The sequence below is a fragment of the Wenyingzhuangia sp. IMCC45574 genome (assembly GCF_054182685.1).
Window position 1 is genome coordinate 1381456 of the sequence record NZ_CM135169.1, and the last position, 115343, is coordinate 1496798.

General features: G+C 33.1%; 80 protein-coding genes, 5 tRNA genes, 3 rRNA genes and 1 pseudogene (1 of these 89 running past the window's edge). 43 read left to right on the top strand and 46 right to left on the bottom strand.

Features of this window, described 5'->3' with window-relative positions:
• The first annotated feature begins 80 nt into the window (after positions 1-80).
• Both ACXHHC_RS05825 and ACXHHC_RS05830 read left to right on the top strand, forming a co-directional pair.
• Complete coding sequence (locus tag ACXHHC_RS05825) at positions 81-551, top strand: hypothetical protein (RefSeq protein WP_458228706.1); 471 nt, start codon at positions 81-83, stop codon at positions 549-551.
• 22 nt (positions 552-573) lie between these two features.
• A complete protein-coding gene (locus ACXHHC_RS05830; RefSeq protein WP_458228707.1) occupies positions 574-1029 on the top strand; it encodes a DUF5412 family protein in 456 nt (151 codons plus the stop codon).
• 18 nt (positions 1030-1047) lie between these two features.
• Here ACXHHC_RS05830 and ACXHHC_RS05835 read toward each other — a convergent pair whose 3' ends face one another.
• A complete protein-coding gene (locus ACXHHC_RS05835; protein ID WP_458228708.1) occupies positions 1048-2019 on the bottom strand; it encodes an IS110 family RNA-guided transposase in 972 nt (323 codons plus the stop codon).
• 1051 nt (positions 2020-3070) lie between these two features.
• On the opposite strand from ACXHHC_RS05835, the gene ACXHHC_RS05840 reads away from it, so the two are divergent.
• The 5 genes from ACXHHC_RS05840 (at position 3071) to ACXHHC_RS05860 (ending at position 7862) form a co-directional block, all read left to right on the top strand.
• Entirely contained in the window at positions 3071-3808 is a 738-nt protein-coding gene (locus tag ACXHHC_RS05840; protein ID WP_458228709.1) for a hypothetical protein, read from the top strand.
• Positions 3809-4209: 401 nt separating this feature from the next.
• Positions 4210-4647, top strand: a complete 438-nt coding sequence (locus tag ACXHHC_RS05845) for a hypothetical protein (protein WP_458228710.1) — start codon at positions 4210-4212, stop codon at positions 4645-4647.
• Positions 4648-4782: 135 nt separating this feature from the next.
• The gene (locus tag ACXHHC_RS05850; RefSeq protein ID WP_458228711.1) at positions 4783-5823 is read left to right on the top strand and encodes a restriction endonuclease; all 1041 of its coding nucleotides are present in this window, start codon (positions 4783-4785) and stop codon (positions 5821-5823) included.
• 160 nt (positions 5824-5983) lie between these two features.
• Positions 5984-6937: a GxxExxY protein gene (locus ACXHHC_RS05855; protein WP_458228712.1), complete on the top strand. Its 954-nt coding sequence runs from the start codon at positions 5984-5986 to the stop codon at positions 6935-6937.
• Between the two features lie 151 nt (positions 6938-7088).
• Complete coding sequence (locus ACXHHC_RS05860; RefSeq protein WP_458228713.1) at positions 7089-7862, top strand: substrate-binding periplasmic protein; 774 nt, start codon at positions 7089-7091, stop codon at positions 7860-7862.
• A gap of 13 nt (positions 7863-7875) precedes the next feature.
• On the opposite strand, the gene ACXHHC_RS05865 is transcribed toward ACXHHC_RS05860, so the two are convergent.
• Positions 7876-8100 carry a helix-turn-helix domain-containing protein gene (locus ACXHHC_RS05865; protein ID WP_458228714.1) on the bottom strand — a complete coding sequence of 75 codons (225 nt, stop codon included), beginning with the start codon at positions 8098-8100 and terminating at the stop codon, positions 7876-7878.
• Between the two features lie 448 nt (positions 8101-8548).
• Here ACXHHC_RS05865 and ACXHHC_RS05870 point away from each other — a divergent pair, with 448 nt between their 5' ends.
• The 16 genes and pseudogenes from ACXHHC_RS05870 (at position 8549) to ACXHHC_RS05945 (ending at position 22288) form a co-directional block, all read left to right on the top strand.
• Complete coding sequence (locus tag ACXHHC_RS05870; RefSeq protein ID WP_458228715.1) at positions 8549-9283, top strand: DUF559 domain-containing protein; 735 nt, start codon at positions 8549-8551, stop codon at positions 9281-9283.
• Positions 9284-10356: 1073 nt separating this feature from the next.
• A complete protein-coding gene (locus tag ACXHHC_RS05875; protein ID WP_458228716.1) occupies positions 10357-11076 on the top strand; it encodes a YARHG domain-containing protein in 720 nt (239 codons plus the stop codon).
• Between the two features lie 755 nt (positions 11077-11831).
• Positions 11832-12542 carry an Abi-alpha family protein gene (locus tag ACXHHC_RS05880; RefSeq protein ID WP_458228717.1) on the top strand — a complete coding sequence of 237 codons (711 nt, stop codon included), beginning with the start codon at positions 11832-11834 and terminating at the stop codon, positions 12540-12542.
• Between the two features lie 221 nt (positions 12543-12763).
• The gene (locus tag ACXHHC_RS05885; protein WP_458228718.1) at positions 12764-13585 is read left to right on the top strand and encodes a hypothetical protein; all 822 of its coding nucleotides are present in this window, start codon (positions 12764-12766) and stop codon (positions 13583-13585) included.
• 158 nt (positions 13586-13743) lie between these two features.
• Complete coding sequence (locus tag ACXHHC_RS05890; protein WP_458228709.1) at positions 13744-14481, top strand: hypothetical protein; 738 nt, start codon at positions 13744-13746, stop codon at positions 14479-14481.
• An 87-nt stretch (positions 14482-14568) separates the two neighbouring features.
• Entirely contained in the window at positions 14569-15075 is a 507-nt protein-coding gene (locus ACXHHC_RS05895) for a DUF4468 domain-containing protein (RefSeq protein WP_458228719.1), read from the top strand.
• Positions 15076-15431: 356 nt separating this feature from the next.
• Positions 15432-15971, top strand: a complete 540-nt coding sequence (locus ACXHHC_RS05900) for a hypothetical protein (protein WP_458228720.1) — start codon at positions 15432-15434, stop codon at positions 15969-15971.
• A gap of 5 nt (positions 15972-15976) precedes the next feature.
• Positions 15977-16387: a hypothetical protein gene (locus ACXHHC_RS05905; protein ID WP_458228721.1), complete on the top strand. Its 411-nt coding sequence runs from the start codon at positions 15977-15979 to the stop codon at positions 16385-16387.
• Between the two features lie 223 nt (positions 16388-16610).
• Positions 16611-17003: a transposase gene (locus tag ACXHHC_RS05910; RefSeq protein ID WP_458227421.1), complete on the top strand. Its 393-nt coding sequence runs from the start codon at positions 16611-16613 to the stop codon at positions 17001-17003.
• Between the two features lie 14 nt (positions 17004-17017).
• On the top strand, positions 17018-17866 hold the full coding sequence (locus ACXHHC_RS05915; protein WP_458229231.1) for an IS3 family transposase: 849 nt from the start codon (positions 17018-17020) through the stop codon (positions 17864-17866).
• 677 nt (positions 17867-18543) lie between these two features.
• A pseudogene (locus ACXHHC_RS05920) lies at positions 18544-18801 on the top strand (transposase); the annotation flags it as partial.
• A gap of 7 nt (positions 18802-18808) precedes the next feature.
• Positions 18809-19429, top strand: coding sequence for a transposase (locus tag ACXHHC_RS05925; RefSeq protein WP_458228722.1), 621 nt, complete (start codon positions 18809-18811; stop codon positions 19427-19429).
• Between the two features lie 104 nt (positions 19430-19533).
• The gene (locus ACXHHC_RS05930; protein WP_458228723.1) at positions 19534-19953 is read left to right on the top strand and encodes a hypothetical protein; all 420 of its coding nucleotides are present in this window, start codon (positions 19534-19536) and stop codon (positions 19951-19953) included.
• Positions 19954-20150: 197 nt separating this feature from the next.
• The gene (locus ACXHHC_RS05935) at positions 20151-20819 is read left to right on the top strand and encodes a hypothetical protein (protein ID WP_458228724.1); all 669 of its coding nucleotides are present in this window, start codon (positions 20151-20153) and stop codon (positions 20817-20819) included.
• Positions 20820-20942: 123 nt separating this feature from the next.
• Entirely contained in the window at positions 20943-21824 is an 882-nt protein-coding gene (locus ACXHHC_RS05940) for a sugar phosphate isomerase/epimerase family protein (protein ID WP_458228725.1), read from the top strand.
• A gap of 50 nt (positions 21825-21874) precedes the next feature.
• Positions 21875-22288 (top strand): ACT domain-containing protein, encoded by a 414-nt coding sequence (locus tag ACXHHC_RS05945; RefSeq protein WP_458228726.1) that lies wholly within the window; start codon positions 21875-21877, stop codon positions 22286-22288.
• 59 nt (positions 22289-22347) lie between these two features.
• Here ACXHHC_RS05945 and ACXHHC_RS05950 read toward each other — a convergent pair whose 3' ends face one another.
• Positions 22348-23247 (bottom strand): 3-keto-disaccharide hydrolase, encoded by a 900-nt coding sequence (locus tag ACXHHC_RS05950; protein WP_458228727.1) that lies wholly within the window; start codon positions 23245-23247, stop codon positions 22348-22350.
• A gap of 150 nt (positions 23248-23397) precedes the next feature.
• Between ACXHHC_RS05950 and ACXHHC_RS05955 the strand changes: the two genes are divergently transcribed.
• The 3 genes from ACXHHC_RS05955 (at position 23398) to ACXHHC_RS05965 (ending at position 28642) form a co-directional block, all read left to right on the top strand.
• A complete protein-coding gene (locus ACXHHC_RS05955; RefSeq protein WP_458228728.1) occupies positions 23398-23925 on the top strand; it encodes a VOC family protein in 528 nt (175 codons plus the stop codon).
• Positions 23926-24518: 593 nt separating this feature from the next.
• Entirely contained in the window at positions 24519-28004 is a 3486-nt protein-coding gene (locus ACXHHC_RS05960) for an Ig-like domain-containing protein (protein WP_458228729.1), read from the top strand.
• Positions 28005-28180: 176 nt separating this feature from the next.
• Positions 28181-28642 (top strand): RidA family protein, encoded by a 462-nt coding sequence (locus tag ACXHHC_RS05965; protein WP_458228730.1) that lies wholly within the window; start codon positions 28181-28183, stop codon positions 28640-28642.
• Positions 28643-28753: 111 nt separating this feature from the next.
• Here the strand turns inward: ACXHHC_RS05965 and ACXHHC_RS05970 are convergent, their stop codons facing one another.
• From ACXHHC_RS05970 to ACXHHC_RS06005, 8 genes are all read right to left on the bottom strand, one after another.
• A complete protein-coding gene (locus tag ACXHHC_RS05970; RefSeq protein ID WP_458228731.1) occupies positions 28754-30742 on the bottom strand; it encodes a LamG domain-containing protein in 1989 nt (662 codons plus the stop codon).
• A 227-nt stretch (positions 30743-30969) separates the two neighbouring features.
• Positions 30970-32214 (bottom strand): glycoside hydrolase family 117 protein, encoded by a 1245-nt coding sequence (locus ACXHHC_RS05975; protein ID WP_458228732.1) that lies wholly within the window; start codon positions 32212-32214, stop codon positions 30970-30972.
• Between the two features lie 923 nt (positions 32215-33137).
• Positions 33138-33246: ribosomal RNA gene (gene rrf / locus ACXHHC_RS05980) — 5S ribosomal RNA — on the bottom strand.
• 207 nt (positions 33247-33453) lie between these two features.
• Positions 33454-36231 (bottom strand): 23S ribosomal RNA (locus tag ACXHHC_RS05985).
• A 244-nt stretch (positions 36232-36475) separates the two neighbouring features.
• Positions 36476-36549: transfer RNA gene (locus ACXHHC_RS05990), tRNA-Ala, on the bottom strand.
• 156 nt (positions 36550-36705) lie between these two features.
• A tRNA-Ile gene (locus ACXHHC_RS05995) sits at positions 36706-36779 on the bottom strand.
• An 84-nt stretch (positions 36780-36863) separates the two neighbouring features.
• Positions 36864-38383, bottom strand: a 16S ribosomal RNA gene (locus ACXHHC_RS06000).
• The 16S, 23S and 5S rRNA genes sit together here with 2 tRNA genes alongside, the layout of an rRNA operon.
• 963 nt (positions 38384-39346) lie before the next feature.
• A tRNA-Ser gene (locus ACXHHC_RS06005) sits at positions 39347-39431 on the bottom strand.
• A gap of 171 nt (positions 39432-39602) precedes the next feature.
• Here ACXHHC_RS06005 and ACXHHC_RS06010 point away from each other — a divergent pair.
• Positions 39603-40358 (top strand): sulfite exporter TauE/SafE family protein, encoded by a 756-nt coding sequence (locus ACXHHC_RS06010; RefSeq protein WP_458228733.1) that lies wholly within the window; start codon positions 39603-39605, stop codon positions 40356-40358.
• 72 nt (positions 40359-40430) lie between these two features.
• Positions 40431-41492, top strand: a complete 1062-nt coding sequence (aroC, locus tag ACXHHC_RS06015; RefSeq protein ID WP_458228734.1) for a chorismate synthase — start codon at positions 40431-40433, stop codon at positions 41490-41492.
• A gap of 60 nt (positions 41493-41552) precedes the next feature.
• Here aroC and ACXHHC_RS06020 read toward each other — a convergent pair whose 3' ends face one another.
• From ACXHHC_RS06020 to ACXHHC_RS06035, 4 genes are all read right to left on the bottom strand, one after another.
• Positions 41553-42329: a patatin-like phospholipase family protein gene (locus tag ACXHHC_RS06020; RefSeq protein WP_458228735.1), complete on the bottom strand. Its 777-nt coding sequence runs from the start codon at positions 42327-42329 to the stop codon at positions 41553-41555.
• 203 nt (positions 42330-42532) lie between these two features.
• Complete coding sequence (gene murA / locus ACXHHC_RS06025) at positions 42533-43840, bottom strand: UDP-N-acetylglucosamine 1-carboxyvinyltransferase (protein ID WP_458228736.1); 1308 nt, start codon at positions 43838-43840, stop codon at positions 42533-42535.
• Between the two features lie 41 nt (positions 43841-43881).
• Positions 43882-44562 carry a DUF4290 domain-containing protein gene (locus tag ACXHHC_RS06030; RefSeq protein WP_458228737.1) on the bottom strand — a complete coding sequence of 227 codons (681 nt, stop codon included), beginning with the start codon at positions 44560-44562 and terminating at the stop codon, positions 43882-43884.
• A gap of 127 nt (positions 44563-44689) precedes the next feature.
• Positions 44690-47032 (bottom strand): ATP-dependent helicase, encoded by a 2343-nt coding sequence (locus ACXHHC_RS06035; RefSeq protein WP_458228738.1) that lies wholly within the window; start codon positions 47030-47032, stop codon positions 44690-44692.
• 292 nt (positions 47033-47324) lie between these two features.
• On the opposite strand from ACXHHC_RS06035, the gene ACXHHC_RS06040 reads away from it, so the two are divergent.
• Positions 47325-49370: a M13 family metallopeptidase gene (locus tag ACXHHC_RS06040; RefSeq protein WP_458228739.1), complete on the top strand. Its 2046-nt coding sequence runs from the start codon at positions 47325-47327 to the stop codon at positions 49368-49370.
• A 41-nt stretch (positions 49371-49411) separates the two neighbouring features.
• Here ACXHHC_RS06040 and folP read toward each other — a convergent pair whose 3' ends face one another.
• Positions 49412-50191 (bottom strand): dihydropteroate synthase, encoded by a 780-nt coding sequence (gene folP, locus ACXHHC_RS06045; RefSeq protein WP_458229232.1) that lies wholly within the window; start codon positions 50189-50191, stop codon positions 49412-49414.
• A gap of 225 nt (positions 50192-50416) precedes the next feature.
• On the opposite strand from folP, the gene ACXHHC_RS06050 reads away from it, so the two are divergent.
• The 4 genes from ACXHHC_RS06050 to ACXHHC_RS06065 all read left to right on the top strand — a co-directional run bounded on the left by ACXHHC_RS06050 (position 50417) and on the right by ACXHHC_RS06065 (position 56116).
• Positions 50417-50956 (top strand): DUF1599 domain-containing protein, encoded by a 540-nt coding sequence (locus tag ACXHHC_RS06050; protein WP_458228740.1) that lies wholly within the window; start codon positions 50417-50419, stop codon positions 50954-50956.
• A gap of 7 nt (positions 50957-50963) precedes the next feature.
• The gene (locus ACXHHC_RS06055) at positions 50964-51926 is read left to right on the top strand and encodes a BT_3928 family protein (RefSeq protein ID WP_458228741.1); all 963 of its coding nucleotides are present in this window, start codon (positions 50964-50966) and stop codon (positions 51924-51926) included.
• Positions 51927-52139: 213 nt separating this feature from the next.
• On the top strand, positions 52140-53324 hold the full coding sequence (locus ACXHHC_RS06060) for a BamA/TamA family outer membrane protein (RefSeq protein ID WP_458228742.1): 1185 nt from the start codon (positions 52140-52142) through the stop codon (positions 53322-53324).
• Positions 53325-53437: 113 nt separating this feature from the next.
• Entirely contained in the window at positions 53438-56116 is a 2679-nt protein-coding gene (locus tag ACXHHC_RS06065) for a carboxypeptidase-like regulatory domain-containing protein (protein ID WP_458228743.1), read from the top strand.
• 417 nt (positions 56117-56533) lie between these two features.
• Here ACXHHC_RS06065 and ACXHHC_RS06070 read toward each other — a convergent pair.
• Positions 56534-56606: transfer RNA gene (locus tag ACXHHC_RS06070), tRNA-Met, on the bottom strand.
• A gap of 129 nt (positions 56607-56735) precedes the next feature.
• On the opposite strand from ACXHHC_RS06070, the gene ACXHHC_RS06075 reads away from it, so the two are divergent.
• Positions 56736-57182 (top strand): RrF2 family transcriptional regulator, encoded by a 447-nt coding sequence (locus ACXHHC_RS06075; RefSeq protein WP_458228744.1) that lies wholly within the window; start codon positions 56736-56738, stop codon positions 57180-57182.
• 59 nt (positions 57183-57241) lie between these two features.
• Here ACXHHC_RS06075 and nrdD read toward each other — a convergent pair whose 3' ends face one another.
• A complete protein-coding gene (nrdD, locus tag ACXHHC_RS06080; protein WP_458228745.1) occupies positions 57242-59032 on the bottom strand; it encodes an anaerobic ribonucleoside-triphosphate reductase in 1791 nt (596 codons plus the stop codon).
• Between the two features lie 5 nt (positions 59033-59037).
• Positions 59038-59487 (bottom strand): anaerobic ribonucleoside-triphosphate reductase activating protein, encoded by a 450-nt coding sequence (nrdG, locus tag ACXHHC_RS06085; RefSeq protein ID WP_458228746.1) that lies wholly within the window; start codon positions 59485-59487, stop codon positions 59038-59040.
• Positions 59488-59684: 197 nt separating this feature from the next.
• Between nrdG and ACXHHC_RS06090 the strand changes: the two genes are divergently transcribed.
• Complete coding sequence (locus ACXHHC_RS06090) at positions 59685-63908, top strand: hybrid sensor histidine kinase/response regulator transcription factor (RefSeq protein WP_458228747.1); 4224 nt, start codon at positions 59685-59687, stop codon at positions 63906-63908.
• Positions 63909-64183: 275 nt separating this feature from the next.
• On the opposite strand, the gene ACXHHC_RS06095 is transcribed toward ACXHHC_RS06090, so the two are convergent.
• The 10 genes from ACXHHC_RS06095 to ACXHHC_RS06140 all read right to left on the bottom strand — a co-directional run bounded on the left by ACXHHC_RS06095 (position 64184) and on the right by ACXHHC_RS06140 (position 86544).
• The gene (locus tag ACXHHC_RS06095) at positions 64184-65902 is read right to left on the bottom strand and encodes a hypothetical protein (RefSeq protein WP_458228748.1); all 1719 of its coding nucleotides are present in this window, start codon (positions 65900-65902) and stop codon (positions 64184-64186) included.
• A gap of 2 nt (positions 65903-65904) precedes the next feature.
• A complete protein-coding gene (locus ACXHHC_RS06100) occupies positions 65905-67893 on the bottom strand; it encodes a RagB/SusD family nutrient uptake outer membrane protein (protein WP_458228749.1) in 1989 nt (662 codons plus the stop codon).
• Positions 67894-67913: 20 nt separating this feature from the next.
• The gene (locus ACXHHC_RS06105; RefSeq protein WP_458228750.1) at positions 67914-71090 is read right to left on the bottom strand and encodes a SusC/RagA family TonB-linked outer membrane protein; all 3177 of its coding nucleotides are present in this window, start codon (positions 71088-71090) and stop codon (positions 67914-67916) included.
• Between the two features lie 601 nt (positions 71091-71691).
• Complete coding sequence (locus ACXHHC_RS06110) at positions 71692-73473, bottom strand: hypothetical protein (RefSeq protein ID WP_458228751.1); 1782 nt, start codon at positions 73471-73473, stop codon at positions 71692-71694.
• Between the two features lie 4 nt (positions 73474-73477).
• A complete protein-coding gene (locus tag ACXHHC_RS06115) occupies positions 73478-75511 on the bottom strand; it encodes a RagB/SusD family nutrient uptake outer membrane protein (RefSeq protein WP_458228752.1) in 2034 nt (677 codons plus the stop codon).
• Positions 75512-75532: 21 nt separating this feature from the next.
• Positions 75533-78511 (bottom strand): SusC/RagA family TonB-linked outer membrane protein, encoded by a 2979-nt coding sequence (locus ACXHHC_RS06120; protein WP_458228753.1) that lies wholly within the window; start codon positions 78509-78511, stop codon positions 75533-75535.
• A 556-nt stretch (positions 78512-79067) separates the two neighbouring features.
• Positions 79068-80708 (bottom strand): hypothetical protein, encoded by a 1641-nt coding sequence (locus tag ACXHHC_RS06125; RefSeq protein WP_458228754.1) that lies wholly within the window; start codon positions 80706-80708, stop codon positions 79068-79070.
• 32 nt (positions 80709-80740) lie between these two features.
• Positions 80741-82621, bottom strand: a complete 1881-nt coding sequence (locus tag ACXHHC_RS06130) for a RagB/SusD family nutrient uptake outer membrane protein (RefSeq protein WP_458228755.1) — start codon at positions 82619-82621, stop codon at positions 80741-80743.
• 19 nt (positions 82622-82640) lie between these two features.
• On the bottom strand, positions 82641-85739 hold the full coding sequence (locus ACXHHC_RS06135) for a SusC/RagA family TonB-linked outer membrane protein (protein WP_458228756.1): 3099 nt from the start codon (positions 85737-85739) through the stop codon (positions 82641-82643).
• A gap of 732 nt (positions 85740-86471) precedes the next feature.
• Positions 86472-86544 (bottom strand) — tRNA-Met (locus tag ACXHHC_RS06140).
• A gap of 265 nt (positions 86545-86809) precedes the next feature.
• Here ACXHHC_RS06140 and ACXHHC_RS06145 point away from each other — a divergent pair.
• Together ACXHHC_RS06145 and ACXHHC_RS06150 are read left to right on the top strand one after the other, a co-directional pair.
• Entirely contained in the window at positions 86810-88180 is a 1371-nt protein-coding gene (locus tag ACXHHC_RS06145; protein ID WP_458228757.1) for a DUF1800 domain-containing protein, read from the top strand.
• Between the two features lie 12 nt (positions 88181-88192).
• A complete protein-coding gene (locus ACXHHC_RS06150) occupies positions 88193-89386 on the top strand; it encodes a DUF1501 domain-containing protein (RefSeq protein ID WP_458228758.1) in 1194 nt (397 codons plus the stop codon).
• A gap of 56 nt (positions 89387-89442) precedes the next feature.
• Here ACXHHC_RS06150 and ACXHHC_RS06155 read toward each other — a convergent pair whose 3' ends face one another.
• The 3 genes from ACXHHC_RS06155 to murB all read right to left on the bottom strand — a co-directional run bounded on the left by ACXHHC_RS06155 (position 89443) and on the right by murB (position 92302).
• Complete coding sequence (locus ACXHHC_RS06155) at positions 89443-89604, bottom strand: hypothetical protein (RefSeq protein ID WP_458228759.1); 162 nt, start codon at positions 89602-89604, stop codon at positions 89443-89445.
• Between the two features lie 589 nt (positions 89605-90193).
• Positions 90194-91207: a family 16 glycosylhydrolase gene (locus tag ACXHHC_RS06160; protein WP_458228760.1), complete on the bottom strand. Its 1014-nt coding sequence runs from the start codon at positions 91205-91207 to the stop codon at positions 90194-90196.
• A 93-nt stretch (positions 91208-91300) separates the two neighbouring features.
• Complete coding sequence (murB, locus tag ACXHHC_RS06165) at positions 91301-92302, bottom strand: UDP-N-acetylmuramate dehydrogenase (protein ID WP_458228761.1); 1002 nt, start codon at positions 92300-92302, stop codon at positions 91301-91303.
• Between the two features lie 141 nt (positions 92303-92443).
• Between murB and ACXHHC_RS06170 the strand changes: the two genes are divergently transcribed.
• On the top strand, positions 92444-92650 hold the full coding sequence (locus tag ACXHHC_RS06170; RefSeq protein WP_458228762.1) for a T9SS type A sorting domain-containing protein: 207 nt from the start codon (positions 92444-92446) through the stop codon (positions 92648-92650).
• On the opposite strand, the gene ACXHHC_RS06175 is transcribed toward ACXHHC_RS06170, so the two are convergent.
• From ACXHHC_RS06175 to ACXHHC_RS06230, 12 genes are all read right to left on the bottom strand, one after another.
• Positions 92647-93411, bottom strand: coding sequence for a carbohydrate-binding family 9-like protein (locus ACXHHC_RS06175; protein WP_458228763.1), 765 nt, complete (start codon positions 93409-93411; stop codon positions 92647-92649). The two genes, ACXHHC_RS06170 and ACXHHC_RS06175, sit on opposite strands and share 4 nt — an antisense overlap.
• Positions 93412-93420: 9 nt before the next feature.
• On the bottom strand, positions 93421-93705 hold the full coding sequence (locus tag ACXHHC_RS06180; RefSeq protein WP_458228764.1) for a DUF3817 domain-containing protein: 285 nt from the start codon (positions 93703-93705) through the stop codon (positions 93421-93423).
• Between the two features lie 75 nt (positions 93706-93780).
• Entirely contained in the window at positions 93781-94230 is a 450-nt protein-coding gene (locus ACXHHC_RS06185) for a hypothetical protein (RefSeq protein WP_458228765.1), read from the bottom strand.
• A 63-nt stretch (positions 94231-94293) separates the two neighbouring features.
• Positions 94294-94662 (bottom strand): hypothetical protein, encoded by a 369-nt coding sequence (locus tag ACXHHC_RS06190; protein ID WP_458228766.1) that lies wholly within the window; start codon positions 94660-94662, stop codon positions 94294-94296.
• Positions 94663-94666: 4 nt separating this feature from the next.
• Positions 94667-95044 (bottom strand): DUF423 domain-containing protein, encoded by a 378-nt coding sequence (locus tag ACXHHC_RS06195; protein WP_458228767.1) that lies wholly within the window; start codon positions 95042-95044, stop codon positions 94667-94669.
• A 1-nt stretch (position 95045) separates the two neighbouring features.
• The gene (locus ACXHHC_RS06200) at positions 95046-95660 is read right to left on the bottom strand and encodes a DUF4494 domain-containing protein (protein ID WP_458228768.1); all 615 of its coding nucleotides are present in this window, start codon (positions 95658-95660) and stop codon (positions 95046-95048) included.
• A gap of 92 nt (positions 95661-95752) precedes the next feature.
• Positions 95753-96199 carry a GNAT family N-acetyltransferase gene (locus ACXHHC_RS06205; RefSeq protein WP_458228769.1) on the bottom strand — a complete coding sequence of 149 codons (447 nt, stop codon included), beginning with the start codon at positions 96197-96199 and terminating at the stop codon, positions 95753-95755.
• A 41-nt stretch (positions 96200-96240) separates the two neighbouring features.
• Positions 96241-96603, bottom strand: coding sequence for a n-acetylglutamate synthase (locus ACXHHC_RS06210; protein WP_458228770.1), 363 nt, complete (start codon positions 96601-96603; stop codon positions 96241-96243).
• A gap of 13 nt (positions 96604-96616) precedes the next feature.
• A complete protein-coding gene (locus ACXHHC_RS06215) occupies positions 96617-97153 on the bottom strand; it encodes a DUF5946 family protein (protein WP_458228771.1) in 537 nt (178 codons plus the stop codon).
• A gap of 110 nt (positions 97154-97263) precedes the next feature.
• Positions 97264-98187: a transglutaminase family protein gene (locus ACXHHC_RS06220; RefSeq protein WP_458228772.1), complete on the bottom strand. Its 924-nt coding sequence runs from the start codon at positions 98185-98187 to the stop codon at positions 97264-97266.
• On the bottom strand, positions 98187-100733 hold the full coding sequence (locus ACXHHC_RS06225; protein ID WP_458228773.1) for a circularly permuted type 2 ATP-grasp protein: 2547 nt from the start codon (positions 100731-100733) through the stop codon (positions 98187-98189). Before ACXHHC_RS06225 ends, ACXHHC_RS06220 begins: the two co-directional genes overlap by 1 nt.
• A gap of 10 nt (positions 100734-100743) precedes the next feature.
• A complete protein-coding gene (locus tag ACXHHC_RS06230; RefSeq protein ID WP_458228774.1) occupies positions 100744-104088 on the bottom strand; it encodes a transglutaminase family protein in 3345 nt (1114 codons plus the stop codon).
• Positions 104089-104500: 412 nt separating this feature from the next.
• Between ACXHHC_RS06230 and ACXHHC_RS06235 the strand changes: the two genes are divergently transcribed.
• From ACXHHC_RS06235 to ACXHHC_RS06245, 3 genes are all read left to right on the top strand, one after another.
• A complete protein-coding gene (locus ACXHHC_RS06235) occupies positions 104501-105967 on the top strand; it encodes a circularly permuted type 2 ATP-grasp protein (RefSeq protein WP_458228775.1) in 1467 nt (488 codons plus the stop codon).
• A gap of 9 nt (positions 105968-105976) precedes the next feature.
• On the top strand, positions 105977-106918 hold the full coding sequence (locus tag ACXHHC_RS06240; RefSeq protein WP_458228776.1) for an alpha-E domain-containing protein: 942 nt from the start codon (positions 105977-105979) through the stop codon (positions 106916-106918).
• A 313-nt stretch (positions 106919-107231) separates the two neighbouring features.
• Positions 107232-107660: an FKBP-type peptidyl-prolyl cis-trans isomerase gene (locus tag ACXHHC_RS06245; RefSeq protein WP_458229233.1), complete on the top strand. Its 429-nt coding sequence runs from the start codon at positions 107232-107234 to the stop codon at positions 107658-107660.
• Between the two features lie 243 nt (positions 107661-107903).
• Here the strand turns inward: ACXHHC_RS06245 and uvrB are convergent, their stop codons facing one another.
• The gene (uvrB, locus tag ACXHHC_RS06250) at positions 107904-109889 is read right to left on the bottom strand and encodes an excinuclease ABC subunit UvrB (RefSeq protein ID WP_458228777.1); all 1986 of its coding nucleotides are present in this window, start codon (positions 109887-109889) and stop codon (positions 107904-107906) included.
• Between the two features lie 725 nt (positions 109890-110614).
• Here uvrB and ACXHHC_RS06255 point away from each other — a divergent pair.
• Positions 110615-112348: an alpha-L-rhamnosidase-related protein gene (locus ACXHHC_RS06255; RefSeq protein ID WP_458228778.1), complete on the top strand. Its 1734-nt coding sequence runs from the start codon at positions 110615-110617 to the stop codon at positions 112346-112348.
• Positions 112349-112442: 94 nt separating this feature from the next.
• Here ACXHHC_RS06255 and ACXHHC_RS06260 read toward each other — a convergent pair whose 3' ends face one another.
• On the bottom strand, positions 112443-114119 hold the full coding sequence (locus ACXHHC_RS06260; protein WP_458228779.1) for an alkaline phosphatase D family protein: 1677 nt from the start codon (positions 114117-114119) through the stop codon (positions 112443-112445).
• Between the two features lie 369 nt (positions 114120-114488).
• On the opposite strand from ACXHHC_RS06260, the gene ACXHHC_RS06265 reads away from it, so the two are divergent.
• A protein-coding gene (locus ACXHHC_RS06265) for a TonB-dependent receptor (protein WP_458228780.1) crosses the window boundary here: on the top strand, positions 114489-115343 show its start. It continues 1857 nt past the right edge of the window; 855 of the gene's 2712 nt are visible here — the first part of the coding sequence; the start codon lies at positions 114489-114491; the stop codon falls past the right edge of the window.

A 115343-nucleotide genomic window follows, 5' to 3' on the forward strand; every position in this document is an offset into this window, starting at 1 on the left:
ATAAAAAAAATAGGCTATAACCGAGAGGGCTCTGTCCTTTTACCAAAAATCCAGCCTATACAAACTCGTTAGCTAAAATTATGAAAAAGTTGTTGCAAATATTCTTTTTGATTTTTGTGTTCAATTCCTATGCTTGCGAATGCGAAAAAATACTGTGGGCTGAATGGAGTGAAGAAGGAATAAAAGAGAGTATAATCAATAACAAAATCATTATAATTGGAGAATTAATATCCTCAAATGAAAAAAGTTATAAATTAAAAGTAATTGAGAGCTTTAAAGGAGGATTGAAAAAAGGAGAAATACTAGAAGGATCCTATCTTAACACCTGCTCTGGAAGACCACATCCCAAAAGAACTGGTAAGTGGATTTTTTATGGTTTCTATGGTAAAAATGAAAATACAGAAATATTAAATTATAGCTCTTGTGGTCCTACAAGGAGTCTAAATTATACAACTTTTTACTCGAAAGAGGATCATATCAGAAATTGGAAAAAAGAACTAAAAATACTGAATTCAATTTTCAATAAAAAAGTTGAATTTGAAGTCAAATGATTAACTTTTGCAAACAAAAAAAGTGAAAAAGAAAATACTATCGAAAGTCTTACTAGGAGTTTTTATTATTTCCATTATTGGAATGTTTATTTTCTTAATTGTAATTGCATCGTTGTTTAGCTCTGAAAATATGTGTGAGCAATCAATTGTTGAAATTAAAGTTTCCCCGAATAAATTGAAAAAAGCTATTATTCTTGAGAAAAATTGTGGAGCAACTTCTGGTTTGTCTACTCAATTACACGTTTTGAATATAAATGAAAACATTAATGAAAAATATAATCCTTTCTTTTCAGCAGACTCTGATCATGGTAAAGCAGAAATTACTGAAGAAAATATAATAAACATAAATATAGACTGGTCTGATAATGAAACATTAGTTGTTGAATATGATAAAAAAGCAAGAGTTTTCATAAAAGAAAAGGCTCAAAATGAAGTTGTCGTTGAATATAAAACTTTAGCTAACAAAGAACTGAGGTAAAAAACAAGTAAAATACACTTAATTTTTCACCAAAATACTTCTGTATTCATTGTCGTAGGGTCTGCCACTTTTTACTATTGCAAAAGCCTGTTTTAAGAGCTTATTACAAACAGCTATTAAAGCTAGTTTTTTACTCTTACCTTTAGCCACAATTCTATCGTATAATTCCTTACAGGATTTATTATACTTACAAGCATTAAAACTACACATAAACAATAAGTTTCTTAACCTACCATTACCCATTTTACTTATCCTTGGTCTACCCTTGATACTAGAACCAGACTCTCGAATAATTGGTGTTAAACCAGCATATGAACATAGTTCTTTAGAACTCTCAAAACGATTAAAACCATCTGTAAACACCAACATCATTAATGCTGTCTTTTCGCCAATCCCTGGAATACTTTTTAACAAAGTAACTTTATATTCATGTTCCTCCTTTACCATTTCTTCTAAGGCTAACTCTAATTTTAACAGTTCCTTTTGTAAACTTTTCAATTGCTCTTTTAAAGACTTTAAAACCACCTTACTGGGAATTCCTAAAACCTCTTCCCCATGTATTTTATTTTTTAACTGAGTGCTTTGTTTTGTGTAAACACTCATTAAGCTAACTATTTGCAAGCACTCTTGCTGATGTTGAGAAGAACCTTTCCATAAACATGGTGATTGACTTACTCCGTATTCATAAATCAGCTTAGCATCACTTTTATCTGTTTTTATTTTACTCAAACCCATTTGAATAAAACGCTTTATCTTTAATGGATTCTCTACTGAAACAGAGATTTCTTTCTCTAGTAAATAGTAAGCTAACCTAGAATGGTAATAGCCTGTAGCCTCCATAACACAATGACTATCAGAAGACAATAGTTTAATGAATTTTCTAAAACCAGATGCCTTGTTTTCAAATTGGTGATATACTCCTTTAGAGTCATACACATCAAAGACATCTTTACTAATGTCAATACCAAAATATTGTTTATTTTTAGTCATAAGAACTGATTTTTTGGAAAGAATAATCTACTGGACTTTCATCGACTTAAAAACGAGATCCTAACTCTCATAGAACTGATCGAAATTAAAGTAGAAAAGCGTAGGGATTATCATTGTTGACTAAGTCTTAAGCTTTTCCCAATAAGTGAACCTTATTCTACGCTTTTATTCTTTCTGATTAATTTCTTTTAAACTACAACTTTATAAACTTAAGATCAATAAGCTAAATTTTGGGCTTTGTTGTAAACTTAAAGTTCTGTACTTTTAAACACGCTTTTTTTTGGCTGACAGACCTCTGTTCTATCAACCCAAAACTTAGCTTATTAAACCCGTTAGCTTTCATGGTTGATTTACCACGTGTAACAATATTTAACTTTACATTTATTAAGTATGAAAAATGTATTTCTAGAACCTGAAACTCCTTTTACTTTATTAAATTATAGTGATATATTAATCTTATTAATTCTCAACATTCTATTATGGGTAACATTAAAAAAAAGACTTCTTAAGGAAAAAAATATAATAAGAATATTATTCTTATTGTTTATAATAATTATACCTATAATTTCTACTGAAATCGAAACAAATAATGTTATTCGAAAATATGAAATCGTAGATTCTTTTAATCTTTTCTATACAATTTTTAAATGGCCTGTTTGGTGGGTTTTAGGTGTTTTAAATATCTTTTTTATGTATATAATAAAACATCGTATTAGTACTGATTCTAACAATTAACAAGTTTTAATGCCTGAAAGTGAGTCTCTATAAACTGGAAACAGTAGCAACGCTGAATAAAAAGTAACTACATGAATTTGAAACAGTGACAACGCTGATTGAAAAGCAACTACGTGAATTGAATACTCGTAAAACTGAAAAATTACGGCCTGAAAATCACGAAAAGCTAACACTGTATAACGTTAATTTGGGGAATTGTCTTTTAATTGAAATCACTATCTTTAAAAAAAATTGTCGTTGGTTCGATGTTTTACCTTTCTAAAACCCCAAACTAACGTTATACTAAACCGTTGTAACCAATGAGCGAAAACAAAAAATGAGTAAAGAAGATTGGTATAGAAATACAAAATGGAACGATCAAATTGAATCTGAATTTGAAGCTCGTTTAAAACGTTCTCGTGGAAATTACCACAAAGCTCAATATTTGAGAATCCAAGCTAGTTATTTATTGGACTCTGACATAAAAATTCTTCAAGAAAAGGGAATAGAATATATGGAAAGAGTTATCAACGATTACCCTGAAGAAAAATTCAGCACAATACACGGAAATGAACAGTTAGGCGATTTTTACTTGAAAAACGAATCATTTGAAAATTCTGAAAAATATTTCAGAATTGTAACCGAATACTATTACTCTGAAACAAGAAGCGGAACAACTGGGTTAGCTGATTTGAAATTATGCCAAACAATTGTTGAATCAGAACAGACTGAGAAGTATAAAGAAGCATATGTCATTGCAACTGAGAAATTTGAAAAAACAGAAGGTCGTTTAATGATGAATAGTGACAAATTCTATTATGCTGATCTGATGGCTAATCTGTGTTATAAAATGGACAGAAAAGACGAAGCCTCTGAATTTGCTGTTTCAGCTTTGGAATTATCAAATATTACTGAACATCAATTTAATCGACACAAAACTGTGGGCTTAGTTAAAGCTAAAACTGAACAATTAAAACGATTGGAAAGAATTAAAGAAAAGAAATCACTGGTTACAACAACAGCTATAAATAATAGCGGTTTAGGTACTAAATTGAAAAATATATTTAAAAAATAAAGGTTTATCTATTCTGAAAAGTTTGTGGTTCCAAATCCGCTACTATTCATAGCTAACCCGTTGTAGGTAATTACAAAAATGAAAGGTCAATTCAACAACTTAACGCAACAAATCTTACTTCTAGTATTTACTTTAATGAATCTAAGATGTTATGCTGAAGGTCAATCTGGAATGTGGATAGGGTTTAGTATTCCTTTCTTATTGAACACTTTCATTATCGGAATAATTTCATTGAGGATTAAAAAATATATTACTGAAAACGAGAACTCAAACAAAGACAGAATTATGTTTTACACTATTGGTGCTATAATAACTCTAATTTTGTTTAAAATCGACATATCTTATATTTTTCCATTTTATCTGTTTACTATTTAAAAAGCTAAGAACAAGAAATTTTACAAATGAATGAACAAAAAAATATTGAAGCAGCTAATATATTTTCAATTTTCCATGATGGAACAATTCACAGTTTAGAAGAAAAAAACGGAAAAACTATAATGATTATTGACTGTATTTATTTAGCTGAAATGATAAATCCTGATTTTAGATTTTTCAACATTGAAATAAAAAAATTAGAACAAATAGCTTTAAAGAAAAATAAAAATATCGAAACAATTAGTATGAAAGAACTAGAGGAGTTAAATCTTGAAATATTAACTGCTAATTATGAAGATTCAAAGGTAATTATAGCATGTGATTATGATTTTCACTCCTTTGTTGAAATACATCTACAGCTTGAAGAAATAACTCTTTATGACGAAAGTAATAAGTTAATTACTCTTGAAAATCTAATAAATATTCAAAAAAAATATAGGAAGAAAACTACCTACAACAAATAATAAGCTAAATTTTGTGCTTTGTTCTAAACTTAAACTTCACTACTTTTAAACAAGCTATGTCTTGGCTGATAGACCTCTGCCCTATCAACCCAAAACTTAGCTTATTAAACCCGTTGTAGGTAACTTCAAAAAATCATGAATACTTTAGAAAACTACATTGATTTCAGTAAAATTTCACCTGATAAATTTGAGGAATTATGTTTTGAATTACTGCTGAAACATGGATATTCTAAATTAATTTGGAGAAAAGGTGGAGCCGATAACGGTAGAGATATTGAAGGAGAACTTGTTATCAATAATAGCTTAATTGGTCAATATTTTGAGTATTATTTTTTTGAGTGTAAAAAATATGAAAACGGAGTTTCACCAGAAAAACTTAATTCAAAAATAGCTTGGGCAGATGCAGAGAAACCTAATCATTTAGTCTTTATAATTTCATCTTACATATCAAACAACTGTCGTGTTTGGCTGAATCAAATAAAAGCATCAAAACCTTATCAAATCCATGTTATTGAAGGAGAAGCTTTAAAAAAACTAATATCTCAACATCAACAATTAGTTAGTAAATACTTTATAAACAATAAGTATTTGAATTTACTTAATGAAACAATCAATAAATGGGTAATTCACAATCTAACTCCTAATTTTTACACTTATTACTATCTTCTTGAGAATTTAAATCTATCTGAATTATTAATAAATCATAAAATATTTCTTTACACACTATATTTTACTTTTTATTCCAAATTAGAAGAACTTGAAAATGAAAATTATCATGGTATTGAAATTTCTAAAGAACTCGAAATACTTGTAAATAGTATTAAAGAACATAAAAATACTGAATCTCCCGTCTTGAAAATGAAATCTAAAATTGATGCTTTAAGTCAAGAAGGATATTTAGATTTTGAAACAGAAAAAGAATATGACTTTATTGCTTCAGAAGTAGTAATTTATGAAGACAATATTAGTAACTGCAAAATGACAAACTATTTATTTAGACGAATCAGTAAGAATGAAGCAATAGAAATTCTTCTTCACCAAAACTCTGATTTGGATTATAAAATTAGGTATATTAACAATTATAATTTTGAGCACTATAAAGAAGTAGTGAATTTAATATCTTACAAACCTAAATTTGCTGAAAAGACTATCCTAATTAGCACTAAAATGAAATAAAAGCTACCTACAACAATCAATAAGCTAAATTTTGGGCTTTGTTCTTGGCTTAAAGTTCTGTACTTTTAAACATGCTTTGTTTTAGTCTGATAGACCTCTGCTCTATCAACCCAAAACTTAGCTTATTAAACCCGTTGTGTGTCATTAAGAAAAAAATTGCATGGATATATTTGAACCTGTTAAGGAATTAACTGAAAAAATAAATTCAATGAATCCATCATTGGATATTGACAAAATTATTATTCATATTGAGAGAGCTTTTGAATTATTTACGCAAGGAATTACTACGGGAGAAGAACAAAATTATACTGATGTAATATATAGGTGTAATCAAGCTTTTGAGGGGTGTTCAAGACAAGCATTTTTAGTTTTAGCCGAAAAAAATGAAGAAGAACTACGTAAAACGCAAGCTTGGAAAATAGAGAAATACCTTATTGATAATAAAATTCTTAATGAGAGACTACTACCCTTATTTCAAAATTATCGAGAAAAATGGAGAAATGAATCATCTCATAATTTCAAACTCTTTTTTAAGGAAGAAGAAGCATACATAGCAATACTGAATATTTGTTCTTATGCTTATGTGTTATTGAATCAAATAGCACTAAAAGTATCATCATCTGATGTAAATAATATCGAGCCACTTAAATCAAAAGAAGAATTTTCATTACTTGAAAATATAGAAAAAGTAACAGAAACATTTTTGAAAGAAGTAGACCTTGATAAATACAGGAAAGGATCGACGATACCTAGAATCTCTGAAAATCAATTTATTGGAATTTATTCATCATATCTTGAAAAAAAACTCCCTATGGTAAATGTCCTAGTAGATGAGAAACTTAATTCTGAAAGTAAATTAAGAACAGATATTATGTTGGAATTCAATGATGAAAAAATTATTATTGAAATAAAGTCTTTAAGGGTAAAAAACAGTCAAGTTAGAGAAATGGCTAAAGAACAGTTATTAAAGTATTTGAGTACAATGAAAAACTCAAAAGGAATACTATTCATATTTGACAGCTTTCAGAAAATGAACGAACTAAAAACAAATAACTTTAACATTCAAAAAGATAATGTCGATTTTGAGTTAAAAGTTTTTGAAGGTGTAAAATAAACGAACACACAACTGTGCATAGGCTCGATTTTGGGCTTTGTCGTTTAATTTGAGTTTACTATTTTCGAATAGGCTTGGTCTCGGCTGATAGGCTCCTTGTCCGTTTTGCCCAAAACCCAGCCTATGCAAACCCGTTAGCTAAAATTGAATTATGAAAAAAACATTAACTATTATTCTAACTTTAACTTTAGTAATTGGAATTTCTTATTCCTTTAAAAGCAAAACAGATAGTAAAAAAGTTAGAATTTTTGTTTCGTGGCCAGGTACTGAATCATTACCTCATTACGAATGGAAAAGTAATCTATGGAAGCCTACCGGAATAGAACCTAAGTTTGTAGAGGAAATAATGAAAACTGCAGGATTAGAGTTTGAATATATCTATGATTATAAGTATAACAACAATGGAGATCCTAGAATTGATATTCTAACGGAAGGAAAAGCAGATATTTCAATTCGAGGAATTACTATTACAAAAGATAGAAAAGAAAAAGTCCTATTTAGTACATCTTATTATACAGACGGACTCGGAATTATGACAACTAAGAATTCTAAAATTGAATCGGTTAACGATTTAGTAAATAAAAAAGTATATGCTCATGATTATACCACTGCTTATACTTGGATTTCTAAAAACCTTCCTAAATCTAGACTTATTACTCATAAAGAAGGACAAAATTATATTGAACCTGAACAATTATTAAGGGAAGGAAAAATTGATGCCTACATCATAGACTATTCCTACCTAAATCACCTAGCAAGAATAAATAAAGATTTTAAAGTTTTAAATGAAAAATTAACTTCTGAAAAGCTTGGAATAGCAGTTTCAAAAAAGAGAAAAGATTTACTAAAAAAAATCAATAAAGCCATTACCATACTAAAGAAAGAAGGGGCACTAGAAAAACTTAGAAATAGGTTTGAAAACTGAACAGAGTAACTTTTTAAATATCTCCTAAAAGCTCACTAACTGACAAATCGAAACCTTCAGCTATTTTCATCAAAGTATGTAAACGAGGATTGGTTTTTCCATTTTCAATCGTATACAACTGAGTTCTTCCAATTTCACAATCAAAAGCGAATGACTTTTGGTCGATACCTTTGTCTTCTCTCAGTCTTTTGATTTTAAGACCTAACTTTTTGAAATATTTTTCTGTCTCGGTGTTCACTATACCGAAATTCATTATTTTTCGCCTATCTTGTGTTCGGTATAACGATAAAAGAATTAAAAATTGCTGATAATGAGTTTGAATAAAAGAACAGTAAGCAAATTAGAAAGTCTTTTAGAATTGACAGATCCTAGTCAATTGAAACATTCTTTGAATGAAGTTTTTATGAATTACTAGTTGAATAATAAAAGTAACTTGCCTGAGAATTTTGAAACTATAGTTGAGGATTTTTACTACCTGAAAAACTTCCTTGAAAGAATAGACCCTAATAATAATTAGAAGCGATAAAAAACTTTAGCTAACTGTGCATATGCTCAATTTTGGGCTTTGTTACTAATTTTTAGTTCACTACTTTTATAAAAAAATAGGCTATAACCGAGAGTGCTCTGTCCTTTTACCAAAAATCCAGCCTATACAAACCCGTTGGCAAACATTAGTAAAAATCGCTGTGAATATTGAAGGTATAATACAAAAACTAAAAGAAAAAATTAAAGAAAATCATTTAAAAAGAAGTGCTGAATTACTACACTCATACAGTGGACACTTTGATGATTTTCTAAAAAATGAATCCAAATCACCTCTAGAAAAAGCTTTTTTTTTATTTCTGAATCAATTTCCAGCTGAAAATAAAGATTACATAGTTTATGCTAGTGAAAATGTTTTAATCCCAAATATATATGACAAAAAAACACCTGCTATAGAGTATGAAATAGATTTTGCTCTTTATGGAGGTTCCATAAACAACCCTGTTAAAGTCGCTATTGAATGTGATGGTATACGCTCACATGGACACAAGAATATAAAAAGAGATAGAAGAAAAGAAGTTAATTTACAAGCAGATGGATGGATTGTTATGAGGTTTACATCTAAAGAAATACACGAAGAGTTATCGAATTTTGACACTATAGAAGATTATAAATGTGACTTTCTTGAAAGCATTGAAAACACAATAAAGAAAAAATTAAAGATAATTGATTATGAATCTTATACTGAGTTCTCTTTTCGAAGTAAATTAACAGGATATAAGTGGGGTTATGTGACTTGTCCAAATTGTGACTTCACTCAACACGATATACTTAACCATAAAAAAATTACTTGTAGGAAATGTGGAGATAAATATACCCGAGAAATAAATACAGATGAGAATATAAAAACAGAAATTAATGGTTTACTATTATTTTAAATATAAAAAATAGAAGAGCTTGTATGAAGGAGTTGACGTAGTTTATGAAGTAATTACGAGCATAGAATTTTGGATTAGCTTCATTCTTAAGCTATTAATTAATGAAATATTTAAACTTAAAACTATGAATACATTAAAAAGCGTAATTGTCGGAGTGGGTACTATTGTGTGGAGCCATTAACAAATTCGACTCGTAGAATTTTATAAATGAATTCAACTTAACAAGATGATAGTAAGGGGGTTCGACTCCCCCTCTCCACTCTCTTAACAAGTAAAATTAGAAATTTATCTTATGAAATGAGTTTAAGATTGAAATTATAAAAAAACGATTTGCCAACAACAAATAAGCTCAAGTTTTGGCTTTGTTCTAAACGTAAAGTTCTGTACTTTTAAAAGAGTTTAGTTTTAGCTGATAGTCCTCTGCTACATCAAACAAAACCTAAGCTTATTAAACTCGTTACCTACAACCGTGACGAAAAATTTTGCTAAGTAAATTTCTCCTACCAAATCACAGAATTAATCGTAGAAATGCGGTTGAAAAGTAGAAACGTGAAATGATCTTAACTATGTGACTAAAAATAGAAACGTAAATTTATCGTAGCTATGTGACTGAAAAGTAGAAACGTGAATTTATCGTAGCTATGTGACTGAAAAGTAGAAACGTAAATTTATCGTAGTTATGTAACTGAAAAGTTGAAACGTGAAATTATTGTAGCTATGTGACTGAAAAGTTGAAACGTGAATTTATTGCAGCTGTGCGACAGAAAATTAGAAACGTGAATTTATTGTAGCTGTGCGACTAAAAAGTAGAAATGTGAATTTACTGTAGCTATACGATTGAAAAGTAGCTCTGAAAATGGCAGTAGGTAACAACGGCTAAAGTTAATGCGGGCTTGAGGTCTTATTCGATGTTTTGTGTATATTTACTAAGTCGCTAAATCCTTTTCGATTTAGCTTTTGACAACAAATTAAAAACTAAACAAAAAGGCTTCAGCTTAGTGCGTGTTCGAAAATCAATGATTTTCTTACCCCACACTAACCTTAAGCCAAAACCGTTGTAATACATTATCGTTATGAAAAAAAAGATTTTTAAATCTCTTCTAATTCTTTTATTCATCTCGAATTTAATTCAAGCTCAATATTGGGGTGCACAAGAAATTAAGGAATCTGATTTATCACCATGGATACCTAAATTTGAAATAGAATACCAAGGTTTATACCATTTTGGTGAAAGTGAAGGAGAATCAAATCTGAACTTATTTTTTACTCAAAAAGGAATTATAGCTCAAATTACTTCTGGATATTGGGAAGAAGGAACTGGTTTTTGGAAAAAAACATATAAAACACTGACAAATGTAAAAATCACTAAAAGTGGAATCTTTTCTTCAGACCAACATAATGGACGTTTTATAAGGTATAGAACAAAATCTGGTGAATATATTAAAGGTTTGAGAATAAATAATCCTTGGAGTAGTTGGATTGAAGATAGTAAATTTGAAATAGGAACTGTTACAAAGGTAGCTCTTGAAAAACTATACTATGGAAAACACCCGAGCACTTCATTTTTAAAACTTGAGAAGAGTAAATTGAAAAAAATGAAAAAGTCAGACTTAAGAATTATGAGGAATGAGATATTCGCTAGATATGGATATGAATTTAAAAAAGGTGGAGAAATGTTTAAGTACTTTAAGGAACAAGAATGGTATCGACCTGAACATAAGAATGTTTCTTCATTTTTGACAGATATAGAACTCGAAAACATAGATATTATAAAACAAGTAGAACAAAATTAAACGTATTACAACAACAAATAAGTTCGATTTTTGGCTTTGTTTCTAACATTCAGTTCACTACTTTTAAACTAGGTTGGTCACGGCTGATAGTTTCGCTGCTAATCAACCAAAAATCCAACTTATTAAACCCGTTACCTACAACCGTGACGAAAAATTTTGCTAAGTAAATTTCTCCTACCAAATCACAGAATTAATCGTAGAAATGCGGTTGAAAAGTAGAAACGTGAAATGATCTTAACTATGTGACTAAAAATAGAAACGTAAATTTATCGTAGCTATGTGACTGAAAAGTAGAAACGTGAATTTATCGTAGCTATGTGACTGAAAAGTAGAAACGTAAATTTATCGTAGTTATGTAACTGAAAAGTTGAAACGTGAAATTATTGTAGCTATGTGACTGAAAAGTTGAAACGTGAATTTATTGCAGCTGTGCGACAGAAAATTAGAAACGTGAATTTATTGTAGCTGTGCGACTAAAAAGTAGAAATGTGAATTTACTGTAGCTATACGATTGAAAAGTAGCTCTGAAAATGGCAGTAGGTAACAACGGCTAAAGTTAATGCGGGCTTGAGGTCTTATTCGATGTTTTGTGTATATTTACTAAGTCGCTAAATCCTTTTCGATTTAGCTTTTGACAACAAATTAAAAACTAAACAAAAAGGCTTCAGCTTAGTGCGTGTTCGAAAATCAATGATTTTCTTACCCCACACTAACCTTAAGCCAAAACCGTTGTACATTATTAATAAAATTGCTTTGTGATAAAGAATAAATTAAATATTACGAAATTAGATTCTTTAGGAATTGGAGAAGTTTCTAAAAATATTCCAAAAGAAGTGTATATTGAAACTACTAAATCTTTAGTATCTCGTTTTAACGAAATTATATCACCTATAACCGAAACAACATCTGGGCTAGGAAGATATATTAAACAAAAATTTGATAATAAAGTAGAACTGGAAAAAGCTGTGGGTGCATTAACAATAGAAAATGCTATAATCAAAGCAAGAAATAAAGGTAAGTTAATATCTCCGAGACATATTAAGAGTTTTGTGACATCTTTAGACGAAGCTTCTAAAGAAATTGATGTCGAATTACACCAAATGTGGGAAAACTTAATTTCAAGTCAAATAACTGAATCTGAATTTCATCCTCACTTTGTAAAAGTACTTTCTTATTTTAGTCCTTCTGAAGCTAATTTATTAAAATCACTACATTCAAGTTCTGAAATAGGAAAAGACGTAAGTTCATATTTTTCTAGCCCATATGAGTTTAAAAATTATGTTTTTCACGATTCTGATTTTTCATTTAAAAAATGGAGCTACTCCTGTAATTTACTAATTGAACTTGGATTTGCACGTGTCGTAGCTCCTACAAAAAACGAGTTTAAAAAGGAAAAAAGTATAACATTACTATATAGAACATCCTCTGGCGATAATTTTCTAAATTTAGTTAGTGATAAAAAATAACAATGTACAACAACGGCTAAACTTAATGTGGGTTTTTATGGCTTTCTCGAAGTTTAGGCTTGTTTGCTTTGTCCGCTTAAACTTATTTGATTAGTTTTAACTGACGAAGATAAAAACTAAAAATAAGTCTAAGCTAAGTGGCTCGTCCGATAAATCCTTGATTTATCAACTCCCACACTAAGCTTAGCCAAATCCGTTGTAACCAATTGTCTAAAATTACTATGAATAAACTTCAAAAATACAATCAAAGACTACTAGCTATACTTGGAACACTTGTTGTCTTGGGTTTAACTATATTGATAATTTCAGGAACATATTTTATAATCTCAGATATATTTACAACCAGAAATAACAGAGAAATCACTGATAACTCTCTAACTATAAATACAATTCAGAGAGACAGTGTCCAATCTAAAAAAATAATCAACCAGAAAATTACTCTTGAAAAGCCTAAATTAATAGATACTCTAAAAACAATATATTTAATACCTGTATCTCAAGTTAATATTGAAAATAAGAAAAACGGTAATTACAACGAACCTAAGTTAATTAGTGGAGGAAGATATAAGACTTATAAAAGTAGAAACTATTACTATCGTTACTCTGGAGAATATAACAACCTGATAGTTTACAATGAGCAAAAGAATACTAAAATCAACGTATTCAATCAAAAAATATTTGTTTCTGAATTCACTAATAGAATGATTAATTCTAGACATTATATTTTTTTAACTGGAACCTCTAAAGACTCAAACAATGACAATAAATTAAATGATATTGATTTAAAAAGTCTATTTGTGTATGATATTGATAAAGAAACTCTAAAAGAGTTTGGATATAATGATTTAAGCTTCGAAAGTTATTACATCCAAAATGAAAGTAGTAAAGTAATTTTAAGATATTCTGTTGATGATAACATGAATGGAGAAATTAACCATTTACAAGAACCCGTAATCATGAAAGAATTAAATCTTGAAACATTTAGGATTGATAGTTTCATTGAAAAAAATCAAATTGAAAAACTTAACAAGCTTATAAACTAAAACTAGTTACAACAACTAATAAGCTAAATTTTGGGCTTTGTTTCTGGCTTAAAGTTCTGTACTTTTAAACAAGCTTTATTTTGGCTGATAGACCTCTGCTCTATCAACCCAAAACTTAGCTTATTAAACCCGTTGTAACCAATGAGCGAAAACAAAAAATGAGTAAAGAAGATTGGTATAGAAATACAAAATGGAACGATCAAATTGAATCTGAATTTGAAGCTCGTTTAAAACGTTCTCGTGGAAATTACCACAAAGCTCAATATTTGAGAATCCAAGCTAGTTATTTATTGGACTCTGACATAAAAATTCTTCAAGAAAAGGGAATAGAATATATGGAAAGAGTTATCAACGATTACCCTGAAGAAAAATTCAGCACAATACACGGAAATGAACAGTTAGGCGATTTTTACTTGAAAAACGAATCATTTGAAAATTCTGAAAAATATTTCAGAATTGTAACCGAATACTATTACTCTGAAACAAGAAGCGGAACAACTGGGTTAGCTGATTTGAAATTATGCCAAACAATTGTTGAATCAGAACAGACTGAGAAGTATAAAGAAGCATATGTCATTGCAACTGAAAAATTTGAAAAAACAGAAGGTCGTTTAATGATGAATAGTGACAAATTCTATTATGCTGATCTGATGGCTAATCTGTGTTATAAAATGGACAGAAAAGACGAAGCCTCTGAATTTGCTGTTTCAGCTTTGGAATTATCAAATATTACTGAACATCAATTTAATCGACACAAAACTGTGGGCTTAGTTAAAGCTAAAACTGAACAATTAAAACGATTGGAAAGAATTAAAGAAAAGAAATCACTGGTTACAACAACAGCTATAAATAATAGCGGTTTAGGTACTAAATTGAAAAATATATTTAAAAAATAAAGGTTTATCTATTCTGAAAAGTTTGTGGTTCCAAATCCGCTACTATTCATAGCTAACCCGTTGGCACAAATTAAAAACCGAAACCAAATGAAAAGAATAATTTATTTATTGATTTTAATAACTTTTTCTATAAAATCATTTAGTCAAGAGAAACTTCTTGATATTTTACCAATTGAAAACGGAAATGTTGTTTATACGGAAGTTATAAAAGTTGAGAATATAAATAAGAAAGAGCTATATAATCGAGCAAAAAAATGGGTAGTTCTGAAATACAAATCAGCCAATGATGTAATTCAATTAGACGATAAAGAAGATGGAATAATAATTGGAAAAGGGAACTTTGGTATTAAATATTATTCTCGAAAACCAACTATTGAGCATACAATTCAAATTGAGACTAAAGACGGTCGATATAAATATACAGTTTCAAGTTTTATTTATTCAGATGTGCAAAACGACACATTTACTATCGAAAAATTTCCTAAAAGTTGGTTTGGAAAGAAAAAATTATATAAAACTTTAGATGAAAAAGTAAATTCGATAATTGCGGATTTGAAAAAATTTATGAAAACAGAATTAAAAGATGATTGGTAAAAATTAAGGAAATGTCGCAAATATGAAAACTGTTAATTATGAATTAAATGTATTTCCTGAAAAATTTAAACATTATAATATGACTAAACTTAAAAAAGTAAAATTAACAGACGAATTTGAATCGAAATTAAAATAACTTGTGCCAACACCGTATAAAATTAATGTGGGTTTTTAGTCATAACCCAAAGTTTTGTACCTATTTACAATGTCACTCATACTTATTTGATTATTTTTAAATCGACAAGATAAAAACATAAAATAAGTATAAGCTTGTGGCTCGGCTGACAATTCTTCGATTGCCTACCTCCCACACTAATCTTATACAAAACCGTTGGATATAACTAAGAAAAAATTAAATGTTGAAATTCAGAATTATATTTGGAGGAATAATAATATTTATAATTTTTCTTTTAATCCAAGATTTACGTTTCGCATACTTTGAGAAAAAATATTTCTACAAAATAGTTGATTATATATCGATACCTTTTATTGTTTTTTTAATGGTGTATGGTATTTACAAGAATAAAACTAAGCTGAAAAAAAAATATATCACAATATTCAAAGAGTTTATTACAGGTCTATTAAGTGTAAGCGTTTTATATGTCTTTATCATTAGAGTTTTCCTAATGAAAGTACTAGTTTTCACTAATTCATTCATTGTTATTGAAAAAAATAAAATCGATGGTACAATTACCAAAAAAATATATAATAAAGGGGGATATAAATATCCAGGAACATATAGAATTCATGTAAAATCGAAAACTAAAGAATATTCTTTAGACTCTAAAGGATACATTATTGAAAAAGTGTTTGTGGGTGAAAATATAAGCATGACAATGAATAAAGGTCTATTAGGTGGTTTATTTGTTAAAGATTCTGAAATAATCGATAATTAAGAACTATGAAAGAAAATGAAATAAGACAATTAATCGATAAACTTGAAAAAAGTGTTGAAAAAGAAGACTCTTATTTTGAATTCGTTCATTATGATGAAGAAATTGAAGGTGAGAGGATTTCGGCAAATAGAGAAGGCTTAAAGTCTTATGCTCTAGAACTCTTGAAAGCATCTTTTGTTAAAGAAAATACGTACTCCTTGAAAAATTTTTGGATTTATGAAGATGTAGAGTTTAATACAACCGAAATAAGAATAGTTGACAAAAAAAGGTCTGAAATTACTCCTCCACCTGAATATCAAGAAACTTTTAAAGACAAAAACTACAATAAAATATTCTTTATCGTAATTATCTCTATATATTATCATTTTCATTGTGGGTCTAGTAAATTCTTGGAATTGGATTATTTATCAATTTGAAAATCAATAAAACTTTGAAAAGCTATAGCCAACAACAAATAAGCTAAATTTTGGGCTTTGTTCTAAACTTAAAGTTCACTACTTTTAAACAAGTTTTGTTTTGGCTGATAGACCTCTGCCCTATCAACCCAAAACTTAGCTTATTCAAACCGTTGTGCATTATTCTAAACTTGTATCGTCCTGAAATAGGTTGACTAAAATTTTAACTAAAAACAGTCAACTTATGGAGAGTTCTAAAAAACAACCCTGTCGAAAAAAAACGTACACAAAAGTAGGTTTTGAACTAAAACTTTTAATCATTGACCAAATTCAAAATGGTCAAATATCTACAAATTTTGCTGCTAAAAAATACAATATCTCTAGATCCTCTATTGATTATTGGATTAAAAAATATAGTACCTTAGAGCAAAAGAAAAGAGCCATGAGCAAACAGGACGAAATCAAAAAATTGAAAGAGAAAATTGAAGAATTGGAGTTCATCAAAGACTTTCAACAAGATGTCATTGCGGATATGGAACTTATTACTGGTGCGGAATTGTCAAAAAAGTCGTTGCCCAAAACATTAGCAGAAGAGATTCAGAAAAAGAAACAAAACCGTTTAAAAGAAAATGGTTAGTACAATGTTTTGGGATTAGTAAACAAGCATTTTACAAACGATTAAAATCTCACAAAAAACAACAAGAAACAGAGGCCATAATTGTCCTAATTGTAAAACAACACAGAAAGAAATTTGGACAATATTTAGGAACTAGAAAGTTATATCTTCAACTTAAAAACAAGTTTGTATTACTTGGAATTAAAGTAGGTAGAGACAAATTCTTTAACATCCTTAAAAGACATAAACTACTGGTTAAAAGAAATAAAAACTACCATACAACAACGAACTCTAGACACTTTTTTTACAAGTATAAAAATCTTATAAAAGATAAAGTGCCTACAAGGCCTGAGCAACTTTGGGTAACAGATATAACCTACATTAAAACTGACAATGGACATGCTTATTTAGCTTTAGTAACCGATGCTTATTCTAAAAAAGTAATGGGATATAACATAGATAACCATATGAAAACTTCTCTTTGCTTAGAAGCCCTTAAAATGGCTCTTAAAAATAGAAAATATCCTGATCAGAAATTGATTCATCATTCAGACAGAGGGTTCCAATATTGCAATCCTACATATACCAGGTATGTTGAAGATAATAATATCATAATGAGTATGACAGAACAATATGATCCTTATGAAAATGCTATTGCTGAGAGAATTAATAGAACTTTAAAATATGAATATGGACTTAAAAATGTAATTAAAAACCTTAAATTAGCTCAAAAGATTACTAACAAAGCTGTAAAGATTTATAATAATCATAGACCGCATTTTAGTCTAAATTTATGTACTCCTGAATACGTTCATAAAAACAAAAATGTAGATTATAAATCTTACAGAAAAAATAAAAAGAAACTGGAATTATTAACCTTTTAAAACAGACAAAAAAGGTCAACCTATTTCAGGACAATACAGCGAAAATTCAAACTAACATTTTAACTCCAATTTTCTTTAGTCGTTTAACTCGTTAATCTGTATCGTAACTCTGCTGAATTGAAACAGTAGAAACGCATATAAAAGGCTCGCTACCCTGAATAATTGAAAGTAACTCCGTGAATGAATGTGTAGCTGTGATTTAAAAGGTTTTAGGCTCAGAAAATTTTGAAACCGTTGAAAACTGTAAAAGTAGCCTTGTTTGAAAAATCGTAGCAACGCTGAATTAAAAGTAACAACGTGAATCTTTTAGTGGCTACGTACTTGAAAAAACAGCGACAATGTTGAAAATTAAACGTAGCTCCGTAAATAATTCAGTAGATACTTAAAAAACAGTAGCAGCGAAAAACCAAAAGACAACACTGCATAGGCTCGATTTTTGGCTTTGTTACTAATTTTTAGTTCACTACTTTTATAAAAAAAATAGGCTATAACCGAGAGGGCTCTGTCCTTTTACCAAAAATCCAGCCTATACAAACCCGTCAGACTGTCTCAAAACTATTAGATATTACTTATCTTTAAGTATGCAGTATCTTCAAAAACAACCTCGTACACAGATTACATTATTTACTACTTGTCTAGACGATATGATTCCTTTGGAAAACTCTGTTCGTATTATAGATAATTTTGTAGATTCTTTAGATATGAGTTCATTAGGTTTTAATCCTTTACAAACACAAGGAAGACCTCCCTATGATCCCGCAGATTTGTTAAAACTATATATCTATGGGTATATGAACAGAATACGTTCTTCTAGACAATTAGAAATTGAATGTAAAAGAAACATAGAACTCTTTTGGCTCATGGGGAATTTAAAACCTGATCATAATACCATCTCTCGTTTTAGAAAAGACAATCCAAAAGCTATTAAAAGGGTCTTCTGATTTGGGAATCAAAACATTGGTTGCCATTCCTAATATTGGTAGAAAATCTCAAGCTCCAAACCCTGAATACAATGCTGAAAACTTTGTTTATAACCACCTTAAAGATTCTTATACTTGTCCGCAAAAAAACGAACTCAACACCAATGGAAATTGGTATGCTTCTAGGAATTATAAATTCAAACAATACAGAACAAGTGCTTGTAAAAATTGTATAGTTCGTAGCCAATGTACAACGGCTAAGAATGGTAAAATTGTACAACGTACTGAGTATACTCAGTACACAGAAATCAATGCCAAAAACGTAGAGAGACACCCTGATATGTACAAGAAAAGACAAGCATTGGTAGAGCATCCGTATGGCACTATAAAAAGGCAATGGGGATATGATCATATTATAACCAAAAAAGGAAGAAAAAGAGCTAGTGCAGACTTTGGACTCATTACAATAGCATATAACCTAAAAAGACTTATAAAACTAGGGTGGAAAGCAATAGATGTACTCTTTTTAACTCTAAAGGGCTTATATAGACTCTTAATTCGAGAAATAAGCGAGATCTATAAAGGTTTTTACTTTTTAATGGGAATAGCTTTTTTTTACAAAAACCAAAGTGTTAAATCGTAGAATTCTGTACTTTTAAAGAAAAAAAAGGTGGTTCTGAGACAGACTGCCGTTGTGTGCAAGTAAAATCAGATATGAGAAATTGGCATCCAGAAAGAATACCGATTATGAGAGAAGAAGATTATCACACTCACTATTTAGGTGAACTGGAAGATGGTCGACTCTTTTTTGGATATGAAACATTTGTCTTCCCAAGTGGATATTCGGGAGAAAATTGGCAGGAAAAACGTTTAGAATACGCAATCGTTTACCTTTTTGATAGTGATGGAAACCATATTGAAACCCTTCATGTATTAGCTGGTAAAACGAGCGAGTTAGAACTGGGACAATCTAGTGTAAGACTGAAAATTTTATTAGAACCTCTTGGAAAACTCAACTATAGAAACATCGAAGTGAAACCCTTCTCAACCATTATTGATGGAATTGAGTTTGGATTGATACCAGATGATGAGACTGAATCAATTGAACTTCAACCAAGCTCGACCATTGCTTTTTTTGAACCTTGGAACGGAGAATATGATACTTAGAAAAAGAAAACCTGCACACAACAACACCTATACGCAATGCCCTTCGGGACAATGCGCATAGCTAAACCGTTAGCCAATATTTGATGTTGCGAAGTATAATCATAACTTTACTTTTATTAAGCTTAAACTTAAGTGCTCAATCAGAATTTAATCAAGTAAGTAAATGCTATTTTGAGAAATCAAAGAATGCCGAAAAATTGAAAACTGAAATCAAAAAAATTGAAAGCTTTCTTATCGAAAAAAACTTCCTTAAAAATAGTTCTGGAAAGTCTTATTACGACCTGTTTAAAAAAGTAGCTTTACTCGAAAAAGACATCAGCTATAGATATGATTTCATTGATTCAATTCAAGGAATGGAAATTCAACCTATTGAAGAATGCGAAAAAATCAATTTGCAATTACTAAAAGACGAAAGCTCGAAAACTAGTCTCTTGAAAAAAGAACTTTCATCATTGAATAATGAAAATAATATTTCGCCAAAGTTAGTAGCTGAAAAACTCTTAACTCTATTGGATGAAAAAGATTTTGAGAATTATCTACAGAAAATGAAAGTTTTATTATTAATTGAAAACTTTAAATCAATAGATATTTCGAGTGTTTTTCCAACCGAAAAATTGAGTTCTAATGAAAATAACAACTCTATCAAAATTGAAATAGACGGAGAAAATAAAATCTGGCTTAATGGTGAAAGCGTTGAATTAAATGAAATGTTTGATAAACGAATTACTAGTTACGTAAAAAATCAAATTAAATCTTTTAAAATTACAACATCATCAAAATCGAAATTTTCAATATTTTCACAATTAACCGAAAGATTGAAAAAAATTAATTCTGAAATTAAATTCAGCTTAGAAATTAGTGAATAAAAACATTGGCTAACAAAGAACTGAGGTAAAAAACAAGAAAAACATCACATCATAAAGCCCTTTTAAGTAACTCTTTGTTCCTGTCTCAAAGTTCAGTACTTTTAAAAACAAGTGCCAAAAACTATGAGAACTCTTTTTCACCTTGCCATTACGTCTTTTTTTTCAGTACTTCTTTTTGCTTGTACAAATAAAAAAAATAATCCGTCCATTAAAATTCGCGAAGTATCTCCTTGGTGCATCATAGGTTTTGATTCTTTGAATAGAACACCAAAACAGCGAATTTCTATGTTAAAACAAATGGGATTCACAAAATATGGCTATAACAAAGGAAAAGGAGACCTGAGTAAAATGAAAGATGAATTTAGACTCGCAAAAGAAAACAATCTCCAAATAACTTCTGTTTTTCTATGGTTAAATGCAAACAGAGATAGTATTGGTAAATTAAGCTCAATGAATCAGGAATTGCTAAACAACTTAACCGAAATTGATACAAAACCTACTATATGGTTAAGTTTTAGTCATAATTTTTTTAAAAATATCAATCAAAATGAGTCTATAGAAGTAGCTACTAAGATGATCAAACAGATCAAATTAAAAGCTGATGAAATAGGTTGTAAATTAGCACTGTACAATCATCATGGTTGGTTTGGGAATCCTTACAATCAATTAGAGGTTTTAGAAAAATTAAATCAAGATGATATTTCTATTGTGTACAATTTTCATCATGCTCATGAATATGTAGATGAATTTCCTAAAATCGTAAAAAAAATAATGCCCTATTTATCCTATGTAAATTTAAATGGTGTAAAAAAGGAGGGACCAAAAATATTACCCATAGGTAAGGGAGATTTTGAGTTAAAAATGATTCAACAATTATTAGAGGAAGGATATAAAGGGCCTTGGGGTATTTTAGGGCACATTAAAAACGAAGACGTCCAAAAGGTTTTAAATAGAAATATTGACGGGTTAAAATTGATAAATTCAAAGCTGAATCAACATCAATAAAATAACAAACACAAAATATCTATTATACAAACTCTATATGTTAACATCAAATGGTTGGAGAAACAAACTTATCTGAATTAATAAAAGGAATGACACCTAAACTAGTAGAGGGCGAGTATGTGTTTTCGACAATAAAAGATATTAATAAAATTGACCGAAAAGATACTATAGGTGAATTTAAAGAAAGTGAGGGAACTACTATTATTATAGAGAAAACAAAAGCAGACCAATTAAATTTGGACTACGAATATATTGCCTCTTGGATTACGCTTACAATTCACTCCTCTCTCAATGCAGTGGGTTTAACGGCTATGTTCTCAACAGCCTTGGCAAATAATGGCATCAGCTGTAATGTAATTGCTGGATATTACCACGATCATATTTTTGTTGCTAAAAAAGACTCGGACAAAGCTCTTAAAGTCTTGGTCGCATTATCTAAAAACAATACTCGCTACAAAGATTAACTATAAAAGTGCTAAAAACCTAGCTATGTTGGCTAGGTTCATTTTTTACAACAAGTTCACTAGTCATTGTAAAACAATGCATCTTTTTCTAGAGGTAATTTATGTATGGGTCTTATTCTAACATCTTTAAAAAAAACCTCTGCAGCTTCACTTTGCAATTGTATTTTACCTTTGGTTAGCGGAATACTTCTTCCTTCTTTTGTTGTATAACTAGAATTCTTTAATATCATGACTACCTTGCCATTCACCATATGAATACTTTTATCTTTATAGCAATATAAATCTAAGGTATTCCACTCGCTACTTGGCTTCTCGTAATTATTACTTCGCATACAATAGTTTCCATTTACACTAGTCATGCTAAAAGGTAAAAACTCCTGTGTTTCATGTGCTACAGGGTTTAAATTCCCCTCTCCTTTATAAGCTCTAATAGAAATTGCTGAATTTGCTTGACTCCAAAAATCTCCTGTATGCCCCTCCATTATTTGAAATTCTTGAGATAACATCCAAGACCTCCAATATTCAACCCCCATAGGTCCTATTGAATGATATAAAATTCCAGAGTCTTTTAATAAGTTTTTTCTATAAGCCCATTTTTGCTTCCCCCATTTATACTTTAATTGAAAATGATAATTCTCGTATTCTTTTTTGGTTATAAGACATCCGTAATACGCACCTGTATTCCTTATTACAGTACTACCATCCATTTTAATTGTAGTAAATACATCATAACCTTTTTTATTTAAACCTATTGGCGGAATCTCTTTTCCATTTTCGTCTTTTGGCTTTAATCCATTGTATCCTACCTTGTGTTGATAACTTAAATAAACATCCCAATTTGTTAAGTCTTGGTCTACTAAAATTTCCCAATGACTTTTTTGTACTCGTAACAAAGAACAAGAAGCAAAAAAGAAAACACCAATTATAACTATTTTAATACTAAAATTTAAACGCATCATAAAAAATTAAATTTTGTTGAAATTAACAACTAACGCTACCAACTTAGAATAATCTACTAGACAAAAACTAACAATCATCTTTTTTAGCTATTTTATCCTTGTTCCACTATAATTCTTCTTATAATTTAACCATTCCTAAATTTAAACTTTATGAACCCTAAATTAATTCCATTGCAAAAAAAAAGACAAAATCGTTTAAACCTTGTAAAGATGCTTTTAATAGTATTTATTCTTTTTAATACACTTCCTTCCTTTTGTCAAGAGATAAATACTCCTACAAATGAAAAAAAAGCAAAAGTAACAGGACTAAGATACATTAATGTACATGTGTTAAAACTAGAAAAAACATTACACCTTTATAGAGAGATTCTTGGTTTTACACTATACGATGCAGAAGTTCTACATGGTAAAGGAATAGAAGGAATGCTTGTTTTAAAATTAAAAGCCAACGACTTAGAAATTTCCCTATCGGTAACAGCTCCCGAATATAAAGACACTATTGGGACTATCGGTAACACCAACCACAATCATTTTATGCTAAAAGTAAACAATATTAAAACCATTGGAGACTTGTTAAAAAAACACGGTTACGAACTAGAAAACGAACACTATACTAGAGATAAATACACTTTCTTTAAAGGACCTAATGGAGAAATAATTGGCCTATCATCATGGTAATTGAACTTGTACACATTATTGGTTATTTAAATAATAGTACTTCTGCTTTAATAATAACATCTTCTTCTACATTATAAAACCTCCCTAACAAAACTCTCACAGTATCGTCATGTCTGCGGGAGTTTTTTTTAGCAACTATTTTAAAAGTACCCCAAATAGCTATCCTAATTTTAAAGAACATAAAGTAACCTACACATCTCCAAATCCTTCAACATAGACAAACCCGTTAATTCAACCAAAATAAATTATCAATTCATAACAAAAAAAAGCATACTAAAGTGTAAAACTATTGTTCAAAAAATCATTATCCTCCCTATTTTAAAGAGCAAAAGAGCTCTTAAATTCAAAAAAAATAAAAAAAGAAGTTCATATTTTCAATTCTTTCACACTACAGACAAACATTTAAATCAAACAGTTAAACACAGATATAACATAGCTTCACAACTATTTTCACAATTAATTTCACGCATTTAAAACAGAGAATAATCTAAAATAATTCAATAAATAATAATTTATTTGTATTTTAACACATGTTAAATCAGCTATGTATTAATGAGTATGCATTACTCAAGTCTTTTTAAACCCCATTACCCATGAAACAAAAAACTACTTTCTTTTTTGTTTGTAAAACACTGAAGTACTTCTTATTGAGTCTTCTTTTTACAACATTATTAACTACTGAGTCATTTGCTCAATCCAACCCAGTTACTTATTTCGAAGATTTTAATTCCCCTGGATATCCCTCTAATATACCCGCTGGTAGTTATTGGACATTTCATAACGAGATTCATCCCTCACAGGATACTTGGGAGAAATTTATTCCCGGTGATGGTTATGCCTATATAAAGGTAGACCCAGATACAAGTAACGACTTAGATTGGATTCACCCATTCCAAACTCTTGAGTTTGGAGGAGCAGGAGAAAATCACCGTTTAGAAGTAAGAATGAAAGGAGCTGTTACAGACGGTGGTCTAGTAGGTTTCCTTTTTACTTACGAACAAGAAGGTTCTATATTTAATGAAGTGGATATAGAAATTGTAGCGGACGATAGCGCTACTCCATCACATGAAACTTTACCAGAAAATGGAGGTTGGACAGATGCAAGGTTTAATACTTGGAGAAATGCCAACGAAAACTCAGGACAACCATTTACAGGAACCATGAAGGCTGTTGTAAACGACCAAAATGAAAAAATTTCTTTAATTGACGATGAATTTCATACCTATACTATAGATTGGAGAGAAGATAGAATTGACTTCTTTATTGATGGTGTGTTACAAGAAACAATTACTACAAATGTAGCGGAAAAAGAATCTGAAATTATCTTTGGATTTAGACAACTACCTTGGGCAGGAAATTTTAACTGGACAGGTGTACACACAATGGTAATTGATTATTTAAAAATAGAGCCTATAGAGCCAGAAACATTTGCTGCTACAGACTTTATTACAACTCCATACAACACTCCAACGGTTTTAGATGTATTGAACAACGATACTGCTAATACAACTATTGTTTCTTTTGATACAACAACAACTCAAGGAAATACAATTACAGGTAATGCAAACGAACTTACATTTACACCGCTAAATCTTTTTATTGGTGAAGACAGCTTTACGTATACAATTGAAGATGACGAAGGTGTTCAAGTAACTGCAACAGTACATATTACTGCTAGTCCTAGACCTTTAGATGCTGTAAATGATGTAATCTCTGTAGCGACAAACAGTGCTGTTACGTCTATTGATGTAATTGCTAATGACGACTTTGGTCCTTATGGTGCACATCCTGGTCATCCTTTAACTTTACCAGGTGGTAAAACAATATCTGCTAGTACTAACCATGGTGCTATAGCTGTTGTTAATGGTAAAATTGACTACACACCTGCAAACGGATTTACAGGTACAGATACCTTTAATTACACACTTACCGACGGATATGGATTTGCTTCATCTGCAACTGTAACTATTACTGTAGGTGGAACTGTTGTAGTAGATGCAAACGCTGTTATAGATAACTATACCATAAATGAAGATACAGCAACCAACTTTGAAGTATTAGCAAATGATGCTGGTGTAGGAATCTCTATCATCGCTTACGATACTACTACTACTGCTGGTCAATCAGTATCTCAATTGGGAACTTTACTTACATACACACCTGCAAATGGATTTACAGGTACAGATACATTTACCTATACTATAGAAGATACCAACGGAGTACAATCAACTGCAACCGTTAACGTAACAGTTCAAGAAGTAGTAATAGACACTGGCGTATTAACTGCTAATGATGATACCGTAAGTGTAGGAACTAACAGTGCTGTAACAGCTATTGATGTAACTGCTAATGATAATTATGGTACAAGAGGAGCACATCCAGGTCACCCATTAACTTTACCAGGTGGTAAAACAATATCTGCTAGTAATAACCATGGAGCTATAGCCGTTGTTAATGGTAAAATTAACTATACGCCTGCCAATGGATTTACAGGTACAGATACCTTTAATTACACTATTACAGATGGTGGAGGATTTGCTTCATCTGCAACTGTAACTATTACTGTTGGTGGAACTGTTGTAATAGATGCAAACGCTGTTACAGATAACTATACCATAAATGAAGATACAGCAACCAACTTTGAAGTATTAGCAAATGATGCTGGTGTAGGAATCTCTATCATCGCTTACGATGCTACTACTACTGCTGGTCAATCAGTATCTCAATCGGGAGCTTTACTTACATACACACCTACAAATGGATTTACAGGTGCAGATACATTTACCTACACTATAGAAGATACCAACGGAGTACAATCAACTGCAACCGTTAACGTAACAGTTCAAGAAGTAGTAATAGACACTGGTGTATTAACGGCCAATGATGATACTGTAAGTGTAGGAACCAACAGTGCTGTAACGGCTATTGATGTAACTGCTAATGATAATTATGGTACAAGAGGAGCACATCCAGGTCACCCATTAACTTTACCAGGTGGTAAAACAATTTCTGCTAGTAATAACCATGGAGCTATAGCGGTTGTTAATGGTAAAATTAACTATACGCCTGCCAATGGATTTACAGGTACAGATACATTTAATTACACTATTACAGATGGTGGTGGATTTGCTTCATCTGCAACTGTAACTATTACTGTTGGTGGAACTGTTGTAATAGATGCAAACGCTGTTACAGATAACTATACCATAAATGAAGATACAGCAACCGACTTTGAGGTATTAGCAAATGATGCCGGTGTAGGAATCTCTATCATCGCTTACGATGCTACTACTACTGCTGGTCAATCAGTATCTCAATCGGGAACTTTACTTACATACACACCTACAAATGGATTTACAAGTGCAGATACATTTACCTATACCATAGAAGACACTAACGGAGTACAATCAACTGCAACCGTTAACGTAACGGTTCAAGAAGTAGTAATAGACACTGGTGTATTAACTGCTAATGATGATACTGTAAACGTAGGTATTGGTAGTGTAGCAACTCCTATTGATGTTACGGCTAATGATAGTTTTGGAGTAAGAGGACCACATTACGGACATCCTTTAACATTAACCAATGGTAAAATATTTACCGCTAGTAATAATCATGGAACTATAGAAGTAGTAAATGGTAAGGTAAATTACACACCTGCTTCAGGGTTTAGCGGAATTGATACTTTTACTTATACCATTACAGATGCTGGTGGTTGGGCAGCTACTGGAACAGTAACTGTAACCGTAAGCAACGCTACAACTACTGCATTTGACAATTCTTTCAATATCAATGTAAATTCAAATAACACGAATATTGCTGAGTTAGAGAATAGAATATTATCTTACTCTAATACCACAAGTGGTTATTTAAATATTCGTCTTTATAGCACAGCCAATACCAAAGCTTCTGTTATGTTAGTTGATATTACTGGTAAAGTGGTTTACACCAACCCTGTAGATATTAAAACAGGAAATAATGATTTGATGTTAAACTTAAGTTTACAGCCAGGAATTTATTTTATGAAAGTTGCTAATGCTGATGTAATTTATGGATCCAACAAAATCATTTTAAAATAATACTCTCTTTCTCTATCTTAGTAAGGTAAAGAGAGTACAAAAAACCGTTTCCTAATTAGGAAACGGTTTTTTTATTACCTAAAAGGTTACGGCAGTAATCATCTATTTTTTGTTTTTATACTTAGCTTAAAGTTTAGTACTTTTAAATATGTTATCCCTTTAAATAAAAAGTAAAAGTGAATCCAAAACAAAATTTAAAAAAACTAGGATTAGAGCTCCCTAAGACATCTACTCCTGGAGGAAGTTACGAATCGGTAAATATTAGAAAAGATATTGCTTACATTGCTATTCAGTTTCCTATTTTAAATGAAGATTTTAAATACCAAGGACGTTTAGGAAATGATATCTCTACAGAAGAAGGATTTAAAGCAATGGAATTGTGTGCTTTAAACGTATTATCACAAGTAGATAAAAAAATAGGATTCCATAAAATTTTAGGACTCAACCATATCGATGCTTATTTTCAATCTGGATCAAATTGGGACGAATCTCCCATAGTTGTTAACGGAGCTTCGGAATTATTTTTGAAAATTCTTGAAGAAAAAGGAAAACATTCAAGAGCCATATTTGGTGTGGAAAAACTTCCAAGAAACTTCTCTGTTGGGTTAACTGCATCATTTACTTTAGATATGGAATAACATGTTTACTCCTACAAACAAATCAACACAATCATTTTGTGTTTTGTTCTTTTACGATACAGAACACTAAATCTAGAAAAGTATATTCCTTAGATCTAAAAAGAAATAACATCAATCTAACAAACAATCCCCAAAAGAGATCAAAAACTTCTCCCCTAACATTTGCTCATAATTACCAGAAAAATGTTGATATACACTCAAGGCTGTTTGTTTCCTATTCAACTTACTTAAAGCCGTTATTCTATATTTAAGAGCATCTTCTGACAAGGTATCTAAAGACAACCATAGCGATGCTGCTTTAGATATAACTTCCCAATTCTTTAGTAACATTTTTTCCTCACAACAAGCTTTTAGCTTTTCAATGTGTAAATCGTTAATTTGAATAATTATTTTATCCATACTATCAATTTTTAACACTTTATTTAGCTGTAAATTTTTAAACGGATACTCCAAAATTTTATCAGTTGTAGAATCCTGTAAAATTAAAACATCAATAAATGCGTGCGCTACCTTTATTTCCCATCTTCTATCCTCATATTCAATAGTAACCCCCTCTATTAGAGATAGTATTTTTCGTAACCTGTGCATATTGGTACTACGATTACTCTTTTGCTGGGCAGTAGTATCATTTTCCCATAAAATATCAGACAATTCTGACGAACTTATATTTCTATTCTTAACAATAGGATACAATAACACTAATGAAAATAAACGAATTAAAGTAGGCGTAAATTCATGTGAGATGTCATTCTCTTTGGCATCAAAAGCTCTAAACCCATCCAAAAGATAAATAGCATTACTTTTTGGAAACAAAACCGTATCTGTTTTGTTTTCCTCTTTTATTATAACATTCTTTTTTACAATAAGAAAATACACCAAAAACAAAACTAACAAAGTCAAAATCCCTCCTATTATCCAACTAAAAGAATTAGATGTTGTTTGTTTGTAGGATAACAAATCACTTTCTAACCTTCCCTTATATACATCTCTAACTTCATTCGCACTTAATACTCTATTCCATATAGCAACTTCGGAAATTTTTCCTATAAACGGATCTCCCCATATACTTTTCCCAATAATCAATTCGGTTTCTTTACCTTCTGATTTAGCTTCTACAGGAACTGAATCCACAAACTCTCCATTTAAATAAAATCTTGCTATGTGATTGTAATTAATCACAGCGACCAAATGCTCCCAATCTTCATTGTATTTTCCTTTGTAATCTGATCGATTGGTAAATGCCATAGGCACACTAAAAAACATGCGCTGCCTTTGATTGGTATATCTAAATGAAAAATCTTTATTTCCTAATAAACCTATAATAGATTTACTTTTTGTTGTTTTAATCCATAGCGATAGTGTCATTTGATTTTTAAACGACAAACCATTCAATTTAACAAAAGAACTATCAGATGTAAAACTAGCTACTTTACCTTTTTCAGCATCTTCTACCAGTTTTACATTTCTTATGCTCACTAATTCTTTAGGAATAACAGATAAATCCTTAAAATCCTTCTTAAATGGCAAATAAACTTCTAGTTTATGACTTAGATTGGGTTCTTTAAGACTTTTATCGTATTCTTCTTTTACCTCTTTGGCAGACAAAACTTTGTTCCAAATACGCAGCTCATCCATTCTACCTGCTGCATCTACATTATACTTGTCTTTACCTATAATAAAATTACCTCTATTGCGTGCCCACCAGTTTGGTGCTATAGAATCTGTTAATATACAGTCTCCATTGTAATATACTTTTAACCTACTATCTTTCTCTATTGTAAAACCAAAGTGCTGCCAAACATCATCTGCAACTACACCTAATGTATTAACATCTCGCCTTAAATAATGGTTGAATTGCAGTTCGTGATTTGATAAATACCTAAAATAAAACAAGCCTTTCTCTCCAAACAACGTACCTGAATGAATATTTAAATCCTTAGGCTTAAACCAAAAAGTAACACTCAGCTGTGCACTCTTCTTAGTGTTTTCAATTTCAAAAGCATTTGCCTTGTCAGATAAAAGTGTTACTACTTCTCCTCTAACAATATCATTATCAATAGCCTTTAAATTCCTATCACTTCCTTTAGAAAGTAGATGCATGTTTTCAGAAAAAAACAAGCCTCTTTCTAAATTTTGAGCATGCGAACTCAGCAACAGAAAAAAAAGAAAGTAAGTAATGAGTTTACAAAACTTCATTATTAATAATTTGAAAAGTATAGTGATTAATTTACCGTGAAAATAACAAAAAATATATGTATAATTTAAACAAAAAAGAAAGCATCCCTTATATAAGGGATGCTTTAAAATAAATTAAAAAAGCTTTGTTATTACTTTCCTGTTTTCTTTACTAATTTTTTAGCATCATGAGATTTTTTTCTGTAAGATTCAAAACGCATAATACTTTGGTAATTCCAACTATTGTATTTGTGAGACAATCCCCAGTCTAAAACTGCCGAAGGGTTTTCTTCAGAAACTTCAATTGTTCTGTTTAAACCAATTGCATGTGCAATATTTTGCCCCTTAATAGCTCCTCTTACTTCAAAATTAACTCCATCTTCTGCCCATTGAATGGTATTTCTTTCTGGTCCGTCTGTAGTAATTAAAGAAGCAATTCCTCCATTTACTGGCCAAACACAAATTTCATGTCCTGAATTAGAAATTGGATTGTACTTAGATTTTACATAAGGTCCTTTAGGATTGTCAGCAATGGCAACACCATGACGAATTTGACGACCTCCAAATAAGATTTCTTCTCCCATTTGTTCTCCTTTATAATACAAATAAAACTTTCCTTTAAAAGGAATAATACAAGGATCATGAACTTTATGAGAATCAAAATCTCCTTTCTTAACCACAGATCTTCTGTCATTAACATCATCTCCTAACCACTCACCATTGTCTGCAGGTGCTAAAATAGGTTCCTTACTTTTTGTCCAAGGTCCGTTAGGCGATTTAGACCAAGCCAAACCAACTGTATTTTTTACTCTCTTCACATAAGGATGCTTTACTACCTGATAACACAAATAATACATATCTTCATGCTTCATAATTTCAACTGTAAAAACAGATCTATCATCATAAGCTCCTTTTTCTCCTCTCTTTACAGCAACACCTTCTTCTTTCCAAGTCCATCCATCTTTAGAAGTAGCGTACCATATATCACATCTATCCCAAGGAAAAACTTTTCCGTTTTCTGCATGTTCAAATCCATCAGTAACACCCGTACTTTTAGAATACCAAACATAGTACTTTCCATCTTCTTTAATTACTGCAGATGGATCTCTACGAACCACTCCCTCTTCATAAGCCAAATCACCTTTTAAAGGCTGCATTGGTTTAAACTCTCGGTACCAATCATTCTCTATATATTTCCATTGTAAGGCTCTTTTAGAAGCAGCACTTAAATATTCCTTATTCGTAATACCAAAACGGTCTAACTTTTCTGGAGATAAGTCTAACTCTTTTTCACAGTCAGTAGTTTCGTTTACAACTTTTACTTCTGATGCTTTTGGATTACACCCCACAAACATTGCTGCTAATACCAAAGTAGCAGATAGTACTTTTAATTTCATTCTGTGTTATTTTAATTTTTAACGATGGATTATTAATATATAAAAATATTTCAACAAGTAAATTTAGGTAAAAACCACTCTCATAAATAGAAGGAATACTCAAAAAGAGGTCATATTTAGTTTTTGTCTATGCATTATTAATAGCATTTATCAGTTATATCCTTAACTGCCAGATATTCAATAGCTCTTAAAATCCTAAAAAAAATGATGTTGAGGTGAATACTAGACAGTAAAAAGTTCTATAAGTTAGTTAAAAGCACACAAACAAAGTAGAAAAAGCTTCTAAAACTGTATTAATAAATTAAGATATACATCATTGTTTTGTACAAAATCAGCAGACACTAATCAATAGTACACACATACTTTCAATCACCAAAAAGAGTAAACCTAAAGCTGTATAGTACCATAAAAGATATTAATACTATTCAATAAAAATTCTTCCAACGCCTAAGCTCAGTCAAAGTTAATTCAAAACCTATATCTCAATTCTAAATTTATAGATTCGGCTTTATTGTTTTTGGGTGTTCCCCTTTTAATCAAGGGTCGGGCTATCCACTATATCTTTTGGTGTAGGTTACTCTCTCTTTAAATGGTTACTCATTGTTTAAAACATTACTTCTAATCTAAACAAGCTAAGCTCTATCACCAAAAGGATGCCGTTGCTATCCCTAACACTTTTTTAGACTTTTAGATATCAGTTATTAGATATTAGAATCCCAAACCAAAAAGCATGATTCTTACTCCTTCACTCCTCAACTTCTCAACTTCTTCACTCCTTCACTCCTTCACTCATATTATATCCAGTAAAAAAGTATCTAAAACAAACAATCCTTCACTACTAATGTAATGAAGGATTGTTATAAAATAAAAAACCCTGAACTAGGTTCAGGGTTTAAAAATCCTGAATTTATTTCAGGATAAAAAAAAGGCGATGACATACTCTCCCACCAGTGGTAGTACCATCTGCGCTAATAGGCTTAACTTCTCTGTTCGGGATGGGAAGAGGTGAGCCCTATTGCAATAATCACCTTAAGGTTGTCAATTACAAATTACGATTTAGTAAATTACGAATTATATAATGCATTCGTAATTCCTAATTAATCATTTCGTAATTAATTATGTTGTACATATTGATAACTAATATCTAAGATTTTATGTCTATTTTTTCTTGAGTTTCTTTGTACTATGTACTTAATACTTTGTACTAAAATTTAAATCATAATTATTAAAGCCCGCAAGGTACATAAGCCTATGGGTTATTAGTAATACTCGGCTATGATGTTACCACCTTTACACCTGTATCCTATCAAGGTCGTGATCTACAACCACCCTTTAAAGAAATCTCATCTTGTGGTGGGTTTCGCGCTTATATGCTTTCAGCGCTTATCCCTTCCCAACGTAGCTACTCAGCAATGCTCCTGGCGGAACAACTGATACACCAGAGGTTAGTTCAACTCGGTCCTCTCGTACTAGAGTCAAATCCACGCAAATTTCTAACGCCCGCTACAGATAGAGACCGAACTGTCTCACGACGTTCTGAACCCAGCTCGCGTGCCACTTTAATGGGCGAACAGCCCAACCCTTGGGACCTTCTCCAGCCCCAGGATGTGACGAGCCGACATCGAGGTGCCAAACCCCCCCGTCGATGTGAGCTCTTGGGGGAGATCAGCCTGTTATCCCCGGAGTACCTTTTATCCTTTGAGCGATGGCCCTTCCATGCGGAACCACCGGATCACTATGCTCTTGTTTCCAACCTGATCGACTTGTAAGTCTCGCAGTCAAGCACCCTTATGCCATTGCACTCTACGTACGGTTACCAAGCGTACTGAGGGTACCTTTAGAAGCCTCCGTTACTCTTTTGGAGGCGACCACCCCAGTCAAACTACCCACCAAGCACTGTCCCCATCGCTGGGTTAGACTCTAGATAAGCAAAGGGTGGTATTTCAACAATGACTCACACACGCCTAGCGACGCATGATCGAAGTCTCCCACCTATCCTACACATTACTTATCCAAAGCCAATACTAAGCTATAGTAAAGGTTCACGGGGTCTTTTCGTCCCGTAGCGGGTAATCGGCATCTTCACCGATACTACAATTTCACCGAGCTCATGGCTGAGACAGTGTCCAGATCGTTGCACCATTCGTGCAGGTCGGAACTTACCCGACAAGGAATTTCGCTACCTTAGGACCGTTATAGTTACGGCCGCCGTTTACTGGGGCTTCATTTCAGATCGTCGCCGAAGCTAAACCCTCCACTTAACCTTCCAGCACCGGGCAGGTGTCAGGCCCTATACATCAACTTTCGTTTTAGCAGAGCCCTGTGTTTTTGATAAACAGTCGCCTGGACCTTTTAACTGCGGCCCATCCGAAGATGGGCGACCCTTCTCCCGAAGTTACGGGTCGATTTTGCCTAGTTCCTTAGCCATGAATCACTCGAGCTCCTTAGAATACTCATCCCAACTACCTGTGTCGGTTTACGGTACAGGCTGCATCCCTCGCTTTTCTTGGAACCTCTTACTTACTTTCGCTTCGACCGAAGTCTAGGCTCAGCGTACATTTCCGTCAGTACGCAAGCATCTGGGAGATCCGTCACTTTTAACGGGTGCAGGTACAGGAATATTAACCTGTTGTCCATCGACTACCCCATTCGGGTTCGCCTTAGGCCCTGACTAACCCTCAGCTGATTAGCATCGCTGAGGAAACCTTAGTTTTTCGGAGGGCGGGTTTCTCACCCGCCTTATCGTTACTTATGCCTACATTTTCTTTTCTAGCCGTTCCAGCATACCTTACGATACACCTTCAACACAACTAGAATGCTCCCCTACCACTTTCGTCCATAGCTTCGGTAATATACTTATGCCCGATTATTATCCATGCTCGACCGCTCGACTAGTGAGCTGTTACGCACTCTTTAAATGAATGGCTGCTTCCAAGCCAACATCCTAGCTGTCTGGGCAGTCAAACCTCGTTTATTCAACTTAGTATATATTTGGGGACCTTAGCTGATGGTCTGGGTTCTTTCCCTCTCGGACATGGACCTTAGCACCCATGCCCTCACTGCTGTGTATATTATATAGCATTCGGAGTTTGTCAGGAATTGGTAGGCGGTGAAGCCCCCGCATCCAATCAGTAGCTCTACCTCTATATAACTAACCACAACGCTGCACCTAAATGCATTTCGGGGAGTACGAGCTATTTCCTGGTTTGATTGGCCTTTCACCCCTACCCACAGGTCATCCCAAGACTTTTCAACGTCAACGGGTTCGGTCCTCCACTCTGTGTTACCAGAGCTTCAACCTGCCCATGGGTAGATCACCAGGTTTCGCGTCTACTCAACCTAACTAAAACGCCCTATTAAGACTCGCTTTCGCTACGGCTCCTGTACTGAATACATTAACCTTGCTAGATAAAGTAACTCGTAGGCTCATTATGCAAAAGGCACGCCGTCACCCCATAGGGCTCCGACCGCTTGTAGGTGTACGGTTTCAGGATCTATTTCACTCCCTTACTTAGGGTTCTTTTCACCTTTCCCTCACGGTACTAGTTCACTATCGGTCTCTCAGGAGTATTTAGCCTTACCGGATGGTCCCGGCAGATTCAGACAGGGTTCCACGTGCCCCGCCCTACTCAGGAATCTGATACAATAACTTCTCTTACCTATACGGGGCTATCACCCTTATCGCTCCACTTTCCAGAGGATTCTAGTTCAATTGTTTCTTGATGACTCAGTCCTACAACCCCTATTTTGCCGTAACAAAATAGGTTTGGGCTAATTCGCGTTCGCTCGCCACTACTAACGAAATCATTATTATTTTCTCTTCCTATGGTTACTTAGATGTTTCAGTTCACCACGTTTGCTCCTCTCGGTAGTATATCTTCAATATACTGGGTTGCCCCATTCGGAAATCTTCGGGTAAAGTTATGTGCACCTAACCGAAGCTTATCGCAGCTTATCACGTCCTTCATCGCCTCTGAGAGCCTAGGCATCCGCCATACACCCTTAATTAGCTTATTGTACCTATTTGCGTCTTTAATTTATTACAGTTAAACTGTAATTATTTTATAATTCTTGTAATTAATACTTTGTACTATGTACTCTATACTAATTACTAAATTTGTATGTCTACTCAAGTAAAATATTTTTCTCTTAAATATTTTTTATCAATATGTCAATGAACTTTAATCGCTGTAAGCTTTATGCTATACGCATTAGGCTTGGCAGCTTATAGCATAAGGCATAGAGCCTATAGCTATTATTGTGGAGAATATCGGAGTCGAACCGATGACCTCTTGCGTGCAAGGCAAGCGCTCTAGCCAGCTGAGCTAATCCCCCTTATACTAGTGTTAGTAATTAGTAGTTAGTCATTAGTAATTACTAATTCGTAATTTGTAATTATCTGCTTCTAGAATTTCCTTTTTTAATACAATCTGACAACTAAGTTGTCTTTTTTTATCTCTACCTGTCTTACTAGACAAGCTTCGCTTGTTGTAGTCTCGGGCAGACTCGAACTGCCGACCTCTACATTATCAGTGTAGCGCTCTAACCAGCTGAGCTACGAGACTCTATGTGATTGTATTATATATCATTAAAAATTAACAGCAATTAAAAAGTAAACCTAACTTCTTTAAACACCTTTTTTTCTCTAGAAAGGAGGTGTTCCAGCCGCACCTTCCGGTACGGCTACCTTGTTACGACTTAGCCCTAGTTACCAGTTTTACCCTAGGCGGCTCCTTGCGGTGACCGACTTCAGGCACTCCCAGCTTCCATGGCTTGACGGGCGGTGTGTACAAGGCCCGGGAACGTATTCACCGCATCATGGCTGATATGCGATTACTAGCGATTCCAGCTTCATGGAGTCGAGTTGCAGACTCCAATCCGAACTGTGACAATGTTTATAGATTCGCTCCTCATCGCTGAGTGGCTGCTCGCTGTCATTGCCATTGTAGCACGTGTGTAGCCCAGGACGTAAGGGCCGTGATGATTTGACGTCATCCCCACCTTCCTCGCGGTTTGCACCGGCAGTCTCGCTAGAGTCCACAGCTTTACCTGTTTGCAACTAACGATAGGGGTTGCGCTCGTTATAGGACTTAACCTGACACCTCACGGCACGAGCTGACGACAACCATGCAGCACCTTGTAAGAAGTCCGAAGAAATATCTATCTCTAAATAATGCATCCTACATTTAAGCCCTGGTAAGGTTCCTCGCGTATCATCGAATTAAACCACATGCTCCACCGCTTGTGCGGGCCCCCGTCAATTCCTTTGAGTTTCAATCTTGCGACCGTACTCCCCAGGTGGGACACTTATCACTTTCGCTTAGTCACTGAAGAATTCCAACAACTAGTGTCCAACGTTTACGGCGTGGACTACCGGGGTATCTAATCCCGTTCGCTCCCCACGCTTTCGTTCATCAGCGTCAGTACATACGTAGTGGACTGCCTTCGCAATCGGTATTCTATGTAATATCTATGCATTTCACCGCTACACTACATATTCTATCCACTTCCATATGACTCAAGACTAACAGTATCAAAGGCAGTGCCATAGTTGAGCTATGGGATTTCACCTCTGACTGATCAGCCCGCCTACGAACCCTTTAAACCCAATGATTCCGGATAACGCTTGCACCCTCCGTATTACCGCGGCTGCTGGCACGGAGTTAGCCGGTGCTTATTCGTAGAGTACCGTCAAACAAATACACGTATCTGCGTTTCTTCCTCTATAAAAGAAGTTTACAACCCATAGGGCAGTCATCCTTCACGCGGCATGGCTGGTTCAGAGTTGCCTCCATTGACCAATATTCCTCACTGCTGCCTCCCGTAGGAGTCTGGTCCGTGTCTCAGTACCAGTGTGGGGGATCTCCCTCTCAGGACCCCTACTTATCGTTGCCATGGTAAGCCGTTACCTTACCATCTAGCTAATAAGACGCATAGCCATCTTAAACCAATAAATCTTTAATTATCAAATTATGCAATTCAATAACACTATGGAGTATTAATCTTCGTTTCCAAAGGGTATTCTCCAGTTTAAGGTAGGTTCTATACGCGTTACGCACCCGTGCGCCGGTCGTCAGCAAATAGCAAGCTATCCCTGTTACCCCTCGACTTGCATGTGTTAAGCCTGCCGCTAGCGTTCATCCTGAGCCAGGATCAAACTCTTCATCGTTATATTTTTATATTTCGATGCTCAAAAAAATCTATGGTGACACTGAAACAAGTTCAGCAATCTTCCATGCGATCTACTCTTTAATTCGCGCTGTCAATTTCAAATTTCTCAATGAACTTAACCACTTAGTGGTTTTTGTTACTCCGCCGAAGCGGGCTGCAAATGTAAGAATCTTTTCTTTCTTAAAACAAACTTTTTTCAAGTTTTTTTTAAGAAAATCTTAAGCTTTAATTAACACCTTAATCAAACAACTAAAACCAGTTATTCTAATGATAATCTGTAACTTAAAAACTCCTACGCTGCTAATGAACTTTGCTAACTCAGCTCGTTTGCCTTACTGCGTTTGCGGGTGCAAAGATACACAACTATTCCCCTTAAACAAGCAAAAAACTGTAAAAAATCAGAAAAAATATTTAACACATTGATTTACAGAAAAATAAATTTACTACATATTTTGAAAAACCCTTAATTGTCTAAAAAACGGATCAACTATATATATAATAGACAGCCATTATAGTAAAACACCTACTAAATATAGAACCTCAGCAATAAAACTAAATACTATTACTATATATAGTACTACAACTCCCTAACGAGATAATACACTATTATATATCAATCATTCTTAAAGTACTTCGTTTCATACTTAAGATAATTTCAACACTCACTTCTCAGTCTAAAAATTCTTTTCTAAAAAGTTAAGAAAATGAGTAAAACTATAAAGTTATCTAATTGCTCCTTTTTCATCATCTACTAATACGCACCTATATAATGTAAACTAAATACGAAACAACGTTATAAACAAAAAAACCTACAACAAATGCTGTAGGTCTCTTTATAATAAAAAGGGAAGTATTTTATCAATACATCATCTTCCTTATTTCACAAACACTTTAATCCTAAAAACAAAAAAACCACTCAAGTAATACTTGGTGGTTTTTAATTAAAGCCTTAAGCTTTTCGCGGAGAAAGAGGGATTCGAACCCCCGGTCCTGTTACAGACAACGGTTTTCAAGACCGCCGCATTCGACCACTCTGCCATTTCTCCTAAAGTCTACATACGATTTCTCGTTTGCGAGTGCAAATATATAACTCTTTTACAATTCTGCTAACTTTTTTCTGCATTTTTTTAACGAAAAAAAGCAAGTTGTTAAAACAGAAGCTTTTAAGATACTACTGAATTTAAATAACGTAATTTTGATTTAGAAAAACTACTTAGATGGAATTTTACTTTGAGCTTTTACAATTGATTTGCGTTGGATTTATAGCAGGAGTTGTAAACACAATGGCTGGAGGTGGCTCTCTTTTAACCTTGCCGATGTTAATCTTTATGGGTTTATCGGAATCTGTTGCAAACGGTACCAATAGAATTGCTCTCTTTTTACAAACAGGAACCGCTGTTGCAGGATTTAAAAGTAAAGGTGTAACCACATTTCCTTTTAGTATTTATCTTGCAATCCCTGCTTCTATAGGTGCGTTTATTGGAGCCAAATATGCCATAGATATAGATGGAGAAACCTTTAAAAAGATTCTTTCTATAGTAATGATTGTTGTTGTACTTCTAATTGTCTTTAAGCAACAAAAAAAAATAGTAGAAAAACAACTAGAACGAACTAAAGGTAAATACTTGTTTTTTTCAATGATAGCGTTCTTTTTTATAGGCCTTTATGGAGGTTTTCTAAACGCAGGAGTTGGATTTATTATGTTATTAATACTTCCTTATCTAAATAAATTTTCGCTGGTAAAATCTAACGCAACAAAAGTAACCGTAGTATTTATTTACATGACAATCTCTCTACTTGTATTTATTATGAATGGTAAAGTAGATTGGACACTTGGTTTGACCATGGCTATTGGAAACTCTCTGGGTGCCTGGTTTGCAAGTAGATACTCTGTTAAAAAAGGAGACAAATTTGTTAGAGTTGCTCTTTTAGTGATTGTTAGCGGAATGGCTATTAAATTATGGTTTCTCTAAACAAGTCAATGTTTAACTTTAAATACTGCCAAGCAAAAAGTTTTCGTTAAATTTGCGCAAACTTTATTTTTTATGGCTAATAAATTTGGAAAGCTATTTAGCATTACCACATTTGGAGAATCTCACGGACCTGCAATTGGAGGAGTAATTGACGGATGTCCTGCAGGAATTGAATTGGATTTTGAAGCAATTCAGAAAGAATTGGATAGAAGAAAACCTGGGCAGTCTAAAATTGTTACACAACGTAAAGAGCCAGATACAGTAGAGTTTATGTCTGGAATTTTTGAAGGTAAAACTACTGGTACTTCTATTGGTTTTAGAATTGTAAATACAAATCAAAAGTCTAAAGATTACTCTCATATTAAGGATCAGTATCGTCCTTCTCATGCAGACTATACCTATAGTAAGAAATACGGGCACAGAGACTACACAGGTGGAGGTAGAACTTCTGCTAGGGAAACTGCTAATTGGGTTGTTGGTGGTGCTGTAGCAAAACAAGCTATTCCAGAAATCAAAATTCATGCATATACTTCTTCTGTAGGGAATATTCACTTAGATAAACCGTATCAAGAATTAGACTTTTCTGCTATAGAAAGTAACATTGCTCGTTGTCCTGATGCTGATAAAGCTCAGGAAATGATTGACTACATTGGAGAGATTAAAAAACAAGGAGATACTGTTGGTGGTACTGTTACTTGTGTTATCCAGAATGTTCCTGTAGGATTGGGAGAGCCAATTTTTGACAAACTACACGCGCAATTAGGAAAAGCCATGCTATCTATTAATGCTGTAAAAGGTTTTGAGTACGGAAGTGGTTTTGAAGGAGCTGCTATGATTGGTAGTGAACATAACGATATTTTTAATTCTGACGGAAGTACAAAAACAAACTACTCTGGAGGAATACAAGGAGGAATTAGTAACGGAATGGACATCTACTTTAAAGTAGCCTTTAAACCTGTTGCTACCGTTATTCAAGAACAAGAAACTATTGACAAAGATGGAAACATTGTAAAAATGATGGGTAAAGGTCGTCATGATCCTTGTGTAGTGCCTAGAGCAATTCCTATTGTTGAAGCATTAGCTGCGATGGTTATTTTAGACAACATCAAATTAGATAAATCTAGCAAATTTTAGATATACATATATATTAGAAAAATTAAAAAAGGGAAATCAAATAAGCTTGATTTCCCTTTTTTAATTCAACTCCAAAGTATCCAAAACACTATTAGCAGATTTATAACCTTCCGCTATTAGCTCTTTTATATTTTTGGTACTAGACAAACTGTACTTAGACAAATCTGGTTCTATAATAATATCTGATTCTTTTATTTGACTCTCCACGATATGTCGGATTCCAAAATGAAGACTATTTATTAATACATCTACAATATTGGTTGGTTGTTTTTCTACATGAATAGGGTTTAAATCCACTGCTATTATAAAATCTGCCCCCATTTCTTTTACTGCTGTAACGGGCACATTTTCTGCAATTACCCCATCTACTAACATCTTACCTCCTATTTCTACAGGAATAAAAACACCAGGAATACAAGAACTTGCCATAATTGCACTACTTATATCTCCTCTATTTAACACTACCCTATCTCCATTGCAAATATCTGTAGCAATCATAGACAAAGGAATTTTTGAATCTTGAATGTTTTTGTGATGAATGTATTTAGAAATTAAATTCTCCATCTTAGAATTGGACAACAATCCGAATTTAGATAAAGATATATTGGTGATGTCAAACCAAGTAAAATTCACCGCAATTTCCTCAATCTTTGCTATAGGAACTCCAAAAGCATACAAGCTTGCAATCAAAGAACCAATACTTGTTCCTGCAATGTATTGTATTTTAATACCACGTTCTTCTAACGCCTTTAACACACCAATATGCGCTGCACCTAAAACCGCTCCACCCCCTAAAGCCAAACCTACCTTTTTGTTTTTAAGCACTGATAATTCCATCTATAATTTTAATATTATATAGCATATTCAATGCCAAAACTAGTATTTATACAATCAAAGAATGACATAGATCCAACTTTACAATCATATAACAAAGCCAATCTTAAAACGTGGATAAAAAAAACGAGATCAAAAAAATAAATTTTAATCTCGTTTTTTATTAGTGAAGTCTAATATCTAACTTCTTATCTCTAAAACTATTCTTAGTCTATTCGCTCTATCTTAGCACCAACTGCTTGTAATCTTTCTACAATGTTTTGATACCCTCTATCTATTTGTTCTACATTATGAATAGTACTTGTTCCTTTAGCAGACAAAGCAGCAATTAGTAAGGAAACTCCAGCACGTATATCTGGAGAAGTCATTGTTGTTGCTTTTAAAGTTGACTGGTGATTCATTCCAACAACTGTAGCTCTGTGAGGATCACATAAAATTACCTTTGCCCCCATATCAATTAACTTATCTACAAAGAACAGACGACTTTCGAACATTTTTTGATGCACTAAGACTGTTCCCTTTGCCTGAGTAGCCATTACCAATACAATACTCAATAAATCTGGTGTAAAACCAGGCCATGGAGCATCTGCTACAGTTAATAAAGAACCGTCAATATAGTTTTCTATCTCGTAAGACTCTTGCTTGGGAATATAAATATCGTCCCCACGTTTCTCTAATTTAATTCCTAATTTTCTAAATACTCTAGGAATCTGACCTAAATCGGGCCAAGAAACATCTTTAATGGTAAGTTCCGACTTTGTCATAGCTGCCATCCCAATCCAAGATCCAATCTCAATCATGTCTGGCAATACTCTGTGCTCTGTTCCTACTAAAGAATCTACACCTTCAATAGTTAATAAATTAGAACCAACACCTGTTATCTTAGCTCCCATTCGGTTTAACATCTTACACAACTGCTGTAAATAAGGCTCACAAGCAGCATTGTAAATAGTAGTTATTCCTTTAGCCAATACAGCTGCCATTACAATATTTGCAGTTCCGGTTACAGAAGCTTCATCTAACAACATATCTGTTCCTTGTAACCTCTCTGCCTCTACTCCGTAAAAATGCTCTTCTTTATTATATCTAAACTTTGCTCCTAGGCTTATAAAACCCTCAAAGTGAGTATCTAATCTTCTACGACCAATTTTATCTCCACCAGGCTTAGGAATAAACCCTTTACCAAAACGAGCTAATAAAGGCCCAACAATCATAATAGAACCTCTTAATTTTTTTCCATCTTCTTTAAAAGCATCAGAACTTAAATAATCTATATTAACTTCGTCTGCCTGAAACTCATAAGTAAACTCATCTAACTGATTTACCTTTACCCCCATATCTCCTAGAATTGCAATCAACTTGTTTACATCTATGATATTAGGAATGTTAGATACCTTTACTTTTTCTGGAGTTAACAACACTGCACATAAAATCTGTAACACCTCGTTTTTAGCCCCCTGAGGTGTGATTTCTCCTTTTAATTCGTGTCCCCCTTCTACTTTAAATGTTGCCATGGCTTAGTTCTTAGTTTCTAGTTTTAGTTTGGTTTCGTTTTTTACTTACGCCCTTTATGGTTACGGTTGTTGTTTCTATTGTTGTTATTGTTTCTATTATTGTTCTTATTGTTGTTATTCTTACTCTGATTGTTCATTCTACCAGAATTACTTTTGCGTAACAACGTAGTACTATGCGACAATTCTTCTTCCGAATTTCTTAAATCTATCTTTCCATTAGAAAGCTCATTTAAATGATCGTAAATAACACTATCTTCTACCGTGTCTTTATTCCAATTTAAGTAGCACTTTTTCATATGGTTGGCAATATTCAAAATTAATGCCTCTTTTAATTCAGAATCTTCCCAACTTAACGCAACATCAATCATGGTCTGAATATTATTCCCATAAAACTTATACTTACTAGCAGATTTTGGATACTCTAAACGCTCTGGTTTTACATTTGTTTCCTCTTCTGTTAATTTTTCATATGGAGAATTTACTTCTAATCTAAACCTAGACATAATAAATAACTGATCCCACAACTTGTGCTTAAAGTCTGGCACATCTCTTAAGTGTGGCTGTAGATTCCCCATGACATCAATAATAGAATTGGCCATTTTTTCTTTTTCTTCTTCATCCTCTAATCCAACACAATGATCTACCAATTTTTGGACATGTCTCCCGTATTCAGGAATTATCAATGAACTCCTTTCGGAGTTGTATTCTAAATCAAAACTCATAGTTAATTACGTAAAATAAGTATCTCTGTTGTTTTTAGGTCTTTTCAGGTGAAAAGACTGCAACAACAATCTATTCTGCAATAAACAATTAATTCTTTTAACTAAAAAATATATTGTTAGTTTATTTCTACTCTAATATTGTCAACTTCGCAAATTTTGGAAGTATCTTCTTTACACCTTCACCTGCAAAGTTTACCTCTACTTTTACATTTACTCCATTCCCCTCCAAACCAACAACTTCTCCTGTACCAAACTTAGCATGGCTTACCTTGTTCCCTATTTTAAAACTCTGCTTAGCACTACTGCTAGCACTGTTTTCTCCCGCTAATTTAGGAGTAATTTTTCGTAAGTTTTGAGGCTTTCTAAAAGGTGTATTTGTAGCTGGTTTTTCTTGATTTCTTACCGAACGAGAAACCGGTTTTCTAAAACGAATTTTCTCTTTAGGCACATCATCATCAAACAATCCTTTGTCTACAAAACGATTTGCAACAGCTACCTTGGTTCTTTGAGGAGCTAAATGCTCTAAATATTTTTCATCTATCTCTTCTAAAAAACGACTTGATTCACAATCCATTAGTTTCCCCCAGCGATAACGCGTATGAGCATAACTTAAATAACATTGTTTTTCGGCTCTTGTTAACGCAACATAAAACAAACGTCTTTCTTCTTCCAGGTCACTTCGAGTATTTACACTCATAGCAGAAGGGAATAGTGTTTCTTCCATCCCTACAATATATACAAACGGAAACTCTAATCCTTTTGCCAAGTGAATTGTCATTAAAGAAACCATTGGCTCGTCATCTTCCTTAGTGTCTTGAGTGGTTGCCAATGCAACATCTTCTAAAAAGGCGGTTAAACTCATATCTTGGTCTGCTTCCTTTTTTTCTTCGATAAAGTCTTTAATAGCGTTTAGTAACTCCTGAACGTTTTCTACTTTATTTACCGCTTCTGGAGTTCCATCACCTTGTAAATCTTTTATTAAACCTACTCTTTTTACAACCTCATCGGCTACCTGAAAAGCATTGTTTGCCTGTGCAGAAATTTGCAAACTTTCAATTAAAGTAGCAAAGTTGTTTAACTTGGTTTTGGTACCTCCTTGTATTTTTATATCCGTACTTTCTAAATCTGTAATAATTTTAAAAATAGATTTCCCATAATGATTGGCTGCCACGCTTAATTTATCCATGGTAGTGTCTCCAATTCCTCTTGCCGGATAATTAATAATACGTTTTAATGCTTCTTCATCGTTTGGATTTATCAACACCCTTAAATAGGCCAATAAATCTTTAATCTCCTTACGTTGATAGAACGATAGGCCTCCAAATATTTTATACTTAATTCCCTTTTTACGCAAGGCATCTTCCATTGCACGAGACTGGGCATTGGTACGGTATAGAATTGCAAAATCATCATACTTTAACTGATGATTCATTGCATTTTCGAAAATAGAATTTGCCACCCAACGTCCTTCTTCACCATCGGAAAGGGTACGCATTATTTTAATCTTCCCTCCAGCATCGTTGGCCGTAAAAATAGTCTTATCTAAACGAGTTTTGTTTTTCTCTATTAAACTATTTGCAGCCTCTACAATATTACTAGTAGAACGATAGTTTTGTTCTAATTTAAAAGTTTTAACATCTGGATAATCCTTCTGGAAGTTTAAGATGTTATTGATGTTGGCTCCACGAAAGGCATAAATAGACTGCGAATCGTCTCCTACCACACAAATATTCTGAAAGCGATCTGCCAGGGCACGAACGATTAGGTACTGTGAATGGTTGGTATCTTGATACTCATCTACCATTACATATCTAAAACGATCTTGGTATTTAGATAATACATCTGGAAAACGAACTAACAATTCATTTGTTCTTAGCAGCAAGTCGTCAAAATCCATAGCTCCTGCTTTAAAACAGCGGTTTACATACTCTTTGTAAATAGCTCCCATTTGTGGTCGCATTGCTACAGTGTCTGCTTCTATTAACTCAGGATTATTTTGATAGGCTTTTACAGTGATTAAACTATTTTTAAACTGAGAAATTCGTCCTAAAATAGCTTTAGACTTGTACTGATCTTTGTTTAAGCCCATTTCTTTAATAATGGAATTCATCAATCTAACACAGTCCTGTGCATCGTAAATGGTAAAGCTAGAAGGATATCCTAATTTGTCTGCTTCGGAACGAAGAATACGTGCAAATACAGAGTGAAAAGTCCCCATCCATAGATTTTTTGCTTCACTTTTACCCACCACGGCACCAATACGCTCTTTCATTTCTCTAGCGGCTTTGTTGGTAAAAGTTAAAGACAATATCTGAAAAGCATCGACCCCATTTTGCATTAAATGAGCAATACGATAGGTTAATACTCTTGTTTTTCCAGATCCTGCACCGGCAATAATAATCATTGGCCCTTCCATCTGCTCTACAGCAGCTCTCTGCGGAGGGTTTAGTCCTTCTAAATAATCTGACACGTTACTTCTATTTTTAACGTGAATTTAGCGAAAACCTTGTTTTGTTTTATAAAAAGAAAAAAGAGTTATTAACGATTTGTTTACATCATTTACTATTCTTAATAAAGATCATTTAAGTTTCACTCTCTCCATTCTACAACCCTAAATACCAACCTTTGTTAACAGTAATAAAAACTTAGTAAACTCACTATAATTCAACTCATTAAAAAACTATATTTTCACAGAAACACACCTTCTATAACACTCTATTTAAGATGTTTTAAGTTGATATTTTTATAGTAAAATAACAACAATGAAACATCTTTTTAAATTAACCATCTTGAGTTTTAGCTTACTTGCAATCTCATGTAAAGTTAAAACCAATAGTCAAGAAGTCAAACATTTAGAATATATTGACACCAACGTAAGTCCAAAACAAGACTTTTATCAATTTGTAAATGGCAAATGGTTAGATAGTGTAAAAATACCCGATGAGAAAAGTTCTTGGGGAGGTTTTTATGAACTTAGAGAGTTGACCGACAAAAACATCCTGAAAGTAATTAAAAAAAACATAGAATTGGACACGCTTTCACCTAAATCTGACGAGGCAAAAGCAGTAAACTTATATCTGACTATCTTAGATACCATATCAAGAAACAAACAAGGAGTAAAACCTATTTTAAAGAATATTGAAAAAACCAATCAAATCAGAGATATAGAGAGTCTACAACTCTATATTACTGAAAATCAAACCAAAGGATTTTCATTTTTTTACAGTACCTATGTTTCTGCAAATGCAAAGGATAGTAATAAAAATATGCTCCATTTAGGCCCTGGTCAATTGGGACTTCCTGATCGTGATTACTATATAGCAGACGATAAAGACTCTAAACTCAAAAAAGAAAAGTATCAAAACCACATTGCTAAAATGTTGCAATTTTTAGATTTCGATTCTATTAAATCTGCAAGTACAGCCAACGAAATTGTGCTTTTAGAGACCAAAATGGCCAAAGCTAGAATGGACAAAGTAGAAAGAAGAAACCCTAAAAAAAGATACAATCCTATGAGTGTGGTTCAACTGCAAAAGTTATCTCCTGCAATTAATTGGGAACAACAATTTGCAACTTTGGGAATTGAGCAATTAGACTCTTTAATTGTTACCGATGTTGACTACTTTAAAGATCTTTCTTTTATTCTAGAAACAAATCAAGTTAGTAGCTGGAAAGGATACTGTCAGTGGTTAATTCTGAGGAATGCTGCTTCTAAATTATCTACTGAAATTGAAACTGCCAATTGGAATTTTTACAGTAAGACATTAAGAGGAGCGTTAAAACAAGAAAACAAAGAGAAAATTGCAGTAAGTGTAATCAATGGTAATATTGGAGAAACATTGGGGAAATTATATGTAAAAGAATATTTTCCTCCAGCTGCTAAAAAAACGATGGAAGATATGATTGCTACTCTGATTGAAGCGTATAAAACCAGAATAGATGCACTTCCTTGGATGGACGATTCAACTAAATTAAAAGCAAAAGAAAAATTAGCAAAAACAACCATTAAAGTTGGATATCCAAACAAATGGAAAGACTATAGTAAGCTAGAGATTGTATCTCCTAAAGAAGAAGGTAATTACTACCGTAATATCCAAAATATTTCTGAATGGAATTTTAAACAAAAAATTGAAAAATTAAAAAAACCTGTCAATAAAATGGAATGGTATATGGCTCCACAGGTTGTAAATGCTTATTACAATCCTTCTTATAACGAAATTGTGTTTCCAGCCGCTATTTTACAAAAGCCTTTCTTCGACTTTAAAGCCGACCCTGCTATTAACTTTGGTGGAATTGGAGCCGTTATTGGACATGAAATATCTCATGGATTTGATGATAGTGGTGCAAACTATGATGCAGATGGTAACCTTGTAAACTGGTGGAAAGATGAGGATTTGGAACAATTTAAAGCTCTTGGTAGTCAATTAGCAGATCAGTTCAGTAAAATAGAAGTTTTACCGGACACATACATCAATGGTAAATTTACTCTAGGAGAAAATATAGGAGACTTAGGTGGTGTTAATTCTGCATACGATGCTCTACAAATTCATCTAGCTAAACAAGAAGAAGTAGCTCTGATTGATGGTTACACACAAAACCAACGTTTTTTTATGAGCTGGGCAAATATTTGGAGAACGAAAATGCGTGATGATGCTTTGATAAATAGAGTGAAAACAGACCCACACTCTCCAGGAATGTATAGGGCTACTCAGCCATTATTAAATGTAAATGCTTTTTATAAAGCTTTTAATATATCTGAGAAAGACAGTATGTATTTAGCTCCTGAACAAAGAATAAAAATCTGGTAACTCTATAATGTTATTATTGGCTCTTAATAAAAAAAGCTCACCTATATTCCTCTATTGGTGAGCTGTACTATTTTTACAGCCTCAACGGCCTCTTTCACATCGTGCACACGTAAAATTTGAGTTCCTTTTTGCAGGGCAATTGTATTGGCTACCGTGGTTGCATTTAAAGCATCTTGCGGAGTAATCCTTAATGGCTTATACAACATCGATTTTCTTGAAATTCCCGTTAAAACCGGGAAATTCATTTTCTGAAAATAGTTTAAGTTTTTTAACAATTCATAATTGTGCTCTAACGTTTTTCCAAATCCAAAACCTACATCTAATATTACATCATACACATGTAATTCTTTCAACTTAGCTACTTTCTTAGACAACTCGTAAAATACTTCGGTTACTACATTTTCATAAGTCGGAGTTTCTTGCATGTTTTGAGGATTCCCTTGCATGTGCATTATTACATACGGCACTTTTAAATCTGCGATGGTTTTAAACATGTTCTTATCTAAATCTCCTCCAGAAATATCGTTTATCATACAGGCACCAGCTTGTATACATTGTTTGGCAACTTCGCTTCTAAAAGTATCTATAGAAATTAGAATGTTTGGGAAATTTTTCACCAACAAATCAACTACAGGAATAATTCTGTTTAACTCTTCTTCTTGGGTAATATGTTTGGCTCCAGGACGTGAAGAATAAGCCCCTACATCAATAAAAGTAGCTCCGTTGTCTAACATTTTTTTCACTTTAGACAAAATAGATACTTCATCTTTATACATTCCTCCATCAAAAAAAGAATCTGGGGTTATGTTTAAAATTCCCATTACTTTTGGAGTAGACAAATCAATTAAAGTTCCTTTGCAGTTTATGGTGTGGTGTGTATTCACAATTTAAAATTGAATGATTGAATAATTTAATGATTTGTTTAGCGTTTAGTTGTTGGTAACTCCCGTATAACTCCTCAAAAAAATTGAAAATTCGTAATTTGTAATTCGTAATTCTTACTTAAATTCGTTTCCGATATCGAAATTACTGAAAAAACACACACTATGTCTAAAACGGCTGAACAATACGATAAAATTATTGACCAATGTTTAAGTTTATTCTCTAAAAAGATGACCGACTATGGAAGTGCTTGGAGAATTTTAAGATTGCCTAGCTTAACAGATCAAATTTTTATCAAAGCACAGCGTATTAGACAACTACAAGAAAACGATGTTAGAAAAGTAGACGAGGGAGAAGTTTCTGAGTTTATTGGTATTATTAACTACTGCGTAATGGCTTTAATTCAGATTGAAAAGGGAATTGCAGATCAGCCAGATATTGAAACAGCAGAAGCGGTTGAATTGTACCAAAAGCACATTAATATTACTAAAGAATTAATGCTGAATAAGAATCATGATTATGGTGAAGCATGGAGAGACATGCGTGTTAGTTCTTTAACCGATTTGATACTACAAAAATTATTAAGAGTAAAACAGATAGAAGACAACAAAGGGAAAACCTTGGTGTCTGAAGGAATTGATGCCAATTATCAGGATATGATTAACTACTCTGTTTTTGCAATGATTCACTTGACCTTAGCATAAAATTGATATGAAATACATTACACACCTTTTGAGATTCCTAGTAGGAGCCTTATTTATTTTTTCAGGATTTGTAAAATTGGTAGACCCTTTAGGTTCTGCCTATAAATTTGAAGAATATTTTGGTGCAGATGTGTTAAATTTAGAATTCTTAGTTCCTTATGCTTTGCCTTTTGCAATTCTATTAATTTTAGTAGAATTACTATTAGGAATTGCACTCTTAATAGGTTTTAAAACCAAATTAACTGTTTGGAGTTTGTTTGCTATTACCTTGCTCTTTTTATTTTTAACTTGGTATTCTGCCACTTACGATAAAGTGACTGATTGCGGGTGTTTTGGAGATGCTGTAAAATTAACACCTTGGGAAACATTTTACAAAAACGTTGTATTTATTGTATTAATCCTTGTACTAATAGCACAACAAAAAAACATACAACCTCTACTCTCTAAAAACTTTAGAAACTGGACCTTATTTTTGTCTTTATTTGCATCCTTATATGTAATTTACTACTCCTTAAGCTATTTACCAGTAATAGACTTTAGACCCTATGCAGAAGGTAAAAATATTCGTGAAGGGATGGAATACAATGAGGACGGAGAAATTCCTCCTGTACATGATTTGTATTTAGAATCGGCTACAGATGATTTAACAGAAACTATTTTAGATGCTCCAAAGGCTATGCTTATTTTAGCAAACGAATTAGAACATGCACCTAAAGATTCTTGGAAAGAAGTGGTTGCACATGCAAAAAAAGCCCAAGAAAAAGGATATATAGTCTATGCTGTTTCTAGTAGTGGTTCTGCATTGGTAAAAGAAACCATAGAAAACAATAAAATTCCATTTGAAATTCTATTCTGTGATGGTACCACTATAAAAACCATGTGTAGAGCAAACCCTGGAATTATGATTCTTAACAATGCTACTGTTACTGCTAAATATAGCTGGAATAAAATTACAGAAAACGAATTCTAAGCCCACATACAAAACTCGTACAGAGATATTTACAGATTTTTCTTTTTTTAATCTTTACTAACATATTTTAAAAAAGGTTTTAACCTGTAATTTATTGGTTATTAAATCGACTATGGAATAGCTAATTTATTTACCTTAGCTTCCTGTATAAAAAGATAAAATTATCTTTTGAAAAAGTAATTTTTAATCTTTTTACACGTTAATAAAATCGACATGAATAGATTTATAACCGCCAACCTAAAACAAATTACGGTAGTATTTTGTTTCTTATTTACTACGTATTCTTTTGCACAAGAAGACGAATCTTTGGATGAAAAGTTTGAACATTTTAAAGATTTTTTAACCATCCACCCTAACAAAAAGGCAGTAGAGAAAGACAGCACACTTTACCCTTCTAAGTTGATTATGGCACCTATTATTGCCTATTCTCCCGAAACAAGTATGAGTGCAGGTGTTGGAGCCAAGTACTTATTTAAATTTAAAGGTTCTGGAGAAGAAACAAGAACTTCTAATATGCCTATAACGGTGCAATACACCTTAAAAAATCAATTTATCTTATTCTCAGGTTTCGAAATTTTCACCAATCAAGAAGAATGGGTTATTATTGGTAATTTTGCTTTTAAAAACTTCCCTAGATTGTTTTATGGTTTTGGTAGAGAATCTTTAGAAGAAAATGAAGAAGAATTTGCTTACCATCAGTTTAGATTTGAACCCTTGGTACTGAAACAAGCTTTTGCCAAATACTTGTTTTTAGGTGGTGGTATTCGATACAATCATATATACGATGTTGATATTAAAGAAAATGGAATTTTAGATGGTTTAAAAGTCCCTGGTTACAGAGGTTCTACTTCTAGCGGTCTAGAATTGGCAATTTTATACGACAGTCGTGATAATATTTTAAATGCAGAAAAAGGTCTGTTTGCACAAATAACGCATGGTTTTTATGGAAAGCTATTAGGAGGTACTCAAAAATTTCAGCTAAGTCGTTTTGACTTTCGTTATTTCTTTAAGCCTTTTCCTAAGTTAGACGATGTTATTGGTTTTCAGGCAATAGGTAGATTTACGCATGGAGAAACTCCTTTTTCTGAATTGTCTCTTTTTGGTAGTGAAGAAATATTAAGAGGTTATATAGAAGGTCGCTATGTAGACAAACATATATTGGCCGCTCAGGTAGAATATAGAAAACATCTTTTTGGTAGACTTGGAATGGTAGCTTTTGCAGGTTTAGGAGATACGACCAACAAAGTAGATCAGTTTAAAATTAAAAATTTAAGGCCTTCTTTTGGTCTTGGTTTACGCTTCTTACTAGATGCTGAAGAGAAATTAAATATCCGTTTTGATTATGGTATGGGGAAAAATTCGAGTACTCCTTATTTAAACATAGCAGAAGCATTCTAAATCTTACAATTCCACATATTATTCCTCTTTTTTTAAGATAAAGAGGAATAGTTTAAGGTGTTCATTAAACTTTTGGAGCCTAACAAAGTCATAGTTTAAATTATAATTAAACCATGACACTAAAACCTTGCAAAGTAACTTTCGCTTACTTTTTATTATTCTTTTGCTTAGTTGCTAAAGCTCAACACATTGAAGTAAAAGGTAGCATTATAGACGAAACAACAAAAACTCCAATTGACTTTGCAACGGTTCAAATAGAAGAAACTAAAAACCATCGTTTATTAGGTTATGGTTTTTCTGACGACAAAGGTAATTTTGTGATAGAAACCGATATTAAAGAAGAAACCGACATTTCTTTAGTGGTTACATATATTGGTTTTACCACATTTAAAAAGCGTATTACTTTAAACAAATTGCACTACAATGCAGGACAAATTTTGCTACACGAATCTGCAGAAAAATTAGACGAAGTAGTTATTACCGCAACTCCACCCGTTTTAATTAAAAATGATACCATGCAATTTAACGCAGCCTCTTTTAAAACAAGAGAAGATGCTACCGCAGAAGATTTATTTAAAAAACTACCCGGTGTCTCTGTAGACAATGACGATGGTAGCGTGCAAGTTAACGGAGTGGATGTAACTCGTATTTTAGTAAACGGGGAACCTTTTTTTAGCAACAATCCTAAGGTTGCAATGAAAATTATCTCTAAAGACATGATTGAAAAAATTGAAATCACCAATACCAAAAGTGATGAAAATCAATTTACAGGAAATGAAGATGACGAAGAGGCTAAAACCATGAATATTATTTTAAAGAACAGAGATAAAAGCAACCTATTTGGAAATGCAACTGCTGGGATTGGTACAAATGATAGATACGAAGCCAATGCTGTTATGAATCGTATGCTAAATAAATCTTTCTTTACGCTTTTAGCTTTTACCAACAATGTAAACAAAAACAACTTTAGTTACGACGAAGATAATGACAATACGTTTGACAGAGCTAGAGCTATTAGAACTGCAACTAATGTAGGAGCCAACTATTCTAACAAGTTTGATGGTGGAGACAAAATAAACATAGATTACTTGTTTTCTGACAATGAATACGACAAAGGTACCAGAGAGAATAGGTTAAGTTTAGTCCCTGGTAATACAAACTCTACAATTAGTAACTCTAGAGATATTACCAATCAGAACGTAAATAGGTTAAATTTTAAAATGACCAATAATCTATTTGACAATTTTAGATTAATTACAAGCACCAACTTTTTTAATAGAGATAGAGATTTTACCCGAGAGTCTGATAGAGAAACAATTAAAGAAGATGGTGAATTTGCCAATAGAAATACTGGGAATTTTAAACAAGAACAAATCACTAGGAATATTAATTCTAACATTAATGCAGTTTATAAATTCGACAAATTAAACTCCTTTATTAGTTACAGAATAGGTACATCTAACAATTCTTTTGATGCTAATTCCAGAAACATATCTGAAACCTCTTTTAACAGTTCCACTCGTGAAGATGTTTTTAGAAACCAAACCATTCTACAAAATAGGAGAGATTTTAGTATTTCTAATACTGTTAAATACAACCAACGTTTTTTAGAAAACCATTCAGTTTCGTACGAATTTAGCCATAGGAAAGACCAGAAAGAAGAAGATAAAGAAACTTCTGATTTTAATGAAAGCTCTAGTTCATTCATTTTAAACGATTCGTTAAGTTTTGATCAACGCATTGACATTACTAAAGAAGAACATAAAATTGCTTATGCATTTAGAAAAAACTCTATTTTTTTTAATGTTAAAGCTAGTCAACTTACAACAGAAGTAGCCAATAAAGAATTAAACCGAAATAAAGGCTTAGAACGAGAGTTTAAAGACTTTTTATTTAGTTCTAAATTTCGTTACTCTATTAAAAAGAAACTAACCATTAATGCGAATTATAGAACCAAAAGCATAGTTCCTAAAAACAACGAATTACTAACAATTACAGACAACACCAACCCTTTAAGAATTAATAAAGGTAATCCAAATTTAAAAAGAGAACTAGAACACTTAATGAGTATTAATTTTAGAACTTTTAACAGGAAAAGTAAAATATTTTTCTTTAACCGTTTTAGTTACACAACTGTTCAGGATAGGATTATTGACAAGACTAGCGTAGATAGTTTATTGGTTACCACTAGAAGCTTTACAAACAATAGCGACAATCATAAATATAGTATTAATGGAAGTATTAGTAAAGACTACAAGAAATCTCCCATATTCTATAGCTTTAAAATGAAATGGTTTGCTAGCACAGGTCAAAACACTCACATCATTAATGATGTTTTATTCAAAAGTACTTTTTATACATTTGCTCCCTCTGCATATGCCGAATTTAACTATAACGATATTATAGAAATAAGCCCAAGATATCGTCTGTTTCTAGACGACACTAAATACGATAATAACGAAATTCAAGACCAGTCTAACATTCAGCATACTTTTGGTTTAAACATTACCACTTTTGGCCCTAAGCGTTTTACCATTTTTAATCAAATGCAATACAACTTAAACCCAAGATTTGAAGAAGGCTTTGGAAAACAGTCTTTGGTATGGAACATAACTGCAAACTATAGTATAGTACCTAACAAAGCTAAATTAAAGCTAACCGTGTTTAATATTCTAAATCAATACGACAACACAACAAGAAGATTAACAGAAAGTAGAAACTCTACCTATACGTATGATGTATTAAAACAATACTTTATGCTAAGTTTTAGGTATAACTTTAAAAATTCATAATTAGCTACCCCACTCCATTTTTATATAGTTGATAAACCCAAAATGCCTCTAGTTTGTTCTAGAGGCATTTTGCATTGTATCTATAATAAAAAAAACACTTCGTTTTAGAAGTGCCTTTAGTAGTAACAGGAACTGGACTTACCTCGACTATATCTTATTTAGCCTGCCTAGAGTTTACCGAAAGGCTCGGCACAGGCTTCTCATCCAGTTACTAATAATTAAAAACCTCTATAACAAAAAAGACACCTCTAAATGAAGTGTCTTTACTAGTAGCGGGAACTGGACTTACCTCGACTATATCTTATTTAGTCTGTCTTGAGTTTACCGAAAGGCTCTGTACAGACTTCTCGTCCAGTTACAAATAATCAAACGTCCCTAAAACAAAAAAGACACCTCTAAATGAAGTGTCTTTGCTAGTAGCGGGAACTGGACTCGAACCAGTGACCTTCGGGTTATGAGCCCGACGAGCTACCTACTGCTCTATCCCGCGATTTGGACTGCAAAGATACGCTATATTAGTCTTACCAGCAACTATTTTTTACAATTATTTAATTTATTTTTATAAACCTTATATACAGCATATTATTATCTTTGATTTTCCTAAAACGAATTCACCATTATGTTATCTAAAGCTTGCAAATATGCCATTAGAGCTATACTTTATTTAGCTATCCACTCAAATAAAGATAAAAAGATAGGAATTAAGAGTATTGCAGAAGAACTACAAACTCCTCAACCTTTTTTAGCCAAGCTTTTACAACAATTAAGCACACATAAATTGGTATCTTCTACCAAAGGTCCGGGAGGTGGGTTTTATTTGTCCGAAGAAGATTTAAATATAAAACTCTGGGACATAGTGGTAAATATAGATGGAACTGAAAAATTTGACGAATGTTTCTTAGGACTCGATTTATGTAGCGACAAATACCCTTGTCCTGTTCACAACATTGTAAAGCCTTTTAAAAATGAAATTTTAAAAGATTTTAAACATAAAACTGTGGGAGAGTTAAGAGGAGAAATAGAAACATCTGGGACTTTACTTTCTTTAAAACTTTTGGAAAAATAAGAAAGTGTGCCTTTACTCTATAAGAACTAAAAACACACCTCTTCTCCAAAACTAAATAATTATTTTATCAGAACAGATTCTTTGTGGTAATGCCTTAGCGCATGCTCTTTTTGCCTTTCTGAACTAAAATTAGTTACCTTTTTTAAGTAACCGATTACCCTAGTTGCATGGTCTACATTTTTAGAATAACAATTTGGACATTTGTACAATGTATTCTTATCAATATGATTGCAGTCGTTACAAACTGTTATTTTAACATTAAAACAAAAGTAATTACACCCAGCTTTTGCAGTAGCCTCTATCAATTTTACAAATCCATCTTTGTTAGGAGCTTCGTCTAAATTTAAATGCAAAGCCGATCCTCCATCTAGATATTGTACATAGTCTTTACCATGCAAACGTATTTTATCTAAATGATTAATTTCTGTATCTTCTACTGCATAGAAATAAGAATTGTAACAGTCTCTACTTACATCTAAACCAGACTCTTTATCCCATTTTGCATTCTTAATTCCTAAATTTTCCGCAGGAACAAATTCAGTATTAAATAAATACCCCCACTCTTGTTTTGCCTTTTTATTTTCATCGTATATAGCATACAAATAGCTATTGATAAACTCTTTATACGCTTTGGTATTTTGTGCTTTAATACCTAAACTCTCAGCAGCTTCTACCATTCCATTTACTCCAATAGTTAAGAACTGTTTATCTAAACTTATAAAGCCAGAATTATAAACAGGCAACAAACCTGCTTTATTATATTCATCCATCAATTGTCTATAAGCAACCTGATATTTGTGTATTTTTTTTACTTCTTTTCTTACATCTCTACCCTGTTGCACCAATCTATTCATATTAAGTGTAATTACATTAATAGAACCTGTAGCTACTCCTCCAGCTCCCAAAGAATAACTAAACGTAGTATCTAAGATTTCGTTCCTTAACCTACAGCAGGAAGCCAAGCTATCTGCATTTTCTGATTGATAGATAAAAAACGAATTCCCTTCGCTTAATTCTTTTGCACATAAATTGGTAAACTCAGTATCTTTAGGTTTCATATTTTCTGTTAACATAGCAGCTGTAACCACCGGAAATGTTAAAATTGCTTTTGTTCGCTCTTTATTAAACCAAGACAAAAAGAAAGCTTGTAATTTCTTTAATCTACCCCATTCTGGTTTGGTCATATCTGGAAATACAAAATCTCCAAACATGCTATTAAAGTAATACTCATCATACAACGAAATATTCCAAAATACAGACTGATAACCTCTTGCGGCAGCTGGCTGATTTATAGCATATACTACATGTTGTAAGTGGTTTTTAATCGTATCAGGAAAAGTCTCTAAATAATCGTCTCCATAATCTATTGCCGCAAAATGATCAAAATACATTAGAAACTCCACTGTAGCCATGGCTCCTGCAAATTGAGAACTCACCGCAAATACCAAATTGACAAACTCTCCACAAAAACTCTCTAAATGTTTAGGTGCCAAACTCTCTCCACCTAATTTAGTTAAGCCGTCTAATAAAAAAGGATACATATTTATAGAAACACAATAAGGCTTTAAAGAAGTCTCGTCGTGCACATAAATCTCATGATCCTCTATCTGCCTTTCATATTCATTTGCCAATTCAGCCCCAAAAAGTTCTGCAATTTTATTCTTTACCAAAGCTCTGTTTACTTGAATGTTTATATCCTTATTCAATTCAGCCTCTAAGGTTGCAATATTCTTTGACGTGACATTTGCATTGGAATCTACCTTAGATCCGTCTGCTGCATTTACAGCATTTAGATACTGATGTATAAAGTTTATCTTCTTTTGAACCTGCTCTTCTGTTAGTCTTATCATATCTTTTATTTTTTATGAAATAATGAATTCATCTTTTTACCTGTTGCTACTTCTTTAAATATCTGATTGGTATTTTCACTATCTAAACCTCCTCTTTTTTTTATCCAGGGTCCGGTTTTTAAGTAATCTAAATTTTCTTCAATTGCTTTGCTTACATTATTTAGACCTGTATACAAACATGTTTTATACCCCAATGTTTTCGCTATTTTCAATAAAAAAATTAATTCTTCAAACTCCCATTCTCCCCCCATAAACAAAACGCATGTGGCATAGCCTCTATAATCAATAAGTGTATTTATGTATTCTTTCCTCTTTAACTTTTCACCACTCCTAGTGGTTCTTAACTCTGGACTATGGCATCCTTTGCATTTTAAAGGGCATCCACAAATAGAATATGTTAGACTAATTTCCCCAGGAACTTCTTTAAAAGTGATATCGAATCTACTAAAAAACATATTAAGACCTTTTTATATTTTATAAAGATAATTTATTTTAATTAGGCATAAAAAACAGCTATTAATAGTTATGAAAAGAGTTATAAACAAAAAGCTAGAACAAATGTTCTATTAACTACCTCATAATTCCTAGTCCTTTAATAATTTTTAGTATATTTTTAACTTTGAAAGAATGAAGTTTAACTACCTTAACTATTATGCTAAAAACTAACTTAATTAAAGCTATACTTTTTTTAACTTTTCATTTATTTACCTCTTTCATTTATGCTCAAAACTCTATTTCTTTTGATCATATTACAACCAAGGAAGGTTTATCCCAAGGAGATGTAAACTCTATACACCAAGACAAGAATGGTTTTATGTGGTTTGCAACTCACGACGGTTTAAATAAATTTGATGGTTATGATTTTACGGTTTATAGACCTGAAGTAGATAACGAAAAAAGTATTAGCAGTAATTTAATATACCGAATCGCTGGAGATGCAAACGACAATCTATGGATAGGAACTACAGGTGGAGGTATAAATTTTTATGATAAGAAAAAAGATGAATTTACTCAGTTTATACATAAAGCAGACGACCCTAGTAGTATTATAGACGACCATGTAAGCTGTGTTTATGTAGATAGAGAAAATAGATTGTGGGTTGGTACAGACAGAGGTCTTGATATGGCCAAACTTGACAATTTTGATAGTAAGTTAGAATTCAAACATTTTTCTCTAAAAGGAAGAGGTATTTCTAGTAATTATAAAAAAAGTAGAATTCACTCTGTATTTCAAGACAGTCAAGGTCAAATTTGGGTAGGTAATATTAGTGGATTATTTATTTTATCAAGAGACTCTTTGGGAGAAGCATATTTTAAGAGAGTTAATGACATGATTGGATTGCCTCCTGGTCCTGTTAACGCTATAATTGAAGACAAATATGGTAGAATTGTTATTGCAGGTGGTGTTGGAACTTTTATATACAATCCTATTAGTGACAAAAACAATGTATTACGTGTAAACTGGACCTACTGTAACTCTTTAACCATAGATAAAAAAGATAATTTATGGATAGGAACTCATTCTGGTTTACTTCATTACAAAATAAACCAAAAGAGTATTACCCCTAAGCTTATAGAAACCAATCTATACACTCCAGAAAATCCATATAGCATAAACAACAATGTAATTAGTTCGTTATATGTAGATAAGACCGGAATTATTTGGGTTGGAACACACGGTGGAGGAATTAATAAAATAGATCACGAGAAAAAGAGATTCTATCTTATTAAGAAAACAATAGATAAAAACAGTTTAAGTTACAATAATATTAGAACCCTTTACGAGGATAAAAACGAAAACTTATGGATTGGTACTTCTGGTGGAGGTATTAATATTAGCAAAAAAGAGGACAATTACAAAAAGTTTCATAAACTAGAAATATACCCTAGAAAATGTCTTGCCATTCAAGAAATTGACAATGGAAATTCAATTCTTCTCGGATTTGAATCGTCTCCTGGGCTATTTAAGATCAACCTTAAAAACAAAAAAATTGAAGACCTTAGCAAAAAGGATTTAATACCAATTAATGACATCCCAGAAAGTGCTTTCTCTATTCTAGAAGACAAAAGCGGTAATGTTTGGATTGGAACTTATAGCAGTGGAATTTTTAGATGGTTAAAAGACCCTAAAACAAACACTTACATTAAAGACAACTTATCGTTCGATTCGTCTAACCCTAATAGTATTTCTAGTAATATTATTCGTTCTATATTTGAAGACAGTGTTGGTAACATCTGGTTTGGTACAGGAAATGGTTTATGTAAACTAGAAAAATCACAAGTAAAACAAGACAACCCACTATTTATTACTTACAAGAATAACCGCAAAGACTTAAATAGCTTAAGCCATAACTACATATTAAAAATAGGCGAAGCTAGTGATGGAACCCTTTGGGTAGGAACTTTAGGTGGTGGTTTAAATAAACTAATTACTTCTAAAAGTAAAAAAGAAGCTAAGTTTGAATTTTACTCAGAAAAAGATGGTATTTCTAACAATGTAATTAAAGCATTTTTAGAGGACGATCAAGGTAATTTATGGATTTCGTCTAATAAAGGAATCTCTAAATTTAACCCTAAAAAAAATGTTTTTAAAAATTACGATGTAAATGATGGCTTACAAGGGAATGAATTTGCCGAAACGTCTGCTGTAAAAAGAAAAAATGGAGAGCTTGTTTTTGGAGGTACCAATGGCTTAAATCATTTTGTTCCAGAAAACATTAAAGACAATTCACAAAAAGCCAATGCAGTTATCACAAAATTTTCAATTGCGAATCAGACTCTAAAAAAAGGTGAAAAATTTAACAACCGAGTTATTTATGAAAAAGCAATTTACGAAACCAAAGAACTAGAACTTAACTATGACGAAAATAGCATTTCGTTTGAATTTGCTGCACTGCACTACTCTGCTCCCTTAAAAAATAAGTTTGCATACAAGCTAGAAGGGTTCGACAAGAATTGGACTTATACTAACGCAAATAAAAGATTTGCCAACTATACCAATTTAGGACCAGGTACCTATACACTAAAAGTAAAAGCATCTAACAACGATAATGTATGGGAAAATACGTTTACAGAATTAAAAATTAAAATTGTTCCTCCTTTTTGGAAAACAACTCCTGCCTACTTTATTTATATGATTGTGATTATTTGTTTTATAATCTTGGTGGTTCAATTTATTTTAAGAAGAACTCAGAAAAAACATAATTTAGAGGTTCAAGAAATTGAAAAAACAAAAAAAGAGGAATTACAAAATTTAAAATTAGAATTCTTCACAAACGTATCTCACGAATTTAGAACTCCTTTAACCTTAATAAAAGGACCTTTAGATGTTCTTAAGAAAAGAGGAAGAGATTTAAACCCTGAAAACTTTAATGAACAGTTAAGATTAATGGAAAAAAACACCAATTACTTATTAAGGTTGGTGAATCAATTACTTGACTTTAGAAAAATGAACCAAGGAAAAACTACCTTGGTTATGAGACATAGTAATATCGTGGCTTTTATTCATGAAGTGGTAGAGCCTTTCCAATTTTTAGTTCATAAAAAAGATATCAACTTTAACATTCATAAAGAGACAGAAGAAATGTTTAGTTGGTTTGATCATGATGCGCTTGAAAAAATAATCAACAACTTGCTATCTAACGCTTATAAATTTACCTCAGCTGAAGGTAACATAGACATTTTTGTACTGAATGAAAACAACCAGATAGTTATTAAAGTTAAAGATTCTGGTATTGGTATTGCTCCAGACAGACTTAAAAATATTTTTGAGCGTTACTACACTAAAAAAGATAAAAACGAAAACAACCCTAAAGGAATTGGAATTGGATTAGCATTCACTAAAAACTTAGTAGAATTACATCAAGGTAGTATTGAAGTAAATAGTAAAAAAGGCATTGGAACTGAATTTATTATAAAATTACCTATAGACAAAGAAGCTTATATAAACAATCCTAAAATTGTTTGTAAAGAAGATACCGATGGTGACTTTGAAAGAAGATCTTCTGAAGCTGAATCTATTGCCATAGATACTAGTGATGAGATTACAGATGAGAACATTGCTAAAGAAAGGTCTAATGAATTGCCTATTTTATTAGTTGTTGACGACAACAAAGACATTAGAACATTTATAAAATACTCGTTGGCTGATGAATATAAAATTTACGAAGCTGAAAATGGGTTAGAAGGATTTGAAATGGCTACCAAGATTATTCCAAATGTTATTGTTACAGATTTGGTAATGCACATAATGGATGGTATGGAGCTTTGTGAAAAATTAAAAACTACAGTTACAACTAGTCATATACCTGTAATTATTCTATCGGCTAAACTCTCTCAAGAAAAAGAACTAGAGGGATTAAAGCACGGTGCGGATGACTACATTAGAAAACCGTTTGATATTGAGCTATTACAATTAAAGCTTCAAAATATTACCAACAAGAGATCATTGCTTCGCAAACGTTTTAACAGAGAAGTTAACCTAAAACCTGCTGAAGTAACTGTTACCTCTGCAGACGAACGTTTCTTAAAACAAGTAATTGAGATTATTGACAAACATATGACTAACACTGAGTTTAGTGTAGAAACTTTGGTTAATGAAATTGGTCAGAGTAGAAGTAATTTGTATTTAAAACTAAAAGAAATTACAGGCTTATCTTCTAGTGAATTTATTAGAAGTATCCGTTTAAAGAGAGCTATGCAGTTGTTCGACACTACAGATTTACCTGTTAAGGAAGTAATGTATAAAACAGGATTTAGTACTGCTTCTTATTTCTCTAAATGTTTTAAAAAACAATTTGGATCTAAACCAAGTGATTACTTAAACAAAAAGAAAGGAAAACCAGGAGATATTTCGGTTGATGATTTATTAGAGTAACCATTTTATTTACAAGTAATATATACAAACAAGGGAGTAACTAATTAGTTACTCCCTTGTTTTTTTTTAAGAACTACTTATACAACTATACTATAATAGATAGAACAATGAGACTTAATTAAGATTTTAAGCCCTCCTACACAATCATAAAAACTACTTGTACATTTAAAACAGTTCTCCCCTGTTACTTATTATACATACCAAACTCCATAAAAAAACCGTCAATAAAATTGACGGTTTAATTAATTTGCTATGTGCAATATAGAACTATCTATTTACGGTAAAAATGCTGGTGCAACTTGGAAATCATCCACATAGAAAGTTGCATCTGTAGCAGAACGAACCCATAATTGCATAGTTCCAGTATCTAATCCACTTGAAACTACTTTATTAGACACTATTTCAACCCATCGACCAGTAGGTATCATACCAAAATTATCTCCAGTATTTACTCCCCACCATGGTGTACTTCCTAAGAAGGGTCCTAAAATCCAATCTAAAGTACCAGACTCAAGATAAACTTTAAAAGAGAACCTATAAGCAGCTCCAGCTTCTAACTGAATATTGCTTCCTGAGTTGGCAGAAACTATTCTTATTGCTTTATTTTCTCCATCTATTTTAATTTTAAGACTTGATGAACCAACAAATGCTCTTTCTATAGAATTCTCAAACTCATATGAAGTAGCTGTTGTATGACCTGCATTACCACCAATTGCCCAGTTGGTTTGACTAAACTCTGTTAAAGCAGGATTGTTTAAAATATTCTCTCTTTGCGTAATAACTGGAGCTGTAAATGCTGCTACATTATTTTCAAAAGAAGGAGAACCTAACTCCACAGAAGCATCAAAACTAACACTTACATTGCTATCCGTTGTATATATTGGAGTAGCAGTCGTAATAATTAACACCGATGGATCTGTTGGACTAATTTCTACAGATTGCACTGGGTTGTCTGTACCATCTACATCTACTTTAAAACTACTCACAATATTAGCATCTAATGACTCGAAACCAGCATTAAACGTTAACGGAATAGATCCATTTTCTAAAGAAGAAGAAACATCTCCTTGAACAGTAATAGGCGTAGTAGACTTTTTTACTCTAATTAAAACAGGTGCTCTATAAATTTCGTTATCACCTACAAACAAGTTATTATCTCTATCTACCTGTCTTGTAAAAGAAAGTCTTGTTACAAACTCACCAAGATTCGTAAACGTATGCGATCTAATAATATCAGATTCTGGTGGTAATAAAGACAAGTTTTCAGTGTACGACTGAAAAGGAGTATTTAAATCGTTAACATCAAAAATACTCAATGTACGTGTAGAAGGTCTAGAAATTTCTACATTCGATTTTTCTACAAAATCTACCGTTTCTCCAGCTTCTATTTCCAACACTTCAAAACCACTAATTTCTGCTGCAGACCCATCAGCAGATACATCTGATGCTGCATATACCACACCATCTTTTTCTATGGTATGATTTGCCACAATAGTATCATACACATATACTGTAAAATCCTTTTCTATTACCCATTTACCTCTTTCCTCATCAAAAACAGTACTAATGACTCCTTCCGAAGACTCAAAAGCAACAGAATCATTAAAAACATTTAACAGTTTAACTGTTGTAGTTGGTACATTGTTACATACTACACCAATAGCATGCTCGTTAGTTACTGTTGCTCCAGGATTGTTAATAAACTGCTTTAAGCTTTCTTTAAACTCTTGAGTATACTCATTTCTTGGTATATTTAATCCTGTAATTATTTCATCTCCTTCTTGAATAATCCAACTATGCTCTACAGCACCTGTTGAAAAATCTGTAAATGCAACATAATTACCTCTATCAGTTCTGTGTAGAAGCGTGTCTCTCCAGTTACCAAAGTTAGATCTCCAAGCTAATGAAGTAAACTCACTGGGAGCTTCATATTCATCATTCTGACAAGAGAAAATGATGAATGGAATTAAGAATAATATTAATATTTTTTTCATGATTAGTCGTTAATTTTTTGATTACTATTTATCTCATCTACAGGAATAGGGAAATATTCTTTATCATCTGTGTAAAATGCATTTGCCTCTCTAAACTCATCGTAAAAGTTAGATCTTCCTTCACCAGGATGAGCTACTCTATTTAGGTTTAACTCTTCCAATGTTTTAAACTCTCCTCTAAAAGCTACTTGACCTGCAGGAGTTGGATTACTTGCATTATGACTGTACAATAAAACTTCACCCCTAAAGACACTTCTACCGTTAAAACCAGCAGGAACACCAGCTAAAGAAAAAGACTTTTGTGACAATTCTTGTAATCTATCTCTAATAACACCCCATCTTCTTAGGTCATAAAATCTAATAGCATTTCCTTCAATAGCTAATTCTAAAGGTCTTTCAACATATCTTAAGTGATTTGTTAACTCTTCTTTGGTATCATATAATAAATCATCTGGATTTCCATCATAGTCATAATCTCCAGGAAGTTCTTCGCTAAATGTGTAAGCTGCAAATTCTGCATGCGTAGATCTAGGCCCTAATAACACTACTCTAGCTCTTCTTCTTACCTTATTTATGTAGTATCTTGCTTCTTCTAAATTATCTTCTAGCAACAAGCATTCTGCGTACATTAAATAAACATCTGCCAAACGAATTAATCTTAAATTCACTCCAGATCTACCATCTCCAGTTACAGCAACATCTGTTCTAACTCCTAAGTTCCAGTTGGTTTGCTTCTTAAAGTTGCTAATCCAGTGAACGTTATCAAAAATACGATTGTCTAATGTTACCGCAGCTTCTACCTCAACTCCATCTACTACTAAAGGTGTTTGCTCTGCAGTTCTAGGTGCGTTGTAAAAACTAGAATACCTATCATCGAACATAGCAATAGAGTTAGATGTTCTTTCTGAAAACAATCTTAAGGTATCTCTAGCCGTATCAGGATCTACAACCACATTTATTGGATCTGCCGGATCTGGCATCTCTTCTCTATAAGTCGTAAGTAACCATGCAGAAGGAACAATTGCAGAAGCAAAACCTCCAAGACCAATGTTATCTGAAATAGTATTGTGTAATGCTTCTTCTGTTCCAGCATCTTTAGAAGTTGCTACAGCAACAGTATAGTTTATTTCTAAGATAGACTCGCTGTTAAATTCATTTAAAGACGTAAAGTTGTCGTTAATATCTTGCGTTAAAGAATAACCTCCATTGTTGATGATATCTTCAAAATAAAACTTAGCACTATCTTTTGCAACTTGATTTCTAGCATCACCTTCATTTCTGTAGTCATATTCATATAAATAACTCTTTCCTAATAAAGCTTTACAAGCATTACCTCCTATTCTCCCTGCATTGTTTGCTGGTTGAAGTGGATCTAAATTCTCTACAGCATATCTTAAATCATTACGATAAAAATTACGAACTTCTTCTGCAGTAGATAATGGTTGCTGAAGATCGCTAATTAGTACTGGTGAAAAATTAAACTTAGGAACGCTTCCTTGGTTAAAAGCATTTGCAATTTGCATATGGAAATATCCTCTTAACGCTCTAGCTTCTGCTAATAATCTTAACCCTTCTTCTTCTTCCTCTTCTGTTGTATAATTTGCTTTTATAAGCTCGTAACCAGCAATTACCTGATTTGCTCTAAACACACCTTCGTACAACTCAGCCCATTTTCTATTAACCTCTGTATTAGAATTATCATATGTATGAGTATGGAAAGGTTTACTACTTGCAGTAAATGCTGATCTAAAACCACCTGGGAAAGTTAAATCACTTCTTTTCGCATTTGCTATAACACCTATGGCAGCTTCTTTTCGCATGCTACTATAAGCAGCAGACAAACCTGTAACCATATCTGTATTTGTTTGATAAAGTAGTGACTCCTCTAAATAATTAGGATTCTCGTGTTCTAAAAAATCATCACTACAAGAAACGATATTTATTGCCAATAACAATAATAACGATGTTTTGATTGATTTATATATTTTCATTTCTCTAATATTATTAGTTATTAAAATTGTAATTGCACTCCAGCTTTGTATTGAGCACTCATAGGGAAAGTACCTTTATCTAAACCTCTTGTATTTAAACCAGAGTTTCCAACTTCTGGATCAAATCCAGTATACTTTGTAAAGGTTAAAGCATTTTGAGCCTGAACATAAATTCTGAATTTAGACATCCCTATTTTTTTAGATACATCTTTAGGCAATGTATAACCAAGAGCTACATTACGTAACCTTACATAAGATCCATCTTCTAAAAAATAATCGCTAATACCTCTGTAAGAAAAAGTACCTACACTTCCTTGGTTTGTTCCGTAATAAGAAGGAACATCAGAAGCAGTGTTTACAGGAGACCATGCATAGAAAATATCTCTATGTCTTCCTACATGATAAGCATATGCTTTACTACCATTTACAATTTCTCCTCCAAAAGATCCAAACAACTGCATTGCCAAATCAAAATTCTTGTATGAAGCATTAATATTTAACCCTAACTGAAAATCTGGAATAGCACTTCCTACATAAGTTCTATCTGTATCATCAATTACTCCATCTCCATTTACATCTTCGTACATAGAATCTCCTAATCTTGGTGCTACTCCACCAATAGAAGTTACCCCTCTTTTAATAACATTGTTATCAGCATCTACAACATCTGTATTGTATGCATCTAATTGTTCTTGAGTCTTTATAACTCCCTGATTTTTTAACATAAAGAACGCCCCTGCTTCGTATCCTTTTGTGATAACAGTAATATTATCTCTGCTTCCAAAACCTACGTTTCCGTTATTTAAATTTACAAAGGCACCGTCTTCACTTGTTTTAGTTACCTCATTCTCATTTCTACTATAATTTAAAGATGCATTCCACTTAAATGGTCCTTTACGATCTTTAAAACTAACTGCTAATTCAAGCCCTTTATTAGTCATGTTACCTACATTGTCTACAACAGTTCTGTTTACACTTTGTGTACCAACACCTGCCGTAGGAGGAACTCTTACAGGGAATAATAAATCTGACTTATCCGAAATATAATAATCTGCAGTAAAGGTTATTTGATTTTTAAAGAATGATACATCTGCACCTATATTTCTTTCTACAGTAGTTTCCCATTTTAAATCTGGATTAAAGTGTCTTACTCTTGCAGCACCAAAACTTATATAGTCACTAGTTCCAAATCCTTGATTTAATCCTAAACTAACTACAGGATTTGTTTGGTATGCTGCAAACCTATCATTACCTGTAGTACCATAACTAGCACGTAATTTAAAGTTATTAACTACTGATTTTAGGTTACCCCAAAACGGTTCTGATGATACGTTCCATCCAGCAGAAACTGACGGGAACCATCCCCAACGGTTGTTTTCTAAAAATTGAGAAGAACCATCTCTACGAATACTTGCACTAAATAAATACTTACTATCATAATTGTATTGAACCCTACCTAAATACCCTATTAAAGAAGTAGTAAAGTCTGGTCTATTTGCTACAATGTTTGCGTAATCAAAATCTGTGTAACCAGATAAAGTTCTAATAATGTCATTCGTTCCATTTAACGATCTTTCCGCTTGAAAACCTTCTCTATTAGATTGCTGAATAGAATTTGCAAAGGTTAAATTAACTGTATGCTTATCAAACGATTTGTTGTAATTAGCAATGGCTTCAAAAGTATACTTTGAAGATAGATAATGCGTATTGGTTAACGATGATCTTTGATCTACAGCTATAGGCTCTATAACTCTTCCTTCGTTAGTTATTACGCTTAAGTTTGGTCTAAACTGAATTACTTTCTCATTTGTAATGTTTCCTCCGGCTCTTGCTGTTATTTTAAAATCCTTAGAAATTTCGTAGTCTATTTGAGCATTCCCAGAAAACAAACTCTTATCGTTATCGTTTTCTCTAGTAATAACTCTTAAAATCCCAGCAGTAGTTCTTAACTGATTATCATTATCATCTCCTACAGGAACAACTGTAGCATTTAAATCTACATCTGGCCTAGAAGGTCTGTATCTAAAAATCTGAGTAAACACATTTCCATCAGGTCTAAGACGTTGATCTTGTCTAAACGACATACCTGTTGTTAACTTAAACTTACCAGAAGTATAAACTACGTTAGACCTAATATTGAATCTATTAAAATCAGAATTAAAGATTACTCCTTCTTGACTAAAGTAGTTTGCATTAAAACTATATCTTAAGTCTTTTGTTCCTCCTGAAACAGATAAATTATAGTTTTGAATTGGAGCTAAATCATTTAAGATTGTTCGCTCTAAGTTTGTATCTCTAAAATGGTTTTCCGGATTTTGCGACTGATTATGGAATGCATTGTCTATCGTTCTTCCATCGGTAGCTCTTCTTACATTTAATAATAAATCTGTATAAAATTGCTCACGTCCATTCATTAAAGGAGTATTAGAAGTAATGTTTTGCACTCCATACTCTCCTCTAAAAAGAACTCTCATTTTACCTGCTTTACCTTTCTTTGTTGTAATTAAAATTACACCAGCAGCTCCTCTTGTTCCATAAATTGCAGCAGATGCAGCATCTTTAAGAATGTCAATAGACTCTATTTCACTAACACTCAATCCTGGGTCATTATCAAAAGGAATACCATCTACCACATATAGTGGGTTGTTTTGCTCTTCGGACAAAGAACTATATCCTCTAATTAAAATACTTGCCTCCGATCCAGGCTCTCCAGAAGCGGCAACAACACTTACCCCTGCTACCTGACCTTGAAGTGCTGCTCCAATGTCTGACGTAGTTGTTTGTTCTAAAACTTCAGATTTCACATTAGACACAGCTCCTGTAACTTCTTTTTTCTTTTGTTGTCCATAACCAACTACTACCACTTCGTCTAATACATCTGCATTTTCCTCAAGCTTAAAAATTATTTTAGCTTGTTCTTTTACAGTGATTGCTTTAGTACCATAACCTAAATAGTTTGCTTCTAAAACATCTCCTTTCTTTACAGCTATTTCAAAATTCCCATCAAAATCGGTAATCGTTAGCTTTCCTGTACTCTTTATAGTTACTGTTACTCCAACCAATGGCTCACCTGCTTCAGATGTTACAGTACCTGCAACTTTCTTGGTTTGTGAATACATTAAGTTGAAACTAAAAACAGCAACAAGTGTGAATACAACACTTCTCAGTTTTTGGTTTTCAAATAGTTTAAATCTCATTGTTTAAGTATGTTTATATTAATGTTAACTAAATTGATGAAATAGCAATCTTTAACAAACAACACACTAACTAGCAGGCATCACAAATGTTCACAAAGCTTTAGAAACCTTTTAAAAAAAGAGCTCACAAGAGAAAATACCCAAAAAAGTAAAGCGTTTTTCCTAAACAAACAGCAATAAAAACGTCAAAAAACAAAGAATAACAAAAATCCACTATTCATGAACACAAAATCCACTATCCATGAACATTTGATCCATTATTCATGAACATAGATTTTAAAAGACATGAACAAAACAATATAAAACACTATAAAACAACAGATTACACAAAACAACAAAATCGAAAGAAAACATCAAAAATAAAAAGTGTCAATAAAACAAATCACCTAGTCAAAACGTCAAACTCCAAGATTATCATAAATTAAATTATAAATATATTTCATTTATATATTCATACTTATAACAAACAATCAAAACAGAATTACCACAAAAACCACTACAAAAGCAACAATATACAATCACCCAATAGAACCAAAAAAAAAACGGGAAGCTATTGCTTCCCGTTTTAATATTAAAAAATCTTAAACTCTTTACAAATTACCTAAGGCCTAGGATCACTTGTAGTGATAGAAAGGTCATCTATAGAAATATCCGCCCATGCTCTCCAGCTAGTTCTAATCATAAATTGACCTTTATGTTTTGCTTGCCCAACAAAATCTATCTCCACCTGAATCCATCTATCCAAATTATTAGCATCAAAAGGATTTAGGTTATGTCTAAGCTGACTTCCTCCATCATTATCAAAACGCAAGAAAAGTAAATTTGCTAAATTACCCGCCGGATAATTTGCATTGCTTGCAAAATAGTATTTAAACTTTAACTTGTAATTTGCTCCCTCTACCAATTCAATAGGCTGTGTTGACTGCATTCCTACTTGGTTTCTAGAACCTCCTCCTTCAGCTCTAGCATAATTCAACTCCATCCTAATCACATTTCCTGTTGGAGAAACATCTGTTACATTCAATGGATCTATAGGTGAAGCTACAGTAACCCTAGATAAAGTTGCATGTCCTGTAGACTCCCAATCTGTATCTATCGCAGCCTCAAAACCTCCTTCAGCAAAACTTCCATCAGAATTGATAAAAAATTCTTGTTTAAACGGTGGAGCATTTAAATCAGTAAAGGCAACTGTAGGGTTCTCAAAACTTCTTGAAACCACAGGACTTGATGCATCGTAAGACACCAAAGCAATATCTCCATCATAAACACTCTCTGTTAATTGAATTTCTAAAACAGACGGATCATTTGTAGCAATAGAAACAGCCTCTACGGTAGCAGTAGTACCGTTTATAGTTACAGAGAAAGCACTTGCTAAAGCAGCAAGATCCAAATCTTCAGCCACAAAACCTCCTGGGAATTTAACCGCAATATTTCCTGCCACATTTTCACCAACACTAATAGGATCTAATGGCTTAGTTGATTTCCCCACTCTAATTGTAGGTCCAAAAAATATTGGCGGATTGTGTTGCCCTAAAACCACCCCAGAAGACCCTGGATCAAACTGACCTCTTTGTAAATCTATCTCAGTAGTAAAGTCTCCCAATTCTACAAAGGTAAAATCATACGACTTAGGTAAGATAAATTCAGGTGGAGAACCAGCCGCATCCGTTTCCTCTATTACAGCAGAAGCATCACTACTCTTTCTTAAGGCAAACCTTCTGTCTGTTGGTCTTGAATTCTCAAGATTAGATGCATCCTCTATTGTTAATAAATCCCCTGCCTCAATATCTATAACATTAGAAGCATCTGGCACTAACTCAACACCATCTTTGTACACTTTAATTCCCGGAACAATTGTATCATATACGTTTATTCTAAACGTTTTATCAATTATCCACTTACCCGTCTCCTCATCCTTAATAGGTGTTACTGTACCAACATTAGGGTTGGTAGATTCAAAGGCTATAGAATCATTATATACATTATACAATCTTACCTCTGTAAACGGCAAATTATTTGTCATTACAGCAATAGACTTATCCGTAATCACTGTATCACCTGGGTTTTGTATAAAATTTTGTAACCTTTCTTTTACTTCAGCCGACAAAGCACCTCCGTTATTCTGAGGTAAATTCCCTTTTAAAAAGTAATCTCCTTTTTTAATATACCAATAGTGCTCTACTGCACCTGAAGAAAAATCTGCAAATGAAACATAATTTCCTTTTTCTGAAATAGACCTTGTAGGACTATCTGTTAAAGTCCCTAAACTTGTATACCAAGCCAACGATGAATACTCACTTGGAACCTCGTACTCATCCTCCTTACAAGAAGATACTGAAAGGATAAGCGAAGCTATCGTTAATATGTTAATTATTTTTTTCATGTTCTTAGTTATTGTTAATTAATTTATTAGAATTAACCTCACTTAAAGGTAACGGCAAATAAGCATGTTGATCTTCGTTGTAATTAATGCTTGCTGCCTGTAAATCCCTAAAGTCGTTGTGCTGAGTTGGTGTTCCTTGACCATTAGGTATGTTAACAACCTCCCCATCCAAAATGATTTGAAATGGTCCAACTAAAGAATTACCTGAATCATCTAAAACATCCTCAAACAACTGAGCATTCCACTTTACCCTATGTGTTCCATTTGCATTGGTTGCTAATGCCGAAGAAACATAACGTCTTGCAGCTAAATCCTCAAACCTCTCTTTAGTAATTCCCCATCTTCTTAAATCTATAGTTCTAATAGCATTTCCCTCCATAGCCAACTCTAAAGGTCTTTCAACATGTCTTAAATGCTCAGTTAATCTTTCATAAGTATCATATGAGTTATTCTCATTAAAATCATCAGTATCTCCATCTAAATTTCTATCAATATTAGGTGAATCTGTAGTAAATGTATAAGCACTAAATTCTTCTGACCCTGTGCTAGGCCCCAAAAGAACAACTCTTGACCTTCTCCTTACTTTGTTAATGTAATACCTAGCTTGATCTAAATTACCTTTCTCCAATAAACACTCAGCTAACATTAAATAAACGTCTGCCAAACGAATTATTCTCATATTCACTCCAGATCTACCATCTGTAGTCAAAGCCAATTCAGAAGAAGCTACATCCCAGTTTGTTAATTTTTTCCAATAGAAAGCTCTATGTGGTGAAGTATGTGCATTCCCATATGAAGAAACCTCCGGAGGTCTATTCCCATTATAGAAACTCACATTTCTATCATCCGCTATACTAACCGAATGTGATGTTCTTTCAGAATAAGTTCTAAACTCTGTTGGACTCAACGGGTTAACTGGATCTATATTATCTGGGTCATAATCAGGATTTACAACGGTATTCATTGGATCTAATTTATCTATAGAATCCTTTTTATATTCTACAACTAACCAAGAAGCAGGCACATTTCTAGGTGCCTGTTGTTGCAACCCTAAATCTAAAGACACCCCATTATGTAACGCCTCTTCATTAATATCGTCTGTAGCTAATGAAATTGTATAATTAATTTCAAAAATAGACTCTGAATTAAACTCACTCTGAGATGTAAAATTATCTCCAACATGTGGTGTTAAAGCATAACCATAGTTATTAACAACATTGTTAAAACTAGCAATAGCATTATCTAAAGCCTCCTGACTTTTTCCTGACGCTTTAGCCTCGTAATCATATTCGTATAAGAAACTTTTCCCCAATAGAGCTTCACAAGCCCCTGCAGTAATTCTTCCCAACTGACTATCTGTTGGTATGGTTACCTCTGCACCTAAAGCAGGAATTGTATAAGTTCCTTGTGCCCAATTAGAAGGAAGATAATCCCTACCATAAGCTAAATCTTCTCTATAAAATTTAATGATAGAATCCTTATGAGCCAATGGTTGTTGATAATCATCAGGGTGACTAGGAGCATTTTTAAACAAAGGAATAGACCCTCCATTGAAAGAATTTGCCAACTGAAAGTACAGATAACCTCGCAATGCCCTAGCTTCCGCATACAACACATTCCCCACAATACCTACACCAGAATCTTGACCTTCATACGATGGTAAGATTCTTTCATACCCTTCTATTACTTGATTCGCTCTAAACACCCCTTCGTATAAATGACTCCATTTTCTATCAACAGCTAAGGTATTATTTGCAAAAACTTGCTCATAAAACGGCTTCGAACCTGGTGTAAAGTTTCTAAAACCAGGAAAAGTCATATCACTTCTTTCATATTCCATTAAGGTAGCAATAGCTTCTTCTTTTCTTAAAGAGCTATAAACAGCTGTTAGTCCTGATTCTAAATCATCATTAGTTCTGTAGGCCAGCTTTTCATTCAAAAAGTTTGGATTCTCCTCATCCAAAAAGTCATCACTACAAGAAGCTAAACTTAAAAATACTGATGACAGTATTAATATTTTGGTTCTAATATTTTTCATTACTATAATTCTTTTTTGTTATTAAAACTGTAATTGAATACCTCCTTTATACTGAGCTGTCATTGGGAAGGTTCCTTTATCTAGACCTCTTGTACTCAATCCATTATTACCAACCTCAGGATCAAAACCTGTATATTTCGTAAAGGTTAAAGCATTTTGAGCTTGGATATAAAATCTCAACTTATTAACCCCCATTTTTTTAGAAATCTTTTTAGGAATTGTGTATCCTAAAGCAATATTCCTTAGCCTAAGGAAACTTCCATCTTCTAAGAAGTAATCACTATTCCCTCTGTAAGAAAAAGTATTTGTTTGAGAGTTGCTATTTCCACCTCTGTTGGCAGGAATATTTGTATCCGTATTAAAAGGAGACCAAGCATAAAACAAATCTCTATGCAAACCAGAGTGATACGCGAAAGTTTTACTACCATTTACGATTTCTCCTCCATAACTACCAAACCACTGCATCGCTAAATCAAAATTCTTATAGCTCGCATTAAAGTTGAATCCCATTTCAAAATCTGGAGTCCCACTACCTACATACGTCCTATCATTATCATCAATAAGACCATCTCCATTTATATCTCTAATTTTAGAATCCCCCAATTGAGGCACAGTACCTCCAATAAAAGTCACTCCTTTTTTAAGTACATTACCTTCTCCATCTACAACATCAGACGTATAAGCATCTAACTCTTCTTGCGTTTGAATAACTCCATCCTGCTTAAACATAAAGAATGCTCCTGCTTCGTACCCTTTGGTAATTACAGTAATAAAGTCTTGATTACTATTCCCTACATGTCCATTATTTAAGTTTATGAACGGGTTATTTTCTGCAGTCTTAGTTACTTCATTTTTATTGGCTGTAAACGTTAACTGATTCTTAAAGAAACCAAAATCAGCACCAAAGTTTCTCTCTATAGAAGTCTCCCATTTAATATCTGGATTGTATTGTCTTGTCCTAGCCTTACCATACCTTAAAACCTCCTCAGAACCTCCTGTAGCATAATTAAATCCAGAATCTATATAAGGTTCAAATTGATACGGAGTAAACCTGTCGTTACCTGTTGTACCATAACTTGCTCTAAGCTTAAAGTTCTTAACTACCGACTTTAAAGGACTCCAAAAAGCTTCATCAGACACATTCCATCCAACCGAAACAGAAGGGAACCATCCCCAACGATTTTCTCTACTAAACATAGAAGACCCATCCCTTCTTACACTTGCACTCAACAAGTATTTTTCATCAAAATTATACTGTAACCTACCAAGGTAACCAATTAAAGTTCTGCTAAAATCATTGGCTGGTGTATCGGATAAATCATAATCTAAATAACTATTTAAACCAACAACTCTATCTCCAAATGCATTCAAAGCTCTTTGTGCATAAAACGTATTTCTTTCAGATTTTTCCATAGAATTCACAAACAACAAATTAAATTTATGCCTGCCTATTTCTTTTCTATAGTTCATCATTGCTTCAAAAGTAAACTTAGAACTCTCAATATGAGTATTTCTAACTGATGATCTCTGATTTGGATCTATAGGTTGAATTACCTGTCCTTGGTTATTTACAACACTAAACTCTTTTCTTCTTTCAACCCTCTTCGTATCTGTAAAGTTTGCTCCTCCTCTTGCTGTTAACTTAAACTCTTTTGTTACATCGTATTCCAACTGTAGGTTACCCGCATTAAAGTTTCTGGTTTCGTTTTCAACTCTAGTAATGTTTCTTAAAATCCCTGCCAATTGTCTAATCTCCACATCATCATCTCCTCCATCTTCTACTCTATCAGCATCTAAATCAACGGCTGGTTTGTTAGGTGCGTATCGGAAAATTTGCAAGAATATATTCCCATCAGGACGAACCCTCTCATCTCTTCTAAAAGTTAAACCCGAAATCATTTTAAACTTTCCAGAAGTATATCTAGCATTAGATCTAACGTTAAATCTCTTAAAGTCAGAATTAACAATTACCCCTTCTTGATTGAAATAGTTTCCATTAAAACTATAAACTAAGTCTTTCTTACCTCCAGAAATATTGATACTATAATTCTGAATTGGTGCTAAATCATTTAAAATTGTTTCTTCTAAATTTGTATTTCTTACAAAACCTGCTTCATCATTACCTGTTCTTGACCAAATTTGATCGATTGATACGTTATTTGACGGTCTTAAGAAAACCTGCAATAAGTCTACGTACATCTTTTGGTTGGTATTCAATAGTGGAGTGTTAGAAGTAATATTTTGCACTCCATACTCACCTCGTACAGAAACTTTCATACTACCAACTTTTCCTTGTTTCGTAGTAATTAAAATAACCCCTCCAGCACCTCTTGTTCCATAGATTGATGCAGAAGCAGCATCCTTTAGAACATCTATAGATTCAATTTCACTTACACTCAATCCTGGGTCATTGTCGTAAGGAATACCATCTACTACATAAAGCGGTTTATTTTGTCCTTCCATAATAGAACTAAAACCACGAATTAAGATATTAGCTTCAGCTCCTGGTTCACCAGAACTTGCAGTCACACTAACTCCTGATATCTGACCTTGTAAAGCAGCTCCAATATCTGATGTAGTTGTTTGCTCTAAGACTTCTGATTTTACCTTTACAACAGCCCCTGTTACTTCCTTCTTCTTTTGCTCTCCATATCCAACAACAATTACTTCGTCTAAACTCTCTGCACTTTCTTCTAGCACAAAGACTAAATTTGACTGCCCTTTATAAGCCAAAGTCTTATTTGCATACCCCATATAGTCTGCCAATAAAACATCTCCTTTCTTTAAAGCAATCTCAAAGTTACCATCGAAATCTGTTATTGTTAATTTACCTGTACTCTTTACACTAATGCTAACTCCAATTAATGATACACCTTTATCATCTGTTACCTTACCGGTAACTTTTTTGGTCTGTGCACCCATTAAATTGAAACTAAAAACAGCAATGAGCGTGAATACAACGCTTCTCAGTTTTTGGTTTTCAAATAGTTTGAATCTCATTGTTTAAGTGTGTTTATATTAATGTTAATAAAGTTGATTAAACAATTCCTCCTTAACCAAAACACACTCTTAAGTACTTAGTACAAATATTTAAAAATCACAAAAGACTAAAAGAACAAAGACCTTTATAAAAATTCGACACTAAATTGTTCATTGTTTTTCCTGCAAAAAACTAAACAAAACTTTAAAAAAACATATTGCTAAAAAAACAAAACTTTAAATAGACACAACCATCATAAAACACTACAAAACAACTACTTAAAGTTTTTTTTTAAAAAAAACACACAACAAGTAAGGAACTAGACGTTTTAAGAAAAAATCATAAAAAAAGATTGCTTAAATCAAAGTAGCAAGCTAAAAGATTAAAAAACAAGATTATCAGAAATTAAATTCTAAAGATATTCCTTCTATATATTCTCACCTACAGCAAACAATTAACACAGAATACCTACAAAACAACCCAACAAACAAAACAATACACAACCACCTAATTGAACAAAAAAAAACCAGAAAGCTTACACTTTCTGGTTCTTAATTTTATTTATAATATCTTTTACTAAGGTCTCTTATCTTTAACTCCAATATAAAAATCATCTAAATAAAACACAAATTGATTCGTTGCATTTTTATTTGTTCTAAAGTACAACCTAGTTACATCACCTCCTGTATAATTGAACTCTTTTTCAATAGTAACCCAACTACCAGTACCATAACCTTCAAGCTCAACCTTAGAAACAGTCCCCACGTTTAACCAAGGCCCACCTATAAGGAATAACTGTATAGCATCAGGTACTGCTGTAGCATCCTCTATATACATTTTATAACTCACAATATAAGTTGTTGCTGGATCCAATGTTAACGCTAAAGAATTTGCAGGATCAGTATTAATAGCAGACCTTTGGTCAGCAATAGTAGATAGTTTTATACTATAATCACCATCAACAGCCTTATCTGTGACATACTCTATAGTTCCTTCATTTTTACCCCAATTTGGAGCAAAAGGTAACCAACTAGCACCAGCATTTTCAAAACTAGCAACTTCCGATGAGGAAAGTAAGTTTTTATCATACATAACTACATCTTGCTCAGTAAATACAACCGGAGTACGTGAGTCTACAGAAACAATACCACTATTAGGCAACATTGTAACATTAATAGTGTCATCAGAATATATGGTTTCAGCTAATTTAATATCAATTATAGATGGATCGTCTTGATTAACGGTTGCTGTTGAAACAGTAAAATCAGCACCGTTAACTTTTACTTCAAAAAATGAAGCAAAATTATCACCTATACTAGATTCTATCTCACCATTAAAACCTAACTTAATTGTTTGATCTTCAGCCTCTATAATATCACCTACTAATTCAAAAGGTTTCGTAGACGGAATTACCTCTATCACTAATGGTACTTTATATTGTTCTGAGTCACCAGGTAAATTAGGATCAATTCTATTTAAAGTTATTGTAACATTGTAAAAACCTAACGACTTTAACAACAAACCAAAATTTTCTTCATTAGAAGCTGCAACTGAATTCCCTCCACTTGTACGCTTGGCTGTCCAAAGTGTTCTGTTATGTCCACCAATAGTAGTTGTGTTTTCAAAAAACAAAGGATCACCTGCTTCTACAGTTACTGTATCTAGAGCTATATGATCTACAACCACATTGCTAGAGTTTTTAACTTGTACCGAAGGAATAATAGAATCTAGAACGTTAACAACAAACGTAGTATCTATTACCCATTTATTCCCTACTTTGTGCGAACCAAGAGTGTAAGCCGTTTCAGTAGCTTTATTGTACCCCGGAAAAGTAACAGAATCTTTAAACTCGTTGTATAGTCTAACTTTATTTAAACCCGTCTTTTTAAAGTAAACGATAATAGATGCTGCATTGGAAATAGTATCCCCCTCGTTAATGATATTATTTTCAAAAACTTTGTAATTATCATTTCTTAAGAAAGGTCCTTTCAAAAAGAAATTACCACTCTCAATTGTCCACGCGTGTCCTATTGCTCCTTGTGACAAATCTGAAAAAGTCATTTGTCCTGCTTCTGCTACATATAGCTGAGTATCTTGTCCCTTACTGTTATAAAAACCAACAGTACTTATATCTCCAGGCTCCTCATACTCCGCAGTAGTACAACTTACGATAAAAATCGTAAGAAGCATTGCTAAATATTTAAAATTAAATTTCATTATTATATATTTTATTGTTTCTTAAATTGAATTTACTCTACAGTTTCATCATCAAAACTAGACTCTTCTAAACCATCCACTCCGTTATCAAAAATATTAGGATTCGTTAAAATTTCTTCACTAGGAATAGGTAAATACGCTCTATCATCATTGTAATTATCAGCAGCTATTTTAAATTCATCAAAGTTAGTATTGTGGACGTTTGCAGGTGCTGGATTACTTGGATCTACCTTATAAAGCACACTAGACCACCTCATAACACGAGTTATAATACTAGCGTCATTTTCATTTTCAAATGACACTTCTTGGTGCGCTGCACTGTACTCTATTTCTGATAAAGTTTTAAATCTTTCAGATTTCACACCCCATCTATGTAAATCTATATTTCTATTTCCATCTCCTTCTGCAGCCAACTCTAATGGATACTCCTTAAATCTTAAGTGATCTTTTAAAGAATTAGCATCATAAACAACATTATCATAAGTAAAATCTAAAAACTCTACCGGAGAACCCAACATTACAACTCCAGATCTTCTTCTTAATTTGTTAATATACAATAAAGCTTCATCAACATTACCCAGCTCTATTTGACATTCAGCATACTGTAAGTAAATTTCTGCTAAACGAATCAATCTTTCGTTAACACCAGAACGAACTTTACCAGGTGACACCTCATTCTCTGATGCTAACCCTAAATCCCAATTGGTATGTTTTCTCCAGTAGGCAGTCATGTTAACATTAAAGTTAATTGCATGTCCTGCTGTTGGCTCTCCATAATACTCCGTATCTAAATCGTCTACCAAGGCAACAGATTGAGAGGTTCTTAAACTATACGAACGTAAAATATTTTTTCCATTGTCATCAGTATCAAAATTACCGTCACCCCCAAGACTACCGTCATCTGCCACTCTATCTACCCAGTTTCTTTGATCTAAAGAGTCTAGAGCTTCGTTTTTGTATTCTATAATAAGCCAGTTAGCAGGTATCAAACCTCTCCAACCACCAGAACCAGCAAACTGCTTAACATAAGATGTATTTGCTACATCTCTACCATCCCATGGACCTAAGTTTGTCTTAAAGTCAAGAGAATAAGCAACCTCAAGAATAGACTCCTCATTAAACTCATCTCTTGTTGTAAAGTTACTTCCAATATCATCCGTTAAACTATACCCATAATTATCAATTACATCTTTAAAGTATTCAGAAGCTGTTTCATATTCCCCGGCATAAAGAGCAGATTGTCCCATTAATGCAACAGCAGCACCAGCAGTAACTCTACCTGTATTATTATCATCCCAAGAATTAGGCAAATTTTCTTTAGCAAACTCTAAATCTTCTAGATAATACTCCCTAACTTTCTCTGAAGAACTAATAGGAGTGTTAAAATCTTCTGTGTTCACAGGAATAACATCTTTAATTGGCACAGCACCTTTGTTATACATAGTATGCAACAAGAAATACATATAACCTCTTATAAATCTTGCCTGCGCAACCATTAAATTCAACTCTTCTTTTCCATCTTGATCTAGACCCTCTTCGATATTAGGAGCATTTGCTATTAATTGATTTGCTCTAAAAATTGTTGTATAGTTAGTAGCCCATTTTCTGTTTACCATTTGCTCTGCATCGGTAAACGACTGAAGGTAATACGCATTTGTAGTATTTGGTCTTTGAAAACCATTACCCCACGCTAAGTCAGTACGAATTGTATTCTCCACCAAACTTACATTAGAAGCATTTGAGAATTCATTGTAAACAGCATTTAAACCACTCTCAAAGTGTTGTAAGTTTAACCAAAAACTATCTGTAGATAAATCATTTGGGTTATTTTCTACGAGAAAGTCATCACTACAAGAAGCAGCAAAGGATGCAATCGTAAGAACCGCTATTATCTTTTTATATATTGTTTTCATATTTTCTATCTTTTTTTCCTTAAAATTGTAACTGTAATCCTCCTCTGATTTGAGCTGAAACAGGATAATTCCCTCTATCAATACCTCTTGTACTTAAACCATTTCCTCCAACTTCAGGATCATATCCTTTGTACTTAGTTATAGTAAGAGGGTTTTGAGAAGCAACATATACTCTAAGTCTATTTAGTCCAATACTATTAATTGTTTTCTTAGGAAAAGAATACCCTAAAACAATGTTCCTAAGTCTTACAAATGTTCCATCTTCCACCCAATAGTCTGTGTGACTTCTTACATTATTATGTGTTGCATTTCTATTAACAGGGACAGAAGTATTTGGATTTTGCAGTGTCCATGCATGCACTAAATCCTGATGAGTATTACTTTTGTACGCTAAAGCTCTATTACCATTTAAAATTTCTGCTCCAAAAGAACCATACATTTGAACAGACATATCAAATCCTTTATAATTTGCATTAAAGTTTATACCTGCTTCAAAATCTGGTTGCCCACTACCTGCATAAGTCTTGTCCTCATCTGTAATTTCTCCATCACCATTCTGATCAACATAAATTAAATCCCCAAACTTAGCATCTGGGTTTATTGCTAAATACTCATCTAATTGTTCCTGATTACTAACAACTCCATTTGTCTTATGTAAAAAGAAAGAACCAGCTTCATAACCTTTTGCTAAAAATGAAACTAAATCAGAATCATTATTATGACCAGAAATTGTTGACCCATCTAATGGTATAAGATTATTTGTAGGACCTAAATTAGTAACCTCGTTTCTATTCATTGTGAAATTACCAGCAACATCCCATTTAAATTTACCTTTTCGTTTTCTATATTTTAAAGCAACCTCCAAACCTTTATTCTCCATGTCTCCAACATTTCTAACAATACTAGAAGTAGCAGCACGAATACCTCCCGCACCGTTTGAAGGAGCAATCTTAATAGGAAACAACATATCTTCGGTAGATCTTTTGTAAATATCTGCAGTAAGAGTAAACTTGTTTTTAAAGAAAGACACATCAATTCCTAAGTTTCTAGACACAGAAGTCTCCCATTTAACATCTTGATTTTCAAATGCTTCTTGTATAGCACCAAAAACCAATTCAGGATCTCTACCAATTAAGTAATCGTGTTGCAATGTAGAAACTCCAGCATAACTATAATCTTGTATACCTTGGTTTCCTGTTTCACCACTACTGGCTCTAACTTTGAATGAGTTGATGGTACTTTTTAGTGGAGCCCAAAAACTTTCTTCAGAAACATTCCACCCCAAAGATAAAGATCGGAACTCACCATAAGCTTCTTTTCTAAACCTAGAAGAACCATCTCTTCTAATACTCGCACTTAATAAATACTTTTCATCGTAATTGTATTGAACTCTTCCTAAAGCTCCCAAAAGAGCATTTGTTCTGTTCCATGTCCATCTATTTCGTCCAGACTCAGCTAATGAAGACTCACTTGTCGCACCATTAATAACGGTAATACTATTATCAAAAATATCTTGTTTACTAGCTAAAAATTGAGAGTAACTATATTTTTCAGCAGAATAAACACCAGTTAAAGTTATTTTGTGTTTACCAAATTTCTTGTTATAGTTTAAGATACTTTCCCAAGTTGTTTTTTCTGATTGAGTACTAGTATTTCTGATCTCTGATGGAGGGGTAATAACTCTATCTCCATTAGGTTGAAACGCATAGAAGTTGGGCCTTATAGTTTCCTGAAAACCATCTCCAAAACTCGCAGAAGCTCTTGTAGTAAAAGACAAAGCCTCAGTGATATCGTACCTCGCATTTAACCTCGCATCAAAATACCTATCCTTTGTTGTATTTCTTTCTAATAGTCTAAAACCTAGTTGAGAAAAATTCTCTGCAGTTTGCCCATCACCCGGATCTCCATCTAATGTATCATCCCCAGGTGTTATAGCTTGTCTTAAAGGATCCCAAGAAATAGCTGTTCTCAATAACCCAAAAGGAGGTCTTAGTCTTTCGTCAACCCTCATAGACAAACCTGTATCGATTTTCCATTTTCCTTTTTTAAACTGAGTATTAGCTCTTAAGTTATATCTTTGAAAATCTGTTTTTATTAAAACCCCTTCTTGACTAAAGTAGTTTAAATTCACATTATATGTTAAACCCTTTGAACCACCAGAAACACTTAAATTATGGCTCTGAATAGGTGCATTGTCATTCTCTATTATATCAATAAAGTTTGTATCATAAGTAAGCCTATGCTCGTTATCTTCTACTCTTGTCCACGTATTTCCAAACGTTGTACCCTGTAACATTTGCTGTCTAATAAACTCTGAATACAAGCGATCTTCCCTATTAAGTAAAGCTGTACCAGATGTTATTTTCTGAACACCATAATAGCTATTTAATCTAACACTCATCTCTCCAACTTTACCTTTATTGGTTGTTATTAAAATTACACCAGCTGCTCCACGTGTACCATATATCGCTGCAGAAGCATCTTTTAAAACATCAATTGATTCAATTTCACTTGTACTTAATTGCGGATCCCCTTCAAAAGGTATTCCATCTACAACATACAAAGGAGAATTACTTCCGTTTAACGATGAAACACCACGAATAATAACATTAGCCGCTTCACCTGGCTCTCCTGAAGAAGCTACAACGTTAACTCCAGAAACCGTTCCTTGCAAAGCCGTACCTACATCAGCTGTAGCTATTTTGTTAATCTGCTCTGATTGTACTCTAACAACAGAACCTGTAACCTCCTTTTTGGTCTGTTTTCCATAACCAACTACAACAACCGCATCTAAACTTTCAGCACTAGTTGATAGTACTATGGTTATTTTACTTTGATCCTTGACTTTAATTTCCTTTTTTCCGTATCCTAGGTAGTCAGCCACCAATACATCTCCTTTTTTAACAGGAATCTCAAAGTTACCATCAAAATCAGTAATGGTTAACTTCCCAGTGCTCTTTACACTAACACTTACTCCAATCAATGGCTCGCCTTTCTCATCCGTTACAGAACCTGCAACCTTCCTTGTTTGCGCTTGCATTGAATTGAAACTAAAAACACTAATGAGTGTAAACACTACACATCTTAGCTTTTTGTTTTCAAATAGTTTAAATCTCATAGTTTAAGTATGTTTATATTACACCTCCAAATTTGTAGAAATTCTTCGTTTACAAGGGGGACTTATTAACTAATAAACACATCTGATGTGTTAAATAAGTAATAATAAAGGTTATTTTTTAATAATTCGATAACTCATATGTTTAAAAACTAAATAAAAAACAACAATACATACGTCTAAAAAAACATGAACACCAGAAACAAAAAATTTAAAAAAACAAAAAAACAAATGCGACAAAAAATAAACCTAAAAAACTAAAAAACAAATACTTAACTTAAAAAAAAATAAATTATACATATAAAATAAAACAAAACAAAAGCTCAATTAATACCAAAAACTGTACACAGAACTCATCAAAAACAAACTACTAGACTTAGAACTAATAAATATTTTTAAAAAAATACAAATACAATAGCTTTAAGACCAAAAAACAATGTAATTCACAACATAAAACAACAATAACCACACAAAAAACAATAAACTAAATCAAACCTTAAATAAGTAACGGTTTAAAGTTCTAAGATTAGCACTAAATCAATTTTTTTAAACAAAAAAGACACCTCTAAATGAAATGTCTTTGTTAATAGCTCCAATTGGACTCATCCCGGCTACATTAATATTTAGGCTGTCTTAAGTTTACCGAAAGTCTCTGTACAGACTTCTCGTCCAGTTACAAACAATCAAACGTCCCTAAAACAAAAAAGACACCTCTAAATGAAGTGTCTTTACTAGTAGCGGGAACTGGACTCGAACCAGTGACCTTCGGGTTATGAGCCCGACGAGCTACCTACTGCTCTATCCCGCGATTTGGACTGCAAAGGTAGCGTACAAGAATGGTTCTCACAAGAAAAAAAACAACATTTTAATAACTAAAATTTAACGCTTTAAACATCAACCTATTAGCACACAACCCCCTTTTAAGCGTTTCTCACACAAACCATACATTCTATACAAAAAGAACAATACCTAAAAAAGATTGCAAGATATTCCATAATAAAAAACACAGAACATTAAACTTTTAACAAAAAACAAAGTCATAACACTATAACTTCTAAATTCTATTATGCTTTATGAAAAAAAGTGACCTAATACATCTATACAATAGAATTGGCTTTGGAATCTTACCTAAAGACATAAAAAAAACTCAAGACATAGATAGAGATGAACACATCAAATTACTTCTTAAGAAATCAAAAAAAACAAAACGTCTACAGATTGACTCTTCCAGCTTAGATCAGTTTAACACCATTAAAAACTTAAGAGAAAGGAGAATGAAAGCGCAAAAAGAAAACAGAAAGCTTTTAATCGACTTAAACACGTATTGGTTTGAACAATTATACAGTTCCAAAACATTATTACACGATAAGATGAGATTATTTTGGGCAAATCATTTTGTTTGCTCTAGTAACTTTCTACACTTAACGGAAGACTATTTAAAAGTAATAGAAAAACACAGCCTTGGAAACTTTAAAGATTTTGTATTGGCTATTTCTAAGAACCCTATGATGATTCGTTATTTAAATAACCAACAAAACAAAAAGGAACACCCTAATGAGAATTATGCAAGAGAGCTAATGGAGCTATTTACATTAGGAGTAGGGAATTATACAGAAGAAGACATTAAAGAATCTGCCAGAGCTTTTACAGGATGGTCCTCTGACAAAGATGGAGTGTTTGTGTTTAGAAAAAGACTCCATGATTTTGGAGAAAAAACATTCTTAGGAAAAACAGGAAAATTTGGAGGAGAAGAAATTATTGATATTATATTAGACCAACCCCAATGTGCTGTTTTCATTTGCGAAAAAATTTACAAAGAATTCGTTAATCCCAATCCAAACAAAAAGCATATAAAAAAAATGGCTAAAATATTTCGTAAGAACTATAGAATAGACAAGCTTATGGAATACGTACTCACCTCTGATTGGTTTTACGATAAAGAAAATAAAAATGTTAAAATAAAATCTCCTGTAGAACTAATTGTTGGTATTCATAATGTTATCCCGTTTGAATTTAAAAAGAAAAAATACTTTCAATACCTACAATACAATCTTGGACAAAAACTACTCTATCCTCCCAATGTTGCCGGATGGCCTGGCGGTAAACAATGGATAGATGCCAACACTATAATGATTCGTTTAAAATTAACTTCTGCCATAGCACAACAAAGAGCTATAGAAATGGAGCCTGAATCTGAATTTGAAGACGATTTTGACATGATTAGTAAACGTAAAAGAAACAAAGCTTATTTTGTTTTCACAAAGATAGACTGGAAAGACTTTGATAAAATTCACGAAAACACAACCTTAGAAGAATGGCAAGAAACACTTGTTGGCTCTAAGCTTTCTTCTAAGACTAAAGACGTTATTACATCTATTAACCACCACACACCAAGAGAATTCTGCATTGCTCTTATGTCGTTACCTGAATACCAAATGTGTTAAAACCCTACTACCATGAAAAGAAGAGATTTCCTAATAAATAGCTCATTAGCCAGTGGAATGTTATTTGTACCTAGTTTTGTAAGGGCTTTTGAAAACATACCAAAAAATAAACTGGGACATAAAAAATTAGTCGTTATACAGCTTTCAGGAGGGAACGACGGCTTAAATACGATTGTTCCTTACAGAAATGACTTATACTATCAAAAAAGGCCTAAAATATCTGTAAAACCAAATGAAATCCTTAATCTAAACGGAGAAGTAGGTGTTCCTGAATACATGAGTGGCTTTAAAGACCTATACGATAGAGGCTATTTAAGTATCATAAATAATGTTGGGTATCCAAACCCTGTAAGATCTCACTTTAGATCTGCCGACATATGGCAAACAGCCAGTAATGCTGATGAATACAAATCTACAGGTTGGTTAGGTAACTATCTAGACAATTATGATTTAGACGCTCATATGGCAATTGATGTTGATAATAAACTTTCGCTTGCTCTTAAAGGAGCCGATAAAAGCGGAATATCTGCATATGATCCAAAATTACTAAATAGGAACGCAAAAGATCCTTTCTTTAAAAAAGTACTAAACAAACATCACTTAGACGAACATTTAAGTGAAGAAAATTTAGGGTATCTATACAAACAAATGATACAGGCTGAATCTTCCGCATCATATATCTTTGAAACATCTAAAACTTACAAATCAAAAACCAACTATCCAAAAAATCAATTTGGAAAACAGTTAGCCACTACTGCTCAATTTATAAACTCACATTTAGAAACTAAAGCATACTATGTATCTATGGGAGGGTTTGATACGCATGTCTCTCAAAAAAATAGACACCAAAGATTAATGAAAATTTTATCCGAAGGATTAAATGTATTTGTTGAAGACCTAAAAAAGCACGACACCTTTAAAGACACTCTTATTTTAGTGTTTTCTGAATTCGGAAGAAGGGTAGAGGAAAATGCCGGAATGGGAACAGATCATGGAGCAGCTAACAACTTATTTATCTTAACGGAGAATCTTAAAAAACCCGGTATTTATAATAAAAATGTTGATTTAAATGACTTAGACAAAAACGGAGATTTAAAATACGAGATTGACTTTAGAAAAGTTTACGCAACTGTTCTAGAAAAATGGATGCATGCTGATCCTAAAAAAGTACTAGGTAAATCATTTGACAACCTAAACTTTATCTAATAAAAAAAGACCTGCAATTATTTTGCAGGTCTTTTTTTACATGGGGTAATAGTTTACTACATAGATTTTCTCCAGCCGGGGTTAGCATCTTTAGAGACTTTAAAAACAAAGCTCTTTAAATCCATTACATAAACATTACTTTTTTCCATTTGAGTAGGGGCTTTAACTTCACTGTTAAGCACAGAAAGTCTTCTAGGGGTAGGTCTAACATTTCTCATAGTATCGCTTTTTTTATTAAGATACAACTATTATTAGTTCAAAGCAAATATTTATCAAAAACAACATTCATAAACAACTGTACATCAAAAGAATAACAAATATCAGCCTACAGATTAAAAACAACCTGTCATTACAATACTCAAAAAAACACAATACCACATGTTAAAATATACACAAAACCTACTGTTTTGAATAAAAATAAACGACAAAAATCTGCTGTATTTATACATACAGCACAAGTTTCAATACTCATAAAAAACCAGTAATTCCCTAATCTTCAACACACTCAAAGAGATGTTTTTTAAAACATTAAAAACAAACCCCTAAAAAGAGTACTATCCTAAAAAAGACACTCCAAAATCACATTCTCACCTTCTATAAGTAATATTGATACAACAAAAAATACAAATATCTAAAAACAATAAAAAACGGAATCTTAGTTTAGTTTTTAAACTAAAAAAAAGTCGTTTTCTTAATTTAAAAGCATGGAATTTACTTTTTACAGTAAAAATCACCCGCTATAATTTTCAATAAAAAAAGCCTTACAAAAAAATGCAAGGCTATCTTTACTAAATTTATAAAAACGTACTATTTATCTTCTAGCACCCATGTTCTTACCCAATCATATTTTGTTGTTCTATCTTCCTCAGAAGCTGTTTCAAAAATATTATTAGCATCTATTGGGTTCCAATCATACGTTTCAATAGCCATAGTTATATGTCCTTCAATATCAAAATCTGCTGGCGGATTTGTTATAGAATGCACGTGTTTCCCATCTAAATAGAACAATATTTCTCTTGGAGATTTCCACCAACAACCGTACACAAAATACCTAGAATTATTCTCTTCGTCCATATCTGTTTTTGCTGGAGAATTCTGAGCCGTATCCACATCACAACTTCTGGCATGTCTCCACGTGTTAGAATGATAGCTTTTATTCCATTTTTTAGCCCAACTATGCGTTCCATCATGTACACGACCTACACATTCCTGAATATCTAACTCTAACTTTCTTTGAGGTCCTGTACTGCAGTTTTGTAAAAATGCGATCCAAAAAGTAGAAGACATTACCGTTTTATTAGCCTGCATTCTACACTCGTAATACTGTCCTGGCCCTGCTTTAACCTTAGACCTTAATATAGCACCTCCATGAGTCCATGCTGTTCCTCTAACCGTCTTAGGCGTAGTAAATTTCTTAACTGTTACACGCAAATCTCCATCTGCTACAGAAACATTCTCAGACTCAAACAAAGCAGGCTCTCTACCATACCATCCAAAAGGATCTTCTGACGGATCTTTAAACCATTTAGAGTCATCAAATTCACCATTAAATTCATCCGACAAATTCTCCACTTTTTTCCACTCTTTAGTAGAAGGAGTAGGATCTACCTCTACAAAATAAGGTCCTGAAGGATTTGGATTCTCATTAGATTGTTCGTCACCTGGTTGCTCTTCATCTTTAGGATTCTCTATTTCATCAGGAGTACTAACAGGTGGTATAAAGGTTTCTTCCTTTTTATCACACGCTGCCGAAACGCATATACATAGGGTTAATACTAAAAATAAAGGCCTGTAAAAAAAGTTATTACTAATTGTTTTCATTTTGATAGTTGGTTAAATACCTACCAAAAATAGCCATAGACCTCTATGAAAAGGACAATATAACAACTACATATTAAAACAGATGTTGAAGGTCTATATAATATTGACCTCTATTTCTAACGAAATTCCAAATTGCTCTTTAATTTTAGCTTGAATTTCTTTCGCTATAAAAAATACTTCTTTTCCCGTGGCATTGCCATAATTAACTAAAACCAATGCTTGTTTGCTATGAACTCCTGCACTTCCATAGGACTTGCCTTTAAATCCAGCTGTCTCTATTAACCAACCTGCAGGTACTTTTATTTCTTTCTCAGAAACAGGATAACTAGGAACATTAGGATACCTGAGCTTTACGTTGTTAAATTCTTCTATTGAAATAACTGGGTTTTTAAAAAAACTACCACTATTTCCTATTTCTTTAGGATTGGGTAACTTACTATTTCTAATAGCAATTACCGCATTACTAATCTCTTTTAAGGTTGGACTAGTATTTCCTTTTAACTCTTCCTGAATGGCACCATAAGATATATTTACCTTATGATTCTTAGTAGTTAACTTAAAGGTTACACTCGTAATAATATATTTTCCTTTGGCCCAGTTTTTAAAAATAGAATTCCTATAACCAAATTCACATTGCGCATTGCTAAAAGTTTCTAAGGCTAAGGTTTCTAAATTTAAAGCTTCTAGAATAACCATGGTATCTTTAATCTCAAACCCATATGCTCCAATATTCTGAATAGGACTGGTACCAACATTTCCGGGAATTAAAGATAAATTTTCCAAACCTCCATAATCTTGATCAATGCACCACAACACAAACTCATGCCAATTTTCACCTGCATAAGCAGTCACCTCAACAGTATCCTCAGTTTCGTTATTAACAATTACTCCTTTAAGATTTAAGTGTACCACTGTTTTATCAATATCCTGAGTTAACAACATATTACTTCCCCCTCCTAGCAAGAATAAATTTTCATTTTCACCTACCACCTTTTTTAAATCTGCTAAAGTCTCTACAGAAATAAACTTTTTGGCTTTTACATCTATGCCAAAAGTGTTGTAGTTTTTTAAAGAAACATTAGATAAGTATTGCATAATTATTGGTTTTAACCATAAGTACTGTTAATTCTATGCTTATTAAGCGGTAATCATACTCTTTGCTACATCTTAAAAACGGATAAAGACACCTAAAAACTATAGATATACTTAATTTACGTTTCAATTACAGTCAGAGAAATGAAAAAACTTTTAAACATAAATCAACTTAAAATTGATGTTGCATCTGCTAAAAATCAAACTGTTCAGCTTTATACTATACAAGGAGATATTTTATTCCAAACAGAAAAAGTGAATGCTGATATTATTATAGATACTTCTTCTTACAAAGAAGACATTTATATTTTACAAATAGGAACAACGTTTAGAGGCGTACATATCTATTAATCTACAAACTCTAACAAACCAAACATACTTGGTTGATGTACGTCTTTTTCCTCTACATTTTCTATAGGAAACATAGAAGACATCATTCTCCTTCCTATCTCACCACTATCTCTCATTTGTTTTAGTGCTAAAAAAGCCCATCTACTCCCCTTCTCTATAGGATATTGATTCACTGTAATGTTAAATGTTTCTTTAGGAATGGCTATTTCTAATGTCCATCCTTTATCAACATCAGAATTATTGTTTAATGTCCCTTTTAATTTTACAGCTATGTTATAGTTAGGATTAAAAGCTTTAACTGATGTATTTGCTCCATTATAAAAATCGTTCACAAAAACGATATCATTCACTGCTTTATTTGGATTCATTTCAAAACAGTAATGAATGTTTTCAGCCGAGGGTACAGGAATAAAAAAAGCTTCTACACAATCGTCCAAATACACCGCTCCATCTCGTTTTATTTCATTTGCATTGATAAACTCATCTTTTACATCGTAAAACAGATACAAATTTTCATCATCCCACAACATTCTAAAATACGTAGCCTGTTTCTCTTCTTCCTTTTCTGTCAGATAATAATAATCAAAAGTCCTAACCTCTGCTTTCTCCCACTCTTTATCTAAAACACCATCTACTTTAATTTTAGCTGTTGCTTTGTGCACATTATAAATAGGTCTTTCATCTAAAGACAATGCACTTTTATGTTGTTTACAAGCTGTTGCAGTAAGCAAAACACAAACTACTAGAAAAAATTGTTTCATATCTGTGCGTTATTTGGTTTGCAAATATTTTTTATCGGCATAAAAAGTTCCAAAAGGCAAAACAGAACATATTAAAATTACAAGAAACTCTTTAATCGTCCATTTCATTTCCGATTTTAAAATAAAAGCAAAAATAACATAGGTAACAAATAAAACACCATGAGGCATTCCAAATGTTTTTACAATAATATCATTCCCTGTTAAGTACTTTAAAGGTGTTCCAATTCCTAAAAGAATTAAATATGAAATCCCCTCTAACAAAGCAACAATCTTAAAGTTTTTTAACGTAAACATATAGTTGATTTTTAAGACCTAAAAGTAGCACTAAAAATAAAAAACTCAACCGTTTTGGTTGAGTTTTTTAAGCTTTTAAGACACATAAGATTCAACTTTATGTTTTTTCCAATATTGCATTAGTGTAAAAGAGCTAATTACACAGGAAGCAATTCCCTCAACAGTCATAGAAAATAAAATTTTAGGCAAATTCAAACCACTACCCCAAAAAGAAGATTGCTGTATCATGGTTAGTAATGAATCATCTATAAAAGACACATAAAGCACCATACTTACCAATGTAGCCATTACCGCCAAGAAGCTTGTTGCAAAGCCTATAAATAAGTTGCTTAAATACGTATTGTCGTATCTTTTAAAAATGTTTGTCTTTATAGCGCTATTAATACCCCACAAAACAAATAAAATATTTAAAAATCTAAATCCTACTATATGAGATAGGCCTATAATTTTTATAAAAAAGTAAAAACCTACGATGGCCAAATAAATCTTAAGGGCATTCTTTACCACTATTCTTTGTGTACTCATAATATCGGTATTTTAAGTTAGACTCCCTTTAAGATACTGATAATTAATGAGTTTTAAAAAAACCTATTCTTTTTCCTTTGATTTAGAAGCATTCTTAAAATTAGAAGGCAATAAATCTATATTTCTTTTTTCTGCTGCACGAACTAAAAAAGGGATGATGATTGTAGCACCTGGTAGCAACACAAAAGGAATCCCTATTCCAACAATTTTTAAAACATCGGAAATATAAACTTTTAGAAACTTTTCTTCTTCCTTACTAATTTTCCCTTTGGTAAGAAATGTCTGGATAAGCCCTGTGGTTCTTTGAGTATCTTTAGCTCCATTCTTTACTCCAACAAAAAAAATATCCAATGCCTTTGTAACATTGGTCTTATTTCTGTGAACAAAAACTTTAAACCCTCTGTAAGAAATAGACTTTTTTTGGTCTTTCATAGCGTTAACTTAGCATGGCTATTGTAAAAAATAGCCAAGACAAAAGTAAACATAAACCACCTAAAGGCGTAATAGGACCTAGAAACTTAACAGGAAGTTCACGACTTTTTAAAGTACATATTCCATAGATGCTTCCAGAAAATAAAACAACCCCAACAATAGCTAAAATAACAGCCAATGACGCAAAGTTAGACTCAAAATTTAAGATCCCTCCTAAAAGAATTAAGAACAAGGCATGGTACATTTGATACTTAACTCCTGTCTCAAAACTTTCCAAAATATCATGAGACCATTTCTTTTTAAGCAGGTGTGCTCCAAATGCTCCTAACATAATAGAAACAAATCCAAATACACCTCCAAAAACAAAAGCTAGTTGTTGCATATTATTCCTCTAATACATCTTCCGTATCTTCTTCTACATCGTCATCCTCTAAAATCTCATCATCTACTATAGGGCTCTCTTCTGCAAAATCCTCTTCCTCCTCTTCAAAAGAAGGGTCTGTATAAACGTTTGCAGGAGGAACTGTAGGAGCAGCTTCTTCTTTAGCTACTATTTTAGACTCTAACTCTTCATCTCCGTCAAAAAATGGGAAAATATCTATAATTGGAGATTCCTGAATACTTGGAATTGAAAAATCAGAAACCGTATCAGAAAACTGATCCAATAAATACTCATAAGCATCTTTTACATCGTTGGCCTGAACTAAAACATAGGTGTTAGTTCTTCTTTCTAAGCCTTTATCTTCATCTAAAGTAACTAAAGAAACTTTACATTTAAACCAACGATCTCCGTGTTCACTTGGAAAAATCTCAGAAAAATTAGCCACTTTAATATTGGTAATTTTAAAACCTTCGGAAAGGTATTTGGCCATTTCTTCGTTAGCACGTGCTTCTGCCTCTGTAAAAGTCAAAGCATCAAATAAATAAGGTTGATTGAATGTTTTAACCTTTTCGTTATCGTCTATTTTACTGTATTTAACTTTTACTTCGAACCACATATTCTATTGATTTTAGGATTCCAAAAATAAAGAAACATTTAACAATTTTTAAATAATTATTGCTCAATTGCTAATGAGTTGTTAACAAAGCACTAAGCAGGGCTCCACTCATAGTAATTAGACCCTGTATTTAATTCAAAACCGGTTTTAGGATATAAATTATTCCCAATAACATTGTTTTTTTCTGTTTCTAAAAACATTCCACAAGCTCCGGACACTCTTACCAAATCCTTTGCTTTTTCTATTAATGCTACAGAAGCTCCCTTACCTCTATAGTCCGAATTCACAAACAAATCGTTTAACAACCATAGTTTTTTCATTCTAGTAGAAGAGAATAAAGGATACAATTGTACAAAACCTGCTAATTTTCCATCTTCCATTTCGCATACAAAAATTTCTGAATCTTTTTGTTGTAACCTTTCCAACAAAAACTCTTTAGCCGATTCTACGTCAGACTCTTTTCTATAAAACACTCTATACCCATCAAAAAGTAGAGCTAATTGTTCTAAATCTGCTAATTGTGCTTCTCTAATAATCATTTTCACTTATTTTTTGGTTTTACAATAAGCGAATATAAAATTTATAATTCTTCTAGAATAGAACTTCCTTTAGAAGCTTCTCCAACTGTTGTTTCCACCCCCTCAACTGTCCATTCCCACTCCTCATGCAAACGAATTTTACCATTCTCTAAAACCTCTGGAGTAGAAATACACTTTCCTGTTTTTAATTCTCCTTGTAAGTTTATTTGATGATATCGCATCTCTATTACCCCATTCTCATCTACAATTCCAATTAAATGTCCTTTCTTAATTTGACCACCTGCGTACGCAGAAGTAAGTATATTTCCTTCTTGATGGTATTCAAAAACAGTATCAGAAGACGTTTCGCCATTTTCTGAATTAGTAGCTACTCTGAACTGTTTGTTATGGTAGTTGATTTTCATAGATACAAGGGTTTTACAATTTCAAATTTAGAAACTCTTGTGCAATCTTATCTACCATCTTGTGGTAATCTCCCCAAACAAAATACACCTCTTTTGCCCACTCCTCTATTTTATGCTTACAAGCTCCTTGATTGTACGATACATTTAATACATCAACAGATGTAATCTTACCTCGTTCTAATACTTTGGGAGACAGTAAATATTCTTCTTCTCTTTTTAGTTTATATTGATTTAGCGTTTCGCTTAATTTTGGAGATAATTTATATGTCCAAATTACATTGTATTTAAAAATTAAATGCAAACGTGTTAAGTGAAAATGATTACTCCATCTACCATGAAGTTCAGAGTGCTGTAAAGTGTGTGCATCCACTACTAGAAAACGGTAAAAATAATTTTTGGGCAAAGAAAAATCTACACTTTTAAAACCTAAACTAAAAATTTCAACACATTCATGAACACCTCTTTTCGTGCCTGCACCACAAAATTGACAATTTCCTTCTTCTAAAAGTTCTAGATTATTCTTAGCTGCGAAATCTATATAGCTCTGCATTTTAATAAAAATATAATCACTTGCTCTAAATATAATTCTTTTTATAACCGTTGTTTACTTTTCTAAAAAAGTAGATCTTACAACTTTATTCACAAGAACTCTTCTTAATACTATTGCTGCTGTTGACTCTGTTGCTGTCTTATATACTCTTCATCGGGTCTTATATCTACAGAAACCTTTAAACGACTGGCACCACTGGTGTACAAAACTCCTTTTAAAGGAGCTACATCGTAGTAATCTCGTCCCCAAGCCACCATTATATGTTGATTTTTAGGCACCTGATTGTTTGTAGGGTCAAAATCAATCCAACCAAATGTTGGAATATAAACAGAGAACCACGCATGTGAAGCATCAGTTCCTATTAATTTTTCTTTTCCCGGTGGTGGTAAAGTTTCTATATAACCACTCACATATCTTGCTGGTAAATTTACCGATCGCAAACAAGCAATGGCCACATGTGCAAAATCCTGACAGACTCCTTTCTTCTCCTTCATTACTTCATCAATAGGTGTAGCAACATTAGTTACGTTTGGGTTAAACTCAAAGTCTTTAAAAATTCGTTCCATTAGCTCATAAGTTGCTTCGTAAACAGAACGTTCTGTCAAAAAAGAGGCTGTTGCATATGCCTTAATTTCTTCGCTCACATTGTTTAACAAAACAGACTCTAATCTAAACTGTCTTGCATCCAACACCTCTTCTTCATAGCCTTTTAATAACTCCAGAGCTTTTTCTAATGTTAAATCTTTGGCTTCATGATTATTAATATCTTCACATTCTTTGTAATCTCTAACAACCCTACTCGTAGCAGTAACTTTTAAAACCTTATGGTGTTCCTGAATGGTAAAACGAGTAATGGTATTCCCAAAAAAGTCTTCTCTTTCTGAAAACTCTGTTGGTTTGGGGCTAATCTCCATTTTATAGTCTATTAATTTTTGCCCCAGAATGTCCTTTGGTTTTAAGACAGCCATATTGTGACAAAAAGTAACCCCTTCGTCGTATTCATATGTAGTAGAATGGATAACTCTATAAATCATTAGACTTCTATATTTTGTTGTACCATTTGTGTTTGTTGGTACGTATGATCAAAGTAAGTATTTGCTATTGCCAAAGAAGTTTCGTGCAACAAATCACTTAATAACGACAATGTCTCCTCAAAAGTTTCTCTTTCGTTGTTTTCTGGATTTGGTGTTAAAACAACCTCCTTATCCATTTCTAACAACACTTTGCATGCGGCTTCTATTTTTTGCTGACATTCTTCAAAACCAACTACATTCTCTGGTACTGGTAAACGACTGATATCCTTTTTCATTCGCCTAAGTTGATAATGTAATGATTTCTTGTATTCTTTATCTAACACTATTAAATCAACCACATTCTCTATGTTTAAATAAGATTGATAACTGTATCTGTAAATATTTAAACTCTCGTGACTGTTTAATAAAGATTCTAGTATTTGATAATTCAACTGCTCTTCGAAATTAAACACCACCATAGATCTAAACTTTGCAATATTCATAGAAGCCTGCTCCATCTGTAACCCTATAAAATACAATATCAAGCCTTGATTTACCATGATACTTTCTTCTATCAAGCCCATAAAAGCAATGAGTCTAGAAATGGTTCTATCTAACAAACGTATTAGCGAATTGATGCTGTAATTTTTATCTACATCCACGGTAGACCATAATTTATTTAAGCTATCAAACACCCTCCAAATATCTTTAGACCATAAATTTCGTAAGCTGTAATAAGAGAACCTAAAACTACTTAAAGTTTGTGCCAAGGTTCCTACTCTAGTACCATCTAAAATTACTGCCTGTAATTCTTTTAAAGGATTTTCTAACGCTTCCTTTCCTCCTTGTTCTACAAAACCAGGAAAAGTAGAAGTAATATTTGTAACTGCTTTGTACAGGTGAACTAATATCTCTGAATCTGTTTTTTTAGAGCTGTAACGTTCATTTTTCATGTTCTCTAACACCATTCTCAGGTATCTAGAAGTTAGCAATGCCCTTCCCAAATAACGTCCAGACCAGAACAGATTTTCTGCCGTATTACTTGGCAAATCGTTAATATTTGTTGCTCCTATATTCTTATTCATATACGTAAACTGCTGATGCATGCTTACTTTTTCATCGCTTATAATCCAAAAGTCTTTGCTAATTCCACCTCTCTGATTGGAAACACGCAATGCCTTTCTTTCAGGTGCCACACGCACCAAACCTCCTTGCATTACTTTATACCCGTCTTTTGTAGCCGTACAAAACGTTCTACACACTATTTTTCTAGGTGATAATTTCCCTTTTCCATAGTTTGGAGCAGATGAAAAGGATATTTTCTCTTGTGCAACAAATCTATACGGATGTTTTAAAATTTCTTTTTTAAGATTGGAAATCTCTTCTTCTGATAAAAATTCGCAAAAGAAAATACTTTCTCTATTAGAACGATCTATTCTTTTTACAACAAAATTCTTAATGTCTTTTAAAACAAAATCTCTTTCTTTTTGCTGACCACACCACCAAGATGCAATCTGAGGTAAAATTAAATCTTCATCAAAAAAGTAGTTACAGATGGCATTCATAAAAGGAATTAGTCCAGAATTCTCTATCACACCACTTCCTACAGGGTTTACTACTGCCACTTTCTGATTCCTAACCACCTCTAACAATCCTGCAACTCCTAAAAAAGAGTCTTCTCGCAATTCCAAAGGATCTACAAAAACATCGTCTACACGTCTTAGTATAACATCTACCTTTTTTAATCCCTTTAAGGACTTTATCCACACATAACCATCTCTTACTATTAAATCGTTTCCTTTTACCAAAGGATACCCTAGTAAGGAAGATAAATAAGCATGCTCAAAATAGGTTTCGTTGTGAGGTCCTGGTGTAAGAATTACAATATTCGGATTTTCAACTTCTGTTGCATCAATCAGTGTTTTGTTGAATTCTTTAAAAAACTCAGACAACATTTTTACTTCTATATTCTGAAATAAATCTGAAGCAACCCTACGCGTAGTAAATCTGTTTTCTAAAGCATACCCCATACCAGATGGAGCCTGCGTTCTATCATTCACCACCCACATTCTACCGTCGGGTCCTCTAGAAATTTCCGCAGAATACACCATTAAACTTTTAGGTGTCTTGTATTCAATCTGATCGCATTGTCGTAAAAAACCTCTGTGTTCGTAGATTACTTCTGGCGGAATAATTCTATTTTTAATCAACTCTCGTTTGCCATAGATGTCTTTTAACACCAAGTCTAACAACTCTGCTCTTTGCTGAATTCCTTTTTCTACCTCTTTCCATTCCTCTTCGTGAATTACAAAAGGAACCGCATTTAATTCCCAAGGTCTATTTAGACCATTGGGCTCATTATAAACATTGTAAGTTACACCATTCTCCGCCATTAGCCAGTTAATCTCGCTCTGTACAGAGTCCAATTCCTCTAGGCCAATGTCTCCTATATTTTCTAGCAGTTGCTGCCAGTTTTTATTTATTTTTTTATCCGATTCTAAAACCTCATCGTAGTTTTTCAGTCCTGCTACGTAGTTTTTTAAAATCTTGTTTTCATCCGCACTCATTTACCACCTTCTATTTTTTACGCAAATCTAAGGTATTTGGGAAATCTGGGTCCACTGGAAGTGTAATAAATGTAAATTCTTTAGAGCTTCCTTGTTCCTGTATACTTTTCTTAGTTGGCTGATCTTCCTGCATTTTATTCTTTTCTACAGAACCAGAAACGGTTTGTGTTTCTCCAATATTCCAAAAACGATTGATCCTTCTAGACTCCGCTTCTAATGTATTAATTGGGAAAGTTTCATAAGACCTACCCCCCGGATGCGTAACAAAATATTTACATCCTCCAATAGATTTTTTATTCCAAGTATCTACCACATCAAAAGCCAAAGGCGTATCTGCTCCAATAGTTGGGTGTAATGCAGAATATGGATTCCAAGCTTTGTATCGTATTCCAGCTACATACTCTCCTTTTACAGAGGTAGGTTTTAAGTCTACTTTTACACCGTTACACGTTAAAGCATAACGTTCTCCTACAAAGTTGGTTATTTTCACCTGTAATCGCTCTAAAGATGAATCTACATAACGAGCCGTTCCACCTCCTGTCATTTCTTCTCCTAACACATTCCATGGCTCAATACCGGCACGTAACTCTAAATGCATTCCATTAATATCTACCATTCCGTGTAATGGGAACCTAAACTCAAAGAACGGATCAAACCAACTCTCGTCAAATTCATAGCCTGCTTTGTTTAACTGACTTACGATATCTTTGATGTCTTCTCTTACAAAGTGTTCTATTAAGAATTTATCATGCAACTGTGTACCCCAACGCACCAAATTGTGCTCATAAGGCTCGTTCCAAAACCAAGCTACCAACGTTCTTACCAGTAACATTTGCACCAAACTCATTTGTGGGTGTGGAGGCATATCAAAACCTCTTAATTCTAAAATCCCCAATCTCCCCGATGAGGAATCTGGCGAATACAATTTATCAATACAGAATTCTGCTCTGTGTGTATTTCCTGTTAAATCTGTTAACAAGTGTCTAAACAAACGATCTGTTAACCAAAAAGGAACTTCTTCTCCTTTAGGAATTTGACTAAACGCAATTTCTAATTCATACAAATTTTCCATTCTTGCCTCGTCTATTCTTGGGGCCTGACTTGTTGCTCCAACAAAAGCTCCCGAAAATAAATAAGACAAACTAGGGTGATGTTGCCAGAACGTTAGCAAACTACGCAACAAACTAGGCTTACGTAACAATGGACTATCTGCAGGGCTTACACCTCCTAAAGTCACATGGTTTCCTCCTCCGGTTCCGGTATGTTTACCATCTACCATAAACTTTTTAGTTCCCAAACGAGATTTCTTAGCCTCATCGTATAAGGTATTGGTGTTTTCTACAATTTCTCCCCAATTTTTCATGGGTTGTACATTTACCTCTATTACTCCCGGGTCTGGAGTTATTTTCATAGATTCTACTCGGTTGTCGTGTGGTGGGTTGTACCCTTCCATAATAACCGGAATCTTTAATTCCTTTGCTGTAGCTTCTACTGCTGATAACAAATCTAAAAAGTCGTCTACAGTATTAAATGGAGGTAAGAATAAATATAATTTCTCATCTCTAATTTCACAACACAAAGCGGTTTTTACAAAATAGTCTGGCTTATCTGTATCCAACCCACTTTTTGCAAATGCTTTAACACGCTTTGCCAACAACTCTTTGTAATCTGGTAATGGCTTTTCTTTTTCAAATAAATCTGGTTCATAAAAAGGAAAAACTTCCGATGCTGGTTTTGCCAATAAGGACTCCAACGGCAAACGCAATCCTATTGGAGATGTTCCTGGTGTTAAAAACAAGTGTTTTCTTCTAAAATCCCATTTACTCGTAAACCACTTATCCTTATACTTATTTAAGGGTAATATATATCCAACAGCTTTGTCTGTTCCTTGTTCTAAAATCTCTGCAATTCTCTTTCTAATTAAATCTTCACTGTCGTCCTTTTTAATATCAACATCCAAAGGCAACTGCCCTTCTTCCCACAACATATAAAAAGCATCCTCGTATGCTGGGTGAATATGTTCTTTATCTACCGCTAAATACTTAGTTAGCGTTTCCATAAACTTTAAATCACTCCCTTTTGCTACTTTTGGATTTTCTGCATAACTAGACAACAATTTAATATCGTCCCATAGCGGCACTCCATCTTTTCTCCAATACAACTGTATTTCCCAACGCGGCAATGGTTCTCCTGGATACCATTTTCCCTGGGCATGGTGCAACATAGCACCATTGTCATACTTATCTAGCAAACGTTTGGTTAACTCGTCTGCCAATTGTCTTTTATGCTTTCCGTCTGCATCTGTATTCCATTCCGGAGACTCCATATCATCAATAGATACAAAAGTAGGCTCTCCTCCCATGGTTAAACGTACATCTCCTTCTTCTAAGTCTTTTTCTACCTTATACCCCAATGCTTCAATGGTTTTCCACTGCTCTTGTGTATAGGGCTTGCTATCTCTTGGTGATTCTAAAATTCTTGTTACCGAATTCTCAAACTCAAACTCAGTTTCTACTTCTTCAACAGAAAGAATACCTCCTGTAACAGCAGCTGCACTTTTATAATGCGGTGTACAAGCTAAAGGAATGTGTCCTTCTCCTGCCAACAAACCAGAAGTTGCATCAAAACCAATCCAACCAGCACCTGGCAAATAAATTTCTGCCCAAGCGTGTAAATCTGTAAAATCTTGTTCAGGTCCAGAAGGTCCATCCAACGATTTTTCATCTGCAGTTAACTGTACAATATACCCCGATACAAAACGTGCACCAAATCCTAAATGGCGTGCTATTTGCACCAATAACCAAGCATAATCTCTACAAGAACCTGTTTTAAGTTCTACCGTTTCTTCACAGGTTTGCACCCCCGGTTCCATACGGATGTTGTAATTTAAATACTCGTTTATTTTTCTATTGATATCTATTAAAAAATAAATGGTCTTTCTTGGTGTAAAATCTATCGTTTTGATAAAGTCTATCAACAAAGGTCCCTTATCTGTAATCTCTAAATACGGTAGTAACTCTTTTTTTATTTCTTCGTCGTATTTAAAAGGAAACTCTTCTACACTTTCCTCTACAAAAAAATCAAAAGGGTTAATGGTTTTTAAATCTGCTACAATCTCTACATCTATAGAAAGCTCTTTGGTCTTTTCTGGAAATACCACTCTAGCCAAGTAATTCCCAAAAGGATCTTGTTGCCAGTTAAAAAAATGGTCTTCTGGATGAATTTTTAGAGAATAAGACTCTATAGGAGTTCTACTATGCGGAGCAGGCCTTAATCTAAAAACATGAGGCGATAAACCAACAGAACGATCGTATTTGTATTTGGTTTTGTGAGAGATTACTACTTTAAGTGCCATCTTTTGTATTTTGTTTTTTTTGGATTTGATTTTATTAATAAACCCTGTCTAAAAGTTGTCTAATGTAATGAAATTAGCCAGCCAAGAAAAAGGATTTGCAACAGTTAAGAAAGAATTAACAAGTTCTCATCTTTCAAAGAAATTTTGTAAAGTTTTCTTAACAAAACCATGTATTTATCTAATAATATTTTAGTACTATTACCCTTAAAAACAAACGCTAATGAGGGCTGTTAAAAAACATGGTTCAAAATCTAAAACTATTCCTTTCTACACTGTTTACAGACAGCTTTTTATTGCTTATGAACTGTTTTTTGACAGTTTAACTCCCCCGCTAAAAACAGTCTATTTACAGTTAAATACAAACTAAAGAGTACATTCTTTAATATAACTTCACACCTTATAAATAACACGAATGATTGAATATAAGGAATTACCCATTTTTTCATCTTATGACTTGAATTCTAGGTTCTATGATGAAATTTTCACTAACAATAAGGAAGTAAGGTCCATCTACGAGACCTTATTTAATATGTTTAGCGAATACAAAGTAGACGACTTTAAACTTTTAAATGAAACTGCCAAAGCTTCATTTTTAAATCAAGGAATTACCTTTCAAGTCTACGGAGAAAAAGAAACTAAAGAAAAGGTGTTCCCTTTTGATTTGTTTCCTAGAATTATCTCTGCAGATGAATGGAAACACTTAGAAACAGGAGCGCTACAAAGAAGTATTGCATTAAATCACTTTTTAAAAGATCTATACAACGATAAAAAAATTATCAAAGACGGTGTAGTTCCTATGGATTTAATTGCTTCTTCTAATAACTACCTAAAACAAATGGAAGGATTAAATCCTCCCGGTGGTATTTACAATCACATATCGGGTACCGATTTAATAAAACATTCTGATGGTAAATACTATGTATTAGAAGATAACATTCGTTGTCCTTCTGGGGTAAGTTATGTAATTAGCAACAGGGCAGCTTTAAAAAGAACTTTATACGGAGCTTTTAACAACTACCCTGCTTATACTGTAGACAATTATGCAGAAAACTTACTAGGTATTATGCAATCTGTAAAACCAAATGGAGTAGACAATCCTACTTGTGTGGTAATTACTCCAGGTATTTACAACTCTGCGTACTACGAACATTCTTACTTAGCTAAATCTATGGGTATAGAATTGGTAGAAGGTCGTGATTTGTTTATAGAAAAGGACTTTGTATACATGAAAACCATTTACGGTCCTAAACGTGTAGACGTAATTTACAGAAGAATAGACGATGCTTTTATAGATCCTTTAGCCTTTAACCCAGATAGTGTTTTAGGAGTACCTGGATTATTTGGAGCTTATAAAAAAGGAAATGTGTGTTTGGTAAATGCCCCTGGTACAGGAGTAGCAGATGATAAGGCTATTTATACCTACATGCCTAAAATTATTAAGTATTACTTAGGTGAAGATCCTATTTTAAACAACGTACATACCTACCATTGTAACGATCCAAAAGAATTGGATTTTGTATTAAACAATATTCCAGAACTGGTAATTAAACCCGTAGATGAGTCTGGTGGTTATGGTATTTCTATTGGTAACAAACTAACCAAAGAAGAAATAGAAAAGGTAAAAGCAGAAATTAAGGCGAGTCCTAGAAAATACATTGCACAGCCTATTATGTCTTTGTCTACACATGCAACGTATATAGACGAAGAAGAAACTTTTGAACCTAGACATATAGATTTAAGAACGTTTACTTTACTAGGTAAAGAACAAAACTTTGTGTTAAAAGGAGGATTGACAAGAGTGGCTTTAAAAAGAGGAAATTTAATTGTGAATTCATCTCAAGGAGGTGGTTCTAAAGATACTTGGGTATTAAAAAAATAAGGAAAGGATATGCTAGCAAGAGTTGCCAATAATTTATTTTGGATGGGAAGGTACTTGGAAAGAACCGAGCACATTGCCCGTTTTATGAATGTAAACTATTTTTCATCGTTAGATGCACCCAGTGAGATTTCCCAATCTAGACAGTTTGTTTTAAAATCGTTACTGTTTATGGTGAATGGAGAAATTATTGATGATGCTGAAACCATAGACGAAAAACAGATTTTATTTGATGTAGGTTTAAATACCGAAAAGGATTTTTCTATTCTAAACTGCTTTAAAGCTGCTAGAGAAAACGCAAGTGGTTCTAGAGACCTGCTTTCTTCTGAATTGTTTGAAGCCATTAATGAACTGCATCATTACATCGTAAATTATCCTAAAAGCCGATTTATCTCTAACGGTTTGGATGAATTTACCACAAAAGTAACCAGAAGTATTGTCTTACTGCGTGGTAAAATTATAGAAACCATGATTCATGATGAAGCCTTTGCGATTATTTGCTTGGGTATGAATTTAGAAAGAGCTGCTCAGGTAATTAGAATTATTAATACTAAATACATAGATGCAGAATCTTCTAAAACAGATTTACACGATACGTTTAATAATAGTTACGAATGGACTACTTTGTTAAAATGTATTCAGTCTTTCGACATGATGAAGCGTACCTATAAAAAAACACCTACAGGTGTAGATACTTTGGATTTTTTAATCTTAAACCCATCTTGTCCAAGATCTGTAATTAGTAGTTTAAACAGTGCCGCTAAATACATAAAAATACTAACTGGAAATGCAGAACCAGACAGTACTGCTTTCTTAATTAATAAAATAAGATGCCAATATAGCTATACCTCTATTCATGAAATAGAAGGTCGTTTTGCTGAGTTTATTGAAGAAATTATAGATAAGATTATAGCAGTTAGTAGCTGTATAGAAGAAGAATTTTTTAGCTATTAAGTCCTTATTAGCTATACTTTGTGGACTTGGTTGGATTGTTTATGTGGGTAGTGAATAGTTCAACCTTGTGTCCACGTTTTTTATAATTTAAACTATTTACCGTTAGCACTAATACGGAAAACAGAATGGGAATACTTGATTTTATATTTGGGAAAACCATTAAAATAAAAAACAAATTTTTTGAGTCCCTCATTTAAGTTGCAAATACCTAATTTTTCATAAAAATACTCCATCCAAACACAAAGAATGTTCTTTGTATTTGGCAGAACGACCAAAGAACTGTTACTTAGCCGACTTATAATTTATAATAGCTATTATGACAGCAAAAGCAAACGACACAGTAAAAATCCACTATAAAGGGACGTTGAGCAATGGAGAAGTATTCGATACATCGGAAGGAAAAGAGCCTTTAGAGTTTACTTTAGGTACAGGTCAGGTAATTCCAGGTTTTGAAAACGCTGTATTAGGAATGCAGACAGAAGAATCTAAAACCATTAACATTCCTGCCGCAGAAGCTTACGGAGAACCTAAACCAGAATTAACACAAAAAGTTCCAAAGGATCAATTACCACAAGAAATTGAGCCACAGGTTGGAATGCAATTAATGTCTCAAGCACCAGACGGACAACAAATTCCTTTGGTTATTACAGAAGTAGAAGAAGAAACCATTACTGTAGATGCAAACCACCCATTGGCTGGTAGAGATTTAACTTTTGAGATTACATTGGTAAGTCTGAATTAAGACTCTGGTTTCTAACCACAATACCCTATAGCTCCAACAGGTTTTGCAATTTGTAAAACTTATTGGAGTTTTTTCATATCAACTAGGATGATCACCTGTTTAATTTCTTCTATTGTTTAGGGTGTTCAATTTCTATGACCGTATCTCTTCTAAAAATTTAGAGACGTTCAATAACCGAATCTCGATACTTCTGCTTAGCTAAGTACACGCTGCTAGAGGTCCGAAAACCAACAACCAACTAAATTACAACTTCCCTTTTAACGCTTTTATTTCATCACGTAATTTGGCAGCCGTCATAAAGTCTAATTCTTTTGCTGCTTTTTCCATAGCACGTTGTTTTTCTCTAATTCTATCTTCTATAACAGGTTTAGACAAGTAATCTAAATCTTCTTCAGCAGCTAAATTTTGTTGAATTTCGTCGTAATTCGTTCCTGCATTTGCGGTTAAATCGTTTCCAAAATCTTTCTTAATCTGCGTAGGTGTAATACCATGTTCTGTATTATAGGCAATTTGCTTTTCACGTCTTCTAGAGGTTTCGTCTATGGTAAGCTGCATACTTTTGGTAATTTTATCGCCATACATAATAGCCATTCCGTTTACGTTCCTTGCGGCTCTACCTACCGTTTGGGTTAAAGATCGGTGCGATCGTAAGAAACCTTCTTTGTCTGCATCTATAATAGCCACCAAAGAAACTTCTGGTAAATCCAACCCTTCACGCAATAGGTTTACACCAATCAACACATCAAACAATCCTTTACGTAAATCTTGCATAATTTCTACACGCTCTAGGGTGTCTACATCGGAATGCACATAACGACAGCGTACCTGAATTCTGGTTAAATATTTAGCCAGTTCTTCTGCCATTCTCTTGGTCAATGTGGTGACCAAAATACGCTCGTCTACCTCTATTCTTTTATGAATTTCTTCTACCAAATCGTCTATCTGATTCTTACTTGGACGAACTTCTATTACAGGGTCTAACAAACCTGTTGGACGTATTACCTGCTCTACTACCACTCCATCAGATTTTTCTAGTTCGTAGTCTGCAGGGGTTGCTGTTACATAAATCACCTGATTCTGTAAGGCCTCAAACTCCTCAAACTTTAAAGGGCGATTGTCCATAGCTGCAGGCAAACGAAAACCAAATTCCACCAAGTTTTCTTTTCTAGAACGGTCTCCTCCATACATGGCATGCGTTTGCGGTACGGTTACATGACTCTCATCAATTACCATTAAAAAATCATCCGGAAAAAAGTCTAACAAACAGAAGGGCCTAGTTCCAGGATCTCGTCCGTCTAAATAACGAGAATAATTTTCTATTCCACTACAATACCCCAACTCTCGAATCATTTCCAAATCGAATTCAGTACGTTCCTTTAAACGTTTTGCTTCTAAAGGCTTTCCTATTTCAATAAAATAATCGTACTGCTTCATTAAATCATCTTGTATTTGATGAATGGCACCTTGTAAAACATCGGGAGAGGTTACAAACAAATTTGCTGGATAAATATCCAAGGTATCAAAACGCTCTACAACCGTTTTATTTTCTAAATCATACGATTCTATTTCCTCTATCTCGTCTCCAAAAAAATGAATTCTATAGGCATACTCACCATAGGAAGGAAATACGGTTACAGTATCTCCTTTTACCTTAAAGTTTCCGCTTTTCATTTCCTCTTCTGTTCGCGAATACAAACTTTGCACCAATTGATGCAAAAATTTGGTTCTACTAAGAGTTTGGTCTACCTCTATTCTAATTACATTGTTTTTAAACTCTTGCGGATTTCCCATACCATACAAACAAGACACAGAAGCTACTACCAATACATCTCTACGTCCCGACAACAAAGCCGATGAAGTACTTAAACGCAAACGCTCAATTTCTTCGTTTATAGACAAATCTTTTTCAATGTACACTCCTGTTGTAGGAATGTAAGCTTCGGGTTGGTAATAATCGTAATAAGACACAAAATACTCCACCGAGTTTTCTGGAAAAAAGTTTTTAAACTCTGAATACAACTGAGCGGCCAACGTTTTGTTATGTGCCAACACCAACGTAGGCTTGTTTACCTCTTGCACTACATTGGCAACCGTAAAGGTTTTACCAGAACCCGTTACCCCTAAAAGTGTTTGGTACTTTTCTCCTTGGTCTACTCCATTAGACAATTCTTTAATTGCTTGTGGCTGATCTCCTGTGGGAGTGTATTTAGATACGACTTTAAAATCCATAGTGTAAAATTAGGAATTGTTTTTTTGCCTACTCCTTTTTTAGAGAGATAAAGTCTTGTTTGTATTAAGGATTTAGAAACTTGGGCTAAGAAGTTAGAAATATGAACTTAAAAACTCAGAATATGTCTTTATTGGTGAAGTAATTGAAATAAAAAATTCTTTCTTTAAAATTAAAGTAATTGAAACTTTTAAAGGAAACTTACTATCTAAAAGTATAATAAGAGGTCAAAACACGAATAATTGTCAATATTCGATTTATGAAAAAGGAAAGTGGATCATTTATGGAAATATTGAAAATCAGTTATTAAAAATAAGCGAATGTGGTGTTAGTAGAAAATTAGAGAGTGTTCGTTTCGATCCTCCACCTCCATCAGATGATTCTTTAAATGAGAAATTAACAAAAATGGAAAAGAAAAAAATTGAGGCAGAAATAAAACAAAAATGTATTAACAATGCTCAAAAAAGATTGAAAAAAGAAATTCAAAATTTGAGAAAAATAAAGGTTTAAAAAAGCTAAAAGCAATACAATGATCGCCTCTTGAAGTTCTACCCTCCTTTTATTCACCAATAACTAAATACTATAAATGTGGCTTTGCCACTAAGCACTAGTTTATTAATTTTAAAGCCGTTTAATTTTGGTGGTTAAAATTCTGTTCCTTTTTAAGTAGTTATTTCAACACCATACAGACTCATTTTAATACATACAACTTGAGAATACGCTTAGCATGAAAAAAAGTTTTTTATCGTTATTAATCGTTTGTTTTTCTATCAATTTCAATTGTAGTTATGCACAAACAACAACAAGGGAGAATTCTTATAAAATAGAACGCAACTATATTACTCCTAAACGAATTGTCTGGCAATCTGGGATTATTAAAAACGCAAATCAGCTTCTTAAAGAAGGAAGGCACCAAGCAACAACTATCAATAAAAATGTAGTTCATTTTAAAAATGATGGAGGTACTAGTGCAATCTTATTAGACTTTGGAAAAGAATTGCATGGAGGACTAGAAATTATTACTGGAATGTTTAAGGGTCATAGTCCAATTAATGTTCGCATCCGTTTTGGTGAATCTGTATCAGAAGCAATGTCTAACTTAGGTGAAGATGGAGCAACGAACGACCATTCGGTAAGAGACATGAAACTACAAGTTCCTTGGTGTGGTAAAATAGAAGTAGGAAACACAGGATTTAGATTTGTACGAATAGATGTACTGGACAAAGAAAGAGTTTTGTTATTAAAAGAGGTAAGTGCTATTTCTGTTATGCGAGACATTCCTTACTTAGGCTCCTTTAAATCAAATGACGAAAGACTTAATAAAATTTGGGAAATAGGAGCATATACAGTTCACCTAAATATGCAAGAGTATTTATGGGATGGTATTAAACGTGACCGTTTGGTATGGGTTGGAGATATGCACCCCGAAGTAATGACAATTCTTGCTGCCTTTGGAAAAAATGAAGTCGTAACAAAATCTTTAGATTTAATGGAAGACATCACTCCACTCCCTGGCTGGATGAATGGTAAATTTAGCTCTTATTCTATGTGGTGGCTACTTATTCAACATCAATGGTACATGAATACAGGAGATATTAATTATCTGCAAAAACATAAAGGATACATCTATGGTTTATTGGCATTATTAGAAGAAAATATTGATGCCAACGGAAAAGAAAACTTTAAAGGAGAGTGTTTCTTAGATTGGCCTACCCGTAGTAATCAAACAGAAGTAAGAAAAGGAATGCAAGCCTTACTTGCAATGTCTTTTGATGCTGGACAAGATATAGCCAAAGCATTTGATGATAAAGATAAAGCGAAACACTATAAAATGGTTTCTAAAAAATTAAAAAGCTACAAGCACGAATTCCCAACAAGAAAATCACCTGGAGCATTGTTAAGCATGGCAGGTATCTTAAACCCAAAAAAGGTAAATAAGCAATTGCTTGTAAAAAATGGAGCAAAAGATATTTCTACATTTTATGGTTACTATGTACTAAATGCAATGGCTCTAGGAGGAAATCATCAAGAAGCAATAGATTTAATAAGAGAATATTGGGGAGCAATGATAGACTTAGGTGCTACCTCTTTTTGGGAGGATTTTGACATTGACTGGATTAAAAATGCTGGACGTATTGATGAAATTGTACCTGATGGAAAAATTGACGTTCATAGAACCTATGGAAAATATTGCTATGTAGGGCTTAGACATAGTTTTTGTCACGGATGGGCATCTGGCCCAACTGCATGGCTGTCTCAATATGTACTTGGAGTCCAAATAATGGCTCCAGGGTGTAAAATAATAAAAATAGAACCGCACTTAGGAGACCTAACTTATGTGGAAGGAACATATCCTACTCCATATGGTATTGTTTCTATTAAACACACAAAAGATGCCAACGGAAAAATAACATCCGAAATAAAGGCTCCTAAAGAAATCGAGATTATAAAAGTAAATTAGTCTATAAAAACACAAAACAAAGAGCCCTTTAATTAAAAAGGGCTCTTTGTTTTTACACCTATGTACCACTCTATGGATACAAAGCTTGCTTTTATTACGAAAAAGTAATGCTATGTTCTGTTTCTGTACTATAATCACTTTCTACAACTGTATCTACATAGATCCATTCTGCTTTTACATCTGCTGGGGTAAAAGTAGTTAACACAAAACCTCTTTTAGAAGCATTAAAATAATTTAAATCGTCTATTAAAGTAGTTAAAGCAGTTTGAAAACCTGACACCGCTGCTAGATTTCCTCCTATAAAACTCTCAAAACCAGGAGAACTTACACTTGCCGTAGCGACTTCTACCCCTACAATGGTTCCATCTTCTTTGGTAAGCTTACTACTCCAACCATTATGAGTATCACCTGCTAAATTCACAATCTTTTTAGCACCCAATGAATTGTAAATTTCTTCTCTCTCTGCAGGGTATCCATCCCATGCATCCATGTTATAAGCCAACTGTCTGTCTTCAGATATTCTTGCTTTCTCTGCATTGGTTACCGTTGGATCTCTAGCCAAAACCCTAGCTTTTATTGTAACCAACTCGGTTAGTATTGTATTAAAATTAGGAGCTCCAAAAGAAGAAATAACCTCATCCGGTATGGTCATTCTAGACATTAATACCTGCTGACCAAACACTTGCCACTTAGCAGAAGCGTTAGTTAACTGATTCATTAACCATTTTTTTTGTTTGGTTCCTAAAAGAGTTCTAGACGAATCGTTTAATGCTGTTTTAAACGCAGTATTATCTACAAAATACCCAGTACTATCTAATTGTTTGTCTCTACCAATCACACGGGTATCTAGCATAATTAAATCTACTAAATTCCCTAAATTAAAAGCTCTGTAGATCAACTCCTCGTTCCCCAATTCTAACTGTGTAAACGGTAAAAACTCGCTATAGGCCTTTAATGCATTTTCTTTTCTAACTTGAAAACTTCCCTCGGTAGCTTCATCATGATTCTGAGCTCCATCCTTATATGTATCATTAGCTACCTCGTGGTCGTCCCATACACAAATAAAGGGCTTTTTTCTATGTGCCAATTGCAAGTCTTTATCAGACCTGTATTGTTTGTATCTTGTTCTATAATCTTCTAGGGTTAATATTTCGTGTGCTGGCTCGTGATCTCTTTCTAAAGCTGCTACATAGCCATAGCCTTTTGATCCATATTCGTAGAAATAATCTCCTAAGTGTACAATAATATCTGCTTCAGATTTTGCCATGGCATTGTATACATTAAACAAACCTGCCTGAAAGTTAGAACAAGAGCAAACAGCTAATTTTAACTGCGATGCATTTTCTGGTAATGTAATGGTTTCTCCTACAACCGATACTTGCTTGTCTTCTTTGTTGATAAATCTGTAAAATAACGCGATATCTTGTGGAAGTTCGGTTAATTCAATAGCAATAGTATTGTCTCTAGACACTTCTGTTTTTACGGCACCGCTCCTTACCATTTCTTTAAATTCAAAATCTGTAGCTACCTCCCAAAATATTTCTTTATCCGTTTCGGTATAGCGAGTCCAAATAATTACCTTAGAAGCTGTAGGGTCAAAACTAGCAACTCCCAAACTAAATTTAGAAGAAATAAAATTAATGGTATTTATAGCAGCTGTTTCAATATCATCATCGCTACAACTAATAAAATTTGGAGCCAATAACAATCCTCCTGTTGCCATTAAGCTATTCTGAATAAATTTTCTTCTACTTGTGTTTAATTTTTCCATTTTTAGTTTGTTTTATTACCTACAATATTGAAACTCTAAAAGAAATTTGAAGTTAGCAGAACCTTATTTAATGATTATACTAAGCACCAGAATGTTAAGTAATTATATCTAAATAAACTATTGTTTAACAAACCTATCTAAAGTTACAAAATGTACCCTCTAAAAAAGAATATGCTAAAAACACTTTTGCTACTTGCTTCTAATTTTCCCCACACTTTAAATAAACCTTTTTTTAACAGTAAACTTTTATCTAACTTATTCTTAACAGTTTAAACACTATTTTTTGATTGTTTCATTACACCTCTCTAACATTAACGTTTGTTTATAGCTATAAGTTTGGCTCGCATAAAACTTTAAAAAAACTAAACAATGCGTAAAATCTATTTAACGAGTATCTTTATGCTTATCTCTTTGGTAAGTTTTGCTCAAAAAGGAATTATTAGAGGTAAAGTAACAGATCAGGACAATCTGCCTTTACCTGGGGCTATCATTTCTATTGATGCTAAAAAAACAATGACTGACTTTAACGGTAACTACGTTATTTTAAGTCTTGAAAACGGAAAACATACCTTAGGAACTTCTTACATGGGATATAAATCTCAAACAACAGAAGTAACATTAGACAATAAAGCAGTAGTTGTAAACTTTGTTTTAAAATCTGATGTAAACAGCCTGAATGAAGTTGTAATTAAAGGTAGTATTGGTAGCGGACAAGCCAAAGCCTTAAACAAACAAAAAAACAATATAAACGTTACTAATGTTATTGCTGCTGACCAAGTTGGTAAATTTCCTGACTCTAACATTGGAGATGCTATAAAGCGTATTCCTGGTATTGCTGTTCAAAACGACCAAGGAGAAGCAAGAAACATTATCGTAAGAGGTTTAGCTACACAATTAAACTCTGTTACTATTAACGGACAAAGAATTCCTTCTGCAGAAGCTGAAAACAGAAACGTTCAGTTAGACTTAATTCCATCTGACATGGTACAAGCTGTAGAAGTAAACAAGGTATTAACTCCCGATATGGAAGGAGATGCAATTGGAGGTTCTGTTAACTTAGTAACTCGTACAGCAATTGGAAAAAGAATTACTGCTACTATCGGATATGGTCAATCTCCTATTAGAGAAACTCCTATTTATAATGCTGCTTTGGTTATTTCTGACCGTTTCTTTAATAATAAATTGGGAGCTGTAGTTACTGCATCTATTCAAAGAAACGAATTT

Bases quoted from the DNA above. Each gene is read 5' to 3' on its own strand.
- ACXHHC_RS06095 (WP_458228748.1), bottom strand. From the start codon at position 65,902: ATGAAAAAAATATTAATATTATTCTTAATTCCATTCATCATTTTCTCT.
- ACXHHC_RS06135 (WP_458228756.1), bottom strand. From the start codon at position 85,739: ATGAGATTTAAACTATTTGAAAACAAAAAGCTAAGATGTGTAGTGTTT.
- ACXHHC_RS06185 (WP_458228765.1), bottom strand. From the start codon at position 94,230: ATGAGTACACAAAGAATAGTGGTAAAGAATGCCCTTAAGATTTATTTG.
- ACXHHC_RS06150 (WP_458228758.1), top strand. From the start codon at position 88,193: ATGAAAAGAAGAGATTTCCTAATAAATAGCTCATTAGCCAGTGGAATG.
- nrdG (WP_458228746.1), bottom strand. From the start codon at position 59,487: ATGTTTTTTAGTAGATTCGATATCACTTTTAAAGAAGTTCCTGGGGAA.
- ACXHHC_RS06255 (WP_458228778.1), top strand. From the start codon at position 110,615: ATGAAAAAAAGTTTTTTATCGTTATTAATCGTTTGTTTTTCTATCAAT.
- ACXHHC_RS06200 (WP_458228768.1), bottom strand. From the start codon at position 95,660: ATGTGGTTCGAAGTAAAAGTTAAATACAGTAAAATAGACGATAACGAA.
- ACXHHC_RS06040 (WP_458228739.1), top strand. From the start codon at position 47,325: ATGAAACATCTTTTTAAATTAACCATCTTGAGTTTTAGCTTACTTGCA.
- ACXHHC_RS06235 (WP_458228775.1), top strand. From the start codon at position 104,501: ATGATTGAATATAAGGAATTACCCATTTTTTCATCTTATGACTTGAAT.
- ACXHHC_RS06145 (WP_458228757.1), top strand. From the start codon at position 86,810: ATGAAAAAAAGTGACCTAATACATCTATACAATAGAATTGGCTTTGGA.
- ACXHHC_RS05945 (WP_458228726.1), top strand. From the start codon at position 21,875: ATGGTTGGAGAAACAAACTTATCTGAATTAATAAAAGGAATGACACCT.
- aroC (WP_458228734.1), top strand. From the start codon at position 40,431: ATGGCTAATAAATTTGGAAAGCTATTTAGCATTACCACATTTGGAGAA.
- ACXHHC_RS05955 (WP_458228728.1), top strand. From the start codon at position 23,398: ATGAACCCTAAATTAATTCCATTGCAAAAAAAAAGACAAAATCGTTTA.
- ACXHHC_RS06130 (WP_458228755.1), bottom strand. From the start codon at position 82,621: ATGAAAACAATATATAAAAAGATAATAGCGGTTCTTACGATTGCATCC.
- murB (WP_458228761.1), bottom strand. From the start codon at position 92,302: ATGCAATACTTATCTAATGTTTCTTTAAAAAACTACAACACTTTTGGC.
- ACXHHC_RS05900 (WP_458228720.1), top strand. From the start codon at position 15,432: ATGTTGAAATTCAGAATTATATTTGGAGGAATAATAATATTTATAATT.
- ACXHHC_RS05835 (WP_458228708.1), bottom strand. From the start codon at position 2,019: ATGACTAAAAATAAACAATATTTTGGTATTGACATTAGTAAAGATGTC.
- ACXHHC_RS05885 (WP_458228718.1), top strand. From the start codon at position 12,764: ATGAATAAACTTCAAAAATACAATCAAAGACTACTAGCTATACTTGGA.
- ACXHHC_RS06105 (WP_458228750.1), bottom strand. From the start codon at position 71,090: ATGAGATTTAAACTATTTGAAAACCAAAAACTGAGAAGTGTTGTATTC.
- ACXHHC_RS06065 (WP_458228743.1), top strand. From the start codon at position 53,438: ATGACACTAAAACCTTGCAAAGTAACTTTCGCTTACTTTTTATTATTC.
- ACXHHC_RS06180 (WP_458228764.1), bottom strand. From the start codon at position 93,705: ATGTTTACGTTAAAAAACTTTAAGATTGTTGCTTTGTTAGAGGGGATT.
- ACXHHC_RS06155 (WP_458228759.1), bottom strand. From the start codon at position 89,604: ATGAGAAATGTTAGACCTACCCCTAGAAGACTTTCTGTGCTTAACAGT.
- uvrB (WP_458228777.1), bottom strand. From the start codon at position 109,889: ATGGATTTTAAAGTCGTATCTAAATACACTCCCACAGGAGATCAGCCA.
- ACXHHC_RS06020 (WP_458228735.1), bottom strand. From the start codon at position 42,329: ATGGAATTATCAGTGCTTAAAAACAAAAAGGTAGGTTTGGCTTTAGGG.
- ACXHHC_RS05930 (WP_458228723.1), top strand. From the start codon at position 19,534: ATGAGAGAAGAAGATTATCACACTCACTATTTAGGTGAACTGGAAGAT.
- ACXHHC_RS05905 (WP_458228721.1), top strand. From the start codon at position 15,977: ATGAAAGAAAATGAAATAAGACAATTAATCGATAAACTTGAAAAAAGT.
- ACXHHC_RS05840 (WP_458228709.1), top strand. From the start codon at position 3,071: ATGAGTAAAGAAGATTGGTATAGAAATACAAAATGGAACGATCAAATT.
- ACXHHC_RS06125 (WP_458228754.1), bottom strand. From the start codon at position 80,708: ATGAAATTTAATTTTAAATATTTAGCAATGCTTCTTACGATTTTTATC.
- ACXHHC_RS06120 (WP_458228753.1), bottom strand. From the start codon at position 78,511: ATGAGATTCAAACTATTTGAAAACCAAAAACTGAGAAGCGTTGTATTC.
- ACXHHC_RS06055 (WP_458228741.1), top strand. From the start codon at position 50,964: ATGAAATACATTACACACCTTTTGAGATTCCTAGTAGGAGCCTTATTT.
- ACXHHC_RS06230 (WP_458228774.1), bottom strand. From the start codon at position 104,088: ATGGCACTTAAAGTAGTAATCTCTCACAAAACCAAATACAAATACGAT.
- ACXHHC_RS06110 (WP_458228751.1), bottom strand. From the start codon at position 73,473: ATGAAAAAAATAATTAACATATTAACGATAGCTTCGCTTATCCTTTCA.
- ACXHHC_RS05895 (WP_458228719.1), top strand. From the start codon at position 14,569: ATGAAAAGAATAATTTATTTATTGATTTTAATAACTTTTTCTATAAAA.
- ACXHHC_RS06075 (WP_458228744.1), top strand. From the start codon at position 56,736: ATGTTATCTAAAGCTTGCAAATATGCCATTAGAGCTATACTTTATTTA.
- ACXHHC_RS06060 (WP_458228742.1), top strand. From the start codon at position 52,140: ATGAATAGATTTATAACCGCCAACCTAAAACAAATTACGGTAGTATTT.
- ACXHHC_RS05975 (WP_458228732.1), bottom strand. From the start codon at position 32,214: ATGAAATTAAAAGTACTATCTGCTACTTTGGTATTAGCAGCAATGTTT.
- ACXHHC_RS05960 (WP_458228729.1), top strand. From the start codon at position 24,519: ATGAAACAAAAAACTACTTTCTTTTTTGTTTGTAAAACACTGAAGTAC.
- ACXHHC_RS06160 (WP_458228760.1), bottom strand. From the start codon at position 91,207: ATGAAAACAATTAGTAATAACTTTTTTTACAGGCCTTTATTTTTAGTA.
- ACXHHC_RS06115 (WP_458228752.1), bottom strand. From the start codon at position 75,511: ATGAAAAATATTAGAACCAAAATATTAATACTGTCATCAGTATTTTTA.
- ACXHHC_RS06175 (WP_458228763.1), bottom strand. From the start codon at position 93,411: ATGAAACAATTTTTTCTAGTAGTTTGTGTTTTGCTTACTGCAACAGCT.
- folP (WP_458229232.1), bottom strand. From the start codon at position 50,191: ATGGGAATTTTAAACATAACCCCAGATTCTTTTTTTGATGGAGGAATG.
- ACXHHC_RS05850 (WP_458228711.1), top strand. From the start codon at position 4,783: ATGAATACTTTAGAAAACTACATTGATTTCAGTAAAATTTCACCTGAT.
- ACXHHC_RS06030 (WP_458228737.1), bottom strand. From the start codon at position 44,562: ATGAGTTTTGATTTAGAATACAACTCCGAAAGGAGTTCATTGATAATT.
- ACXHHC_RS05855 (WP_458228712.1), top strand. From the start codon at position 5,984: ATGGATATATTTGAACCTGTTAAGGAATTAACTGAAAAAATAAATTCA.
- ACXHHC_RS06210 (WP_458228770.1), bottom strand. From the start codon at position 96,603: ATGAAAATCAACTACCATAACAAACAGTTCAGAGTAGCTACTAATTCA.
- ACXHHC_RS05825 (WP_458228706.1), top strand. From the start codon at position 81: ATGAAAAAGTTGTTGCAAATATTCTTTTTGATTTTTGTGTTCAATTCC.
- ACXHHC_RS06220 (WP_458228772.1), bottom strand. From the start codon at position 98,187: ATGATTTATAGAGTTATCCATTCTACTACATATGAATACGACGAAGGG.
- ACXHHC_RS06215 (WP_458228771.1), bottom strand. From the start codon at position 97,153: ATGCAGAGCTATATAGATTTCGCAGCTAAGAATAATCTAGAACTTTTA.
- ACXHHC_RS05910 (WP_458227421.1), top strand. From the start codon at position 16,611: ATGGAGAGTTCTAAAAAACAACCCTGTCGAAAAAAAACGTACACAAAA.
- ACXHHC_RS06195 (WP_458228767.1), bottom strand. From the start codon at position 95,044: ATGCAACAACTAGCTTTTGTTTTTGGAGGTGTATTTGGATTTGTTTCT.
- ACXHHC_RS05890 (WP_458228709.1), top strand. From the start codon at position 13,744: ATGAGTAAAGAAGATTGGTATAGAAATACAAAATGGAACGATCAAATT.
- ACXHHC_RS05860 (WP_458228713.1), top strand. From the start codon at position 7,089: ATGAAAAAAACATTAACTATTATTCTAACTTTAACTTTAGTAATTGGA.
- ACXHHC_RS05970 (WP_458228731.1), bottom strand. From the start codon at position 30,742: ATGCATCTACTTTCTAAAGGAAGTGATAGGAATTTAAAGGCTATTGAT.
- murA (WP_458228736.1), bottom strand. From the start codon at position 43,840: ATGGCAACATTTAAAGTAGAAGGGGGACACGAATTAAAAGGAGAAATC.
- ACXHHC_RS06170 (WP_458228762.1), top strand. From the start codon at position 92,444: ATGAAAAAACTTTTAAACATAAATCAACTTAAAATTGATGTTGCATCT.
- ACXHHC_RS05950 (WP_458228727.1), bottom strand. From the start codon at position 23,247: ATGATGCGTTTAAATTTTAGTATTAAAATAGTTATAATTGGTGTTTTC.
- ACXHHC_RS06205 (WP_458228769.1), bottom strand. From the start codon at position 96,199: ATGATTATTAGAGAAGCACAATTAGCAGATTTAGAACAATTAGCTCTA.
- ACXHHC_RS06190 (WP_458228766.1), bottom strand. From the start codon at position 94,662: ATGAAAGACCAAAAAAAGTCTATTTCTTACAGAGGGTTTAAAGTTTTT.
- ACXHHC_RS06050 (WP_458228740.1), top strand. From the start codon at position 50,417: ATGTCTAAAACGGCTGAACAATACGATAAAATTATTGACCAATGTTTA.
- ACXHHC_RS05940 (WP_458228725.1), top strand. From the start codon at position 20,943: ATGAGAACTCTTTTTCACCTTGCCATTACGTCTTTTTTTTCAGTACTT.
- ACXHHC_RS06100 (WP_458228749.1), bottom strand. From the start codon at position 67,893: ATGAAAATATATAAATCAATCAAAACATCGTTATTATTGTTATTGGCA.
- ACXHHC_RS06260 (WP_458228779.1), bottom strand. From the start codon at position 114,119: ATGGAAAAATTAAACACAAGTAGAAGAAAATTTATTCAGAATAGCTTA.
- ACXHHC_RS06240 (WP_458228776.1), top strand. From the start codon at position 105,977: ATGCTAGCAAGAGTTGCCAATAATTTATTTTGGATGGGAAGGTACTTG.
- ACXHHC_RS05875 (WP_458228716.1), top strand. From the start codon at position 10,357: ATGAAAAAAAAGATTTTTAAATCTCTTCTAATTCTTTTATTCATCTCG.
- nrdD (WP_458228745.1), bottom strand. From the start codon at position 59,032: ATGATAAGACTAACAGAAGAGCAGGTTCAAAAGAAGATAAACTTTATA.
- ACXHHC_RS06090 (WP_458228747.1), top strand. From the start codon at position 59,685: ATGCTAAAAACTAACTTAATTAAAGCTATACTTTTTTTAACTTTTCAT.
- ACXHHC_RS06225 (WP_458228773.1), bottom strand. From the start codon at position 100,733: ATGAGTGCGGATGAAAACAAGATTTTAAAAAACTACGTAGCAGGACTG.
- ACXHHC_RS06010 (WP_458228733.1), top strand. From the start codon at position 39,603: ATGGAATTTTACTTTGAGCTTTTACAATTGATTTGCGTTGGATTTATA.
- ACXHHC_RS05845 (WP_458228710.1), top strand. From the start codon at position 4,210: ATGAATGAACAAAAAAATATTGAAGCAGCTAATATATTTTCAATTTTC.